General features: G+C 66.9%; 117 protein-coding genes and 1 tRNA gene (2 of these 118 cut by a window edge). 44 read left to right on the top strand and 74 right to left on the bottom strand.

What is annotated here, in order from left to right; translation table 11 throughout:
- Window positions 1–320, bottom strand: the start of a protein-coding gene (gene nth, locus ACJASC_RS01180) for an endonuclease III (RefSeq protein ID WP_415142827.1). 325 nt of this gene lie to the left of the window's left edge; 320 of the gene's 645 nt are visible here — the first part of the coding sequence; the start codon lies at window positions 318–320; its stop codon lies beyond the left edge, outside the window.
- Window positions 321–540: 220 nt separating this feature from the next.
- Between nth and ACJASC_RS01175 the strand changes: the two genes are divergently transcribed.
- The 4 genes from ACJASC_RS01175 (at window position 541) to ACJASC_RS01160 (ending at window position 3,364) form a co-directional block, all read left to right on the top strand.
- A complete protein-coding gene (locus tag ACJASC_RS01175; RefSeq protein ID WP_415142825.1) occupies window positions 541–1,371 on the top strand; it encodes a methylated-DNA--[protein]-cysteine S-methyltransferase in 831 nt (276 codons plus the stop codon).
- A gap of 152 nt (window positions 1,372–1,523) precedes the next feature.
- Window positions 1,524–2,183 carry an OmpA family protein gene (locus ACJASC_RS01170; RefSeq protein WP_415142823.1) on the top strand — a complete coding sequence of 220 codons (660 nt, stop codon included), beginning with the start codon at window positions 1,524–1,526 and terminating at the stop codon, window positions 2,181–2,183.
- 110 nt (window positions 2,184–2,293) lie between these two features.
- Window positions 2,294–3,067 carry a FadR/GntR family transcriptional regulator gene (locus ACJASC_RS01165; protein ID WP_021693171.1) on the top strand — a complete coding sequence of 258 codons (774 nt, stop codon included), beginning with the start codon at window positions 2,294–2,296 and terminating at the stop codon, window positions 3,065–3,067.
- 54 nt (window positions 3,068–3,121) lie between these two features.
- Window positions 3,122–3,364, top strand: coding sequence for a hypothetical protein (locus ACJASC_RS01160; RefSeq protein WP_415142820.1), 243 nt, complete (start codon window positions 3,122–3,124; stop codon window positions 3,362–3,364).
- Window positions 3,365–3,461: 97 nt separating this feature from the next.
- Here the strand turns inward: ACJASC_RS01160 and ACJASC_RS01155 are convergent, their stop codons facing one another.
- The 5 genes from ACJASC_RS01155 to ACJASC_RS01135 all read right to left on the bottom strand — a co-directional run bounded on the left by ACJASC_RS01155 (window position 3,462) and on the right by ACJASC_RS01135 (window position 6,079).
- Complete coding sequence (locus tag ACJASC_RS01155) at window positions 3,462–4,022, bottom strand: F0F1 ATP synthase subunit B (RefSeq protein WP_415142818.1); 561 nt, start codon at window positions 4,020–4,022, stop codon at window positions 3,462–3,464.
- The gene (locus ACJASC_RS01150; protein WP_415142816.1) at window positions 4,019–4,576 is read right to left on the bottom strand and encodes a F0F1 ATP synthase subunit B'; all 558 of its coding nucleotides are present in this window, start codon (window positions 4,574–4,576) and stop codon (window positions 4,019–4,021) included. The genes ACJASC_RS01155 and ACJASC_RS01150 overlap by 4 nt, the downstream gene beginning before the upstream one ends.
- 76 nt (window positions 4,577–4,652) lie before the next feature.
- Window positions 4,653–4,889 (bottom strand): F0F1 ATP synthase subunit C, encoded by a 237-nt coding sequence (locus tag ACJASC_RS01145; protein WP_021693175.1) that lies wholly within the window; start codon window positions 4,887–4,889, stop codon window positions 4,653–4,655.
- Between the two features lie 70 nt (window positions 4,890–4,959).
- Window positions 4,960–5,736 (bottom strand): F0F1 ATP synthase subunit A, encoded by a 777-nt coding sequence (locus ACJASC_RS01140; protein ID WP_021693176.1) that lies wholly within the window; start codon window positions 5,734–5,736, stop codon window positions 4,960–4,962.
- 4 nt (window positions 5,737–5,740) lie between these two features.
- A complete protein-coding gene (locus ACJASC_RS01135) occupies window positions 5,741–6,079 on the bottom strand; it encodes an AtpZ/AtpI family protein (protein ID WP_021693177.1) in 339 nt (112 codons plus the stop codon).
- A 220-nt stretch (window positions 6,080–6,299) separates the two neighbouring features.
- Between ACJASC_RS01135 and ACJASC_RS01130 the strand changes: the two genes are divergently transcribed.
- Window positions 6,300–6,665, top strand: coding sequence for an ArsR/SmtB family transcription factor (locus tag ACJASC_RS01130; protein ID WP_415142813.1), 366 nt, complete (start codon window positions 6,300–6,302; stop codon window positions 6,663–6,665).
- 2 nt (window positions 6,666–6,667) lie between these two features.
- On the opposite strand, the gene ACJASC_RS01125 is transcribed toward ACJASC_RS01130, so the two are convergent.
- Window positions 6,668–6,796 carry a hypothetical protein gene (locus tag ACJASC_RS01125; RefSeq protein ID WP_021693179.1) on the bottom strand — a complete coding sequence of 43 codons (129 nt, stop codon included), beginning with the start codon at window positions 6,794–6,796 and terminating at the stop codon, window positions 6,668–6,670.
- 16 nt (window positions 6,797–6,812) lie between these two features.
- Window positions 6,813–7,688, bottom strand: coding sequence for a LysR family transcriptional regulator (locus ACJASC_RS01120; RefSeq protein WP_415142810.1), 876 nt, complete (start codon window positions 7,686–7,688; stop codon window positions 6,813–6,815).
- A 235-nt stretch (window positions 7,689–7,923) separates the two neighbouring features.
- On the opposite strand from ACJASC_RS01120, the gene ffh reads away from it, so the two are divergent.
- The 11 genes from ffh (at window position 7,924) to ACJASC_RS01065 (ending at window position 14,464) form a co-directional block, all read left to right on the top strand.
- Window positions 7,924–9,420 (top strand): signal recognition particle protein, encoded by a 1,497-nt coding sequence (gene ffh, locus ACJASC_RS01115; RefSeq protein ID WP_415142808.1) that lies wholly within the window; start codon window positions 7,924–7,926, stop codon window positions 9,418–9,420.
- Window positions 9,417–9,935 (top strand): GNAT family N-acetyltransferase, encoded by a 519-nt coding sequence (locus tag ACJASC_RS01110; protein WP_415142806.1) that lies wholly within the window; start codon window positions 9,417–9,419, stop codon window positions 9,933–9,935. The genes ffh and ACJASC_RS01110 overlap by 4 nt, the downstream gene beginning before the upstream one ends.
- On the top strand, window positions 9,932–10,228 hold the full coding sequence (locus tag ACJASC_RS01105; protein ID WP_415142803.1) for a chorismate mutase: 297 nt from the start codon (window positions 9,932–9,934) through the stop codon (window positions 10,226–10,228). The genes ACJASC_RS01110 and ACJASC_RS01105 overlap by 4 nt, the downstream gene beginning before the upstream one ends.
- Window positions 10,229–10,268: 40 nt before the next feature.
- Complete coding sequence (rpsP, locus tag ACJASC_RS01100) at window positions 10,269–10,634, top strand: 30S ribosomal protein S16 (RefSeq protein WP_415142801.1); 366 nt, start codon at window positions 10,269–10,271, stop codon at window positions 10,632–10,634.
- Window positions 10,634–11,284 carry a 5,6-dimethylbenzimidazole synthase gene (gene bluB, locus ACJASC_RS01095; RefSeq protein ID WP_415143050.1) on the top strand — a complete coding sequence of 217 codons (651 nt, stop codon included), beginning with the start codon at window positions 10,634–10,636 and terminating at the stop codon, window positions 11,282–11,284. Before rpsP ends, bluB begins: the two co-directional genes overlap by 1 nt.
- Window positions 11,285–11,345: 61 nt before the next feature.
- A complete protein-coding gene (rimM, locus tag ACJASC_RS01090) occupies window positions 11,346–11,855 on the top strand; it encodes a ribosome maturation factor RimM (protein ID WP_021693185.1) in 510 nt (169 codons plus the stop codon).
- Between the two features lie 83 nt (window positions 11,856–11,938).
- The gene (locus ACJASC_RS01085; protein ID WP_017929173.1) at window positions 11,939–12,103 is read left to right on the top strand and encodes a DUF1328 family protein; all 165 of its coding nucleotides are present in this window, start codon (window positions 11,939–11,941) and stop codon (window positions 12,101–12,103) included.
- A 61-nt stretch (window positions 12,104–12,164) separates the two neighbouring features.
- On the top strand, window positions 12,165–13,004 hold the full coding sequence (gene trmD / locus ACJASC_RS01080; RefSeq protein WP_415142798.1) for a tRNA (guanosine(37)-N1)-methyltransferase TrmD: 840 nt from the start codon (window positions 12,165–12,167) through the stop codon (window positions 13,002–13,004).
- 52 nt (window positions 13,005–13,056) lie between these two features.
- Entirely contained in the window at window positions 13,057–13,449 is a 393-nt protein-coding gene (gene rplS, locus ACJASC_RS01075) for a 50S ribosomal protein L19 (protein WP_021693187.1), read from the top strand.
- A gap of 11 nt (window positions 13,450–13,460) precedes the next feature.
- The gene (gene rpmE / locus ACJASC_RS01070; protein WP_021693188.1) at window positions 13,461–13,682 is read left to right on the top strand and encodes a 50S ribosomal protein L31; all 222 of its coding nucleotides are present in this window, start codon (window positions 13,461–13,463) and stop codon (window positions 13,680–13,682) included.
- 248 nt (window positions 13,683–13,930) lie between these two features.
- Window positions 13,931–14,464, top strand: a complete 534-nt coding sequence (locus ACJASC_RS01065; protein ID WP_415142795.1) for a hypothetical protein — start codon at window positions 13,931–13,933, stop codon at window positions 14,462–14,464.
- A gap of 70 nt (window positions 14,465–14,534) precedes the next feature.
- Here the strand turns inward: ACJASC_RS01065 and ACJASC_RS01060 are convergent, their stop codons facing one another.
- A complete protein-coding gene (locus ACJASC_RS01060; RefSeq protein WP_021693190.1) occupies window positions 14,535–15,809 on the bottom strand; it encodes a DEAD/DEAH box helicase in 1,275 nt (424 codons plus the stop codon).
- A gap of 372 nt (window positions 15,810–16,181) precedes the next feature.
- On the opposite strand from ACJASC_RS01060, the gene ACJASC_RS01055 reads away from it, so the two are divergent.
- Window positions 16,182–16,991 carry a division plane positioning ATPase MipZ gene (locus ACJASC_RS01055; protein ID WP_021693192.1) on the top strand — a complete coding sequence of 270 codons (810 nt, stop codon included), beginning with the start codon at window positions 16,182–16,184 and terminating at the stop codon, window positions 16,989–16,991.
- An 89-nt stretch (window positions 16,992–17,080) separates the two neighbouring features.
- Here ACJASC_RS01055 and ACJASC_RS01050 read toward each other — a convergent pair whose 3' ends face one another.
- Entirely contained in the window at window positions 17,081–17,935 is an 855-nt protein-coding gene (locus tag ACJASC_RS01050; RefSeq protein WP_415142792.1) for an SDR family oxidoreductase, read from the bottom strand.
- Window positions 17,936–18,099: 164 nt separating this feature from the next.
- Here ACJASC_RS01050 and ACJASC_RS01045 point away from each other — a divergent pair, with 164 nt between their 5' ends.
- Window positions 18,100–19,404: a dihydrolipoyl dehydrogenase family protein gene (locus ACJASC_RS01045; RefSeq protein ID WP_415142790.1), complete on the top strand. Its 1,305-nt coding sequence runs from the start codon at window positions 18,100–18,102 to the stop codon at window positions 19,402–19,404.
- Window positions 19,405–19,486: 82 nt separating this feature from the next.
- Here ACJASC_RS01045 and glgX read toward each other — a convergent pair whose 3' ends face one another.
- The 3 genes from glgX to treZ all read right to left on the bottom strand — a co-directional run bounded on the left by glgX (window position 19,487) and on the right by treZ (window position 25,998).
- Window positions 19,487–21,652 carry a glycogen debranching protein GlgX gene (gene glgX / locus ACJASC_RS01040; RefSeq protein WP_415142788.1) on the bottom strand — a complete coding sequence of 722 codons (2,166 nt, stop codon included), beginning with the start codon at window positions 21,650–21,652 and terminating at the stop codon, window positions 19,487–19,489.
- Between the two features lie 180 nt (window positions 21,653–21,832).
- Window positions 21,833–24,238 carry a malto-oligosyltrehalose synthase gene (gene treY / locus ACJASC_RS01035; protein ID WP_415142786.1) on the bottom strand — a complete coding sequence of 802 codons (2,406 nt, stop codon included), beginning with the start codon at window positions 24,236–24,238 and terminating at the stop codon, window positions 21,833–21,835.
- A complete protein-coding gene (treZ, locus tag ACJASC_RS01030) occupies window positions 24,238–25,998 on the bottom strand; it encodes a malto-oligosyltrehalose trehalohydrolase (protein WP_415142783.1) in 1,761 nt (586 codons plus the stop codon). The genes treY and treZ overlap by 1 nt, the downstream gene beginning before the upstream one ends.
- A 151-nt stretch (window positions 25,999–26,149) precedes the next feature.
- Between treZ and ACJASC_RS01025 the strand changes: the two genes are divergently transcribed.
- Window positions 26,150–26,944 (top strand): SDR family NAD(P)-dependent oxidoreductase, encoded by a 795-nt coding sequence (locus ACJASC_RS01025; protein ID WP_415142781.1) that lies wholly within the window; start codon window positions 26,150–26,152, stop codon window positions 26,942–26,944.
- 83 nt (window positions 26,945–27,027) lie between these two features.
- Here ACJASC_RS01025 and ACJASC_RS01020 read toward each other — a convergent pair whose 3' ends face one another.
- Window positions 27,028–27,399: a rhodanese-like domain-containing protein gene (locus tag ACJASC_RS01020; protein WP_045319764.1), complete on the bottom strand. Its 372-nt coding sequence runs from the start codon at window positions 27,397–27,399 to the stop codon at window positions 27,028–27,030.
- A 75-nt stretch (window positions 27,400–27,474) separates the two neighbouring features.
- Window positions 27,475–28,656 carry an ammonium transporter gene (locus ACJASC_RS01015; protein WP_021693201.1) on the bottom strand — a complete coding sequence of 394 codons (1,182 nt, stop codon included), beginning with the start codon at window positions 28,654–28,656 and terminating at the stop codon, window positions 27,475–27,477.
- 244 nt (window positions 28,657–28,900) lie between these two features.
- On the opposite strand from ACJASC_RS01015, the gene ACJASC_RS01010 reads away from it, so the two are divergent.
- Window positions 28,901–30,040: a THUMP domain-containing class I SAM-dependent RNA methyltransferase gene (locus ACJASC_RS01010; protein WP_415142778.1), complete on the top strand. Its 1,140-nt coding sequence runs from the start codon at window positions 28,901–28,903 to the stop codon at window positions 30,038–30,040.
- Window positions 30,041–30,174: 134 nt separating this feature from the next.
- On the opposite strand, the gene rplP is transcribed toward ACJASC_RS01010, so the two are convergent.
- From rplP to rpsL, 13 genes are all read right to left on the bottom strand, one after another.
- Window positions 30,175–30,588, bottom strand: a complete 414-nt coding sequence (gene rplP / locus ACJASC_RS01005) for a 50S ribosomal protein L16 (protein WP_021693203.1) — start codon at window positions 30,586–30,588, stop codon at window positions 30,175–30,177.
- Window positions 30,589–30,602: 14 nt separating this feature from the next.
- Window positions 30,603–31,310: a 30S ribosomal protein S3 gene (gene rpsC, locus ACJASC_RS01000; RefSeq protein WP_415142776.1), complete on the bottom strand. Its 708-nt coding sequence runs from the start codon at window positions 31,308–31,310 to the stop codon at window positions 30,603–30,605.
- On the bottom strand, window positions 31,310–31,690 hold the full coding sequence (gene rplV / locus ACJASC_RS00995; protein WP_021693205.1) for a 50S ribosomal protein L22: 381 nt from the start codon (window positions 31,688–31,690) through the stop codon (window positions 31,310–31,312). Before rplV ends, rpsC begins: the two co-directional genes overlap by 1 nt.
- 3 nt (window positions 31,691–31,693) lie before the next feature.
- Window positions 31,694–31,972, bottom strand: a complete 279-nt coding sequence (gene rpsS / locus ACJASC_RS00990; protein WP_021693206.1) for a 30S ribosomal protein S19 — start codon at window positions 31,970–31,972, stop codon at window positions 31,694–31,696.
- 3 nt (window positions 31,973–31,975) lie between these two features.
- Complete coding sequence (gene rplB / locus ACJASC_RS00985; RefSeq protein WP_021693207.1) at window positions 31,976–32,818, bottom strand: 50S ribosomal protein L2; 843 nt, start codon at window positions 32,816–32,818, stop codon at window positions 31,976–31,978.
- Between the two features lie 134 nt (window positions 32,819–32,952).
- Window positions 32,953–33,249: a 50S ribosomal protein L23 gene (locus ACJASC_RS00980; protein WP_415142773.1), complete on the bottom strand. Its 297-nt coding sequence runs from the start codon at window positions 33,247–33,249 to the stop codon at window positions 32,953–32,955.
- Complete coding sequence (rplD, locus tag ACJASC_RS00975; RefSeq protein WP_021693209.1) at window positions 33,246–33,863, bottom strand: 50S ribosomal protein L4; 618 nt, start codon at window positions 33,861–33,863, stop codon at window positions 33,246–33,248. Before rplD ends, ACJASC_RS00980 begins: the two co-directional genes overlap by 4 nt.
- Window positions 33,853–34,668, bottom strand: coding sequence for a 50S ribosomal protein L3 (gene rplC / locus ACJASC_RS00970; RefSeq protein WP_415142771.1), 816 nt, complete (start codon window positions 34,666–34,668; stop codon window positions 33,853–33,855). Before rplC ends, rplD begins: the two co-directional genes overlap by 11 nt.
- Window positions 34,669–34,679: 11 nt before the next feature.
- Complete coding sequence (gene rpsJ, locus ACJASC_RS00965; RefSeq protein ID WP_021693211.1) at window positions 34,680–34,994, bottom strand: 30S ribosomal protein S10; 315 nt, start codon at window positions 34,992–34,994, stop codon at window positions 34,680–34,682.
- Window positions 34,995–35,125: 131 nt separating this feature from the next.
- The gene (gene tuf / locus ACJASC_RS00960) at window positions 35,126–36,301 is read right to left on the bottom strand and encodes an elongation factor Tu (protein WP_415142754.1); all 1,176 of its coding nucleotides are present in this window, start codon (window positions 36,299–36,301) and stop codon (window positions 35,126–35,128) included.
- Between the two features lie 61 nt (window positions 36,302–36,362).
- On the bottom strand, window positions 36,363–38,486 hold the full coding sequence (gene fusA, locus ACJASC_RS00955; protein WP_415142769.1) for an elongation factor G: 2,124 nt from the start codon (window positions 38,484–38,486) through the stop codon (window positions 36,363–36,365).
- An 18-nt stretch (window positions 38,487–38,504) separates the two neighbouring features.
- Window positions 38,505–38,975: a 30S ribosomal protein S7 gene (rpsG, locus tag ACJASC_RS00950; RefSeq protein WP_021695124.1), complete on the bottom strand. Its 471-nt coding sequence runs from the start codon at window positions 38,973–38,975 to the stop codon at window positions 38,505–38,507.
- Between the two features lie 14 nt (window positions 38,976–38,989).
- Entirely contained in the window at window positions 38,990–39,361 is a 372-nt protein-coding gene (rpsL, locus tag ACJASC_RS00945; RefSeq protein WP_017930005.1) for a 30S ribosomal protein S12, read from the bottom strand.
- Between the two features lie 485 nt (window positions 39,362–39,846).
- On the opposite strand from rpsL, the gene ACJASC_RS00940 reads away from it, so the two are divergent.
- Both ACJASC_RS00940 and ACJASC_RS00935 read left to right on the top strand, forming a co-directional pair.
- Window positions 39,847–40,983, top strand: a complete 1,137-nt coding sequence (locus tag ACJASC_RS00940) for a TauD/TfdA family dioxygenase (RefSeq protein WP_415142766.1) — start codon at window positions 39,847–39,849, stop codon at window positions 40,981–40,983.
- 74 nt (window positions 40,984–41,057) lie between these two features.
- A complete protein-coding gene (locus ACJASC_RS00935; protein WP_415142764.1) occupies window positions 41,058–42,056 on the top strand; it encodes a glycosyltransferase family 2 protein in 999 nt (332 codons plus the stop codon).
- Between the two features lie 182 nt (window positions 42,057–42,238).
- Here ACJASC_RS00935 and rpoC read toward each other — a convergent pair whose 3' ends face one another.
- The 10 genes from rpoC to ACJASC_RS00885 form a co-directional block, all read right to left on the bottom strand.
- Window positions 42,239–46,480, bottom strand: a complete 4,242-nt coding sequence (gene rpoC, locus ACJASC_RS00930) for a DNA-directed RNA polymerase subunit beta' (RefSeq protein ID WP_021695128.1) — start codon at window positions 46,478–46,480, stop codon at window positions 42,239–42,241.
- 73 nt (window positions 46,481–46,553) lie between these two features.
- Window positions 46,554–50,693, bottom strand: coding sequence for a DNA-directed RNA polymerase subunit beta (rpoB, locus tag ACJASC_RS00925; protein ID WP_415142761.1), 4,140 nt, complete (start codon window positions 50,691–50,693; stop codon window positions 46,554–46,556).
- A 244-nt stretch (window positions 50,694–50,937) separates the two neighbouring features.
- A complete protein-coding gene (rplL, locus tag ACJASC_RS00920) occupies window positions 50,938–51,312 on the bottom strand; it encodes a 50S ribosomal protein L7/L12 (RefSeq protein WP_017930000.1) in 375 nt (124 codons plus the stop codon).
- A 69-nt stretch (window positions 51,313–51,381) separates the two neighbouring features.
- A complete protein-coding gene (gene rplJ, locus ACJASC_RS00915; RefSeq protein ID WP_045320280.1) occupies window positions 51,382–51,894 on the bottom strand; it encodes a 50S ribosomal protein L10 in 513 nt (170 codons plus the stop codon).
- A gap of 256 nt (window positions 51,895–52,150) precedes the next feature.
- A complete protein-coding gene (rplA, locus tag ACJASC_RS00910; RefSeq protein ID WP_021695131.1) occupies window positions 52,151–52,852 on the bottom strand; it encodes a 50S ribosomal protein L1 in 702 nt (233 codons plus the stop codon).
- 4 nt (window positions 52,853–52,856) lie between these two features.
- A complete protein-coding gene (rplK, locus tag ACJASC_RS00905; RefSeq protein WP_021695132.1) occupies window positions 52,857–53,309 on the bottom strand; it encodes a 50S ribosomal protein L11 in 453 nt (150 codons plus the stop codon).
- A 193-nt stretch (window positions 53,310–53,502) separates the two neighbouring features.
- Window positions 53,503–54,741 carry a glycosyltransferase family 4 protein gene (locus ACJASC_RS00900; protein WP_415142758.1) on the bottom strand — a complete coding sequence of 413 codons (1,239 nt, stop codon included), beginning with the start codon at window positions 54,739–54,741 and terminating at the stop codon, window positions 53,503–53,505.
- Between the two features lie 70 nt (window positions 54,742–54,811).
- Complete coding sequence (gene nusG, locus ACJASC_RS00895) at window positions 54,812–55,345, bottom strand: transcription termination/antitermination protein NusG (protein WP_017929995.1); 534 nt, start codon at window positions 55,343–55,345, stop codon at window positions 54,812–54,814.
- Window positions 55,346–55,518: 173 nt separating this feature from the next.
- Complete coding sequence (secE, locus tag ACJASC_RS00890; RefSeq protein ID WP_045320283.1) at window positions 55,519–55,719, bottom strand: preprotein translocase subunit SecE; 201 nt, start codon at window positions 55,717–55,719, stop codon at window positions 55,519–55,521.
- Window positions 55,720–55,798: 79 nt separating this feature from the next.
- A tRNA-Trp gene (locus ACJASC_RS00885) sits at window positions 55,799–55,874 on the bottom strand.
- Window positions 55,875–56,025: 151 nt separating this feature from the next.
- On the opposite strand from ACJASC_RS00885, the gene ACJASC_RS00880 reads away from it, so the two are divergent.
- Window positions 56,026–56,715, top strand: a complete 690-nt coding sequence (locus ACJASC_RS00880) for a lysophospholipid acyltransferase family protein (protein WP_415142756.1) — start codon at window positions 56,026–56,028, stop codon at window positions 56,713–56,715.
- 89 nt (window positions 56,716–56,804) lie between these two features.
- Here the strand turns inward: ACJASC_RS00880 and tuf (ACJASC_RS00875) are convergent, their stop codons facing one another.
- Window positions 56,805–57,980 (bottom strand): elongation factor Tu, encoded by a 1,176-nt coding sequence (gene tuf / locus ACJASC_RS00875; RefSeq protein WP_415142754.1) that lies wholly within the window; start codon window positions 57,978–57,980, stop codon window positions 56,805–56,807.
- Between the two features lie 202 nt (window positions 57,981–58,182).
- On the opposite strand from tuf (ACJASC_RS00875), the gene ACJASC_RS00870 reads away from it, so the two are divergent.
- Entirely contained in the window at window positions 58,183–59,028 is an 846-nt protein-coding gene (locus tag ACJASC_RS00870) for a hypothetical protein (protein ID WP_415142752.1), read from the top strand.
- A complete protein-coding gene (locus tag ACJASC_RS00865) occupies window positions 59,028–59,684 on the top strand; it encodes a Fe2+-dependent dioxygenase (RefSeq protein WP_021692262.1) in 657 nt (218 codons plus the stop codon). Before ACJASC_RS00870 ends, ACJASC_RS00865 begins: the two co-directional genes overlap by 1 nt.
- Window positions 59,685–59,738: 54 nt before the next feature.
- Here ACJASC_RS00865 and parC read toward each other — a convergent pair whose 3' ends face one another.
- Entirely contained in the window at window positions 59,739–62,066 is a 2,328-nt protein-coding gene (gene parC / locus ACJASC_RS00860; RefSeq protein ID WP_045319542.1) for a DNA topoisomerase IV subunit A, read from the bottom strand.
- A gap of 140 nt (window positions 62,067–62,206) precedes the next feature.
- Here parC and ACJASC_RS00855 point away from each other — a divergent pair, with 140 nt between their 5' ends.
- The 9 genes from ACJASC_RS00855 (at window position 62,207) to ACJASC_RS00815 (ending at window position 69,832) form a co-directional block, all read left to right on the top strand.
- On the top strand, window positions 62,207–62,710 hold the full coding sequence (locus ACJASC_RS00855) for an SH3 domain-containing protein (protein ID WP_415142749.1): 504 nt from the start codon (window positions 62,207–62,209) through the stop codon (window positions 62,708–62,710).
- Between the two features lie 90 nt (window positions 62,711–62,800).
- Window positions 62,801–63,631 carry an SDR family oxidoreductase gene (locus ACJASC_RS00850; RefSeq protein WP_415142747.1) on the top strand — a complete coding sequence of 277 codons (831 nt, stop codon included), beginning with the start codon at window positions 62,801–62,803 and terminating at the stop codon, window positions 63,629–63,631.
- A 92-nt stretch (window positions 63,632–63,723) separates the two neighbouring features.
- Window positions 63,724–63,927: a twin transmembrane helix small protein gene (locus tag ACJASC_RS00845; protein ID WP_415142745.1), complete on the top strand. Its 204-nt coding sequence runs from the start codon at window positions 63,724–63,726 to the stop codon at window positions 63,925–63,927.
- Entirely contained in the window at window positions 63,927–64,499 is a 573-nt protein-coding gene (locus ACJASC_RS00840) for a cob(I)yrinic acid a,c-diamide adenosyltransferase (protein WP_021692267.1), read from the top strand. Before ACJASC_RS00845 ends, ACJASC_RS00840 begins: the two co-directional genes overlap by 1 nt.
- 90 nt (window positions 64,500–64,589) lie before the next feature.
- Window positions 64,590–65,558 (top strand): calcium-binding protein, encoded by a 969-nt coding sequence (locus ACJASC_RS00835; protein WP_415142742.1) that lies wholly within the window; start codon window positions 64,590–64,592, stop codon window positions 65,556–65,558.
- Between the two features lie 169 nt (window positions 65,559–65,727).
- Window positions 65,728–65,997, top strand: coding sequence for a 30S ribosomal protein S15 (gene rpsO, locus ACJASC_RS00830; protein ID WP_045319544.1), 270 nt, complete (start codon window positions 65,728–65,730; stop codon window positions 65,995–65,997).
- Between the two features lie 186 nt (window positions 65,998–66,183).
- On the top strand, window positions 66,184–68,316 hold the full coding sequence (gene pnp / locus ACJASC_RS00825) for a polyribonucleotide nucleotidyltransferase (protein WP_415143047.1): 2,133 nt from the start codon (window positions 66,184–66,186) through the stop codon (window positions 68,314–68,316).
- Between the two features lie 178 nt (window positions 68,317–68,494).
- Window positions 68,495–69,136, top strand: coding sequence for a hypothetical protein (locus ACJASC_RS00820; RefSeq protein ID WP_415142740.1), 642 nt, complete (start codon window positions 68,495–68,497; stop codon window positions 69,134–69,136).
- 132 nt (window positions 69,137–69,268) lie between these two features.
- Entirely contained in the window at window positions 69,269–69,832 is a 564-nt protein-coding gene (locus tag ACJASC_RS00815; RefSeq protein WP_415142738.1) for a L,D-transpeptidase, read from the top strand.
- 49 nt (window positions 69,833–69,881) lie between these two features.
- Here ACJASC_RS00815 and ACJASC_RS00810 read toward each other — a convergent pair whose 3' ends face one another.
- The gene (locus tag ACJASC_RS00810; protein ID WP_021692274.1) at window positions 69,882–70,535 is read right to left on the bottom strand and encodes a peroxiredoxin; all 654 of its coding nucleotides are present in this window, start codon (window positions 70,533–70,535) and stop codon (window positions 69,882–69,884) included.
- A gap of 117 nt (window positions 70,536–70,652) precedes the next feature.
- Here ACJASC_RS00810 and ACJASC_RS00805 point away from each other — a divergent pair, with 117 nt between their 5' ends.
- The 3 genes from ACJASC_RS00805 (at window position 70,653) to ACJASC_RS00795 (ending at window position 73,807) form a co-directional block, all read left to right on the top strand.
- Window positions 70,653–72,101, top strand: coding sequence for an aldehyde dehydrogenase family protein (locus tag ACJASC_RS00805; protein ID WP_415142736.1), 1,449 nt, complete (start codon window positions 70,653–70,655; stop codon window positions 72,099–72,101).
- Between the two features lie 177 nt (window positions 72,102–72,278).
- A complete protein-coding gene (locus ACJASC_RS00800; RefSeq protein WP_415142734.1) occupies window positions 72,279–73,217 on the top strand; it encodes a ring-cleaving dioxygenase in 939 nt (312 codons plus the stop codon).
- Window positions 73,214–73,807: an alpha/beta hydrolase gene (locus ACJASC_RS00795; protein WP_415142732.1), complete on the top strand. Its 594-nt coding sequence runs from the start codon at window positions 73,214–73,216 to the stop codon at window positions 73,805–73,807. The genes ACJASC_RS00800 and ACJASC_RS00795 overlap by 4 nt, the downstream gene beginning before the upstream one ends.
- On the opposite strand, the gene ACJASC_RS00790 is transcribed toward ACJASC_RS00795, so the two are convergent.
- From ACJASC_RS00790 to hspQ, 4 genes are all read right to left on the bottom strand, one after another.
- Window positions 73,804–74,427: an RluA family pseudouridine synthase gene (locus tag ACJASC_RS00790; protein ID WP_200861241.1), complete on the bottom strand. Its 624-nt coding sequence runs from the start codon at window positions 74,425–74,427 to the stop codon at window positions 73,804–73,806. The genes ACJASC_RS00795 and ACJASC_RS00790 overlap by 4 nt on opposite strands.
- A gap of 61 nt (window positions 74,428–74,488) precedes the next feature.
- A complete protein-coding gene (locus tag ACJASC_RS00785) occupies window positions 74,489–75,067 on the bottom strand; it encodes a helix-turn-helix domain-containing protein (protein WP_045319545.1) in 579 nt (192 codons plus the stop codon).
- 70 nt (window positions 75,068–75,137) lie between these two features.
- Entirely contained in the window at window positions 75,138–75,617 is a 480-nt protein-coding gene (locus ACJASC_RS00780) for a GAF domain-containing protein (protein WP_415142730.1), read from the bottom strand.
- Window positions 75,618–75,693: 76 nt separating this feature from the next.
- The gene (gene hspQ, locus ACJASC_RS00775) at window positions 75,694–76,020 is read right to left on the bottom strand and encodes a heat shock protein HspQ (RefSeq protein ID WP_021692281.1); all 327 of its coding nucleotides are present in this window, start codon (window positions 76,018–76,020) and stop codon (window positions 75,694–75,696) included.
- An 83-nt stretch (window positions 76,021–76,103) separates the two neighbouring features.
- On the opposite strand from hspQ, the gene ACJASC_RS00770 reads away from it, so the two are divergent.
- From ACJASC_RS00770 to ACJASC_RS00760, 3 genes are all read left to right on the top strand, one after another.
- Entirely contained in the window at window positions 76,104–76,988 is an 885-nt protein-coding gene (locus ACJASC_RS00770; RefSeq protein ID WP_415142727.1) for an AEC family transporter, read from the top strand.
- Window positions 76,989–77,061: 73 nt separating this feature from the next.
- Window positions 77,062–77,646, top strand: a complete 585-nt coding sequence (locus tag ACJASC_RS00765) for a transglycosylase SLT domain-containing protein (RefSeq protein ID WP_045319546.1) — start codon at window positions 77,062–77,064, stop codon at window positions 77,644–77,646.
- Window positions 77,647–77,776: 130 nt separating this feature from the next.
- The gene (locus tag ACJASC_RS00760; RefSeq protein ID WP_415142725.1) at window positions 77,777–78,259 is read left to right on the top strand and encodes a cupin domain-containing protein; all 483 of its coding nucleotides are present in this window, start codon (window positions 77,777–77,779) and stop codon (window positions 78,257–78,259) included.
- Window positions 78,260–78,345: 86 nt separating this feature from the next.
- On the opposite strand, the gene ACJASC_RS00755 is transcribed toward ACJASC_RS00760, so the two are convergent.
- The 3 genes from ACJASC_RS00755 to ACJASC_RS00745 all read right to left on the bottom strand — a co-directional run bounded on the left by ACJASC_RS00755 (window position 78,346) and on the right by ACJASC_RS00745 (window position 83,856).
- Entirely contained in the window at window positions 78,346–78,951 is a 606-nt protein-coding gene (locus ACJASC_RS00755; RefSeq protein ID WP_021692285.1) for a LolA family protein, read from the bottom strand.
- A 215-nt stretch (window positions 78,952–79,166) separates the two neighbouring features.
- Window positions 79,167–82,661 (bottom strand): DNA translocase FtsK, encoded by a 3,495-nt coding sequence (locus ACJASC_RS00750; protein ID WP_415142722.1) that lies wholly within the window; start codon window positions 82,659–82,661, stop codon window positions 79,167–79,169.
- Between the two features lie 16 nt (window positions 82,662–82,677).
- Window positions 82,678–83,856 (bottom strand): aminotransferase class I/II-fold pyridoxal phosphate-dependent enzyme, encoded by a 1,179-nt coding sequence (locus tag ACJASC_RS00745; RefSeq protein ID WP_415143045.1) that lies wholly within the window; start codon window positions 83,854–83,856, stop codon window positions 82,678–82,680.
- 204 nt (window positions 83,857–84,060) lie between these two features.
- Here ACJASC_RS00745 and ACJASC_RS00740 point away from each other — a divergent pair, with 204 nt between their 5' ends.
- Window positions 84,061–85,272, top strand: coding sequence for a UbiH/UbiF/VisC/COQ6 family ubiquinone biosynthesis hydroxylase (locus ACJASC_RS00740; RefSeq protein WP_415142720.1), 1,212 nt, complete (start codon window positions 84,061–84,063; stop codon window positions 85,270–85,272).
- Window positions 85,273–85,305: 33 nt separating this feature from the next.
- Here ACJASC_RS00740 and ACJASC_RS00735 read toward each other — a convergent pair whose 3' ends face one another.
- The 6 genes from ACJASC_RS00735 to ACJASC_RS00710 form a co-directional block, all read right to left on the bottom strand.
- Window positions 85,306–85,458, bottom strand: a complete 153-nt coding sequence (locus tag ACJASC_RS00735) for a Trm112 family protein (RefSeq protein ID WP_110546280.1) — start codon at window positions 85,456–85,458, stop codon at window positions 85,306–85,308.
- A 113-nt stretch (window positions 85,459–85,571) separates the two neighbouring features.
- A complete protein-coding gene (locus ACJASC_RS00730; RefSeq protein ID WP_415142718.1) occupies window positions 85,572–86,213 on the bottom strand; it encodes an LON peptidase substrate-binding domain-containing protein in 642 nt (213 codons plus the stop codon).
- A 27-nt stretch (window positions 86,214–86,240) separates the two neighbouring features.
- Window positions 86,241–87,158: a thioredoxin gene (gene trxA / locus ACJASC_RS00725; RefSeq protein WP_415142716.1), complete on the bottom strand. Its 918-nt coding sequence runs from the start codon at window positions 87,156–87,158 to the stop codon at window positions 86,241–86,243.
- Window positions 87,159–87,243: 85 nt separating this feature from the next.
- On the bottom strand, window positions 87,244–88,032 hold the full coding sequence (locus ACJASC_RS00720) for an exodeoxyribonuclease III (RefSeq protein ID WP_021692293.1): 789 nt from the start codon (window positions 88,030–88,032) through the stop codon (window positions 87,244–87,246).
- Between the two features lie 67 nt (window positions 88,033–88,099).
- Window positions 88,100–88,423, bottom strand: a complete 324-nt coding sequence (locus tag ACJASC_RS00715; RefSeq protein ID WP_021692294.1) for a hypothetical protein — start codon at window positions 88,421–88,423, stop codon at window positions 88,100–88,102.
- A gap of 241 nt (window positions 88,424–88,664) precedes the next feature.
- Window positions 88,665–89,351 (bottom strand): response regulator transcription factor, encoded by a 687-nt coding sequence (locus ACJASC_RS00710; RefSeq protein WP_021692295.1) that lies wholly within the window; start codon window positions 89,349–89,351, stop codon window positions 88,665–88,667.
- Window positions 89,352–89,508: 157 nt separating this feature from the next.
- On the opposite strand from ACJASC_RS00710, the gene ribA reads away from it, so the two are divergent.
- Together ribA and ACJASC_RS00700 are read left to right on the top strand one after the other, a co-directional pair.
- Complete coding sequence (ribA, locus tag ACJASC_RS00705; RefSeq protein ID WP_415142713.1) at window positions 89,509–90,588, top strand: GTP cyclohydrolase II; 1,080 nt, start codon at window positions 89,509–89,511, stop codon at window positions 90,586–90,588.
- Window positions 90,585–91,082 (top strand): L,D-transpeptidase family protein, encoded by a 498-nt coding sequence (locus tag ACJASC_RS00700; RefSeq protein WP_415142711.1) that lies wholly within the window; start codon window positions 90,585–90,587, stop codon window positions 91,080–91,082. The genes ribA and ACJASC_RS00700 overlap by 4 nt, the downstream gene beginning before the upstream one ends.
- A gap of 57 nt (window positions 91,083–91,139) precedes the next feature.
- Here ACJASC_RS00700 and fmt read toward each other — a convergent pair whose 3' ends face one another.
- The 4 genes from fmt to def (ACJASC_RS00680) are packed head-to-tail and all read right to left on the bottom strand — an operon-like array spanning window position 91,140 to window position 93,518.
- The gene (gene fmt / locus ACJASC_RS00695) at window positions 91,140–92,039 is read right to left on the bottom strand and encodes a methionyl-tRNA formyltransferase (protein WP_415142709.1); all 900 of its coding nucleotides are present in this window, start codon (window positions 92,037–92,039) and stop codon (window positions 91,140–91,142) included.
- Complete coding sequence (def, locus tag ACJASC_RS00690) at window positions 92,039–92,530, bottom strand: peptide deformylase (RefSeq protein ID WP_415142707.1); 492 nt, start codon at window positions 92,528–92,530, stop codon at window positions 92,039–92,041. The genes fmt and def (ACJASC_RS00690) overlap by 1 nt, the downstream gene beginning before the upstream one ends.
- Complete coding sequence (def, locus tag ACJASC_RS00685; RefSeq protein ID WP_415142705.1) at window positions 92,527–92,997, bottom strand: peptide deformylase; 471 nt, start codon at window positions 92,995–92,997, stop codon at window positions 92,527–92,529. The genes def (ACJASC_RS00690) and def (ACJASC_RS00685) overlap by 4 nt, the downstream gene beginning before the upstream one ends.
- Window positions 92,997–93,518, bottom strand: coding sequence for a peptide deformylase (gene def, locus ACJASC_RS00680; protein ID WP_415142703.1), 522 nt, complete (start codon window positions 93,516–93,518; stop codon window positions 92,997–92,999). The genes def (ACJASC_RS00685) and def (ACJASC_RS00680) overlap by 1 nt, the downstream gene beginning before the upstream one ends.
- Window positions 93,519–93,617: 99 nt before the next feature.
- Between def (ACJASC_RS00680) and ACJASC_RS00675 the strand changes: the two genes are divergently transcribed.
- Complete coding sequence (locus tag ACJASC_RS00675) at window positions 93,618–94,811, top strand: MalY/PatB family protein (RefSeq protein WP_415142701.1); 1,194 nt, start codon at window positions 93,618–93,620, stop codon at window positions 94,809–94,811.
- A gap of 4 nt (window positions 94,812–94,815) precedes the next feature.
- On the opposite strand, the gene ACJASC_RS00670 is transcribed toward ACJASC_RS00675, so the two are convergent.
- The 16 genes from ACJASC_RS00670 to ACJASC_RS00595 form a co-directional block, all read right to left on the bottom strand.
- The gene (locus tag ACJASC_RS00670) at window positions 94,816–95,166 is read right to left on the bottom strand and encodes a hypothetical protein (RefSeq protein WP_415142699.1); all 351 of its coding nucleotides are present in this window, start codon (window positions 95,164–95,166) and stop codon (window positions 94,816–94,818) included.
- A 71-nt stretch (window positions 95,167–95,237) separates the two neighbouring features.
- On the bottom strand, window positions 95,238–96,005 hold the full coding sequence (gene cobM, locus ACJASC_RS00665) for a precorrin-4 C(11)-methyltransferase (protein WP_415142697.1): 768 nt from the start codon (window positions 96,003–96,005) through the stop codon (window positions 95,238–95,240).
- A 69-nt stretch (window positions 96,006–96,074) separates the two neighbouring features.
- Window positions 96,075–97,874 carry a precorrin-3B C(17)-methyltransferase gene (cobJ, locus tag ACJASC_RS00660; RefSeq protein ID WP_415142695.1) on the bottom strand — a complete coding sequence of 600 codons (1,800 nt, stop codon included), beginning with the start codon at window positions 97,872–97,874 and terminating at the stop codon, window positions 96,075–96,077.
- A complete protein-coding gene (gene cobI, locus ACJASC_RS00655) occupies window positions 97,865–98,566 on the bottom strand; it encodes a precorrin-2 C(20)-methyltransferase (protein WP_415142693.1) in 702 nt (233 codons plus the stop codon). The genes cobJ and cobI overlap by 10 nt, the downstream gene beginning before the upstream one ends.
- Window positions 98,563–99,780, bottom strand: a complete 1,218-nt coding sequence (cbiE, locus tag ACJASC_RS00650) for a precorrin-6y C5,15-methyltransferase (decarboxylating) subunit CbiE (protein WP_415142691.1) — start codon at window positions 99,778–99,780, stop codon at window positions 98,563–98,565. Before cbiE ends, cobI begins: the two co-directional genes overlap by 4 nt.
- Entirely contained in the window at window positions 99,777–100,412 is a 636-nt protein-coding gene (locus ACJASC_RS00645) for a precorrin-8X methylmutase (protein WP_415142689.1), read from the bottom strand. Before ACJASC_RS00645 ends, cbiE begins: the two co-directional genes overlap by 4 nt.
- A 61-nt stretch (window positions 100,413–100,473) precedes the next feature.
- The gene (locus ACJASC_RS00640) at window positions 100,474–101,589 is read right to left on the bottom strand and encodes a sirohydrochlorin chelatase (RefSeq protein WP_045319569.1); all 1,116 of its coding nucleotides are present in this window, start codon (window positions 101,587–101,589) and stop codon (window positions 100,474–100,476) included.
- 20 nt (window positions 101,590–101,609) lie between these two features.
- Complete coding sequence (locus tag ACJASC_RS00635; RefSeq protein ID WP_415142687.1) at window positions 101,610–101,828, bottom strand: DUF6732 family protein; 219 nt, start codon at window positions 101,826–101,828, stop codon at window positions 101,610–101,612.
- A gap of 181 nt (window positions 101,829–102,009) precedes the next feature.
- On the bottom strand, window positions 102,010–102,531 hold the full coding sequence (locus ACJASC_RS00630) for a hypothetical protein (RefSeq protein WP_415142685.1): 522 nt from the start codon (window positions 102,529–102,531) through the stop codon (window positions 102,010–102,012).
- A gap of 66 nt (window positions 102,532–102,597) precedes the next feature.
- Window positions 102,598–104,568 carry a DNA mismatch repair endonuclease MutL gene (gene mutL / locus ACJASC_RS00625; protein ID WP_415142682.1) on the bottom strand — a complete coding sequence of 657 codons (1,971 nt, stop codon included), beginning with the start codon at window positions 104,566–104,568 and terminating at the stop codon, window positions 102,598–102,600.
- A gap of 41 nt (window positions 104,569–104,609) precedes the next feature.
- The gene (locus ACJASC_RS00620) at window positions 104,610–105,968 is read right to left on the bottom strand and encodes a M16 family metallopeptidase (protein WP_415142680.1); all 1,359 of its coding nucleotides are present in this window, start codon (window positions 105,966–105,968) and stop codon (window positions 104,610–104,612) included.
- The gene (locus ACJASC_RS00615) at window positions 105,965–107,359 is read right to left on the bottom strand and encodes a M16 family metallopeptidase (protein ID WP_415142678.1); all 1,395 of its coding nucleotides are present in this window, start codon (window positions 107,357–107,359) and stop codon (window positions 105,965–105,967) included. Before ACJASC_RS00615 ends, ACJASC_RS00620 begins: the two co-directional genes overlap by 4 nt.
- A gap of 85 nt (window positions 107,360–107,444) precedes the next feature.
- On the bottom strand, window positions 107,445–107,681 hold the full coding sequence (locus ACJASC_RS00610; protein WP_415142676.1) for a DUF3035 domain-containing protein: 237 nt from the start codon (window positions 107,679–107,681) through the stop codon (window positions 107,445–107,447).
- A gap of 56 nt (window positions 107,682–107,737) precedes the next feature.
- Window positions 107,738–108,262 (bottom strand): signal peptidase II, encoded by a 525-nt coding sequence (gene lspA / locus ACJASC_RS00605; RefSeq protein WP_415142674.1) that lies wholly within the window; start codon window positions 108,260–108,262, stop codon window positions 107,738–107,740.
- 10 nt (window positions 108,263–108,272) lie between these two features.
- Window positions 108,273–109,859 carry a bifunctional phosphoribosylaminoimidazolecarboxamide formyltransferase/IMP cyclohydrolase gene (gene purH / locus ACJASC_RS00600; RefSeq protein WP_415142672.1) on the bottom strand — a complete coding sequence of 529 codons (1,587 nt, stop codon included), beginning with the start codon at window positions 109,857–109,859 and terminating at the stop codon, window positions 108,273–108,275.
- Between the two features lie 32 nt (window positions 109,860–109,891).
- A protein-coding gene (locus ACJASC_RS00595) for a heparinase II/III family protein (RefSeq protein WP_415142670.1) crosses the window boundary here: on the bottom strand, window positions 109,892–110,061 show its end. It continues 1,537 nt past the right edge of the window; 170 of the gene's 1,707 nt are visible here — the last part of the coding sequence; its start codon lies beyond the right edge, outside the window; the stop codon is at window positions 109,892–109,894.

The raw sequence follows: 110,061 nt of genomic DNA, 5'->3' as shown, positions 1-110,061 counted from the left end.
TCGCCGCCAAACCGCTCGACGAGGATCTCGCTCATCCGGATGACGTTCTTGGCCTTGTTGCGGTAGAGGCCGATGGTCCTGATATGCTCAATCAGCCCCTCTTCGCCCAGCGCCAGCATCTTTTGCGGCGTGTCGGCGATCTCGAACAGCTTGCGCGTCGCCTTGTTGACGCCGACATCCGTGGCCTGCGCCGACAGCGCGACGGCCACGAGCAGCGTATAAGCGTTGACGTGCTCGAGTTCCCCCTTCGGCTCGGGTTCGGCCTCGTGCAGGCGGGCAAAGATCTGGTCGATCTCGTGATAATCGAGCTGACGGGTCATCGCACCTCTATGCCCGGAGCCGCCCGCCCTCACAAGGGCGGCGGCGGTGCATGCGGACGCGGTCCGCACCATGAGTATTCAGAGTAAGTTGAGAAGGCACGTCCCTTGGTAACTTCACTCTTCAAATACTCATATCCCCGTCATGACGGAGGGGCGCGGCGGTCCGGGATGCGCAGCTTCCGGGTCGCGCAGGCGCCAAGGGCCGCGTAGTCTCGAGGCCATGGATCAGACCCACGCATATCACTACGGCGTCATGCGCCGCGCCATTGCGGCGATCGACGCCTCCCCCGCCCCCCTCGCGCTGGAGGATCTCGCCGCGCGAATGGAGATGTCGCCCGCGCATTTCCAGCGGATATTCTCGGCATGGGTCGGTGTGTCGCCCAAGCGCTACCAGCAGTATCTCGCACTCGGTCATGCCAAGGCGCTCCTGCGCGAGCGCTGCACCACCTTCGAGACCGCACAGGAGGTGGGGCTTTCGGGCACCGGCCGCCTGCACGATCTCTTCTTGCGCTGGGAGGCGATGAGTCCGGGCGATTACGGCGCGGGTGGCGCGGGGCTGGAGATCCGGCACGGCCGCTTCGACAGCCCCTTCGGCCCGGTCGTGGCGATGGCGACGGATCGCGGATTATGCGGGCTGGGCTTTGCCGCCGAGGCCGGGGTCGAGGCGACCTTCGAGGATCTGCGCAGCCGCTGGCCCGCCGCGCGCTTCATCGAAGATCCCGCGGTCCTCGCCCCATGGATCGACGCCGCCTTTTCCGGGCGCGGTGAAGCGCGGGTCGCGCTCATTGGTGCGCCCTTTGCGATCAAGGTCTGGCAGGCGCTCATGGAGGTGCCGAGCGGGCATGTCACCACCTATTCCGACATCGCCGCCCGCATCGGTGCGCCCCGTGCGGTGCGCGCCGCCGCCACGGCGGTGGGCCGCAATCCGGTGTCGTGGCTGATCCCTTGCCACCGGGCGCTGTGCAAGTCCGGCGAGCTTGGCGGCTATCACTGGGGTCTGCCGGTCAAACGCGCGATGCTGGCATGGGAGGCGGCGCGCGACGACGCCTGAGGCAGGTCTGCCACAGTGAATCGGGTTCCCGAGAAAGCCGGAACCTGCCTATCAAAGCCGCGTTATTGCATAGCAGCCGCACGCGGCCTCTATCTAACCGGGACAGGCGCGGGCATCCCACTTCCGCGCGACTCGCAAGAAATGGACAGATCATGATCACCAAGCTTCCCCTCGCGCTCGTCACCGTGTCGGCTCTCGCAGTGGCCGCCTGCCAACCAGTGACGCCGAACAACCCCGACCCCAATGCCAATACCCGCCGCGGCGCTCTCGTGGGCGCGGGCCTCGGTGCTGCCGTGGGCGCACTCACGGCCGATGACAGCGACGACCGCCTGCGCAATGCCGCGATCGGCGCGGCCGTCGGCGGCGCCGCAGGCGCCGGCACCGGTGCCATGCTCGACCGTCAGGAAGCGGAACTGCGCAACCAGCTCGGCTCCAATGTCGGCATCGTCAACACCGGCGAACAGCTGGTCGTGACCCTGCCGCAGGACATCCTGTTCGACACCGACAGCGCCACGCTTACTGGTTCGATGACCAACGATCTGCGCGCCATCGCCGGTTCGATCAACAACTACCCCAACACCACCGTCAATGTGGTTGGCCATGCCGACAACACCGGCGCCGCGGCCTACAACCAGTCGCTCTCCGAAGCCCGCGCCCGTTCGGTCGCGTCGGTGCTGACCTCGGCCGGCGTCTCGCCCGCCCGGATCCGCTCCATCGGCCGTGGCGAGGATGCGCCCGTCGCGTCGAACCTGACGGCCGAAGGCCGCCGTCAGAACCGCCGGGTCGAGATCATCATCACGCCCAACGGCTGATCTCGACGTCTCGACCGCCCCATCGGGCCGCCCTTCGGGGCGGCCCTTTGCTTTGCGGTTGAGTAACGCTTGGCCCGGTAATACAATTTTACCAGTTGCGGAGGTTCAGCATGCCGTTCAAGCCCATCCAGCCGGAAAAGCTCTCTCATGGCGTGGTGCGACAGATCGAGGAGCTGGTGCTGCGCGGCATCCTGCGCCCCGGGGATCGTTTGCCTCCGGAGCGCGAGCTTGCCGAACGGCTGGGCGTCTCGCGACCATCGCTGCGCGAGGCCTTGGCGGATCTGCAGAGCCGCAACCTCGTCGAAAGCCGCGCCGGTGCGGGCGTCTACATCTCGGACGTGATCGGCTCGGCCTTCTCCCCCGCCCTCGTGCGGCTCTTCGCCACCCATGATGAGGCGGTCTCGGACATGGTGGCGTTTCGGCGCGACATCGAGGGGCTGGCAGCCGAGCGCGCGGCGCGGCTTGGCTCGGACAGCGATCTCGCGGTGATCGACGCGGTCTTCGCCCGGATGGAGGCGGCGCAGAGCAAGCCCTCTTCCAATGCCGAGGCCGAGGCCGGGCTCGACGCCGAGTTTCACCTCGCCATCGTCGAGGCGAGCCACAACGTCGTCATGCTGCACATGATGCGCTCGATCTACGATCTGCTGCGCGAGGGCGTGTTCTACAACCGGCAGGTCATGTTCCGCCAGCGCACGACGCGGGCCTCGGTTCTGGAACAGCACCGCGCCATCAACGACGCGTTGCAGGCGCGCGATCCCACAGCCGCCCGCGCCGCCGTGGCGGCGCATCTCGATTACGTGCAGAGCGCGTTGAGCGATCAGCGGCAGGCGGATCGCCACGAGGAAATCGCCAAGCGACGGCTCAGCCGGGAGACCGCCCGCTAGGGCGCGACGAAGGCCCCAGGCCGTGCTAGGATGGCGCTCACAGGAGGATGCGCCATGAAACATAAGCGACTCGCTCTTGCGGCCTGTGCCGCGATCTTCTCTGCCGGAATGGCCAGCGCCGGCCCCGGCTGCGATGGCAAGGCCCATGACGTCACCGCGAGCATGAGCCAACCGGCCCCCGCTCCGGATCAGACCATTGCCGAGGCCGAGAGCCATGCGCCCTCGATCGACCTGCTGGCTTTCAACGTGCAATCAACAGCGCCCGAGATCATCATGCTCCCGGCCGCCAATCGCTAAGGATCTTCATTCGAAGCGCCATGCGTGACCAAATGAAAAGGCCCGGACGCCATCGCATCCGGGCCTTTTCGTATCTGAACCAGAGGCTCCGATCCGGTCAGTGCAGCTTGGCGCCCACCGTCTGGATCGATTCGTTGATCATCTTGTCGGCACGCTGCGCGGTCATCTGGTCGGTGATGACCTGACGCGCGGCGGCCACGGCCACGGTGACGGCCTCGTCACGGACTTGGCGGACGGCCTTGTCCTGCGCCGACTGGATCTGCTCCTCCGCGGCGGTCAGACGACGCTGGATCGACTTGGCGATGTCGACCTTGGCCTGCTCGGCCGAGCGGTTGGCTTCATCGCGGGCGTTCGACACGATGCGGTCGGCCTGCGTCTGCACGTCCTTCTGCTTGCGCTCGAACGAAGCCAGAAGCGACTGCGCCTCCTCGCGAAGCCCGCGGGCATCGTCGAGTTCGGCGCGGATGCCGTCGGCCCGCTTGTCGAGGAGTTTGCCCACTTCGCGCGGAACGCGGAAGTAAAGCAGCACGCCGACGAAGAGCAGGAACGCCAGCAGCACCACGAAGTCGGTGTTGCCGAGCGAGAAGAACGGACCGGTCGCGGCCATCGCCGGGGCGGCGGCCATGCTCAGCGCGAGGGTTGCGAGAACGAGTTTCATGCGCGTTCTCCCAGCTTGGCGTCGACGGCGGCGTCCACCTTGGCGACGTCGGCATCGGCACCGAAGGCGGCCACGATCTCGCGGGCAACGTCGCGGGCGACCTCGCTCACGTTACGGGCAGAGCTTTCGCGGATCTCATCGATCGCCGCTTGGCTCTCGGCGGTCTTCGCGGCGATCTGCGCGTCGGCCTTTTCCATCTCGACATCGAGGTCGGCCTGGATCTGCGCCTTGGTCTCGGCGACGATCCGGTTCGCCTCGGCGCGCGCGTCGGCGAGCGCCTTGTCATACGCGCCTTCGGCTTCGCGGGCGCGGTGCCGCAGCTCTTCGGCGGCGGCGATGTCGTTGGTGATCGTACCCGCGCGCTCGGCCAGCACCGCGCCGATGCGCGGCAGGGCAAAGCGGGACAGGACGAAATAGATCACGCCGAGCGTGACCAGGAGCCAGAAAATCTGGTTCGGGAAGCTGGAGACGTCGAGCTGGGGCATACCCGGCCCTGCGGCTTCGGCTCCGTGCACCGCCAGTGCTTCTTCGGCGGTAATGGTTTCGGTCGCCACGGCGTCCTCCATCGAGCCCTACGGAAATGGCGGCGCGGGGAAGCCCGCGCCGCCGGTCAGGAGATCGAGATCTGGATCAGACCGCGAACATCAGCAGCAGGGCGACGAGGAACGAGAAGATCCCGAGCGCTTCGGCGAAGGCCAGGCCGATGAACAGCGTGGCGGTCTGCGAAGCGGCAGCCGACGGGTTGCGCAGCGCGCCCGACAGGTAGTTCGCCGCGACCGAGCCCACACCGATGGCCGAGAGGCCCGAGCCGATGGCTGCGAGGCCGGCGCCGATGAACTGACCGAATTGTGCGATATCGCCTTCCATGGGGGTATCTCCTGATTTGGAATTGCGTGTTTGGTGAAGGGTGAACCGACCCCGAGGGCCGAGCCCCGTCTCAGTGCGACGGGTGCAGCGCGTCCTTGAGGTAGATGCAGGTGAGGATGGTGAACACATATGCCTGAATGCCGGCCACGAGCACTTCGAGCCCGTAGATCGCGGTGATTGCCACGATCGAGAGCGGCGAGATGGCGGCGATGGCGGCAAAGCCCGCGAACACCTTGATCATCGCGTGACCGGCGACGAGGTTGCCGGCGAGACGGATGGAATGGCTGACGGGGCGCACGAAGTACGAGATCACCTCGATGATCGCGATGACCGGGCGCAGGAACAGCGGTGCTTCCTTCATCCAGAACAAGCCGAGGAACGCCATGCCGTTCTTCACGAAGCCGATCACCGTAACCGCGATGAACACGCCCAGCGCCAGAACGGCGGTGACGGCGATGTGCGAGGTCGGCGTGAAAGCCAGCGGCAGCAGGCCCAGATAGTTCGAGAACAGGATGAACAGGAACAGCGTCATGATCCAAGGGAAGTACTTGAGACCTTCCTTGCCGGTGACGTCTTCGACCATCTTGTAGACGAAGCCGTAGATCAGCTCGGCAGCCGACTGGACCCGGGACGGGATCACGGCGCGGCCACGGGTGCCGACCACCAGAAGCAGGATGACCGACAGGGCCGCCAGCGCCATCCAGAAGGTCGCGTTGGTGATGGTGTACCACGATACGGGATCGCCGATCTCGCCGAAGAGCGGCTTGATCTCGAACTGGTCGAACGGGTGGAACACCAGCCCGCCCGGCTCTTCACCTTCGACCAACGCAACCGTCTCTGTCGCCATTCTCTCAGCCCTCGTCGTCGCCGGCCTGATCGGCCTGCTGTTTTACCTGCAGCTCCTTGGCCGTGCGCAACATCGTCTTCACGCCCGCCGCGAGGCCCAGAAATATGAACGGGATCAGGAAGATCGGCATGGTCCCGAAAAGGGTATCCAAACCGAACCCGATCCCGAAGCCGATCCCGAGACCGGCCACAAGCTCGATCACCATGCGCCACGCGACCTGCGCCTGGCTGTAATGGCTCTCCTGATGAGGGGCCTCTTCGGGCTTGCCCTTCAGCTTCGCGAGACGCTCTTCCAATGCGCGCAACCGCGCGTCGTGATCGTCTTCATCGTGGCTGTCGGACACTCCGGGTCGGCCCCCTCATCGGTCGAGTGGGTGCTATAGCGTGGGGGAGAATTGGTCAAGCATGTGCGACCGGCGAGGAATGCCGCGTCTTACGCACTGATAAGGCTACATTTTTTGGAAAGCATGGAAAGCAACGCGGCCGTCTGGACCCGCAGGCGTGGAAGACTCGACATTCAACCGCGCGGTTGACGTTTCGCCCGGGGCACCGTCAGGGTGCCGCATGGCCGCATCCCTCGACCTGGTATTCTCCGCCCTTGCCGACCCGACCCGGCGCGCGATTCTCGCGCTGCTGCTTGAGGACGACATGGCGGTGACTGATGTGGCCGAGCCGTTCGAGATGTCTCTCGCGGCGATTTCCAAGCATCTGGGGGTTCTTGCCGAGGCGGGGCTGATCTCTCGTGACCGGCGCGGGCGCGTCACCTGGTGTCAGCTGGAGCCGGATGGTCTGCGCGAGGCCTCCGTCTGGATGCAGGGCTTCGGGCAGATGGAGGGCATCGATCTCGACGCCTTCGAACGCTTTCTGGAGCGTGAGCTCGGGCCGTCCACCACAGCAGAACCCGAAGGCCCCGCCGCGGCGGACGGTTAGGATCAGACGAGGCCGATCAGCGACAGAACCGCGATGACGACGACGACGAGACCGATGATGTAGATGATGTTGCGCATGACTGCCCCTTGAGGATGACTTGGTTGAATCTGACGAGCCAACGCTGCCCTCACGAATTCGTTCCTTGCCCTAGCACCAGCTTTTCGCGCGTTCCTTCAGGACCTTGAGAAACGCCTGCACCTTGGGGGTGCGGTGCAGGTCGACATGCGTCACCACCCAGACCGGCACGCTCCACTCCTCCAGAGGGCCGTGCACGATGGTCAGGTCGTCATTCGTGTTGGCCTCGTAGAGGGGCACGAAGCCCAGACCGGCACCGGCCAGCACCGCATCACGCTGGTTACGTTCGCCGTAAGCCCGGAAGGAAATCCGACCGATGCCGACGGTGTCGCGCAGCCAGCGATAGAATGGCGCGCGGCTTTCGAGATCGTCCGCGGCGACGAAGCGGTGCGCCGGCAGGTCGCCGATTCCTTCGGGAAGACCGTGCCGCTCGATATAGGACCGCGCCCCCACCAGCGCGAAGCTCATGCTGCAGAGCGGGCGGACGACGTTGTCGGGCTGTTCGGGGATGTTTCCCGCCCGGATCGCCACATGTGCCTCGCCGTATTCAAGACGAAACAGACGCGTGCCGGTCAGCAGCCGCACCATCACCTCCGGATGGGTGGCCTGAAAGTCGATGAGCAGCGGCGTCAGCAGGTCCGCCATGGTGTCGAGCGCCGTCACCGCCAGCTCGCCCTCGACGCCCCCGCCCTGCCCCTTGAGCCGGTTGACGAGTTGCGAGAACTGATCGTCGGTGGCCTGCGCCACCTGCAACAGGTCGCGCCCGGCCTCGGTCGAGGTGTAGCCGCGCGGGTGGCGCTGGAACAGCTTCACCCCCAAGCGCGCCTCGAGCGCGTCGACATGGCGGATCACCGTCGCATGATGCACGCCGAGCACGTCGGCGGCCCCCGACACCGTGCCCATTCGGGCCACGTGATAGGCGGTGCGGATTTCGTCCCAGTTGTCCATGCGGCTCTCCTCGGGGATGGGGCTCCCTTCTAGGACGCATCGCCGCCGGGTCCAAGCGGCTCGCACCTCTTGACCGGAGCGTCGATCCGCCGTAATTGCGACCCCCAAACCCGGAAGCTCTCGCTTTCCGGTCCCCGGCCCATATCGGGGATCGCCGTCCGTCAGCGCGTTGCGCCCACGGGCGCGCAACTGCATGGGGCCAAGGGGACTGACGCAACGGTCGGAAAGGACCGCCATGTTCGAATCGCTCTCAGACCGCCTCTCCGGCGTCTTCGACAGGCTCACCAAACAGGGCGCGCTGTCCGACGAGGACGTGAAGACCGCGCTGCGCGAAGTCCGCGTGGCGCTGCTCGAGGCGGACGTTTCTCTTGCCGTCGCCCGCGACTTCGTGGCTGCCGTGCAGGACAAAGCGACGGGCCAGTCCGTCACCAAGTCGATCACGCCGGGCCAGCAGGTCGTGAAGATCGTGCATGACGAGCTGGTCTCGGTCCTGACCGGCGACAGCGATCCGGGCAAGCTCAAGATCGACAACGCCCCGGCGCCGATCCTGATGGTCGGCCTGCAGGGCTCGGGCAAGACCACTACCACCGCCAAGCTCGCCAAGCGCCTGACCGAGCGCGACGGCAAGCGGGTGCTGATGGCCTCGCTCGACGTGAACCGCCCCGCCGCGATGGAGCAGCTTGAGATCCTCGGCCGTCAGATCGGCGTCGACACCCTGCCCATCGTCAAGGGCGAGGACCCGGTCGCCATTGCCAAGCGCGCCAAGACGCAGGCCTCGCTTGGCGGCTACGATGTCTACATGCTCGACACTGCTGGGCGTCTGCACATCGATCAGGAGTTGATTGCGCAGGCGGCGGCGGTGCGCGACGCGGTCAACCCGCGCGAGACGCTCTTGGTGGTCGACGGCCTCACCGGCCAGGACGCGGTAAACGTCGCGACCGAATTCGATGACAAGATCGGCGTCTCGGGCGTGGTGTTGACCCGGATGGACGGCGACGGGCGCGGCGGTGCCGCGCTGTCGATGCGCAAGGTCACCGGCAAGCCGATCCGCTTCGTCGGCCTCGGCGAGAAGATGGACGCGATCGAGACCTTCGAGGCCGAGCGGATCGCGGGCCGGATCCTCGGCATGGGCGACATCGTCGCCCTCGTCGAGAAGGCGCAGCAGACGATCGAGGCCGAGCAGGCCGAACGGATGATGAAGCGGTTCCAGAAGGGCCGCTTCAACATGAACGACCTCAAGATGCAGCTCGAGCAGATGCTCAAGATGGGCGGCATGGAAAGCCTGATGGGCATGCTGCCCGGCATGGGCAAGATGGCCAAGCAGGCGCAGTCGGCAGGCTTCGACGACACCATGCTCAAGCGGCAGATCGCGCTGATAAACTCCATGACCAAGAAGGAACGGGCCAACCCTGACCTGCTTCAGGCCAGCCGCAAGAAGCGCATCGCCAAGGGCGCGGGGCTGGAAGTGTCGGAGCTGAACAAGCTGCTCAAGCAGCAAAAGCAGATGGCCGACATGATGAAGAAGATGGGCAAGGGCGGCATGCTGAAACAGGCCATGAAGGGCATGTTCGGCAAGGGCGGCGAGATGCCCGATGTCAACGATCCCGCCGCGATGGAAAAGGCCGCCAAGATGCTGGGCAAGCAGCTGCCGCCGGGTATGGGTAAGCTGCCCGGCATGGGCGGTGGCATGGGGCTGCCCCCGGGCCTCTCGGGGCTGGGTCGCAAGAAATGATTCCGTCGCTGACCACCGACCGGTTGCACCTCGTGCCGCCCTCGCTGGCACATCTGCCGTCAGAGCGCGAGTTTCTCGCCTCCGAGCGGTCGAGCTTCGTCGGCGGACCGGCCCCGCGCCACAAGGCATGGCGCGTGATCGCGCTGCACTTGGGTCACTGGCAGATCCTCGGCTTCGGCATGTGGGCCGCCATCGAGCGCGACAGCGGCACGCCGGTCGGCCTCGTGGGCCTTTGGGGCCCCGAGCCCTGGCCGATGCCCGAGCTGGGCTATCACCTCTACGAGGGGGCGGAGGGCAAGGGCTATGCCACCGAGGCCGGGCGCGCCGTGCTCGACTTCGCGCGCGACCGGCTCGGCATGACCGATCTGGCCTCGATGATAGACCCTGCGAATACGGCGAGCCAGTCGGTCGCCCGCCGTCTCGGCGCACAGAACACCGGCACCGAGTTTCGCGCCGATCCCGAGGGCAAGCCTGTGGAGATCTGGCGCCACGACCTGACGGGAGAGCGCCCATGACCGACACTTCCAGCCGCGCAGCACAGCTTCTCAAGGGACACCGCGAGAGCATCGACCGGCTCGACGCGATCCTCGTCTACACGCTGGGCGAGCGGTTCAAGCACACCCAGGCCGTGGGCCGGCTCAAGGCCGAGCACGACCTGCCCCCTGCCGACCCGATCCGCGAGGAATCGCAGATCGCCCGTCTCACCGATCTTGCGAACGAGGCCGATCTCGACCCCGAATTCGCCAAGAAATTCCTGGCCTTCATCATCCAGGAAGTCATCAAGCACCACGAACGCCACCAATCCTGACGGTTTTTCCGTCATCAGCCATACCCAAGGAGATTTCCACATGGCCATGAAGATCCGGCTCGCCCGCGGCGGCTCCAAGAAGCGCCCCCATTATTCGATCGTCGCCACCGACAGCCGCATGCCGCGCGACGGCCGCTTCCTCGAGAAGCTCGGCACCTACAACCCGCTCCTCGCCAAGGACAGCGAAGAGCGCGTGAAGATGGATGTCGATCGCATCAAGGACTGGCTCTCGAAGGGCGCCCAGCCGACCGATCGCGTCGCGCGCATGCTCGAAGCCGCCGGCGTGACCGAGAAGAAAACCCGCTCCAACCCCAAGAAGGGTGAGCCGGGCAAGGCTGCGAAAGACCGCGCCGAGAAAAAGGCCGCGCGCGAAGCCGCTCCGGCCGACGACGCCGCCGCCGAGTGATGGAGCCCAGCCCGGAGCGGCCCGGCGCCTTTGCACCGGAGTTCCGGGCCGAGCTGGCTCGGCTGATGGATCGGCGGCGCGACGTGCGCCGCTTTCGCACCGAGCCGGTGGACGAGGCAGCGCTGACGCGCTGCCTCGATTCGTTTCTGACCGCCCCCTCGGTGGGGCTGTCCGAGCCGTGGCGCGTGATCCGGGTCGAAAGCCCGGCAGCCCGCGCCGCCGCTCTCGCCAATTTCGAGGCCGCGAACGCCGCGGCGCTGGCCGACCAGTCGCGCTCGCGCGCCACGCTCTACGCGCGGCTCAAGCTTTCGGGCATGCGCGACGCCCCGGTGCAGCTTGCCGTCTGGTGCGACGACGCGACGCCCAAGGGCCATGGCCTCGGCGCCGCCAGCATGCCCGAGATGCGGCGCTATTCGGTCGTCGCGGCGATCACCCAGTTCTGGCTCACCGCGCGGGCCGAAGGCCTCGGCACCGGCTGGGTCTCGATCCTCGACCCCGCGCAGCTGGCGCGCGATCTCGCCGTGCCGTCCGGCTGGTCATTGGTGGGATATCTGTGCGTGGGGTATGCGGAGACGCTCGACCGCCTGCCCGAACTCGAGGCCGAAGGCTGGGAGGTTCGGCGCGGCCACCTTCCCATAGAGACGCGCTGAGCCTTGCCTTCGGGGCCGGGCTGTTGTTCCAACGCGCAAGAACAGGCTTGGAGGACACGACATGAGCGACATGATCTGCGTGGGGCGACTGGCAGGCGCGTTCGGCGTGCGCGGCGAGGTGCGGCTCAAGAGCTTTTGCGCCGACCCCGAGACCATCGCCGACTACGTGCCGCTGGTGACCACCGAAGGCCGCGAGTTCCGGCAGATCGTGATCACCGGTCAGGGGTCGGGGGCCTATACCGCGCGCATCGACGGAATCACCACCAAGGAAGAGGCCGATGCGCTCAAGGGGGTCGATCTCTACGCGCCGCGTAACCGCCTGCCCACCCTGCCCGACGACGAATACTACCACGCCGACCTGATCGGATTGTCGGTGCACGACACCGGCGGGGCCCTCTTGGGCACGGTGCGCGCGGTGCTGAACCACGGCGCGGGCGATCTCCTTGAGGTCCTGCCGACGCAAGGCAACGACACAGTGCTCCTGCCCTTCACCTTGGCCGCCGTGCCCACGGTCGACCTCGCTTCGGGCCGCATCGTGGCCGATCCGCCAGAGGGGCTGTTCGCGAGCTGAAGTGTCTGGAACCCCACCTTTTCGTTCGTGTTGGGCCCTCGAAGCGCCGGAGTTCTTCCGGACGCAGACCGAAAGGCTCTGACATGATCGAATGGATTCTCATCCTCCTCGCCATCGCCGCCGTCGCCGGTCTTCTCGGCATGGGCCGGATCTCCGGCGCCGCGCTGACCGGGGCCAAGTGGCTCGCCATCATCGCACTGGTGCTGTTCCTCCTGGTACTCTTCGGCATCATCGGCCTCGCCGCCTGACGAGACCTCACCGGGCCGCCGGACCTTCCCCGGCGGCCCGCGATCCGCTATGGCCCACGCCATGAGCGACACCCCCAGTGATCCCCCGCCCTCCCGCGCCGCAGGCCGCCTTAGCGCCCGCGTCTCGGCCCAGCCGCGCGAGCTGATGACCGACGACCCTGATCTTGCCGGGGCGTGGACCGCGCAGGTCATCACCCTGTTCCCGCAGGCCTTCCCCGGCGTGCTAGGCGAAAGCCTGACCGGCAAGGCGCTGAAAGACGGGCTGTGGCAGCTCCAGCCGATCGACCTGCGCCCTTACGGCGAGGGCAAGCACCGCAATGTCGACGACACCCCGGCGGGCGGCGGCGCGGGCATGGTGCTGCGCCCCGACATTGTCGGCCGCGCCATCGAACATGCAAAATCCCGCGCCAAGGGGATCACGCCGGTGATCTACCTTTCCCCGCGCGGTCGCCGCTTCGATCAAGCGCTGGCGCGCGAGCTGAGCCAAGCCGACGGCGTCATCCTCTTGTGCGGACGCTTCGAGGGCGTGGACGAGCGGGTGATCGAGGAGCACGGCATCCTCGAGGTGAGCTTGGGCGATTTCGTCTTGACGGGCGGCGAGATCGCGGCTCAGGCCTTGATCGACGCCACGGTCCGCCTTATACCCCGCGTGCTGGGGAATCAGGCGTCCACGGAGGAGGAATCCTTCTCCCACGGTCTCCTCGAACACCCGCAATACACCAAGCCCGCGCTCTGGAAGGGTCGTGCGATTCCCGAGATTCTTCTCTCGGGCCATCACGCGAAAATCACCGACTGGCGCAGGTCCATGGCCGAAAGGCTGACCAAGGAACGGCGACCTGATCTCTGGCGGGCGTATTGCGCTGAGCGCGATATGGACCTGGACGAAGACCGAGAGCTCTGAGGTTGCGAGCAACTTCGCGGAGAAAACCGCGAGCAAGCAAGGAGTGACAGGCATGGACCTGATCGCACAGCTCGAAGCGGAGCAGATCGCTTCGCTGGGGAAGACCATCCCCGACTTCAAGGCCGGTGACACCATCCGCGTCGGCTACAAGGTGACCGAGGGTACCCGCACCCGCGTGCAGATGTACGAAGGCGTCTGCATCAGCCGCAAGAACGGCAAGGGCATCGCCGGCTCGTTCACCGTGCGCAAGATCTCGTTCGGCGAGGGCGTCGAGCGCGTCTTCCCGCTCTATGCGACCAACATCGATTCGATCGAGGTGGTGCGTCGTGGCCGCGTGCGCCGCGCGAAGCTCTACTATCTGCGTTCGCGTCGCGGCAAGTCGGCCCGTATCGCCGAAGTCAGCAACTATAAGCCCAAGGCCGACACGGCCGCGGCCAAGGCCTGAGGAGCGCCGACATGAAAGCGGATATCCATCCCGACTACCACGTCATCGACGTCAAGATGACCGACGGCACCGTCGTCCAGATGAAGTCGACCTGGGGCAAGGAAGGCGACCAGCTGTCGCTCGACATCGACCCCTCGGTGCACCCGGCTTGGACTGGCGGCACCTCGCGTCTCATGGACGCCGGCGGCCGCGTGTCGAAGTTCAAGAACAAGTACGCCGGTCTCGGCTTCTGATAGCCCGACCACCGCGATTCGAAAAAAGCGCCGCCCCTCGGGGCGGCGCTTTGCGTTTGCGGCACGAATGAGGCGATCCAAGGCCGCCGATCCGGACATGAGAGCGCGAAAAAGCGGCATCTGACACGACAATCGAGAAGCCATGAGGGAATATGGCGTTTTTCGGGCAACAATAGGCATCTAATTGTGTCGCAACGCGTTGAGCCCTGTTACACCATGGCAAATATGTCATTTCGGAGGCTTTTTCGATGCAACATTCCGGCGCCCGGGCCTTCGGCGACAAAGCCTATCTGATCGATCATCACGAAATGATGCGCATTCTCGGCCGCGTGCCGCCCGTGGAAACGCAGGGCCGCCACGAAAAGGCCGCATTCGGGCGCAGCGCCTATGGCATGCACAAGGCCGCTGCCCGGCCCCGCCCGATGCGCGAGGCCTCCGATACGATCCATGAGGCCGCGCCGCGCCGCGTCGAAGCGCCGCGCGAGGTCTGGGCCCTCGCCCCCAATACCCAGCTCGTCTCGAAGGCGCTGGCCAAAGGGCGTGGCCCGGCGCTGGTGGCGCAGTGGGACGAGCTGACCCGCACCGCCCCATGGTCTGGCATCGCGGCCTCCTTCGGCGCGGCCCAAGCCGCGCGTCCTGGTGGCGCGCTGACCGAGAAGCACCGCGCGCGTGCTGCAAGCGGTGGCTTCGATATCGTTACCGCGGCCCAGGGCGTGGCCCTGCGGAGCCGCCTGCTCGGCGCGACCGAAGCGGCGGAGCAGCGGGTCGACCTCGACCTCTGATCGGCCCCGAAGTCGCAAGACATCCGGCCCGAATGAAAAACGCCGCCCCGAGGGGCGGCGTTTTCGCTTCTCAGGCGGCCTTGCGGGCAGGCCGGCGACGGCGGTTCGCGCCACCCGGCTTCGAGGCGCCCTCCGGCTTGGGCGCCCCGCCGCCGAAACGACGACCGCCACCACCATTGCCACCGCGACGACCGCCCTTCTTCTCGGGCGCGACCGGGTCCCAGCGGGTGCCGGAGGCCACCGGGATCGCGGCCTTCATGGCCTTTTCGATGTCCTTGAGTTCGCCCATCTCATCGGGCGCGCAAAGCGCCACGGCGCGGCCATCGGCGCCTGCGCGGGCCGTCCGGCCGATCCGGTGGACATAGTTCTCGGCTACGTTAGGCAGCTCGTAGTTGTAGACGTGGCGCACGCCTGGGATGTCGATGCCCCGCGCGGCGACATCGGTGGCGACAAGCACCCGGATCTTGCCTTCGCGGAAATCCTTGATCGCCCGCTCGCGCTGGCCTTGGCTCTTGTTGCCGTGAATGGCCGACGCTGCAAAGCCCGCGGCGGCAAGCTGCTTGGAGAGCTTCTCCATGCCGTGCTTGGTGCGGCCGAAGACCAGCGCTAGCTCGTCGCGATGCTGATCGAGCAGCTCGACCAGCACCTCGGTCTTGGCAGCCTTGGCGACGAAGTGGATCGACTGGTCGATCTTGTCGGCGGCCTTGCCCGGCGGGTTCACCTGCACACGCACCGCGTCGGTGAGATAGGCCGAGGCCAGCTCTTCCATCTGCTTGGGCATGGTGGCCGAGAACAGCATGGTCTGCCGTTCCTTGGGCAGCAGGGGAGCAATCCGGCGCAGCGCGTGAATGAAGCCCATGTCGAGCATCTGATCGGCCTCGTCGAGCACGAGGAACTCGGTCTGGCTCAGGTTCACGGCGCGGCGGTCCAGAAGGTCGATCAGACGGCCCGGCGTGGCAACGAGCAGCGAGCAGCCGCCTTCCATACGCTTGATCTGGCCGTTGATCCCGGCGCCGCCCACGACCAGCACGGTCTTGAGGTGGCTGCCTTGGGTATAGGCGGTCAGGTTGTCGGCGATCTGCTTGGCCAGCTCACGCGTCGGCGCGAGCACGAGGGCGCGGGCCGATTTCGGCGCGTGCTTGCCGGGCGACTTCATCAGCCGGTCGATCATCGGCAGGCCGAAGGCGGCGGTCTTGCCGGTGCCGGTCTGGGCGAGGCCCATCACGTCGCGGCCGTTCATGGCGTGCGGAATCGCCTGGGTCTGGATCGGGGTCGGGTCGGTGATGCCCTGCTCGGCGAGGGCGGCCACGAGACGGGGCGCGAGCCCCAGCATGTCGAAATCCATGTGCATCCTTGTAAGCGGCGCAAGACGCACCGCGGCATGGGCGCAGACCCGCGCGGAGGCGGGTCGACGGTCGGGTTGCGCCCTTGCACTCACACGGGGCCGAATGCCCACGCGCCGACAGGACGCGGCCCCTTGCGTGAAATGGGAACCTGAGATCCGAAGCGGTGCGGGCGCCAGCGCAAATCCTGCGGGGGCGGCGCGGCTGCTCACGCGGGCCATGCGCTTTCGGTCTTGAACGGCAGATGGACCCGAAAGCCGCACAAGTCAATGGGCTGCACCGTACAAGGCGCGCGGGACTTGCACGCGCAACCGCCATCCCCTACCCCGAAAGCAGTGCGGAAACGGCCCCTTGCGGCCGGAGGGGACGGATACGTGGCGCATATCATCGTCGTGGGCAACGAAAAGGGCGGCGCGGGCAAATCGACCGTCGCCATGCATGTCGCGACCGCTCTCGCGCGGATGGGCCACAAGATCGGCACGCTCGACCTCGACCTGCGGCAAAAGTCGCTCGGCCGCTATGTCGAGAACCGCAAGCGCTATTGCGAGCGCGCGGGGCTGACCCTGCCGTCGCCCGCCCATGTCGAGTTGCCCGAGATCGACGCCAGTGCGCTGCAACCGGGCGAGAACATCTCCGATCACCGGCTTTCGGCGGCCGTGGCGCAGCTCGAGGATGACAGCGACTTCATCCTGATCGACTGCCCCGGCAGCCACACCCGTCTCAGCCAGGTGGCGCATTCGCTGGCCGACACGCTGGTCACCCCGCTCAACGACAGCTTCATCGATTTCGACCTGTTGGCCAAGATCGACAATGACGGCGAGACGATCCTCGGGCCTTCGGTTTATTCCGAGATGGTCTGGAGCGCGCGGCAGCTGCGCGCTCAGGCCGGGCTCGATCCGATCGACTGGGTGGTGCTCAGGAACCGGCTCGGGGCGCAGCAGATGGTCAACAAGCAGCGGATGGAAAGCGCGCTGTCGCGGCTTTCCGAGCGGATCGGCTTTCGCTCGGCGCCGGGCTTCAACGAGCGGGTGATTTTCCGCGAGCTGTTTCCGCGCGGTCTGACGCTTCTCGACCTGCGCGATGTCGGTGTGAGCCAGCTCAACATTTCCAACGTCGCCGCGCGTCAGGAGCTGCGCGACCTGATGCGGGCGCTCGACTTGCCGGGCGTCGAGGTGGAGTTCTAGGTTTCCCGTTCGGTACGCCCGTCCTGACGCACTTTCAAAGCGAAACAGGGGCACCCAAGGGCACCCCTGTCTCGCGAGGTTTTAGCACCTCAGGCGCCGACGATCTTGCCGCCGTTGGGGTGCAGCGTCTGCCCGGTGAAATAATTGCCGTCGGACGAGGCGAGGAACAGGTAGGCGGTCGCCACCTCCCAAGGCTGGCCGGGACGACCCAAGGGCGTGTTCTTTCCGAAGCCCTCGACCATGTCGGGCGGCATCGAGCCGGGAATGAACGGCGTCCAGACCGGGCCCGGCGCCACGGCATTGACGCGGATGCCCTTTTCGGCCAGTGCCGATGACATGGAGCGCGACAGTGCCAGCGTCGCGCCGCGCGTCGTCGAGTAGGTGACGAGACCGGCGTTGCCCTTGAAGGCGTTCACGGAGGTCGTGTAGACCACCGCGTCGCCCTCCTTGAGATGCGGCAGTGCAGCTTGGGTGATGAACATCGGATGCATGATGTTGCTGTCGATGGTGCGGCGCAGCCGCTCTTCGGAGATGTCCTCGAGCCCGTCGTCGAGCCATTGCTGCGCCGCATTGATGATCAGCACGTCGAGCTTGCCGTATTGTTCGACCGTCTTGGCCACCGCCGCTTCGCAGTGCACCTTCTCACCGAGATCGCCGCGAATGAGCAGCGCTTCGGAGCCCTCCTCCTCGACCAACCGCTTCGTGTCCTCGGCGTCGCGGTCCTCTTCGAGATAGGCGATGGCGAGCTTGGCGCCCTCGCGCGCGAACAGCACCGAAACGGCGCGGCCGATGCCGCTGTCGCCGCCGGTGACGAGCGCGACCTTGCCTTCGAGCTTGCCGACGCCCGGATGGCGCGGCGTGTAGTCGGGGGCGGGCTGCATCTCGTGCTCGTTGCCTGGCATGTGGTCCTGGGATTGAGCGGGCATGTCCTTGGGTTCGGTCATGGGGATCTCCCTGTTCGAGCTGGGTTCGGAGGAAAACGGGCCCGCATCCGCGACAGTTCCGGCCCTGTACGGTTGCGAAGGCAGGGATCCGCCACACGGGACAAGGGGGGAACTTCGGCCCCATGGCCCCGGTTGCCTCTTGAAGCCAGTTACAGGAGAGCCCAATGGACACAGAGTATGACGCCATCGTCATCGGCGGAGGCTCGGCCGGGTTGTCCTTCGCGCGGCAGGCGGCGGGGCTGGGGCGCAAGATCGCCCTCATCGAGCGCGCCGAACTGGGCGGCACCTGCGTCAACCGGGGCTGCGTTCCCAAGAAGATGCTCTGGACCGTGGCCGATGCTCTGCATCGCGGAAGCGGGCTGACGCGCGCAGGCATCTTGGGCCCCGCGCCGCAGGTCGACATGGCGCGGCTCTGCGCCGCGCGCGGCGACAAGCTGGAGAGCATCCGGCAAAGCTACCGCGAGACGCTCAAGGATGCGGGCGTTCACCTGATCGAGGATACGGCCGGGCTGACCGCGCCGGGCGAGGTGACGATCTCGGGCCAGCGGCTGCACGCGCCGCGCATCGTGCTGGCCACCGGTGGCCATCCTATCAAGCCCGACATGGAAGGCGCGGCGCTTGCCTGCGACAGCGACGAGGTGCTCAACTGGACCACCTTGCCCCGCTCCATCGCGATCATCGGCGGCGGCTATATCGGCTGCGAGATGGCGGCGATCCACGCGGCATTGGGCGTGCGTGTGACGCTGGTGACGGACACCGACCGCGTGCTGACCGAGTTCTCCGAGAACGCCGCGCTGGTGGGACAGCGCAACATGGAGGCGCAGGGCATCCGCCTTGTCACGAGCTGCACGCCCGAGGCGGTGCGGCAGGCCGGGGACGGGCTGGAACTGGTGCTCGACGCCGAGACGGTGCTCAAGGTCGACAAGGTCGTCGCCGCCACCGGACGCGCCCCCAATCTCGGCGTATTGGGCGCACTCAAGGACCGCGTGGCGCTGACCGAGAAGGGTGTTTTGAAGATCGACGCGCGGTTCGAGACATCCTTGCCGGGCCTGCATGCGGTGGGAGACTGTGCCGACCGGTTGCCACTGACGCCCGTGGCGTCAAGCGACGGCGAAACACTAGCGCGGCAGCTCTTCGGCACACATCGCGACCCGGTGGAGTTGCGCCATGTCGCCACGACCGCCTTCGTGCTGCCGCCGGTGAGCGAGGTCGGGCAGCCCTCTCCCGAGGCAATCTTCGACGAGGCGACGCTGTCGCCGCTTTCGGCGGCGCTACGCGCGGACGCGCCGCAGGATTACTGGGGCCTCGGCGGTTCGGACACCGCCGTGACCTCTGTGTCGCTGGTGGCCGAAGGCGCGCATGAAGCCATTGCGTGGGCGGCGCAGATGCTTCTGCACCGCCCCAACCGCGAAGCCATGCAGCGGGCGCTGGGGGTGCATCCCTCGACCTCCGAGGAGGCCATGGGCTGAGCCTATGAGACATCTGACAGCACGAGAAAGGCCGGCCCGGTGATCCGGGCCGACCTTGTCGCATCTTGGCGACTTCGTGGGCTCAGGCGGTTTCGGAGGTGTCGGCCGCGTCGTCACCGGCTGGTTTGGCCGCGTCGGACTGGCCTTCGTCATCGGTCTCGATTTCGGCTTCGTGATCCGGGACCCAGACCACCACCGATTGCCAGCCGACGCCGACCATACCCTGCTCGGGCGTGTCGCAGCTCACCGGATCGAGCGTGGTGTCGATCGCCCGGCGCCAGCCGCCCTTGGGCAGCTTGAACTCGCAATTGTCGCCCGAGTTCAGCACCACCATCACCTCGCGACCTTCGCTGTGCGGCACAAGACGCATGCCGAAACAGCTCAGATCGGGGTTTTCCCAATCGCCCGGCTCCATCGAGCGCCCCTCGGGGTGGCGCCACGTGACGGTCGGACCGCCATCGGGCGCGTCCTCGGGCGCCTTGGCGAAACGCAGCCGCGCCAGACCGCCCTCGGCCTTACGGAAGGCCATGAGATCGGCGACCGCGCGGGTGATCTCTTCGCGGCCGTTCTTCCAATCGAGCCAGGCGATCTCGTTGTCCTGACAATAGGCGTTGTTGTTGCCGCCTTGGGTCTGGCCGAAATCGTCACCGGCAAGGATCATCGGCACGCCTTGGCTCATCAGCAGCGTCGCCAGCATCGCCTTGACCCGCCGCACCCGGCTTTCGTTCACGGTCTCGTCGTCGGTTGCCCCCTCGACGCCCATGTTGTCCGACAGGTTGTTAGAATGGCCGTCCTTGCCGTCCTCGCCATTCGCTTCGTTATGCTTCTCATTATAGGACACCGTGTCCCACAGGGTGAAGCCGTCATGCGCGGCAAGGAAGTTGATCGAGGAGGTCGCGGGGCGGTGCGAATGGTTGAACTGCACTGGCGAGCCGGTCAGCCGCTCGGCCATCGCGGGCACGAGGCCCTTGTCGCGACGCCAGAAGGCGCGGGTGTCATCGCGCGCCTTGTCGTTCCATTCGCGGAACGGCCAAGGGAAGCCGCCGACCTGATAGCCACCGTCGCCGATGTCCCAAGGCTCGGCGATCAGCTTCACGGTCGAAAGCACCGGGTCCTGACGGATGGCCGCGAAGAACGACCCCTCGCGCTCGAAGCCCATCGCCTCTCGGCCCAGCGTCGAGGCGAGATCGAAGCGGAAGCCGTCGACATGCATCACCTGCACCCAGTAACGCAAGCTGTCGAGCACCATGCGCAGCACCATCGGATGCTCCACGTTCAGGGTGTTGCCGGTGCCGGTGGTGTCGAAGCTGTGACGCTTGTTCTCGGGCGAAAGCAGGTAATAGGACGCGTTGTCGATGCCACGGAACGACAGGGTCGGACCCATCTCGTTGCCTTCGCAGGTGTGGTTGTAGACCACGTCGAGGATCACCTCGAGACCGGCGGCGTGGAACTTCTTCACTGCCTGCTTCACCTCGCGGTAGGAGCCCGACTTGAGGAACGGCTTGTGCGGCGCGAAGAACGACAGGGTGTTGTACCCCCAGTAGTTCGACAGGCCCTTTTCGGCGAGGTGTCCATCGTTGGCGAAGGCGTGGATCGGCAGAAGCTCCACCGCGCTGGCGCCGATCCGGGTCAGGTGGTCGATGAAGGCGTCCGAGGCGAGCCCTTCGAAGGTGCCGCGATCCTCTTCGGGCACGTCGGGATGCAGCATCGTCGCGCCCTTGACGTGGGTCTCGTAGATCAGGCCGTTCTGCCAGCGGCGGCGCAGCGCAGAGTCCGCCTCCCAGTCGAAATCGGTATCGACCACCACGCCCTTGGGCACGAAGGGCGCGCTGTCACGCGGATCGGGACCCTCCAGATCGTCGCCCGGCTGGGTATAGCCGAAGACGGCGGGGTCCCAGATCACCTCGCCCTTGAGTTCGCGCGCATAAGGGTCGAGCAGCAGCTTGTTGGGGTTGAAGCGATGGCCCTCCTCGGGGGCCCAGGGGCCATGCACGCGGTAGCCATAGACCTGGCCCGGTCCGACATCGGGCAGATAGCCGTGCCAGATCCCGCCTTCCATGCGCGGCATGTCGAGGCAGGCGATCTGCTCTTGGCCCTCGTCGTCGAACAGGCAGAGTTGCACGGCGGTCGCGTTGTCGGACCAGAGTGCGAAATTGGTGCCATACCCATCGTAATTGGCGCCCAGCGCGTCCGAGCGCGAGGCGGCAAGGTCGAAAGTCGGCAGGTTCGGTTGGATATCCTTGGCCATCGGGATCTCTGAACTCCGTAGCGGCGCTCGGCAAAGCGGCGCGGATGACCGGCACGGGGAACCATGCCGGAGATGGAAAACTGGGGATGCGGGCACGCGTGAATGCCCCCGCACGAACTGGAGGCTGCTGCGGCAACGCCGAAGGGGCGAAGGGGGTTCCTCCCCCCCTTCACCGATGCCTCATTCCTGCTTCGGGTGCCATTCGAGGCAGACCGGGGCGTCGAGATCGACCTCGAGCTGCGGCCAGATGCGCTGCGGCCCCGGCGCGGCTCCGATCGCATGGCCCTGCCGATCGATGCTCAGTTCGAGCCGGCCCTCGGACCCCTCGCGGGTCAGCACCAGCCGGTCCGGCGTTGGAGCCTCAAGCCTGACCTCGGCGGTCTCGAAGAACTCCGGCCGCAGGCGGCGCAGCGACAGACCGGCGCAGATCAGCCGGGCCTTTCGGCCCGCGAAGCTGTCGAGCCCCGGTGCCGGCTCGGGCTCGGGTCCGCCGGTGGAGGCGGGACCGGGGATGTCGTCCACCGGCACATCGTGGGCGAAGCAATCGGGCGCGCCGCGTATCGCCAGATCCGCGATGGCGCGGAAATCCACCGCCATGCGGTTGTCCGGATCGGTGAGCTGGAATGCACCCACCTCGGCGCCCTGATAGATATCGGGAATGCCCGGCATCAGCAGCTTCAGCGCCGTCTGCGCCAATGACAACGCCTCGCCCCGCGCCATCAGTTGACCAGCCCCCGCTGGCAGCTCGCCATCCCAGCTTTTGGCCAGCGCCTTGGCGAAACGCTGCGCGGCAGCCTCGGCTTCGGGGTCCTGATGGGTCCAGGTGGTAACCTCCTTGGCCTCGCGCATCGCCTTCTCGACATGCTGGCCCAGCCGTTCTGCGATGTCGCCACGCCCTGTCTCCCACATCGCCAGAAGCGTCTGCAGGATGTACCAGCGCAGGTTCGGGTCGATTTCCTTGGCGCCATCGACGCTCTCGCTGTGCTCCCACAGCGCGAGGAACGCCTCGGGTAGATGGCTCACCGCGACGAGGCGCATCCGCGCGTCCTCGGAGCGTTTGGTATCATGCGTCGAGGTGAGCGTCATCTCGCTGGGCGCGCGACGCTGCAACCAGCCCGACAGTTCCTCGACCTCGATGGTCGGATGATCGGGGTCGGCTCCGACCTCGTTGGCGGCGATGAAGCGGTTCCAGCGGAAGCCTGCCGTGTCCTCATGCGCCTTGGCCAGAAGCGCGCCGGTGACCTGCTGGAAGCGGACCTGCAACGCGCGCTCCTCGGGCGTCTGGGGGTCGATGATGAAGCCGGTGATACGCTTGACCGTGGCATCCGAACGCAGGTTTTCGCCCGCCTCGGCGGCGACGTCCTCCATCAGGGCGCGCTCCTCCTCGGACGGCGTCTGCCCTTCGGCGAAATAGGTGCGATAGCGCGGGAAGGCGACGAGCAGAGCGATCACCGCCTCGCGCAGCGCTTCGTCGCCGATCTCGAGCGCGTCCTCGGGGCCGACGGCGGTGCGCGCCATGTCGATGAGCTGGTGCATTTCGGCCGCCAGCTCCTGACGGATCACCTCGTTCTTGGCCTTGAGAAGCGCGTCGTGAAAGCTGCCCTCGCGCCCCGTCTCGCGGCGCCAGCTTTCGTCGAGCCGCGCCAGCCCTTCGGCATCGGTGAGGATGCGCGAAATGGCGCGCGCCGCCTCGTAGCCGGTGGTGCCCTCGATCGGCCAGGAGGCGGGCACGCTTTCGTCGCCGGTCAGGATCTTCTCGATCCAGATCGGCGTGTCGCCGACATGGTCGCGCAGGCGCTGCAGATAGGCCGCCGGATCGGCAAGCCCGTCGATATGATCGAGCCGGATGCCCTGCACCAGATCCTTTTCCAGAAGCTCGAACAGTAGCGCATGCATGTCGTTGAACACCGCCTCGTCCTCAACCCGCATGCCGATCAGGCCGGTAACGTTGAAGAAGCGCCGATGCGTGACGCCGTCACGCTCGTATTCCCAATGGGTCAGCCGCCAAGGCTGGGCCGCATGCGCGTCGCGGATCGCCTGAGGGTCGCGGCGCATCTCTTCGGAGGGCAGCGTGCCTTGGGTCATCGGGATGGCGAAATGCTCGGTGGCGAGCTGTGGCCCGTCCTCACCCTCCTCAAGCCGGAACGCCCCCGCCTCGAGCATCTCCTCGAAGGGTTCGCCCAGAAACGGCAGCACCAACCGCCCCTTGCCCCAGTCGATGTCGAAATGCCGGGCATAGCGGCTGTCCTGGCCATGGCGCAGCACGTCGCGCAGCCACGGGTTTTCCAGATGAAAGGCCGTGTGGTTCGGCACGATGTCGAGAATGATCCCGAGGCCGGCGGACTTGGCCGCCTGCGCCAGAGCGTCGAACGCGACGCGACCGCCCAAGGTCGGGTCAATCTCGGCGGCGTTGGTCACGTCGTAGCCATGGGTTGAGCCCGACGCGGCGGTAAAGACCGGCGACAGGTAGAGATGGCTGATCCCGAGACCGGCGAGATAAGGCACGAGCCGGGTAGCGCGGTCGAAATCCATACCCTCGCGCAATTGCAGCCGGTAGGTGGCACGGGGGAGTTTCTGGGTGGTCATCAATTGCGGCTCACGATCAGGGCGAATGCGAAGGGATCGGCGGCGGGATCGCCGATGGCGAAGTCGTGCGGTTCGGTGGTGGGTGGCGTGTCCGGCGGAGAGCCAAGATTGATGCGCGCCACCACATAGCCGTCCTTGAAGGGCCACAGCGCCGAGATCGCGCGCGGACCGGTCCGGGCGACGCGCGCGGGTCCGGCACGGCCCGATGTCATCAAAGGCACGATGCGCTCGGCGCGCAGCTCAAGCAAGTGCTGTGTGAGATCGCGCCAGTGCTGCATCTGCTCGGGTGGCCCCTGAAAGGGACGCGAGCGCTCGAAGGTCTCCTTGGCGTTGGGATCGGGCACCTCCTCGCCGAAGCTGAGGAAATCCTTGAACTCCCGCTGCCGCCCTTCCCGCGTGAGCCGCGCAAGCTCGCCCTCATGGTCGCAAAAGAACAGGAAGGGCGCGGTCTCGCCGACCTCCTCGCCCATGAAGAGCATCGGCACGAAGGGCGAGGTAAGCAGCATCGCATGCGCCACTTCGGCGGCGCGGGGATCGGCGAGCGACACGAGCCGTTCGCCCAAGGCGCGGTTGCCGACCTGATCATGCGTCTGGTTCGAGTTGACGAAGCTGGTCCATGGCAGGTGCGAGGCGGGTCGTCCGCGCCGCGTTTCCTTGCCGTGCCGCGGCTGGCCCTCCTCGACATGGCCGCGCGTCAGCGCCAGCACCAGATCACCGATCGGGTCATGCGCGAAGGGGGCGTAATAGCCCTCGCTTTCGCCGGTGAGCGCCGTGTGCACGGCGTGGTGGTAGTCGTCGTTCCAGCTCGCCACGTAGCAGCCGGTGTCACGCAATTCGGGCTCGTTGCGCTCGTCCTCGGTGATCAGGTGCAGCGGGCGATCGAACTGCAGCTCATGCACCCTTTCGCCCAGTTCGACTAGAACATGGTGCGGTGAAGGATCGATGATCTGATGCACGGCGTCGAGCCTGAGCCCGTCGAGCCGGTAGTCGCGCAGCCAGTAGAGGGCATTCTCGATGAAGAACTCGCGCACGGCGGGCTTGGTGAAATCGATCGCGGCCCCCCAAGGCGTATGGCGCTCCTCCTCGAAGAACTCGGGCGCATAGGCATGCAGATAGGCGCCATCAGGGCCGAAATGGTTATAGACCACGTCGAGGATCACCATCATCCCGGCGGCCTGCGCCGTCTCGACAAGATCCTGCATCTCTTCTGGCGTGCCATAGGCGGGGTGCGGCGCATAAGGCAGCACCCCGTCATAGCCCCAGCCCCGCGCGCCCTGCCATTGGCCGACGGGCATCAGCTCGATCGCGGTGATGCCGAGATCGGCCAGTTCCTGCATCTTGGCGCTCGCGGCCTTGAAGGTGCCTTCGGGCGTGAAGGTGCCCACATGCATCTCGTAGATCACGGCCTCGTCCCAGACCCGCCCGGCCCAGTTCTTCTTCCACCGGCGCGCGGCGGGGTCCACCAAGGTCGAGGGGCCGTGCACGTCGCCAGCCTGTCGCCGAGCCGCCGGATCGGGCCGGCGCTCGCCATCGACGACAAAGGCATAATCGAGGCCTGCCTCGGCTTCGGCGCTGACGCTCCAGAAGCCGTCTTCACCCTTCCGCATGGCGGTCTCGGCCCCGTCGAGCCAAAGCGCAACCTTCTGGGCCGATGGCGCCCAGAGACCGAAATGCCAGCGCCCTTTGCCGTCGGGCGTCGCGCCCCAGCGGTGCCTTGAAACGGCCTTGCCGTCAGCCGTCGGCGATGTGTCCTGCGTCATGTCGATCCTCTTTGCCCTCTCACGCGAACAGGTCTGCGGGGTCGCCAGTTCCATGGGGCGCGACAACTCGTCAGGGAACAAGCCGCGATTTCGGCCCTTGTGCCGCCAAAGGGCCACATTCGGTCCGATCCTGTACAGACGGAGCATTTGCATGGATCTCGGCATCAAGGACAAGCGCGCCCTCATCACCGGCGGCTCGGGCGGCATGGGCATCGAAGTGGCCAAGCTGCTCAAGCAGGAGGGCGCGCATCCCTTTCTGACCGACCTCGACCCCGCCGCCCTCGAGAAGGCCGATGCGCAGCTCGGCGGCACGGCGGGCACCATGGCCGCCGACCTGACCGATACGGGCGACATCGCCCGGCTCAAGGACAGGCTCGCAGAACTGGGCGGCTGCGACATCCTCGTGCATGCCGCCGGCGTCACCGGCGCCAAGGGCGACCCGCTCGAGATGACCGATGACGACTGGATGGAGGCGTGGGAGATCGACTTCATGTCCGCCGTGCGCCTCAGCCGCGCGCTGGTGCCGGGGATGGTCGACAAGGGATGGGGCCGGGTCGTCTTCGTGACCTCGGAAAACGCGGTGCAGCCCTATGCCGACGAGGCGGTCTACAACGCTGCCAAGGCGGCGCTTCTGAACTTCACCAAATGCGTGTCGATGCCCTATGCGCCCAAGGGTGTGCTGTTCAACACCGTATCGCCCGCCTTCATCGAGACGCCGATGACCGATGGCATGATGGAAAAGCGCGCCAAGGAGCTGGGCGTGAGCATGGACGAGGCGATCGAGAGCTTCCTGAAGGAAGAACGCCCGTTCCTGACGCTGGGCCGCCGCGGCCGCGTCGAGGAGGTGGCCCCGGTGATCGCGCTGCTGTGCTCGGATCGGGCCAGCTTCACCGTGGGATCGGCCTACCGCGTCGATGGCGGCTCGGTCGGCACGATGAACATCTGACATCCGCCCCGGCCATCCGGCACCCATGACAAAGGGGCCGCGCCATCGGCGTGGCCCCTTCGCCTGTAACGTCTATGCGAGGATCAATCCTCCATCGGGCCGCCGGCTTCCTTCCAGTCGCCGATGCCGCCGATATTGGTGACGTTCTCGAAGCCCATCTCTTTAAGCGTCTTGCCCGCGAGCGCCGCCTGCCCGCCCGCGCCGCAGACGAGATGGATGTCGGCGTCCTTGCGGAATTTCGGATCGTGATACTGGCTCGCATCGTCGGCCATGAACTCGATGAAGCCGCGCGGAGCGCGCAGCGCGCCTTCGATGGTGCCGGTCTTCTCAATCGCGCCCGAGTCGCGCACATCGACGAAGAGCGCGTCACCGCCATGCTTCTTGATCGCCTCTTCGGCGGGGATGCGCGTGACCTGCGCATTGGCTTCGTCGAGATAGTCCTTGGCGGTTTTCATGGATGCCCCCTGAAAATGAAACGGCGCGACCCCGTCGGAGCCGCGCCGCGAAATGTAGCCTGAGCCCTGCCCGCCTCAAGAGGCGGCGTCGTAGGCCCGCTCTCCATGCACCGCGAGGTCGAGCCCCTCGGTCTCGATGTCGCGGCTCACCCGCAGCGGTGTCACGAGGCCTACGAGCTTGATCAGCACCACGGTCGCCACCACGGTCCAGATCCCGACCACCGCGAGACCGCCAAGCTGCGCCGTCCAAGTGCCCGCCCCGAACACCGCGATCATGATCGTACCGAAGATACCCCCCACCCCGTGCACTGCAAAGACGTCGAGCGAATCGTCGACCCTGAGCTTCACCCGGAACAGGTGCACCGCCTCCTGACACAGCACGCCGGCAACGGCGCCGATAACCAGCGCCTCGACCGGGCCGACGAAACCCGAGGCCGGCGTGATCGAGGCCAGCCCCGCGATGGTGCCGGTGACGAGGCCCACGAGCGACGCCTTGCCGAACTTGACCTTTTCCCACAGCGCCCAGGCGAGCGAGGCGGAGGCCGCCGATAGATGCGTGACGGTGATCGCCATCGCCGCTCCGCCATCGGCGGCAAGCTGGCTGCCGCCGTTGAAGCCGAACCAGCCGACCCAGAGCATCGCCGCGCCGATCATCACATAGCCCGGGTTGTGCGGCGGCGTGGTGGTGGTACGGCGCGGGCCGAGGAACAGCGCCAGCAGCAGCGCCGCGAGACCGGCGGTCTCGTGCACCACGATGCCGCCCGCGAAGTCGCGCACCCCGGTTTCGCCGAAGATGCCGCCATCGGCCAGCATGCCGCCGCCCCAGATCCAGTGCACCACCGGCGCATATACGACGAGCATCCACAGCCCCGAGAACAGCAGCACGAAACCGAAGCCGACGCGCTCCACATAGGCGCCGACGATCAGCGCGGGCGTGATGATCGCGAAGGTCATCTGGAACGCGAAGAACAGGATCTCGGGCAGCGTGCCGGACAGGCTGTCGGCATCGACGCCCGTGAGAAAGGCCTTGGACAGCCCGCCCCAGAGGCCGCCCGTGCCGGGGCCGAAGGCGATGGAGTAGCCGAACCCGAACCACAATACGCTCATCAGGCAGGCGATGGCGTAGCAGTGCATGAACACGCTGAGCACGTTGCGGGCGCGTACGAGCCCGCCATAAAAGAGCGCCAGACCCGGCAGAGTCATGAACAGGACCAGCGCCGTTGCGGTGATGATCCAGGCCGTATCCGCTCCATTCATTCGATGATTCCTTTCGACAGTCCACGCAGCAGGGGTTGCCGCGAAAAAGCTGACCGGAACGGCCAATTAAACGGCAAACCTCGGTAACGCTGCGCAATTCGGGGGCAGTACCTGAACCGCACAATATTTGGGCTGTTCGGAGCGCGAATGGCATGATTGTCGGCTCATCCGAAATCCGGCCTTTCCCCCTGCCCCGCGCCAGAAACCCGTCGCGGCAGCCGGCCGATGCCGCTATGGGACAAGCATGACCGACAACATATTCGAGATCTTCCTGCAGGCCCCTCCGGGGCTTGAACCGCTACTGGCTGACGAGGCGCGCGAAAAGGGTTTCGATGCCCCCGCCACGGTGCCGGGGGGCGTGACCACACGCGGCGGCTGGAACGAGGTCTGGCGCGCCAATCTCGAACTGCGCGGCGCGGGTCGGGTGCTGGTGCGGATCGGCGGTTTCATGGCCTTTCACCTCGCGCAGCTTGACAAGCGGGCGCGCAAGTTCGCATGGGAGCAGGTCCTGCGGTCGGGCGAGACGGTGCGCGTCGATGTGGTCTGCCGCCGCTCCAAGATCTACCACGCAGGCGCCGCGAAACAGCGCATCGAAACGGCGCTCGAAGCCTTTGGCGCCGTGATCGCCCAAGGCGCGGAGGACGGCGAGGAATCCGATGCGAGCGCCATCGCGATCAAGGTGCGGATCGAGGACAACGAGGTGCTGATCAGCCTCGACAGTTCGGGCGCGCCGCTGCACCGGCGCGGCACCAAGCAGTTCGTCGGCAAGGCCCCGATGCGCGAGACGCTGGCGGCCCTGTTCCTGCGCGCCTGCGGATATGACGGGCGCGAGCCGGTTTACGATCCGATGTGCGGCTCGGGCACCTTCGTGCTGGAGGCAGCCGGGATCGCCGCGGGCCGTGCGCCCGGCCTGACGCGCTCCTTCGCTTTCGAACGGTTGGCGAGCTTCGATGCCGAACGCTGGGCCCGGATGCGCGATGGTGCCGCCAGCGGGAGGGCCACTGGTCTGCGCTTTGCCGGATCGGACCGCGACGCGGGCGCCATATCGGGGGCGCGCGCCAATGCCGAGCGGGCCGGGCTCGATGACATCGCCTCGTTCGGCCACGCTGCCATAAGCGACGCGGCCCCGGCCGATGGCCCGCCGGGCCTCGTCATCGTCAATCCGCCCTATGGCGGGCGGATCGGCAACAAGAAGCTGCTCTACAGGCTGCACGGCGCGCTGGGCGAAACGCTGCGCCGCAATTTTCGCGGCTGGCGCGTCGGCATCGTCACGAGCGAGCCCGGTCTGGCCCGTGCCACCGGCCTGCCGGTGACCCCATGGGGGCCCGCGGTGCCTCATGGCGGGCTCAAGATCACACTCTTCACCGCCCCGCCGATCGGCTGAGCCCGTCGCGCTGCCGACTGCGGGGCGTGTGCGCCAAACCCGCCCGCCGCGTTACCTTTCGAAATGAAAAGGCCCCCACCGATCTCTCGGCGGGGGCCTTCCTGTCTCATCGGAGCTTTCGGGCCCCGATCCGCTTACCAGTCCTCGCGGACCACGGTGCGGGTCTTGATCGGCAGCTTCATCGCGGCAAGGCGCAGGGCCTCGCGAGCGACGCTTTCGCTAACGCCGTCGATCTCGAACATCACGCGGCCCGGCTTGACCTTGGCGGCCCAGAAATCGACCGAACCCTTACCCTTACCCATCCGGACTTCGGTGGGCTTGGAGGTCACGGGCGTGTCCGGGAAGATCCGGATCCAGACCCGGCCCTGACGCTTCATGTGACGGGTCAGTGCGCGGCGAGCCGCCTCGATCTGACGCGCCGTGATGCGCTCGGGCTGAACGGCCTTGAGGCCGAAGGAGCCGAAGTCCAGGTTGAAGCCGCCCTTGGCCTCACCATGGATGCGGCCCTTGTGCTGCTTGCGGAACTTTGTGCGCTTCGGTTGAAGCATGTCTCAGCCCTCCCTTACCGGCGGCCGCCGGCGCCGCGGGGCACGGGGCCCTCTTGCAGCTCGGCCTGTTTACGGTCACGCGCCTGCGGATCATGTTCCATGATCTCGCCTTTGAAGATCCAGACCTTGATCCCGATGATGCCATAGGGGGTCACGGCTTCGGACAGCGCATAGTCGATGTCGGCGCGCAGCGTATGCAGCGGCACCCGGCCCTCGCGATACCATTCGGTCCGCGCGATCTCGGCACCGCCGAGACGACCGGCGACGTTCACACGGATGCCCAGGGCCCCCATGCGCATCGCGTTCTGCACCGCACGCTTCATCGCGCGACGGAACGACACCCGGCGCTCGAGCTGCTGGGCGATGGACTCGCCGACCAGAGCGGCGTCGAGCTCGGGCTTGCGAACCTCGACGATGTTGAGGTGCAGCTCGGACTTCGTCAGGTTCGCCAGCTTCTTGCGCAGCGTCTCGATGTCCGCGCCTTTCTTGCCGATGATGACGCCCGGACGCGCGGCGTGGATCGTGACCCGGCACTTGCGGTGCGGGCGCTCGATGATCACGCGGCTGATGCCGGCCTGCTTGGCTTCCTTCTTGATGAAGTCCTTGATCTTGAGGTCTTCGAGAAGAAGATCGCCGTAGTCCTTGGTGTCGGCGTACCAGCGGCTGTCCCAGGTCCGGTTGACCTGGAGCCGCATGCCGACGGGATTGACCTTGTTACCCATTAGGCTTGCTCCTCGACCTGACGAACCGTGATGGTGAGTTCCGAGAACGGCTTGACGATCTTGCCGAACCGGCCACGAGCCCGCGGACGACCACGCTTCATGATCAGGTTCTTGCCAACCCAAGCCTCGGCGACGACGAGTTCGTCGACATCAAGGTTGTGATTGTTCTCGGCGTTCGCGATCGCGGACTGCAGGCACTTCTTGACGTCGGCGGCGATGCGCTTCTTCGAGAAGGTCAGGTCCGTAAGGGCCTTCTCCACCTTCTTGCCACGGATCATCGCGGCAACGAGGTTGAGCTTCTGCGGGCTGGTGCGCAGCATCCGGGTCTTGGCCATCGCCTCGTTGTCGGCGACGCGGCGGGGATTCTTGTCCTTGCTCATGGCTTACTTCCGCTTCGCTTTTTTATCAGCGGCGTGGCCGGTGTAAGTCCGGGTGGGCGAATACTCACCGAACTTCTGACCGATCATGTCTTCGCTGACGTTGACGGGGATGTGCTTGCGACCGTTGTACACACCGAACGTCAGGCCCACGAACTGGGGCAGGATCGTCGAACGGCGCGACCAGATCTTGATCACTTCGTTGCGGCCGGACTCGCGCGACGCTTCGGCTTTCTTAAGCACGTAAGCATCGACGAAAGGGCCTTTCCAAACAGAACGAGCCATGTGTTAACGGCCTTTCTTGCGAGCGTGGCGCGAACGAAGGATGAGCTTCGACGACGCCTTGTTCTTGTCACGGGTGCGCGCACCCTTGGTCGGCTTGCCCCAGGGCGTAACCGGGTGACGGCCGCCCGATGTCCGACCTTCACCACCGCCATGCGGGTGATCGATCGGGTTCATCGCAACGCCGCGGACCGCGGGACGCTTGCCGAAGTGGCGGTTGCGACCGGCCTTGCCGAGATTCTGGTTCGAGTGGTCCGCGTTCGAGACCGCGCCGACCGTCGCCATGCATTCCTGACGCACGAGACGCAGCTCGCCCGAGGAGAGACGGATCTGGGCGTAGCCGCCATCGCGACCGACGAACTGGGCATAGGTGCCCGCCGAACGTGCGATCTGGCCACCCTTGCCGGGCTTCATCTCGATGTTGTGGACGATCGTGCCGATCGGCATGCCCGAGAAGGGCATCGCGTTGCCGGGCTTGACGTCGACCTTGGCGCCCGCGATCACCTTGTCGCCGATCGAGACGCGCTGCGGCGCCAGGATGTAAGCCTGTTCGCCGTCTTCGTACTGGATCAGCGCGATGAAGGCGGTTCGGTTGGGGTCGTATTCGATGCGGGCGATGACGGCCTGCATGTCGAACTTGTTGCGCTTGAAATCGACGATCCGGTAGAGGCGCTTCGCACCACCACCACGACGACGCATCGTGATCCGTCCGGTGTTGTTCCGGCCGCCCGACTTCGTCAGACCCTCGGTGAGGGCCTTGACGGGGCGTCCTTTCCAAAGCTCCGAACGGTCGATCAGCACCAGCCCGCGCTGGCCCGGCGTCGTCGGCTTGTACGACTTGAGTGCCATGCTTGTGTCTTCCGTTGCTTTGCGGGCGATCCCGAATGGATGGCCCGGTTGTGTTTAGGGCCCCGAAGGTCCCCGGCTTGTCGTAAAAGGAGCGGCCCCGGACGAATCCGGGGCCGCACCGATGGGGTCACCTATTAGAGACCGGTCGAGACGTCAATGCTGTTGCCCTCTTCGAGCGTCACATAGGCCTTCTTGACGTCCTTGCGGGTGCCCAGCGTGCCGCGGAACCGCTTGACCTTGCCCTTGGTGACGACGGTGTTGACCGCCTTCACCTTGACCGAGAACAGCGCCTCGACGGCTTCCTTGATCTGCGGCTTATTGGCGTCGATCGCCACCTCGAAGACCACCGCATTGGCTTCGGAAGCCAGGGTCGCCTTCTCGGTGATGATCGGCTTGCGGATCACGTCGTAATGTTCGGGTTTCGCGCTCATTTCAGACGAGCCTCCAGAGCTTCGACAGCCGCCTTGGTGAGCACGAGCGTGTCACTGCGCAGGATGTCGTAGACGTTGGCACCCATCGAGGGGAGCACGTCCAGGTTGGCGATGTTGCGCGCGGCCTGGGCGAAGCCCTCGTTGATCGCCGCGGCGTCGATGACCAGCGCCCGCTTCCAGCCGAGATTCGCGACCTGCTTGGCGAGCACCGAAGTCTTGCCCTCGGTCTCGATGCTGTCGAGAACCACCAGCTCGCCAGCCTTCTGCTTCGCCGAGAGGGCGTGCTTGAGACCGAGCTTGCGGAACTTCTTGGTCAGCTCGTGCTCGTGGCTGCGGGGCGTCGGGCCCTTGTAGGTGCCACCGTGACGGAAGATCGGGGCGCCCTTGGAGCCGTGGCGTGCGCCACCGGTGCCCTTCTGGCGGTAGATCTTCTTGGTCGAGTAGCTGACCTCGGAGCGGCCCAGCGTCGAGTGCGTGCCCTGCTGGGTCCGCGCGCGCTGCCAGCGCACGACGCGGTGCAGGATGTCGGCGCGCGGTTCGAGACCGAAGATCGCGTCGTCGAGATCGACGGAACCCGCGGAGGCGCCGTCCAGCTTGATCGCATCAGCCTTCATTGTTCTCACCCTTCTCAGCGGTGTCGATCGCGGCCTGCTCGGCCTCGGCGGCTGCCTTTGCGGCGGCTTCCTCGGCGGCGTGGGCCTCGGCGGCTGCCTCGTCGGCGAGACGCTTGGCTTCTTCGGCATGGCTACGCAGGCCGGCGGGGAACACGACGTTCTCGCCGGTCGGCTTCTTCACGGCGTCCTTGACCGTGACCCAGCCGCCCTTGCCACCCGGCACGGCGCCCTTGACCATGATCAAACCACGGTCGGCGTCGGTCTTGATGACCTGCAGGTTCTGGGTGGTCACGCGGGCGGCGCCCATGTGACCGGCCATCTTCTTACCCTTGAACACCTTGCCCGGGTCCTGACACTGGCCGGTCGAACCGTGCGAACGGTGCGACACGGACACGCCGTGGGACGCGCGCAGACCGCCGAAGTTGTGGCGCTTCATCGCACCGGCAAAGCCTTTGCCGATGGAGACGCCCGATACGTCGACGAACTGACCTTCAAAGTAGTGCGCGGCGATGATTTCCTCGCCCACTTCGATCATGTTCTCGGGGGCAACGCGGAACTCGGCGACCTTGCGCTTGGGCTCGACCTTGGCGGCGGCGAAGTGGCCGCGCATCGGCGCGCTGGTGCGCTTGGCCTTGGCGGTGCCGGCACCGAGCTGGACGGCGGTGTAGCCGTCACGCTCGACCGTGCGCTGCGCCACGACCTGCAGGTTGTCGAGCTGGAGCACGGTCACGGGGACCTGCTTGCCGTCCTCGAGGAAAAGACGGGTCATGCCCACCTTCTTGGCGATGATTCCGGAACGCAACATCGTCACCCCCCTCAGACCTTGATTTCGACGTCGACGCCGGCGGCCAGGTCGAGCTTCATCAGCGCGTCCACGGTCTGCGGGGTCGGATCGACGATGTCGAGCAGCCGCTTGTGGGTGCGGATCTCGAACTGGTCACGGGATTTCTTGTCGATGTGCGGTCCACGAAGCACCGTGAACTTCTCGATCTTGTTCGGCAGCGGGATCGGTCCGCGGACCGAGGCGCCGGTGCGCTTGGCGGTGCTGACGATCTCGGCGGTGCTGGCATCCAGCACGCGATAATCGAAAGCCTTGAGCCGGATGCGGATATTCTGGCTTTGGGCGGCCATGTTAGTCCCCTTCAAGGGTTCGGGTTGAGAGGTCGGCCGGGCGGTATTGCCGGTCCACGTCGAACCCGTCGGAAAAGTGGTGCGGGGCGGGCATTACACCCGCCCCGCGGCGACGTCCACTGGGGGCGTCGTTACTCGACGATTTTCGACACCACGCCGGCGCCGACGGTGCGGCCGCCTTCACGGATGGCGAAGCGCAGGCCGTCTTCCATCGCGATGGGGGCGATCAGCTCGACGTTGAACTTCAGGTTGTCGCCCGGCATCACCATCTCGGTGCCCTCGGGGAGGACGACCGTGCCGGTGACGTCGGTGGTGCGGAAGTAGAACTGCGGACGGTAGTTCGCGAAGAACGGGGTGTGGCGGCCGCCCTCTTCCTTGGTGAGGATGTAGGCCTCGGCCTCGAACTTGGTGTGCGGCAGAACCGACTTGGGCTTGCACAGCACCTGGCCGCGCTCGACGCCCTCGCGGTCGATGCCGCGCAGCAGGATGCCGACGTTGTCGCCCGCTTCACCGCGGTCGAGCAGCTTGCGGAACATCTCGACGCCGGTGCAGGTCGACTTCTTGGTGTCGCGGATGCCGACGATCTCGATCTCGTCGCCGACGTTGATCACGCCACGCTCGACGCGACCGGTCACGACCGTGCCGCGGCCGGAGATCGAGAACACGTCCTCGATCGGCATCAGGAACGGCAGGTCCACGGCGCGGGCCGGGGTCGGGATGTACTCGTCCACGGCCTTCAGCAGCTCGCGGATCGAGTTCTCGCCGATCGTCTCGTCGCGGCCTTCCATGGCGGCGAGCGCCGAGCCCTTGATGATCGGGATGTCGTCGCCCGGGTAGTCGTAGGACGACAGCAGCTCGCGGATTTCCATCTCGACGAGCTCCAGGAGCTCCTCGTCATCCACCTGGTCGACCTTGTTCATGTAGACGACCATGTAGGGGATGCCCACCTGGCGGCCGAGCAGGATGTGCTCGCGCGTCTGCGGCATCGGGCCGTCGGCGGCGTTCACCACGAGGATCGCGCCGTCCATCTGGGCGGCACCAGTGATCATGTTCTTGACGTAGTCGGCGTGGCCGGGGCAGTCGACATGCGCGTAGTGACGGCTCTCGGTCTCGTACTCCACGTGCGCGGTCGAGATGGTGATGCCGCGGGCCTTCTCTTCGGGCGCGCCGTCGATCTGGTCATAGGCGCGGAAGTCACCGAAATACTTGGTGATCGCGGCGGTCAGGGTCGTCTTGCCGTGGTCCACGTGACCGATGGTCCCGATGTTCACGTGCGGTTTGTTGCGTTCGAACTTTGCCTTCGCCATGATAGGCTCCTTCAAATTGTCTGGCGTCGTGATGGCGGGGCCCCGGGGGCCCCGCCGACCGTCACGCGTATTTCTTCTGGATCTCGTCCGAGATGTTCTGCGGCACCGGCTCGTAATGGTCGAACTGCATCGAGAACTGGGCGCGACCGGAGGTCATGGACCGCAGCGTGTTGATGTAGCCGAACATGTTGGCCAGCGGCACGAAGGCGGTGATCACGTTGGCGTTGCCGCGCGTGTCCTGACCCTGCACCTGCCCCCGACGCGAAGTCAGGTCGCCGATGACACCACCGGTGTACTCCTCGGGCGTCAGCACCTCGACCTTCATCATCGGCTCGAGCAGCTTGGCGCCGGCCTTGCGGAGGCCTTCACGCATGCACATGCGCGAGGCGATCTCGAAGGCGAGAACCGAGGAGTCGACGTCGTGGAACTTGCCGTCCAGCAGTTCGACCTTGAAGTCGATCACCGGGAAGCCCGCCAGCGGACCGGAGTCCATCACCGACTTGATGCCCTTTTCGACGCCCGGAACGTATTCCTTGGGCACCGCGCCGCCGACGATCTTGCTGTCGAAGGAGTAGCCTTCGCCCGGCTCGGTCGGCAGGATGTTGAGCTTCACCTCGGCGAACTGGCCCGAACCACCCGACTGCTTCTTGTGGGTGTAGGTATGCTCCACGGCATGACCGATGGTCTCGCGGTAGGCTACCTGCGGCGCGCCGATGTTCGCTTCGACCTTGAACTCCCGCTTGAGGCGGTCGACCAGGATGTCGAGGTGAAGTTCGCCCATGCCCTTCATGATCGTCTGGCCCGACTCGAGGTCGGTTTCGACGCGGAAGGACGGATCCTCGGCGGCGAGCCGCTGCAGACCGGCGGACATCTTCTCCTGGTCGGCCTTGGTCTTGGGCTCGACGGCGATCTCGATGACCGGATCGGGAAAGGTCATGGTCTCGAGAACGACCTGCTTCTGGGGATCACACAGGGTGTCGCCAGTGGTCGTTTCCTTGAGGCCGGCGAGCGCGATGATGTCGCCCGCGAACGCTTCTTCGATCTCTTCGCGGTTGATGGCGTGCATCATCATCATCCGACCGACGCGCTCGCGCTTGCCCTTGGTCGAATTCATCATGGTATCGCCCTTCTTCACCACGCCCGAATAGACGCGGGTGAAGGTCAGCGAGCCGACGAAGGGGTCGTTCATGATCTTGAACGCGAGGCCCGAGAAGGGTTCGCTGTCGTCGGCATGACGCGCGATGTTGCGCTCTTCGGTCTCGTCGTCCGGCGAGAAGCCCATATAGGCGGGCACGTCGAGCGGCGAGGGCAAGAAGTCGATGACGGCGTTCAGCAGGGGCTGCACGCCCTTGTTCTTGAACGCGGAGCCAGCGGCCACCGGCACGAAGGACAGCGACAGCGTGCCCTTGCGGATCAGGCTGCGCAGGGTCGGCTCGTCGGGCTCCTTGCCTTCGAGATAGTCTTCCATCGCAGCATCGTCCTGCTCGACGGCGTTCTCGATCAGCGTGGCGCGCCATTCGTCGGCGACGTCCTGAAGCTCGGCACGGATCGGCTGACGGACCCAGGACGCGCCCAGATCTTCACCCTTCCAGACCCACTCTTCCATCTTGATCAGGTCGATGATGCCCTCGAGGTTGTCCTCGGCACCGATCGGCAGGGCGATCGGAACCGGGGTCGCCCCGGTGCGGTCCTTGATCATCTTCACGCAGTTGAAGAAGTCGGCGCCGATCTTGTCCATCTTGTTGACGAAGACGATCCGCGGGACCTTGTAGCGGTCGGCTTGACGCCAGACGGTCTCGGTCTGCGGCTCGACACCGGCGTTGGCGTCGAGAAGGCAGATCGCACCGTCGAGCACCGCCAGCGAACGCTCGACTTCAATGGTGAAGTCCACGTGGCCGGGAGTGTCGATGATGTTGAAGCGGTACTTCGTGTCCGAAGTGCCCTCGGCGGTCGGGTCTTCCTGACGTTGCCAGAAGGTGGTGGTGGCGGCGGAAGTGATCGTGATCCCCCGCTCCTGCTCCTGCTCCATCCAGTCCATGGTCGCGGCGCCGTCATGGACTTCGCCGATCTTGTGGGACTTGCCGGTGTAGAAGAGGATCCGCTCGGTCGTGGTGGTCTTGCCGGCATCGATGTGGGCCATGATGCCGAAGTTGCGATAGCGCTGCAGCTGATAGTCGCGTGCCATGTCTGGACTCCTTCCCGCTTACCAGCGGTAGTGGCTGAACGCCTTGTTGGCGTCGGCCATCTTGTGCGTGTCTTCGCGCTTCTTCACCGCGGTGCCACGGCCGTTCACTGCGTCGAGCAGCTCGCCGGCCAGGCGCTCTTCCATGGTGTTCTCGTTGCGCTTGGCGCTGGCGTCGATGAGCCAACGGATCGCCAGCGCTTCGCGGCGCTCGGGGCGGACCTCGACGGGGACCTGGTAGGTCGCACCACCGACGCGGCGCGAACGCACCTCGACCGACGGCTTGATGTTGTCGAGCGCCTCGTGGAACACTTCCACCGGCTCTTTCTTCAGGCGGGTCTCGACCCGCTCGAAGGCGTTGTAGACGATCCGTTCGGCAACGGCTTTCTTGCCGTCGATCATCAGGTTGTTCATGAACTTCGTGACGACCCGGTCGCCGAACTTGGCATCGGGCAGAATCTCACGTTTCTCGGCGGCGTGACGACGCGACATGGCGCTCTCTCTCCTTACTTCGGACGCTTCGCGCCGTACTTCGAGCGGCGCTGCTTGCGGTTCTTGACCCCTTGGGTGTCAAGCACGCCGCGGAGGATGTGGTAGCGGACGCCCGGAAGGTCTTTTACCCGGCCGCCACGGATCAGGACCACCGAGTGCTCCTGAAGGTTGTGGCTTTCGCCCGGAATGTAGCTGATGACTTCGAAGCCGTTGGTCAGACGCACCTTGGCGACTTTCCGCATGGCCGAGTTCGGCTTCTTCGGGGTCGTGGTATACACCCGGGTACACACGCCACGCTTTTGCGGGCAGGACTCGAGGTGCTGCGACTTGGACTTGGTGACTTTCGGCTGCCGCGGTTTGCGGATCAGCTGCTGGATCGTTGGCATTGGGCGTCTTTCCCCGTTTCCTGCACTTGTGTCACGGACCGGACGGCCCGCCGATTTCGATTCCTCGCACTTCACGCGTCCGTAAAGCACAAAAACCCGCGAACGCGCCCCTCTTCCGGACACGATGCGGTGGGTCTCCAGAGGATCGGGGCACCAGGCCCGGATCGTGACCACTTCAGCTCTGATATCAGGGCGGAAAGCGGACTGCCCCCTGCCCAAGTGGTGGCCGTATAGGGGGAGTCGCACAGGGTGTCAACTGCACGGGGAACCACCCTGGCCGGCAGGCGGACTGACATCCCCCTCGCGCCGTGATAGGCATGGCCCAGTTACCGTTTCGCAGGACCGAGGGAAAGGCCGCGCCGCAGATGAGTGTCGTTCTGGGAAGACGCCCGGGCCATCCGCACGCGAAGGCCTATGACTGGTGGCCACCGCCCGGTGAGGTCGCGCCCCTTTCCCGATTTTCCTGACATCACGGAGACATCACCATGACCGATATGGCATGCCCGCGCCTCGAGGCGCGGCAACTTCGACTCGTTTGGGCCGATGGCGAAAGCCACGCCTTTCCCTATATCTGGCTGCGCGACACGGATCCCGCCGGGTTTCACCCGCGCACCGGCGAACGGGTCTTCGACCTGACCTCGGTGCCGCTGGACCTCGCGCCACGGGCGGTGCGGGTCGAGGGCGCGATCCTCGTGGTCGACTGGCCGGGCGATGACGCGGCAAGCCGGTTCGACCTTTGCTGGCTGCGCGAGAATCGCCCCGGCGCGCCGCGTCCCGACCCGGCCGGGGTCGAAACCGTAGCGTGGCGCGGCGAACTGGGCGCGGGCGGCGTGCCGCGCGCTCGCGCCGCCGAGGTGCTGCAGGACGACGCGGCGCTGGCGGATTGGCTGTGCCGCGGCAAGGCCTATGGCCTGTCGATCATCGAAGGGCTCGATGACGACGTCGAGGCAGGCTGCGCGGTCGCGCGCCGCATCGGCTTCCTGCGCGAGACCAATTTCGGGCGGACCTTCGAGGTCGTCTCGAAGCCCGATCCGAACAACCTCGCCTACACCTCCGACGCCCTGCCGCTGCACACCGACCTTACCAATCAGGAACTGCCGCCGGGCTGGCAGTTCCTGCATTGCCTCGCCAACGAAGCCGAGGGCGGCGGCTCGGTCTTCTGCGACGGCGTCGCCGTGGCCGAGGATCTCGCGCGCGCGGACCCAACAGCGTTCGAACTTCTGGCCAGCGTCGACATCCCGTTCCGCTTCCACGATGCCGAAACCGACATCCGGGCGCGCAAGACGGTGATCCGGCGCAGATTGGATGGCCGGGTCGATGAGATCTGCTTCAACGCGCATCTCGCCGACATCCTCGACATCGATCCGGCGATCATGCCCGACTACTACGCTGCCTATCGTCGACTGATGCAGATGACCCGCGATCCCGCCTATCTCGTGACGCTCAAGCTCAAGGCCGGGGAGATGGTGGTGTTCGACAATCGCCGGGTTCTGCATGGCCGCGCCGCCTTCGATCCGTCCACGGGATTTCGCCACCTGCGCGGCTGCTACGTGGACCGAGGCGAGTTCGACAGCAGGATGCGGGTGCTGGCGCGCGCCGCCGATCGGGCCGAGGCCGCCTGAGACTTTGGAAGGGCGCCGCGCGTGCCCTTCCACCCGGGATGGACGGCGGCGGCCATCCGTGCATCATCCACCCCATGGCCGACCGCTCCGAACGCTTTCTCGTCTTTGCCGGCATGCGCAACGAAGGCGCGTTTCTGGTCGAATGGATCTCGTGGTACCGGATGATGGGGTTCGATATCCTCATCGGGATCAACGATTGCACCGACCGCTCCGCCGCCCTGCTCGAGACCTTTGCCAAGGCGGGCTGGCTGCAATGGTTCGAACACCGCCCCCCGGCGGGCACACCGCCCAAGCAGTCCGCGCATCGCCACGCGCAGCGCCACCCCGCCACGGCACGGGCCGACTGGTTGCTGATCTGCGACGTCGACGAGTTCCTCGTGCTGCACCGGGGCGATGGGGGCATCGCCTCCTATATCGACGATATGGGGCGTGACTTTCTCGGCGTCGCCTTCCATTGGCAATGTTTCGGCACCGGCGGCTGGACCCGTTACCAGCCGGGCCTCGTGCATCGCCAGTTCCGCAGGCGCGGTGCCTCCGAGCGCCCCGCCAACGTGATGGTCAAAACCCTGTTCCGCACGCCGCGGCGGTTCGGGCGCTGGTCGGACCACATGCCTTGGGAGTTCGACGGCACATGGGATCGCGGTCGCAACCGCATCGTCGACAGCGAAGGCCGGATCATCGAGGAGCTGCTGACCGGCCCGCATCCGGTGCGTTTCACCGATGTCTCGCAGATCACCCACCGCTATGCGCAAATGAACCATTACGTGCTGCGCTCGGTCGAGCAGTTCGACGCCAAGCGCGGCACACTCTCGGCCACCGCCGCCAAGGATCGCTACACCCAGAAATTCTTCGAGACGCGCGACCGCAACGGGCAGCGCGACCTTGCGGCACTGGCCCATGCCAAGGCCTTCGACCGAGTACATGCCGAAGCGATGGCCCTGCCTGGCGCAGCGCGGCTGCATCACCTGTGCTGCGCCGATCTGGTGGCGCGGCTCTGCGCACATGGAGGGCGCGATCCGCAGGACGATCCGCGCTGGCACGCCGAAATCGAAGCCGCCGAAGCCGCGCGCTGAGACCCAAGAGGTGTCGAGGGTGGTCGCCCCTCGACCACAGGTCCGGCTGTCGGGGAATGTGATCGTCCAACTCCATACCATGGCCGACATCGGACGAAGGCCATTGCGTCCGCCCCGAACGGAGAAGGGGCCCCCGGTCATCCGGGGGCCCCTTTTAGGATTTCACAGCGAAGCGCGACGGATCAGTCGCGGCTGTCCTCGTCGCGCGCGGCGATCGTGTCGAACTGATCGTCCGACATCGGCGCCTCGGCCGGAGCGGCCAGCGCCGCGGCCTGCTCGGCCGCCTCGCGCTTCTGCTCGATCACCGAGTGGTCGCGGTCGTGGGCGACCTTGCGCACGCGGGTGGTGGCGCCACCGGTGCCCGCCGGGATCAGGCGGCCGACGATGACGTTCTCCTTGAGGCCCACCAGCTTGTCGCGCTTGCCCTGAACCGAAGCCTCGGTAAGCACGCGGGTGGTTTCCTGGAACGACGCCGCCGAGATGAAGCTGCGGGTCTGCAGCGACGCCTTGGTGATGCCGAGCAACACGGGGCTGCCCTGCGCGGGACGCCCGCCCTTGGAGATGGCCTTCTCGTTGGCCTCGTCGAACTCCGCCTTGTCGACATGCTCGCCCTTGAGAAGCGTGCTCTCGCCCGAGTCAGAGATCTCGATCTTCTGCAGCATCTGGCGAACGATCACCTCGATGTGCTTGTCGTTGATCTTCACGCCCTGCAGTCGATAGACGTCCTGAACCTCGTCGATCATGTAATCGGCAAGGGCCTCGACGCCCATGATGGCGAGGATGTCATGCGGCGCGGGGTTGCCGTCCATGATGTAGTCACCCTTCTGCACGAAGTCGCCTTCCTGCACCGGGATATGCTTGCCCTTGGGCACCATGTACTCGACCTTGTCGCGGCCCTCTTCGGTGGGCTCGATCGCGATGCGGCGCTTGTTCTTGTAGTCCTTGCCAAAGCGCACATAGCCATCGATTTCCGCGATGATCGCGTGATCCTTGGGACGACGGGCCTCGAACAGTTCCGCCACGCGGGGAAGACCCCCGGTGATGTCCTTGGTCTTGGCGCCCTCGCGCGGGATCCGCGCCACGACGTCGCCGGCCTGGATCTGCTGGCCGTCCTCGACCGACAGGATCGCGTCCACCGACATCGGATAGGTTACCGGGTTGCCGCTGTCGGTGCGGACCGGTTCGCCATCCTCGCCCACCACGATGATCTCGGGCTTGAGCTCGTTGCCCTTGGGCACCGAACGCCAATCCGTGACGATCCGCTGGGTCATGCCGGTCGCGTCGTCGGTGTCCTCGCGCACGGCGATGCCGTTCACCAGGTCGACGAAGCGGACCATACCGGCCTTCTCGGCGATGATCGGCAGGGTGTAGGGGTCCCACTCGAACATCTTTTCGCCGCGCGTGACATCCGCGCCTTCCTTGAGGAAGACCTTGGTGCCGTAGCCGATCTTGTGGCTCGCGCGCTCCTCGCCGTCCTCGCCCATGATCGCGATGACCATGTTGCGGCCCATGACGATCTGGTCGCCTGCCGCGTTTTCGAGAAGGTTGGCGTTGCGGAACTCGACCTTGCCCGACTGGCTCGCCTCGAGGAACGACTGCTGGCCACCTTGGGCCACGCCGCCGATGTGGAAGGTCCGCATCGTCAGCTGGGTACCCGGCTCGCCGATCGACTGTGCCGCGATGATGCCCACGGCCTCGCCTTGGTTCACCATGGTGCCGCGCGCGAGATCACGCCCGTAGCACGCAGCACAGACGCCGTCCTCGGCCTCGCAGGTGAGCGGGCTGCGGATGCGCATCTTCTGCACCGCCGCCTGCTCGATGATGTCGGCGCGACGCTCGTCGATGAGCTCTCCCGCCGCCACCAGCACCTCGTCGGTGCCCGGACGCAGCACGTCGTCGGCCGAGACCCGGCCCAGAACGCGCTCGGACAGCGGCGAGACCACCTCGCCGTCATTGACCGCCGCTTCCGCGGTGATCGCCCGTTCGGTGCCGCAGTCGTGCTCGCGCACGATGCAGTCCTGCGCCACGTCGACGAGACGACGCGTCAGGTAGCCCGAGTTCGCGGTCTTCAGAGCCGTATCCGACAGACCCTTCCGCGCGCCGTGGGTCGAGTTGAAGTACTCGAGCACGGTCAGGCCTTCCTTGAAGTTCGAGATGATCGGCGTCTCGATGATCTCGCCTGAGGGCTTGGCCATCAGGCCGCGCATCCCGCCCAGCTGCTTCATCTGGGTGACCGAGCCACGCGCACCCGAATGGGCCATCATGTAGACCGAGTTCGGCTCGGCCTCGGCGCCGTTCTCGTCGCGCTTGTTGGCCGAGATCGTGGTCATCATCGCTTCGGTGACTTTGTCGTTGCACTTCGACCAGGCGTCCACGACCTTGTTGTACTTCTCGCCCTGAGTGATCAGGCCGTCCATGTACTGCTGCTCGAAATCCTTGACCTGGTCGCGGGTCTCGTCGACCAGCGTCCACTTGGTGTCGGGGATGACCATGTCGTCCTTGCCGAAGGAGATGCCCGCCTTGAAGGCCTCCTTGAAGCCCACGGACATGATCTGGTCGCAGAAGATGACCGACTCCTTCTGACCACAATAGCGGTAGACGGTGTCGATGACCTGCTGGACCTCCTTCTTGCGCAGCAGACGGTTCAGAAGCTCGAACGGCGCCTTGGCGTTGAGCGGCAGCAAACCGCCCAAGCGCAGGCGGCCCGGGGTGGTCTCGAACCGCTTGACGACCTCGTTGCCCTCGTCGTCGATCTGCTTGATCCGCGCGATGATCTTGGCGTGCATGTGCACTTCACCGGCGTTGAGCGCGTGCTCGACCTCGTCGATCGAGTTGAACGACATGCCCTCGCCCTTCATGCCTTCGCGCATGATGGTCGTGTAGTAGAGGCCGAGAACCATGTCCTGCGACGGCACGATGATCGGCGCGCCGTTGGCAGGCGACAGCACGTTGTTGGTCGACATCATCAGCACGCGCGCTTCGAGCTGGGCCTCGAGCGAAAGCGGCACGTGAACGGCCATCTGGTCGCCGTCGAAGTCGGCGTTGAAGGCCGAACAGACGAGCGGGTGCAGCTGGATCGCCTTGCCTTCGATCAGGATCGGCTCGAAGGCCTGAATGCCGAGGCGGTGCAGCGTCGGGGCGCGGTTGAGCATGACGGGATGCTCGCGGATCACCTCGTCGAGGATGTCCCAGACCTCGGGACGCTCCTTCTCGACCAGCTTCTTGGCCTGCTTCACGGTCGAGGAAAGGCCCTTGGCCTCCAGCCGCGAGTAGATGAACGGCTTGAACAGCTCGAGCGCCATCTTCTTGGGCAGGCCGCACTGGTGCAGCTTGAGCTCGGGGCCGGTCACGATGACCGAACGGCCCGAGAAGTCGACTCGCTTGCCCAAAAGGTTCTGGCGGAAACGGCCCTGCTTGCCCTTGAGCATGTCCGACAGCGACTTCAGCGGACGCTTGTTGGCGCCGGTGATGACGCGGCCGCGGCGGCCGTTGTCGAACAGGGCGTCGACCGATTCCTGCAGCATCCGCTTCTCGTTGCGCACGATGATGTCGGGCGCGCGCAGCTCGATGAGCCGCTTGAGACGGTTGTTGCGGTTGATCACCCGGCGATACAGGTCGTTGAGGTCCGAGGTCGCGAAGCGACCGCCGTCGAGCGGCACCAGCGGGCGCAGCTCGGGCGGGATCACCGGGATCACGGTCAGGACCATCCACTCGGGACGGTTGCCGCTCTCGATGAAGCTCTCGACGATCTTCAGACGCTTGATGATCTTCTTGGGCTTGAGCTCGCCGGTCGCCTCCTTGAGGTCGGCGCGCAGCTGCTCGGCCTCGCCCTCGAGGTCGATCTGGGCCAGCATCTCGCGGATCGCCTCGGCGCCGATATTGGCCGAGAACGCGTCGGCGCCGTACTGGTCCTGCGCGTCGAGAAACTGCTCCTCGCTCATCAGCTGGCCGTAGGTGAGGTCGGTGAGACCCGGCTCGATGACGACGTAGTTCTCGAAGTAGAGAATACGCTCGAGATCGCGGAGCGTCATGTCCAGCATGAGGCCGATCCGCGAGGGAAGCGACTTCAGGAACCAGATGTGGGCGACGGGCGCGGCCAGTTCGATATGGCCCATGCGCTCGCGGCGGACTTTCTGCAGGGTCACCTCGACGCCGCATTTCTCGCAGACGACGCCGCGATACTTCATGCGCTTGTACTTGCCGCACAGGCATTCGTAGTCCTTGATCGGACCGAAGATGCGCGCGCAGAACAGGCCGTCACGCTCGGGCTTGAACGTGCGGTAGTTGATGGTTTCGGGCTTCTTGATCTCGCCGAAGGACCACGAGAGGATCCTTTCCGGGGACGCGAGGCTCACCTTGATCTCGTCGAAGGTCTTGGCCGGGGTCAGCGGATTGAACGGGTTGTTCGTGAGTTCCTGGTTCATTTCAAATCCTTGAATCTAGGCAGAGGGCGACGGCGTGCCGCGCACCCCGTTGGGGGCGCGCGGCGGGACGCCGTTACTCGTCCTCCGCGTCCAGGAGTTCCATGTTGAGGCCGAGGCCCCGGACTTCCTTCACGAGGACGTTGAACGATTCCGGCACGCCGGCCTCGAAGTTGTCCTCGCCCTTGACGATGCTCTCGTAGACCTTGGTCCGGCCCGCCACGTCGTCCGACTTCACGGTCAGCATTTCCTGCAGCGTGTAGGCGGCGCCGTAGGCTTCCAGCGCCCAGACCTCCATTTCGCCGAAGCGCTGGCCACCGAACTGCGCCTTGCCGCCCAGCGGCTGCTGGGTGACGAGGCTGTACGGCCCGGTCGAACGCGCGTGGATCTTGTCGTCCACGAGGTGGTGCAGCTTCAGGAGGTACTTCACGCCCACCGTCACCTTACGCGAGAACTTCTCGCCGGTGCGGCCGTCGAACAGGTCCGACTGGCCCGAAGTGTCGAAGCCCGCGCGACGCAGCGAGTCGTTGACGTCGTTCTCCTTGGCGCCGTCGAACACCGGGGTGGCGATCGGAACGCCGCGCTGCACGTTGGCCGCGATCTCGGTGACGCGGTCCTCGTCCATGCCTTCGATGCCCTCTTCGTAGACATCGTCGCCATAGGCGATGCGCAGCGCCTCGCGCACCGGGGTAAGATCACCCGAGCGACGATACTCCTGCAGCGCCTCGTCGACCTGGATGCCGAGGCCGCGCGCGGCCCAGCCCATGTGGGTCTCGAGGATCTGACCGACGTTCATGCGCGACGGCACGCCCAGCGGGTTGAGACAGAAGTCGACCGGCGTGCCATCGGCGAGGAACGGCATGTCCTCCATCGGCACGACGCGGGAGATGACGCCCTTGTTGCCGTGACGGCCGGCCATCTTGTCGCCCGGCTGAAGCTTGCGCTTCACCGCGACGAAGACCTTGACCATCTTCATCACGCCCGGCGGCAGGTCGTCGCCGCGACGCACCTTCTCGACCTTGTCCTCGAACCGCGCGTCGAGCGTGCGCTTCTGGATCTCGTACTGCTCGTTGAGCGCCTCGACGATGGTGGCGTCGTCCTCGTCCTCGAGGGCGAGCTGCCACCACTGGCCGCGCGACAGCGTGCCCAGCAGTTCGTCGTCGATGATCGCGCCGGCCTTGACGCCGCGCGGGCCCTTTACGGCGGTCTTGCCGGTGATCAGGTCCTTGAGACGCGCATAGATGTTGCGGTCGAGGATCGCCAGCTCGTCGTCGCGGTCACGTGCCAGACGGTCAACTTCCTCGCGCTCGATCTGCAGCGCGCGCTCGTCCTTCTCGACGCCGTGGCGGTTGAACACCCGGACCTCGACGATGGTACCGTAGTCGCCCGGGGGCAGCCGCAGCGAGGTGTCGCGCACGTCCGAGGCCTTCTCGCCGAAGATGGCGCGAAGCAGCTTCTCCTCGGGGGTCATCGGAGACTCGCCCTTCGGAGTGATCTTGCCCACGAGGATGTCGCCCGGCCCCACTTCGGCGCCGATATAGACGATGCCCGCCTCGTCGAGGTTGCGCAGGGCCTCCTCGCCGACGTTGGGGATGTCGCGGGTGATCTCTTCCGGCCCGAGCTTGGTGTCGCGGGCCGCGACCTCGAATTCCTCGATGTGGATCGAGGTGAAGACGTCGTCGCGCACGATGCGCTCGGAGATCAGGATCGAGTCCTCGTAGTTGTAGCCGTTCCACGGCATGAACGCGACGACCACGTTCTTGCCGAGCGCCAGCTCGCCCATGTCGGTCGACGGGCCGTCGGCGACGACCTCGCCCTTCTGGACCCGGTCACCCACCTTCACTAGCGGACGCTGGTTGATGCAGGTGTTCTGGTTCGAGCGCTGGAACTTGCGCATCCGGTAGATGTCGACCCCGGCATCGCCGAGCTCGAGATCCTCGGTGGCGCGGATCACGATCCGGGTCGCATCGACCTGGTCGATGATGCCGCCACGGCGCGCCATGATCGCGGCGCCGGAATCGCGGGCCACGACCTCCTCGATGCCGGTGCCGACGAGCGGCGCCTCGGCCTGCAGGAGCGGCACGGCCTGACGCTGCATGTTCGAGCCCATCAGAGCGCGGTTGGCGTCGTCGTTCTCGAGGAACGGGATCAGCGAGGCCGCGACCGAGACGAGCTGCTTCGGGGAGACGTCGATCAGATCGACGCTTTCCGAGGGCGCCAGCATGTAGTCGCCCGACTGGCGGGTGTTCACGAGGTCATTGGTGAACTTGCCGTTCTCGTCGAGGGAGGCGTTGGCCTGCGCCACGGTGTGACGCATTTCCTCGGTGGCCGAGAGGTAGTTCACCTCGTCGGTCACCTGCCCGTCCACCACCTTGCGGTAGGGGGTCTCGATGAAGCCGTACTTGTTCACCCGCGCGAAGGTGGCGAGCGAGTTGATCAGACCGATGTTCGGGCCTTCCGGCGTCTCGATCGGGCACATCCGGCCATAATGCGTCGGGTGCACGTCGCGCACCTCGAAGCCGGCGCGCTCGCGCGTCAGACCGCCCGGCCCGAGCGCCGAGAGACGACGCTTGTGCGTCACTTCCGACAGCGGGTTGGTCTGGTCCATGAACTGCGACAGCTGCGACGAGCCGAAGAATTCGCGCACCGCGGCTGCGGCGGGCTTGGCGTTGATCAGGTCCTGCGGCATCACCGTGTCGATCTCGACCGAGGACATCCGCTCCTTGATCGCGCGCTCCATGCGCAAGAGGCCGACGCGGTACTGGTTCTCCATCAGCTCGCCGACCGAACGCACCCGGCGGTTGCCGAGGTGGTCGATGTCGTCGATCTCGCCCTTGCCGTCGCGCAACTCCACCAGCGCCTTGATGCAGGCGATGATGTCCTCGTGGCGCAACGTGCGCTGCGTGTCCTCGGCGTCGAGGTTAAGGCGCATGTTCATCTTCACGCGGCCCACGGCCGACAGGTCGTAACGTTCGCTGTCGAAGAACAGCGTGTCGAACAGCGCAGAGGCGGCATCGACGGTCGGCGGCTCGCCGGGGCGCATGACCTTGTAGATTTCCATGAGCGCCGTCTCACGGTTCCACGCCTTGTTGTCGGCGGCGACCGTGTTGCGGATGTAGGGACCGACATTGACGTTGTCGATGTCGAGCACCGGGATCTCGGTAAAGCCCGCATCCATCAGCTCCTTGAGGGAGCCGCCGGTGACTTCGCCGTTCTTGTCGGTCTCGATGGTCAACTCGTCGCCGGCCTCGACATAGATCGCGCCGGTGTCCTCGTCGATGATGTCGCGCGCGACGAACTTGCCGAGGATGTTGTTGAACGGCACGAGAAGGTCGGTGACCTTGCCCTCGTCGATCAGCTGCTTGACGGCGCGCGGGGTCACCTTCTCACCGGCCTTGGCGATCACTTCGCCGGTGGCGGCGTCCACGAGGTCATAGCTCGGACGGGTGCCGCGCACCCGTTCGGGGAAGAACTTCGTGACCCAGGCCTGTGCCTTCTTGTCGAAGCTATAATCGACCGTGTTGTAATAGGCGTCCATGATCCGCTCCTGGTCGAGACCAAGGGCGTAGAGGAGTGTGGTGACGGGCAACTTCCGGCGACGGTCGATCCGCGCGAAGACGAGATCCTTGGCGTCGAATTCGAAGTCGAGCCAGGAGCCGCGATAGGGGATGATCCGGCAGGCGAAGAGAAGCTTGCCTGAAGAGTGGGTCTTGCCCTTGTCATGGTCGAAGAACACGCCCGGCGAACGGTGCATCTGGGACACGATCACCCGCTCGGTCCCGTTGACGATGAAGGTGCCGTTCTGGGTCATCAGGGGCATGTCGCCCATGAAGACGTCCTGCTCCTTGATGTCCTTGACGGATTTGGCGCCGGTGTCCTCATCGACATCAAACACGATCAGGCGCAGCGTCACCTTGAGCGGCGCGCTGTAGGTCATGTCGCGGGCTTGGCATTCCTCGACGTCATATTTCGGCTTCTCAAGCTCGTATTTCACGAATTCGAGCGTCGCCGTCTCGTTGAAGTCCTTGATCGGGAAGACCGACTGGAACACGCCCTTGATGCCTTCGCCGTCGGTCGGCGTGGGCTGGTCACCCGATTTCAGGAACAGGTCGTAGGAGGATTTCTGCACCTCAATGAGGTTCGGCATCTCCAGCACTTCGCGGATCTTGCCGTAATATTTGCGCAAACGCTTCTGGCCGAGGAAGGACTGAGCCATGGGTGTCGTCACCTTTCAGGTCTCTGCGGATCACCGGGCCGGCGGGGAAGGCCACGGGGTCCTTGCGAGAGGGGAGTTCCGGTCAATTCACGGCCTTCGTCCCACCGAAGACCTCCCGACCATGGGAACCTGCCCGAGACGGGGGCCGCACGCGGCCCCCTTCCAAGACGGGTTCGGCTGGACCCGCGAAACCGCGGATCCAGCCAATGCATGGGGCGTGGCGCGCGTGGCGCGCCCGCCGAAATCAGGCCAGCTCGACCTTGGCGCCAGCTGCTTCCAGCTTCGCCTTGATCTCTTCGGCTTCCGCCTTCGGAGCGCCTTCCTTGACCTTGCCGCCGGCCTCGACGAGGTCCTTGGCTTCTTTCAGGCCGAGGCCGGTGATGCCGCGGACTTCTTTGATCACGTTAATCTTCTGAGCGCCGGCATCCTTCAGGACGACGTCGAACTCGGTCTTCTCTTCTTCGGCAGCGCCGGCATCGCCTGCCGGGCCAGCCATCATCACGGCGCCGCCGGCGGCGGGCTCGATGCCATACTCGTCCTTGAGGATGGTTTTCAGTTCCTGCGCCTCGAGGAGGGTCAGACCAACGATCTCTTCGGCGAGTTTCTTCAGATCAGCCATTTTATCTTCCGTTCGTTCAATTGTGTTCCAACGCGAGGGCTTTCAAGCCCCCGAGGGGTACGGGATGCCTTAGGCAGCCTTCTCTTCGATGGTCGAGAGAATGCTTGCGATGTTGCTTGCGGGCGCGCCAATGGCACCGGCGATGTTGCTGGCCGGGGCACCGATGCAGCCGACGATCGAAGCGATGAGCTCCTCACGCGACGGCATCTGGGCCACGGCTTTCACACCGGCGACGTCCAGAGCCGAATCTCCCATCGCACCGCCGAGGATGACCAGCTTGTCGTTGGTCTTCGCATAGGCGTCGACCACCTTGGCAGCTGCCACGGGGTCTTCGGAATAGGAGAGAACGGTCATGCCCGTGAGGTGGTTGGCGATGCTTGCGCAGGGCTTTCCCTCAAGGGCGATCTTGGCGAGCTTGTTCTTGGCAACACGCACGGACCCGCCCGCTTCACGCATTTTCGCGCGCAGGTCCTGCATCTGGGCAACCGTCATGCCTTCGTAGTGGGCAACCACCACGACGCCAGAGCTTTCAAAGATCTGGCCGAGTTCCTCGACCACTTTCTCTTTCTGGGCTCTATCCACGGTTTACTCCAAGTTTGGGGGTTTCCCCCCGGCTCTGTCTGACCCCCTGATGGTCCGGGGGCCGTTCGGGTCCGCTTCAGGGTCCCGAGGCCATGATCGCCCGAAGGAAAGCTCGCGCTTCCGAACGGAAATCCAAAGTCTCGTTTCCCATCTCGGGAAGGCCTTAGCGGGGGTCCCCCCCCTGCCCTCCGTCTCGGACAGGACGGGGCGCGAACGCCCCGCCATTCGCCCCCGACCGAGGTCGGGAGGAAATCTCTTAGGCCGTGCCGGTGGCCGAGGCCAGATCGACGGTGACGCCGGGGCCCATGGTCGAGGACAGCGCCACTTTCTTAAGGTAGGTGCCCTTGGCGCCTGCGGGCTTCGCTTTGGAGACGGCATCCACGAAAGCGCGGATGTTCTCTTCGAGCTTGGCTTCGTCGAACGAGGCCTTGCCGACGCCGGCATGGATCACGCCCGCTTTTTCGACACGGAACTGCACTTGGCCGCCCTTGGCCGCGTTCACGGCTTCGGTCACGTCCATGGTGACGGTGCCGATCTTGGGGTTCGGCATCAGGTTGCGCGGGCCGAGAATCTTGCCGAGGCGGCCGACGATCGGCATCATGTCCGGCGTCGCGATGCAACGGTCGAACTCGATCTTGCCGGACTGCACGGTCTCCATCAGGTCCTCGGCACCGACGATGTCGGCCCCGGCCTTCTTGGCCTCTTCCGCCTTCTCGCCACGGGCGAAGACGGCGACGCGCACGGTCTTGCCGGTGCCGTTGGGCAGGGTGACCGAGCCACGGACCATCTGGTCGGCGTGGCGCGGATCGACGCCGAGGTTCATCGCGATCTCGACGGTCTCGTCGAACTTCGCGTTGGCGTTGGACTTGATCAGCGAGACGGCCTCGGAGAGCTGGACGTTCTCCTTGCCCGAGAATGCCTCGCGGGCGGCGCGGGTGCGTTTACCGAGTTTTGCCATGATCTTAGCCTTTCACCTCGATACCCATCGACTTGGCGGAGCCAAGGACGGTCTGCATCGCACCCTCGACGCTCGTGGCGTTGAGGTCCTTCATCTTCGCTTCGGCGATCTCGCGCACCTGCGCGAGCGTCACGGTGCCGGCGGTCTCCTTGCCGGGCTGCACGGCGCCCTTGGGGCGGTTGCGCTTGCCGACGGGCTTGAGACCGGCCGCCTTCTTGAGGAAGAACGACGCCGGCGGCGACTTGATCTCCATCGTGAAGGACTTGTCTTGATAGTAGGTGATCACGGTCGGGCACGGAGCGCCCTTTTCCAGATCCGCGGTCTTCGCATTGAAGGCCTTGCAGAACTCCATGATGTTGATGCCGCGCTGACCCAGCGCCGGGCCCACCGGCGGGGACGGGTTGGCTTCGCCTGCCTTCACCTGGAGCTTCAGCTGCCCCATCACTTTCTTGGCCATCGGGCCTCTCCTTATCGCAACACCGCTCGGACGCGTCCGGGCGGCCATCGGTTGGCGCGGTGCGGATCGAGGGGCGCGCCCCTCTTGCCTCCCGCATGCGGCGCGAATCGTCTCCGATCCGGTCGCCACCAAGGGTCCGGCCCACGGGCCAGCGCAATGGAAGGTCGTCGCATAGACCCCTCGGGGGGTGCCGTCAAGCCCGGCAGGCGGCGTTCGGCCCAAGCCGGGCCTCGGCCCGCGTCGGATGCGCGGCGCCGGGATAATGCGCGGCCCAGGATGCCGCCACCGCGTCCCAGCCGAATCGAGCCTCGGCGATGGCGCGGGCCCGACGCGACAGCGCCTCGGCCACATGCGGCTCGCGGATCAGCCGGTCCATGCCCGCCGCCAGCGCCTCGACCACTGCCGTCTCGCTCGACGGCTCGACATAGATCGCCGATCCGTCATCGGCCAGCATCGCCGGACCGCCCCAGCGCAGCGCCAGCACCGGAATGCCCAGCATCATCGCCTCCTGCATCACGATGCCATTGGCTTCGGCCAATGAGGGAAACAGGTAGCCTCGCGCGGCGGCAATGCCGTCGAGCACCTCGCCATGCGGCAGCCATCCGGCGAATCGCACTCGGCCCCCGACGCCCAGATCGCGCACCAGCGCTTCGAGGGCGGGCCGCGCCGGTCCATCGCCATAGACAATGAGCCGCGCGCCTTCATGGCTCACTGCGATGGCGCGGATCGCCAGATCCGTGCCTTTGTGATCGACCTGCCGCCCCGAACAGGCAAAGGTCTCGATCCGGCCTTGATGCGTCGCACGCGGCCGCGCCGCGATGGCCTCTGCCACGCCCGAATCGACCACATCCGTCATCCGCGACTGCGGCACCCCGGCCCAGCCCAGTGATTCCCGCGTGCGGTCATAGCCTGAGACGAGCACATGGGAGGCGCGGCGCTTGTCGGGGGCCACCATCGACATCAGCCGCTGTGCCGAACGGTGCAGCCGCGCGCCGAGCCTGCGACGCGGCGCCTCGCGGGCGGCAAAGGCCGAAGGATAATGGATGTTGCCGGTGAAAGGCCCCATCAAGGTCTCGAAACCTTGAGGCGGAAACCGCGGCTCCACCGGCGAGACGGGACACAGGTAATGTACGAGCGTCTCGGCGGGATCGAAACGAGCGCGGATCAGCCGGGCCGCCAGCAGATGAAAGCAGGTCGAGACCAGCGGTCCGCCAATCCGGCTGCGCCACAGCATCCGCTGCGCTGCGTCATCTTCGACGAAGACCAACCGCTCGGCAGGAAAGTCGCGCAAGAGCCCGTCCCGGCCCCGCGCATGTGTCACCAGCACCGCGTCGAAGCCCTGCCGCAGCAAGTATCCGAAATACTGGTGCGCCTTGATCGCCTCACCGCCCATGTCGGTGCCGGCATTCGAGGAAACGAGGACGATCTTCATGGGGCAGGCTCCGGGGCGCGTCAGGGCCCCGGCAGCGTGGCCGCAGCGACAGGGCCGGTCAAGCGTCGGCTCAGCCCTGTTTCGCCACTTGGGTGAATTCGAGTTCCACTGGGGTCGCACGACCGAAAATGGAAACGGTGACCTTGAGGCGCTGGTTGTCTTCGTCGACCTCCTCGACCATGCCGTCGAAATCCTCGAAGGGGCCGTCCTTGACCTTGACCTTCTCGCCGATCTCGAAGCGGATCAGGGTGCGCGGGCTTTCCTCGCCCTCCTGAACGCGGCCCAGGATCGCCTCGACCTCGGCGTCGCGCATCGGCATCGGCCGACCTTGCGGGCCGAGAAAGCCGGTGACCCGGTTGATCGAGGTGACGAGGTGATAGCCCTTGTCGGACATCTCCATGTGCACGAGCACGTAGCCGGGCATGAAGCGGCGCTCGGTCGAGACCTTCTTGCCGCGGCGGACCTCGATCACTTCCTCCGTGGGGACCAGCACTTCGTCGATGACGTCTTCGAGCTGCTGCTCGGCGACCTTGGTCCTGATCTGCTCGGCGATCTTCTTCTCGAAGTTCGAGAGCACGGAAACCGAATACCAGCGTTTCGCCATGTTGCCCGACACCTTCCGTCGCGACCGGCGCAGCGCCGGTGCCTCGTTGAATTTCTCCGACCCGTGTTGCGGGGCCGCTCAAACGGCAAAGCGGCGCGCATCGCGCGCCGTTTGTCCAAGTCCGCCGGTCAGTAGCGCCCGGCGCGGCGCAGATCAAGCCCCACGGGTCCGGCTCAGCCCGCGAGGCCCTCCAGCACCGCCTGAAGCCCCGAGCGGATGCCGAGATCCACGAGGCTGAAGAACAGCGCTGCGACGGCGGCGAGGATGAAGATCATCACCGTGGTCAGCAGCACTTCGCGACGGGTCGGCCAGACCACCTTGGCGATCTCGGCGCGGGTCTGCTGCGCGAACTGGACGGGGTTGGTTCTGGCCATCATCTTCACCTTTCGAGGGATCGATGCGGGACATACGGGGACGTCGCGCGATCTGCAAGCGGGCGCGCCGCGGTGGTCCTGGCAGGGGCAGGGGGACTCGAACCCACGACCCTCGGTTTTGGAGACCGATGCTCTACCAACTGAGCTATACCCCTAGGACCGCCCTCCGATTAGTCGCAATCCACGCCGGGATCAAGGGCTCCTTGGGCGCAATCGAAGGGCAATCTCGCGCCCCCTGCCCTTGCCCTCGCGCCAGCCGCTTGCAAGATGCCCCGCGCGACCGGACCCACCCCGGAGGAGAGCCACATGTCACTGGGCAAGAGACTGGCCAAGAGCCCCGCCGTGATCCGCGGCGTCGGCGGCATGGCTCATGCCTGGCTGGCCCGGTGCCAGCGCCGCACCGACTGGCAGGTGCGGGGCGAGGAGGATCTGCGTGCGGCGCTGGCCCGGGGGCCGGTGCTGTTGGTGCTGCGTCACTCGCGGCTAATGCTGGGGCCGTTCCACTGGCCGCGCGACGCCGCCGATCTGTCGAGCCTGCACGACACCTCCCCCATCGCGCGAATCGCCGGCGACACGCATCGCCGCCGCGGCCTCACGCCGGTCGCCATGTCGGCGCGGCTGTCGAACCTCGCCATGTCGCGGATGGTGATGGACCGGATGCGCGCGGGTGCCAGCATCGGCATCACCGCCGACGGCCCTCTGGGCCCGGCGGGCGAGATCAACGACCCGCCGCTCGACTGGGCACGGATCACCGGTGCGCCGGTTTTCTTCTATGCCTATTCCACCGAAAAACAGTTGCGCGCGAAGAGCTGGGACAAGCTGCTGCTGCCGCGTCCGGGCGGGCGCGGCGCGGTGGTGTTCCGCGCATGGGAGGAGACGATGCCGCGCCGGGCGGACGCGGCCGCGCGCGAGGCAGCGCGCGCTTCCCTGAAGGCCGGGCTCGACGCGACCACCGCCGAGGCCGATGCCTTGCTCGGCCTGCCGCCCGGCCCCTGAGCCGCCCGCTTCACGCAAAAGGGCCGCCCCGGGGGCGGCCCTTTCACATCGAAGGACCCGGACGGCGAGGCCGCCCGGGGTTTTCATCATTACTCGACGATTTTCGACACCACGCCGGCGCCGACGGTGCGGCCGCCTTCACGGATGGCGAAGCGCAGGCCGTCTTCCATCGCGATGGGGGCGATCAGCTCGACGTTGAACTTCAGGTTGTCGCCCGGCATCACCATCTCGGTGCCCTCGGGGAGGACGACCGTGCCGGTGACGTCGGTGGTGCGGAAGTAGAACTGCGGACGGTAGTTCGCGAAGAACGGGGTGTGGCGGCCGCCCTCTTCCTTGGTGAGGATGTAGGCCTCGGCCTCGAACTTGGTGTGCGGCAGAACCGACTTGGGCTTGCACAGCACCTGGCCGCGCTCGACGCCCTCGCGGTCGATGCCGCGCAGCAGGATGCCGACGTTGTCGCCCGCTTCACCGCGGTCGAGCAGCTTGCGGAACATCTCGACGCCGGTGCAGGTCGACTTCTTGGTGTCGCGGATGCCGACGATCTCGATCTCGTCGCCGACGTTGATCACGCCACGCTCGACGCGACCGGTCACGACCGTGCCGCGGCCGGAGATCGAGAACACGTCCTCGATCGGCATCAGGAACGGCAGGTCCACGGCGCGGGCCGGGGTCGGGATGTACTCGTCCACGGCCTTCAGCAGCTCGCGGATCGAGTTCTCGCCGATCGTCTCGTCGCGGCCTTCCATGGCGGCGAGCGCCGAGCCCTTGATGATCGGGATGTCGTCGCCCGGGTAGTCGTAGGACGACAGCAGCTCGCGGATTTCCATCTCGACGAGCTCCAGGAGCTCCTCGTCATCCACCTGGTCGACCTTGTTCATGTAGACGACCATGTAGGGGATGCCCACCTGGCGGCCGAGCAGGATGTGCTCGCGCGTCTGCGGCATCGGGCCGTCGGCGGCGTTCACCACGAGGATCGCGCCGTCCATCTGGGCGGCACCGGTGATCATGTTCTTGACGTAGTCGGCGTGGCCGGGGCAGTCGACATGCGCGTAGTGACGGCTCTCAGTCTCGTACTCGACGTGCGCGGTCGAGATGGTGATGCCGCGGGCCTTCTCTTCGGGCGCGCCGTCGATCTGGTCGTAGGCGCGGAAGTCACCGAAATACTTGGTGATCGCGGCGGTCAGGGTCGTCTTGCCGTGGTCCACGTGACCGATGGTCCCGATGTTCACGTGCGGTTTGTTGCGTTCGAATTTAGCCTTTGCCATCTGCGCTGGCGCCTCGCGTGTTCGGGGGCCTCCGTGTGGCCCGGTTCGACATCGCGGGCGATGTATTTGCAATCGACAGGGAAATCAAGCGGCACCTCGCCGAACCGCCGACGACGGCCCGCACCGCCACGCAGATGCGCTTGACCTCCTGACTGAAATCGCATTACCGAGTAAAATACTAGGATAAACATTGGAGGCTTTCATGGCCCAACACGACACCCCCCGCCCGACCCGGGCCCGGCTTTGGACGAGCCTCGCCCTCGCAGGCACCGTCGGCGGCCTTGCCGTGTCCGGCGCGCAAGCCGAGACGCCAAGCTTCGGCGGCCATGGCCCGGAGACCCTTTGGCTCGCCGCGGGAGAAGGCGGAGAAGGTGGTGAGGGCGGCGAAGGCGGCGCAGTCGAGATGTCCGTCGAGGACATGGATGTCGCCTATCTGACCGATCTCGGGCTGATCGAGGGCCATCTGCGCGCCGGGATCACGCTTTATCGCGACGGCCATGCCGATCTTGCCGCCACGCACATGAAGCACCCCGAGGACGAGATCTATGCCGACCTCGCGCCCCAGATCGAGGAGCGCGGCGCCGATGATTTCTCGGCCCAGCTTTCGGCGCTGGCCGATGCCGTGAAATCCGGCGCGCCGGTCGAGGAGGCCGAGGCCGCCTTCGAGGCGCTGCTCGAACGCATCGCCGCCGCGCGCACCATGGTGAGCGAACCCGGCGCGACCTTCGGGAGCCTCGAGCAGGTGCTGCGCATCGCCGCCGAGGAATACGAGATCGGCATCGTCGATGGCGAGATCTCGAACCTGCACGAGTATCAAGACGCGATGGGCTTCACCGAGATGGTCCGTGCCCGCGCCGAGGATCTGGCCGGCAGCGAAGACGCCGCGCATGCCGAGGCCGCGGTCGCCGTTCTCGATGCGCTTGACGCCGCGGCCCCGGCCTTTGCCGCGGGCTTCGTGCCCGAAGGCCCCTTGGGCGCCGAGGCCAAGGCCTCGCTGCTCTACGCGGCGGCCGCCCGTACCGAATTGGCCGCGCTGCAGGTCGAGTGATGCTGCTCGCCATCGACAGGCTGCTGTCGGCGACCGAGGCCGGGGCGCTGCGCGCCTCGGCCGACACGCTCGACTTCTCCGACGGCAAGGCCAGCGCCGGGCGCTATGCGCGCGAGGTCAAGGCCAACGATCAAGCCGCCCCTTCCCCCGCCCGCGATGCGGTGCTGGCCAAGGTCGCCAAGGCGCTGCAGGGCAACGAGATCTTCACCCTTGCCGCCCGCCCCCGCGCGATGACGCCACTGATCCTGTCGCGCTATCGTCAGGGGCAGACCTATGGGCTGCATGTCGATGACGCGGTGATGCAGGGGCTGCGCACCGACATTTCCTTCACGCTGTTCCTGTCCGACCCCGAAAGCTACGACGGCGGCGAGCTTGTGATCGAAGACGGCTTCGAGGCGCGCGCGGTGAAGCTGCCCGCTGGCAGCCTGATGCTCTATCCCTCGACGACACTGCACCGGGTCGCCCCGGTGACGCGCGGCGAGAGGCTGGCGGTGGTCGGCTGGGTGCAGAGCCGGGTGCGCGAGGCCGCCCGGCGCGAGATGCTGTTCGATCTCGAACGCGCGGTGCGTGAGGTGCATGGCCGAGAGGGCAAGTCCGAACTGTTCGACCTGCTCGCCAAGAGCCGCTCGAACCTTCTCAGGATGTGGGCCGACTGAAACTCCGCCTGCCCCGAACCAAAAGGCCCTCCCGGTGCGGGAGGACCTTTTGCGTCAATTGAACATGTTGTCGCGCGGGAAGCCGCGCGGTGCCATGCGCCCCGCCGTGGCCCGCTTGGCGGTCCAGTCGGCGAGGTCGGCTTCGGTCCGGGTCCGACCCGCCGGGTCCTTCCATGCCAGCCCGGCCTCCATCACGAAGGTGGTGGCATCCGACAGCCCGCCATCCTTGTATTTCTGCAGCCGCACGCCCTTGCCACGGGTCATTTCGGGCAGCTCGTCGAGCGGGAAGACGAGCACCTTGCGGTTGTCGCCCACCACCGCCACCGCGTCGCCGGTCACAGGCTTGCAGATCCGGGCCACCACCTCGTCCTTGACGTTGAGTACCTGCTTGCCGCTCCGCGTCTGCGCCAGCACCTCGTCCTCGTTGACGATAAAACCGTCACCGGCCGAGGACGCCACCAGAAGCCGCCGCTCGGGGCGGTAGAGATGCAGCGCCACGATCTGCGCCTCGTTGGGCAGGTCGACCATCAGGCGCAGCGGTTCGCCCATGCCGCGCCCACCGGGCAGGTTGGTGGCGGACACGGTGTAGAAGCGCCCGTTCGAGCCGAACACCAGAAGCCGGTCGGTGGTCTCGGCGTGCAGGATGAAGCGGCCCTTGTCGCCATCCTTGAACTTCAGCTCGCTGTCGAGCGCGATATGGCCCTTCATCGCGCGAATCCAGCCCATCTCGGAACAGACGATGGTGATCGGCTCGCGCTCGATCATCGCCTCGATCGGCACGTCGGGGATCTCGGTGCCTTCGGCGAAACCGGTGCGGCGCTGGCCGCCTGGGGCCGAATGCCCCATCAGCTTGCGGGTCTCGCGCAGCTGCTCGGCGATCGACTTCCACTGCAGATCCTCGGAGGCCAGCAGGTCCTCGAGCCCGGCCCGCTCCTGCATCAGCGCATCCTGCTCCTTGAGCAGTTCCAGCTCTTCGAGGCGGCGCAAGCTCCTGAGCCGCATGTTGAGGATCGCCTCGGCCTGCACCTCGGTCAGCCCGCCGCCACCGAGGCTTTCGCTCAGGGGGGAGCGGTAGTCGCGCTCGCTGACCGCACGCACGTGGTCGCGGTCCCAGTCCTCGGCCATCAGCGCGGCTTTCGGCTGATCGTCGTAGCGAATGATGTCGATCACGCGGTCGAGGTTGAGAAAGGCGGTGATGAAGCCCTCGAGCACCTCGAGCCGGTGGTCGATCTTTTCCAGCCGGTGCTGCGAGCGCCGCGTGAGCACTTCGCGGCGGTGATCGAGAAAGGCGCGCAGCACTTCGCGCAGCGAGCAGACCTTGGGCGTCAACCCGTCGATCAGCACGTTCATGTTGAGACCGAAGCGGATCTCGAGGTCGCTGTTCTTGAACAGCATCCCCATCAGCATCTCGGGCTCGACCGTCTTGGCGCGCGGCTCCAGCACGATGCGCACATCCTCGGCGCTCTCGTCACGCACATCCGCCAGAAGCGGGATCTTGCGAGTCTGGATCAGTTCGGCCAGCCGCTCGATCAGCTTGGACTTCTGCACCTGATAGGGGATCTCGGTGACCACCACCTGCCACTGGCCGCGGCCCAGCTCCTCGATTTCCCAGCGGGCGCGCAGCCGAAAGCTGCCGCGCCCAGTGCGATAGGCCGCGAGGATGTTCTCGCGCGGCTCGACCAGTACCCCGCCCGTTGGGAAATCCGGCCCCGGCACGAGATCGACAAGCTTCTCGTCGGACACGCCCGGCGTCTTGATCATGTACAGGCAGGCTTCGACCAGCTCGTGCAGGTTGTGCGGCGGAATGTTCGTCGCCATGCCGACCGCGATGCCGGACGAGCCGTTGGCCAACAGGTTCGGGAAGGCGGCGGGCATCACGACAGGCTCTTCGAGCGTGCCGTCGTAGTTCGGGCGGAAATCGACCGCGTTCTCGGTTAGCCCCGCCATCAGCGCCTCGGCGGCCGCCGTCAGGCGGGCCTCGGTGTAGCGCGCGGCGGCCGGGTTGTCGCCGTCGATGTTGCCGAAATTGCCCTGCCCGTCCACGAGCGGGTAGCGCACCGCGAAATCTTGCGCGAGGCGGGCCATCGCGTCGTAGATCGCGGCGTCGCCATGCGGGTGATAGTTGCCCATCACATCGCCCGAGATCTTGGCCGACTTGCGGAAACCGCCCGTCGACGAGAGCTTGAGCTCGCGCATGGCAAAGAGAATCCGGCGGTGTACGGGCTTGAGACCGTCGCGCGCATCGGGCAGCGCGCGGTTCATGATCGTGGAGAGCGCGTAGCTCAGATAGCGCTCGCCAAGGGCGCGGCGCAGCGGTTCCGTCAGGTCCGCCACGCCCTGTGCGGAGGTGGCGGGGAGGGCGTCGTCAAGGGGGTCAGGCATGAAAAGCTCTCTATCGGCGGGAACCATCGGCGTAAAGTCGCGGTTAGGTGAGCAACGGGTCAGCGAGATCCCGCGCCGCCACGCAGGTCACGCCACGGTGACCGCCCAAGGCGGCGCGATGAGCAGAACAAGAGGTCGTCATGAAGCATGTTTTTGGTATCGGTGCCACCTTTCTCCTTCTTGGCGTGGGCTACTATGAAATGTCCGGCGGTGCCGAGTTCCAGCCGCAGACGATGATCGGCGCGGTGCAGGCGAGCACCCCCTCTTCTGAGACGATCGCCAGCAACGACATCGCGCGTGCCGAGTCCGGCATTCCCGTCACCGCGATGCGTGAATTCCCCGAGAATGTCGAGTTGATCTCTGCCTCCTTCATGCCGAGGTCGCCGGAACCCGCCGCTACCGAGACACCCGCCGCCACCCTGGCCGTGGCTCAAGCCGATGACATCGACCTGCGCCAGATTACCGGTGACTGGGTCAACATGCGCCAAGGCCCCGGCACCGGTCATGCCGTGCTCGACACGCTGCCGCGCGGCACCGAAGCCAAGCTGATCGAGAGCGCCGGCGGCTGGGCCCGGATCGAAATCACCTCCACCGGCGAGACCGGCTGGATGTCCGAGCGTCTGCTGGCCCCGATCGAGGGCTGAGGCCCGCTCTTGCCGACCCCCTGAAGGGCGCTCCGATTCGGGGCGCCTTTTTCGTTGCGGGGCGCTGCATCTCCCGCCATGTGTCAGGTCATGGACACATCCCGCTCCCTGCTCGTTACCGGCTCGTCCTCGGGCATCGGCCTGACCGCGGCCCGCCATATGCGCGACCGCGGCTGGCGCGTTTTCGCCTCCTGCCGTGCCCAGGAGGATTGCGCCCGGCTGCGCGACGAGGGGTTCGAGGCGCCGCGCCTCGATTACGCCGACCCTGACAGCGTGGCCTCGGGGCTGGATCAGGTGCTCGAAGCCACCGGTGGGCGGCTCGACGCACTTTACAACAACGGGGCCTTCGCCTGCCCCGGGGCGGTCGAGGATCTGCCGCGCGAGGCGCTGCGCGAGATCTTCGAGACCAACCTGTTCGGCTGGCACGACCTGACGACCCGCGCGATCCCGGTGATGCGGGCGCAGGGCCATGGGCGGATCGTCAACTGCTCTTCGGTGCTGGGGCTGGTCGGGGTGAAATGGCGCGGCGCCTATGTCGCGACCAAGTTCGCGCTGGAGGGGCTGTCGGACGTGCTGCGGCTCGAGATGGCGGGCAGCGGCATTCATGTCAGCCTGATCGAGCCCGGCCCCGTCACCTCGCGGATTCGCGCCAATTCGATCCTGCATTTCGAGCGGTGGGTGGATTGGAGGAACTCGGCCCGGCGCGACGAATACGAAGGCCTCCTGCACCGGCTCTACGAGGAACGCGGCCCGGACCGGTTCGAGCTGCCGCCCGAGGCCGTGGCCGAAAAGCTCGTTCATGCGCTGGAGGCCAAGCGCCCGCGCCCGCGCTACTACGTCACCACGCCCACCTACCTGTCGGGCACGCTGCGGCGGCTCCTGTCCACGCGCGCCCTCGATTGGGTCGTGGCCCGGGGCTGACGGAACCGAAACAAGAAGGCCCGCGACACCGCGCCCGCTTTGTTTTGACCGCCACGCCCCCTAGATGGTGAGAGAACCTCGAAAGGCCCGCCATGCTGCAAGACCCGCTCCTCGTTCTTGTCATCCTCGCCGTCCTGATCGTTGCCGGTATCCTGATGTTCGGGATCGGCACCTTCGGCAAGGGCGGCGATTTCAACCGCAAGCACGCCAACCGCATCATGCGCTGGCGCATCGGCGCGCAGTTCGTGGCGGTGCTTCTGATCCTGCTCTACGTCTTCCTGCGGGGGGCAAGCTGATGGTCGTGCTGAACCGCATCTACACGCGCACCGGCGACAAGGGCGACACCGCCCTCGGGGACGGCAGCCGCGTCGCCAAGGACGACCTGCGGGTCGAGGCATATGGCACGGTTGACGAGACCAACGCCGCGATCGGCCTCGCGCGGCTGCACGCGACCGCCGAGATGGACGCGGCTCTGGGCCGGATCCAGAACGATCTGTTCGATCTGGGCGCCGATCTGTGCCGCCCCGACCCCTCTCGCGACGCCGAAGCCAAGCATCCGGTGCTGCGCATGGTCGCGGCCCAGACCGACCGGCTGGAGCGCGAGATCGACGCGATGAACGCCGATCTGGAGCCGCTGCGCAGCTTCGTGCTGCCGGGCGGGTCGGCGCTGGCTGCGCATCTGCACCTGTGCCGCACCGTATCGCGCCGGGCCGAACGTCTGGCTGTGGCGCTGGGCTGGGCCGAACCGGTGAACGCCGATGCGACGCGCTATCTCAACCGCCTTTCGGACTGGTTCTTCGTGGCCTCCCGCGTTGCCAATGACGGTGGCCGCGCCGACGTGCTGTGGCAACCCGGCGCCAACCGCTGACCTTCTGGGATTAACCCTGCGCCCCGGTTTCGCGCCGCATCGGGGCACGACCGTGCTACACGGATCTTCGCCCTCGCCGCGGAGACCACCATGATCGCCCTTTTCGGACTGCTCGGACTTGCCTTGGCCGGGGCGGCGCTGCTGCCTCCCGACGTGCTGGGAACCGAGCCCGGCCTGCCCGAGGACGATGAGTCGCAGGCAGGAAAGACCGTCCCTCTCGACACGGCGCTTGGATACGGGAACGACGAAGGTTCCGACGGTGAGCCCGCCGACCTCCCCCGCGACAGCGCCGCGACCAACGCATCCCGCACCGCATCAACCCCCTCCGCCCCGCCGCAGCGTCTTTCCGAAATGGGCACTGACATGCCGGACGTGATCTTCGGCAGCGAGGACGAGGACGACGTGCGGGCCGGTGCGGGCACCGATCACGTCGATCTGCGCGACGGCGACGACCGGGCCCATGGTGGCGCGCAGGATGACGAGATGCATGGCGGGCGCGGCGGCGACACCTTGTGGGGCGGCGACGGCGACGACCGGCTGTGGGGTCATGTCGGCGACGACGTGATCCAGGGCGGTGCTGGCAACGACAGGCTTCAGGGGGGCGACGGGGCCGACGCGCTCTGGGGGTCTGCGGGCGACGACGCGCTGTCGGGCGATCTGGGCGATGACAGGCTCGACGGCGGGGCCGGCCGCGACGTGCTGCATGGCGGCGCCGGTGATGACCGTCTGGTCGGCACGGGCGACGGGGCGGGTGATTGGCTCAACGGCGGTGACGGCGTGGACGAGATCCATATCGGCGCGGGCGACATGGCGCATGGCGGCATGGCGGGCGATCTTTTCGCGCTGCGCAGCGCCGAGGCAGGCGAAGCGGCGGTGATCGCCGATTTCGATGTCACGCAGGACCAGATCATGGTGCTGCATCCGCAAGGCCCCGCGCCCGAGCTGACGGTCGAGACGGTTCCCGAGGGGCTCTTGCTGCGCGCCGACGGCGTGGCGCTGGCCCGGCTCGACGGTCTGAGCAGGCTTGACGAGGGCGCGGTCGTGCTTCTGACCGAATAGGCGGTCTGACGACTGACACCCCGGTTGGATGCAGCATTCCGCTTTCCTTTTTGGGCGATTTCCCCTATGGGCACGCATCCGCCTCCCTATATGGAGACGGTGCTCCATGGGCCCTGCTGGACGACATCCCGGCTTGCGCCATCACCCTCATCCCGAAAAGGAGACCCCGATGTCGATCACCGTGGAAGACAAGGCCAAGGTCGTCAGCGAATTCGCCACCAAGGAAGGCGACACCGGTTCGCCCGAGGTGCAGGTCGCGATCCTGACCTCGCGCATCGCGACCCTGACCGAGCACTTCAAGACCCACAAGAAGGACAACCACGGTCGCCGTGGCCTTCTCAAGATGGTCGCCCGTCGCCGCAAGCTTCTCGACTACGTGAAGAACAAGGACGTCGAGCGTTACCAGGCCCTGATCGGCCGCCTCGGCATCCGCCGCTAAGGTTTCGGGACCGCGCCCTCGGGTGCGGTCCCTTTGCTATCCGGGATGGCGCGGACCGGGCTCGACCCGCGCCACGGACACTTCGAGAGCCAGGGGCATCCGGCCCCTCCGCAACCCGCCCCCAGGGACTGTTCACGCATTAGGGGGGCACAAGGGCCCGAAGGTCGGGCCAGAATGGAAAAGACGATGTTTCACGACGTGAAAAAATCGATCCAGTGGGGCGAAGAGACGCTGACGCTGGAATCCGGCAAGGTCGCGCGCCAGGCCGACGGCTCGGTCATCGCAACGCTGGGCGAAACCAGCGTGATGGCCAACGTCACCTTCGCCAAGGCGCCGAAGCCGGGTCAGGACTTCTTCCCCCTGACCGTCCACTACCAGGAAAAATACTACGCCGCCGGCAAGATCCCGGGCGGCTTCTTCAAGCGCGAGGCGCGTCCGACCGAGAAGGAGACGCTGACCGCGCGCCTGATCGACCGCCCGATCCGCCCGCTTTTCGTCCCCGGCTTCAAGAACGAAGTGCTCGTGATGTGCACCGTTCTCAGCCATGACCTCGTCAACGACCCCGACGTCGTCGCGATGATCGCGGCCTCCGCCGCGCTGACGATCTCGGGCGCGCCCTTCATGGGCCCGATCGCCGGTGCCCGCGTCGGCTTCGTCGACGGCGAATACGTGCTGAACCCGACCGTCGACGACATGCAGAACCTGCGCTCGAACCCCGAGCAGCGCCTCGACCTGATCGTCGCGGGCACCAAGGACGCGGTCATGATGGTCGAGTCCGAGGCCTACGAGCTGACCGAGGAAGAGATGCTCGGCGCCGTGACCTTCGCCCATGAGCAGATCCAGCCCGTCATCGACCTGATCATCGATCTGGCCGAAGAATGCGCCAAGGAGCCCTTCGACTTCACCCCCCCGGATTACTCGGCGCTCTATGAGGCCGTGAAATCCGCCGGTGAGGACAAGATGCGCGCCGCCTTCGCCATCACCGACAAGCAAGAGCGCACCACCGCCGTCGCCAAGGCGCGCGACGACATCAAGGCCCAGCTTTCCGAAGAACAGCTTGAGGACGCGAACCTCGGCTCCGCCTTCAAGAAGCTCGAATCCTCGGTGCTGCGCGGCGACGTCGTGAAGAAGGGCAACCGCATCGACGGTCGCAACCTCGACACGGTGCGTGACATCGTGGCCGAGACCGGCCTGCTTCCGCGCACCCATGGCTCGGCGCTGTTCACCCGCGGTGAGACGCAGGCGCTGGTCGTGACCACGCTCGGCACCGGCGATGACGAGCAGTTCATCGACGCGCTGCACGGCAACTTCAAATCCAACTTCCTGCTGCACTACAACTTCCCCCCCTACTCGGTGGGCGAAGTGGGCCGCGTCAGCGGGCCGGGCCGTCGCGAGATCGGCCATGGCAAGCTGGCATGGCGCGCGCTGCAGGCGGTCCTGCCCGCCGCGACCGACTTCCCCTACACCATCCGCCTGGTGTCTGAGATCACCGAATCGAACGGCTCGTCCTCGATGGCGTCGGTCTGCGGCGGCTCTCTGGCGATGATGGATGCGGGCGTGCCGCTGAAATCGGCCGTGGCCGGTGTGGCGATGGGCCTCGTGCTTGAAGAGGACGGCTCCTACGCGGTGCTGACCGACATCCTCGGCGACGAGGATCACCTGGGCGACATGGACTTCAAGGTCGCCGGCACCGAGGCCGGCATCACCTCGCTTCAGATGGACATCAAGGTCGCGGGCATCACGCCCGAGATCATGAAAAAGGCGCTGGCGCAGGCCAAGACCGGTCGTCTGCACATCCTGGGCGAGATGAACAAGGCACTCTCGGGCGCGGCGGACTTCTCGGTTCACGCGCCGCGCATCGAGACGATGCAGATCCCGACCGACAAGATCCGCGAAGTGATCGGCTCGGGCGGCAAGGTGATCCGCGAGATCGTCGAGGTTTCGGGCGCCAAGGTCGACATCAACGATGACGGCGTGATCAAGATCGCCTCGGCCAATGGCGAGGCGATCCAGAAGGCCTATGACATGATCTACTCGATCGTGGCCGAGCCCGAAGAGGGCAAGGTCTACAAGGGTACGGTCGTGAAGCTCGTGGACTTCGGCGCCTTCGTGAACTTCTTCGGCAAGCGCGACGGCCTCGTGCACGTTTCCCAGATCGAGAACCGCCGCCTGAACCATCCCTCGGATGTGCTCAAGGAAGGCCAGGAAGTCTGGGTCAAGCTTCTGGGCTTCGACGATCGCGGCAAGGTGCGCCTGTCGATGAAGGTCGTGAACCAGGAGACTGGCGAGGAAGCCAAGGAAGACGCGCAGGCCGAGTGAGCCTGACGCATACAAGATCGGGAAAGGGGCCTTCGGGCCCCTTTTTTCGTGCCGGATCAAAGCGGCACAGATGACACACGAAATTGTGACCATTTCGGGATGACACCCCTTTCGGTTGAACCGCCTCGCCCCGCCGGACCAGAAGGGCGAGCTTTCAAACCACAAGGATCTACCCCACATGTTTCGTCCCCTCACCCTGAGCGGCGCCCTTCTCCTCCTCGCGGGCTCCGCCTCCGCTCAGGACATCGACGGCGCCGCCGTCGGCTTCGGCATCTCGACCTTGGGGGGCTACGCCTCCGCCAGCTACGAGGCGATGCCGACGCTGCGCGCGCGCGGCCTGCTCACCGGCATTCCGGGTCAGAGCTTTTCCGAGGAAGGCGATGACGTGGATTACGACATCGACCTGTCGGTCGGCGGCATCGCGGCGCTTGCGGACTACTATCCCAACCAGACCGGCCTGCGCCTGTCGGGCGGCCTGTTCTTCAGCAACACCGACATCGTGGGCGCGGCGCGGGCCACCGGGGCCGAGACCATCGAGGTGGGCGACAACGAATACAGCAACGCCTCGATCGAGACCGAGCTCACCTTCGAGAACAACGTCGCTCCCATGCTCGCGGTGGGCTACGAGAAGCGGTTCGGTCGCGGCTGGGCCTTCGATGCCGAGATCGGCGCGATCGTGGTCGGCGGCATCAATGTCGATGTCGATGGCGAAAACGTGCCGATGCGGGATCTGGAGATCGAGGCGCAGCAGCTCGAAGACAACCTGTCAGCGGTGAAGGCCTATCCTTGGCTTGCGCTGGGCGTGTCCTACCGTTTCTGAGCCTTCGACGAGGCATGACTTGGGGGCGGTCCGATCGGGCTGCCCCTTTGCATTAACCGTGTAGAAGCGAATCAGTGTTAAATGATCGCGTCGAGAGGCGGAACGGGTCGAAGAGCCCGAACAGGAGCAGGCATGAAACTGACGAGACGAGGCGTTCTTGCGGCCGCGGCCGCGACGGTGACGACCGGCCCGGTGCTGGCAGCCCCTCCCCGCGTGGTCACCATTCCACGAGAGTGGCTTCCCACCGAAATCAACGTGAACGAGGCGCTGCCCGCCGGGCAGGTTCATGTACGCATCGCCCAGAACAAGCTCTACTGGACCTTGGGCGATGGCCGGGCGATCCGCTATGTGGTGGCGCTTGGCGCAGCGGGGCGCAATTTCGCGGGCACGGCGCAGGTGGCGCGCAAGGCCGAATGGCCGTCATGGACCCCGACGGCCAACATGATCCGCCGCGAGCCCGCGGTTTACGGCCCCTATTCCGGCGGGCTGCCGGGCGGACACGCGCGCAACCCCTTGGGCTCGCGCGCGCTCTATCTCTACCAGAACGGTCGCGACACCTACTACCGCATCCATGGCACGCCGCAGCCATGGACCATGGGTCGCAAGTTCTCCTCGGGCTGCGTGCGTCTCATCAACGAGCATGTCGAGGACCTCTATACCCGGGTGCCGGTCGGCACGACCGTGGTCGTGGCCTGACAACACGACAAGGGCGCCCGCGATGGGCGCCCTTGGTGGTCCGGGTGGCCTACTGCGGCGCCTTGGTCATCCGCAGATAGGGCAGCACGGTCTTGAACTCGCCGAACTTGGCCTTGGCGTCGTCGTCCGAAAGCGTGGCCGGGATCACCACGTCCTGACCGACCTGCCAGTCGGCGGGCGTCGCCACGCCCTTGCCGGTCGAAAGCTGCAATGCGTCGAGCGCGCGCAGCACCTCGCCGAAGTTGCGCCCCACCGTCATCGGGTAGGTCATCGACAGCTTGAGTTTCTTGTCGGGGCCAATGATGAAGACCGCGCGCACGGTTGCGCTGTCGTTCGGGGTGCGGCCATCGGGAAGATAGGCTTCGGCGGGCAGCATGTCGAAGGCCTTGGAAATCTCCAGACCGTCATCCGCGACGATCGGGAATTGCGGCGCGGCGCCGCCGGCGGTCTCGATGTCGCGCTTCCAGCGGACATGCTCTTCCACGCCATCGACGGAAACGCCGAGCACCTTGGTGCCGCGCTTCTTCCACTCGGCGTCGAGCCGGGCGACAGCGCCGAATTCGGTGGTGCAGACGGGGGTGAAATCCTTTGGGTGGCTGAAGATGATCGCCCAATCGTCGCCGATCCAGTCGTGCAGCGCGAAGCTGCCCTGATCCGTGGTCACGGTGAGGTTCGGGATGTCGTCGTTGATGCGCAGGGCCATGTTCGCCTCCGGTTTCACTGTTTACCCAGCCTACATAGGAAGCCTCGCCCCCGCTCGCCATAGCTTGCGGGCCGAGTGGGGCGGTGACACTCTGCGCGGCGATACGGAGGAGTTCCCATGATCGAGAAACGCGACTTCTACATTAACGGCCAGTGGCGCGCGCCCGCGGCGGCACGCGACTGCGCCGTCATCGATCCCTCGACCGAGGAGGCCTGCGCCGTGATCTCGCTGGGCGGCGGGGCCGACACCGACGCCGCCGTCGCCGCCGCCAAGCGCGCGGGTCCCGGCTGGCGCGCGACGCCGCCCGCCGAACGCCGCGCCCTGGTCGAGCGTATCCTCGTGCAATACGAGGCGCGCGAGGAGGATCTCGCGCAGGCGATGAGCCTCGAGATGGGCGCACCGATCGACTTCGCCCGCTCCAACCAGGCGACATCCCTGCCCTGGCACCTCAAGAACTTCCTGCGCGCCTTTGACGAAATCGAATGGCTGCGCCCCTTGGGCAGTCACGCGCCCGACACGATGATCTCGCTCGAACCGATCGGTGTGGTCGGGCTGATCACCCCGTGGAACTGGCCGATGAACCAGGTCACGCTCAAGGTAATCCCGGCGCTGCTCGCAGGCTGCACCGTGGTGCTCAAGCCGTCCGAGGAGGCGCCGCTGTCGTCGATCGTCTTCGCCGAGATGCTCGATGCGGCAGGCGTGCCGCCGGGAGTGTTCAACCTCGTCAACGGCGACGGCGCGGGCGTCGGCACGCAGCTGTCGACCCACGAGGACGTGCAGATGATCTCCTTCACCGGCTCGACCCGCGCCGGTCGCGCGATCTCCAAGGCCGCCGCCGAAACGCTCAAGCGGGTGACGCTGGAGCTCGGGGGCAAGGGGGCCAACCTGATCTTCGCCGATGCGGGGGAGGAGGCAGTGGTGCGCGGCGTGCGGCACTGCATGCAGAACACAGGCCAATCGTGCAATGCGCCCACCCGGATGCTGGTCGAGCGGTCGTTCTACGAGACGGCGGTGGAGGTCGCGGGCCGCACCGCGCAGGAGACCGCCGTGGGCGCGGCGAGCCAGCCCGGTCGCCATATCGGCCCGCTGGTCAACAAGGCGCAGTGGGACAAGGTGCAAGGCCTGATCGAGACCGGCATCAAGGAGGGCGCGCGCCTCGTCGTCGGCGGCCCCGGCCTGCCCGAAGGCGTCAACCGCGGTTTCTTCGTGCGGCCCACGGTCTTTGCCGACGTGACCCCCGAGATGACCGTCGCGCGCGAGGAGATCTTCGGCCCCGTGCTGTCGATCATGCCCTTCGAAGACGAGGCGCAGGCGATCGAGATCGCCAACGACACGCCTTATGGTCTGACCAACTATGTCCAGTCCGCCGATCCGGCGCGGCGCAACCGACTGGCTCTGGCGCTGCATGCGGGCATGGTCGAGATGAACGGGAAATCGCGCGGCGCGGGCGCGCCCTTCGGCGGCGTGGGGCAATCAGGCCGCGCGCGCGAGGGCGGCATCTGGGGCATCGAGGAGTTCCTCGAAGTGAAGGCGATCTCCGGTTGGGGCCTCGACGCCGCCGAATGAACGCGAGAGGGGACGTGCCCGAGCGTGCCCCTTCTCTCTCCCATATACGGAACGACCGGTGTTCGCGGGGCGCGATCCCCAAGGCTGTGCGGCCTTGCACCCTCTCCGCGCTCGCAGCGGGAATAGTGATCGGGCGCAGCCGCGCTATCTTAGGCCCGACACCAAAGGAGCCAAGCCATGCTGACCCAGATCCGGGGCCTTCACCACGTCACCTCGATGGCGTCGGGGGCCCGCGCCAACAACGCCTTCTTTACCGACACGCTTGGCCTGCGCCGGGTCAAGAAAACGGTCAATTTCGACGCGCCCGACGTCTATCATCTCTATTACGCCGACGAGATCGGCACGCCAGGTACGGTGATGACCTATTTTCCCTTTCCCCATGCCGGCCGGGGCCGTCGCGGTGCGGGCGAGGTGGCGATCACGACCTTTGCGATCCCCGAAGGGGCAGCCGATGCGTGGGAGAGCCGCCTGCGAGAGCGCCATGTCAATGGCGTAACTCGCGACACCGCCTTCGGCGCGCAGCGCCTGCTGTTCGATGGGCCGGATGGCGAGCGGCTGGCTCTCGTCGAGACCAAAGGCGATGACCGCGCGCCATGGACCGGCGGTGGCGTGGCGCGGGATATCGCGATCCGCGGCTTTCACTCGGTCGAGATGCTTTTGCGCGACAAGGCTGCGACGGTCGAGCTGTTGCAGTTCATGGGCTATCGCGAGGCGCAGTCCGATGGCGCGCTGACCCGCTACGAGATCGCGGGCGGCAACCCGGCGCACCGCATCGACATCCGGGTCGATCCGGCGGCCCCACGCGCGGCGCAGGGCGCGGGCTCGGTGCACCACATCGCCTTTGCCGTCGAGAACCGCGCGGCGCAGGCCGAAGTGGCCCGAATGCTGGCCGAGAACGGCTGGCCCACCACGCCGCAGATCGACCGTGACTATTTCCATGCCATCTATTTTCGCAGCCCCGGCGGCGTGCTGTTCGAGGTGGCGACAAACGAGCCGGGATTCGACCGCGACGAGGAGCGCGCGCATCTGGGCAAGGCGTTGAAACTGCCATCGCAGCACGAGCATCTGCGCGCCGACATCGAGCGCCGCTTAGAGCCTTTGGGCGACGGCGCATGAGCTACCATGCCGCCCGCACCCAAGGGCAGCCGGGCGCGCCCCTGGTGTTCACCTTCCATGGCACCGGGGGCGACGAGCACCAGTTCCACCGCCTCGGCACCCAGCTGATCCGGGGCGCGCATGTCGTCTCGCCGCGCGGCGAGGTGAACGAGGGCGGCGCGCTGCGCTACTTCCGCCGCACCGGCGAAGGCGTCTACGACATGGATGACCTCGCGCGGCGGCGCGACGAGCTGATCCGCTTTGTCGAGGCCGAGATCGCCCGCACAGGTGCAAGGCGCGTCGTTGGTCTCGGCTACTCCAACGGCGCGAACATCCTCGCCGCCATGGCGCTGGAGCGGCCCGACCTCTTCGGAGAAATAATGCTGCTCCACCCGCTTATCCCATGGGACCCGGCGCCGCAGCCGGGCCTGAAGGGCCGCCGCATACTCGTCACCGCGGGCGAGCGCGACCCGATCTGTCCCGAGCCGCAGACGCGGAGCTTCCTTACCTATCTGGAGGCGCAGGGTGCGAGTGTCACCCAAGCCTGGCACCCCGGCGGCCACGAGATCCGGCCCATGGAGGTCGACGCGCTCAAGGCCTTTTTCGCCTAGAACGGCGCCTTGGCGGTAAAGCGCATGCCGCGCCCGCCATCGGGATGGCGAAATTGCAGCGTCTCGGAATGCAGCATCAGGCGCGGGTGATCCCGCGCCTCCCCTTGCGCATAGAACGGATCGCCCAGGATCGGGTGTCCCAGCGCCAGCATGTGCACGCGCAACTGGTGGCTGCGCCCGGTCTTGGGACTGAGCCGCACCCGGCTCTCAATTTCCGTCGCGCGCATCACGCGCCAGTCGGTCACCGCCTGCCGCCCGTTTTCGTGATCCACCATCTGGCGCGGCCGGTTCGGCCAATCGACGATCAGGGGAAGGTCGACGGTGCCGGTCGCGGGTTCGAGCCGCCCCTGCACCCGGGCAATATAAGTCTTTTTGGTCTGGCGTTTCTCGAATTGCAGCCCGAGATGGCGCTGGGCGTGCGGCGTCAGCGCAAAGACCATGACGCCCGAGGTGTCGCGGTCGAGCCGATGCACCAAAAGCGCCATCGGATAAGCCTCCTGCACACGGGCCAGCAGGCAATCGGAAAGGTGATCGCCCTTGCCCGGCACGGAGAGAAGCCCCGCCGGTTTGCAGACGATCAGCACCTCGTGATCCTCATGGATCACCTCAAGCGGATCCATCGGCGGGTCATAGGCGGTGCCGAGATCGGGTGCGCGGTCCGGGTCGGGATCTGGCGGGGTGTCAGGCGTCGGAGTCATGCGGCAGCGGTGCCACCACCCAGATCATCACGCAAGGGGTGTCATGCGGATTGAGCCACGACAGCGTTTCGCCTCGGCACCAGAAACTGTCGCCTGCCTCGACCACATGGTGCCGTCCGCCGATCCAGATTTCGAACGCCCCTTCCAGAACGGTTCCCATCTCGAGCCGACCACTCCGTGCGGGAAGCTCGGAAGCGGAATGGGCCAGCAAATGACTGCGATAGAATTCGATTCCGCCCATCACCGGCACCAGCAGGTCGTCGAGCGCGCCGGTACTGTCGGGCGTGATCTCGCGGCGCTGCTCGCGGCGCAGCACGTCATGCTCCTCCGCGTCGGTCTGCGTGCTGTGCCGGAACAATTCGGAAATCGGTATCTCAAAGGCCCGCGCGAATGCCGCCAAGTCCGAGTAGCTGGGCTGGGAGCGATCCCGCTCCACCTGGCTGATCCAGCCGGTGGAGCGGTGAACGAGGGGCGCGAGATCCGCGATCCTCAGGCCCCGCGAGATCCGTAACCGGCGCAGGTCCTGCCCTAAACTGCCAAGCTGTGGCGAAGCGTTACTCATTAAAGGACCTGCTCTTTAATACAGGCCACGAACGTATACTCGCGCAAAGGTTGTGTAATGGCAAACCATTTCACGACTCCGTGAACGAATTTCGTCGGGAAAACACGGTCGTCAGCAACTGTTCAAGTCGCGCGGCATCCCGCTCATCGAAGGCACCGGGCTGGTCGCTATCGAGGTCGAGCACGGCAAACACCTCTCCCGTCCCGTTTCTAAGCGGAATCACCAGCTCGGATCGGGTGGAGGCGGCGCAAGCGATATGGCCGGGAAAGGCATCGACATCCGCCACGATCTGCGTCGTGCCGCTGCGCGCGGCAGCGCCGCAGACCCCCCGCTCGAACGGGATGGTCAGGCACCCATGTCCGCCTTGATAGGGACCGATCTTGAGTAGTCCGGGTTCGGTCACCCGGTAGAAGCCGGTCCAGTCAAAGCGGTCATCGGCATGATGCAGCTCGCAAGCGACCGTCGCCATGAGGGCGATCTCGTCAGTTTCGCCTTCGGTCAGCGCAAGGATACGGTCGCGCAATTCTTCGAATGGCATAGTCATCGTCATGTCTGGCTCCGCATCTCGTCAATACAGAACACTGCACCGACGGGATCGTGCCGCGCAACCTATCGGACGTATAGGTTCAATTGAGATCGACCTGAAGCGGATAGTGACCGTCCTCGAACGGTCCGAACAGATCGTCGAGATCCGGGTGGTCGACCGGCTCGCCCGAAAAATCGGCCACGAGGTTCTGCTCGCTCACATAAGCCACGTAGTAGCTTTGCGCATTCTCGGCGAGCAGATGGTAGAAAGGCTGACCCTTGGCGGGACGGCTGTCCTCGGGGATCGCAAGGTACCATTCTTCGGAATTGGAAAAGATCGCGTCCACGTCGAACACGACGCCGCGGAACGGGTGCTTGCGATGGCGTACCACCTGCCCCAAGGAATATTTCGCGCGCGACTTCAGCATGGCAGACCGTCCTTTCCACCAGTATTACCCACAAAGCCCCTCACAGGTCCATGCGAGGTGGTCAAGTAGGGGAGAAACAGTCCGTGAACCTGATCCTGACAGTGCTGGAGATCACCGCGCCGGTCTTCGCTCTCGCCCTGATCGGTTTCGTCTGGGTCCGGCTGGGGCTGGCCTATGACGTGCCTTTCGTCAGCCGCATGGCGATGACCATATCGGTGCCCTGCCTGATCTTCGTGGCGCTGATGCAGACCGAGATCGACCCTTCGGCGCTGGCCACGCTCTCGCTCGCCGCTTTCGCGAGCTATGCGGTGCTTGCGGCGCTCTTCGCCGCGCTGGTAATGATCCTGAAGCTCGACGTGCCGACCTATCTGGCGCCGCTGATCTTCGGCAACACCGGTAATGTCGGCCTGCCTCTGGCGCTCTTCGCCTTTGGACAGGAAGGTCTGGGCTATGCGGTGGTGGTCTTCGCGGTGATGGCGATCGGTTCCTTCACCTTCGGGATCTGGTTGGTGGCGGGGCGCGGATCGCTGGGCCGGGTGCTGCGCGAGCCGCTGGTCTGGGGCACGGTGCTGGGCGCGTTGTTCCTGTGGCAGGGTTGGCAGACGCCGCGGGTCGTCACCAACACGCTGGAACTGACCGGCCAGATGGCGATTCCCCTGATGCTGATCACGCTTGGCGTAGCGGTGGCGCGCCTGCGGCCCGGCACGCTCGCGCTCTCGACCGGGCTCTCGGCCGCCAAGATCGCGCTATGCGCCAGCGTCGCGGTGGGGCTGGGGCTGTGGTTCGGCCTGCCATCGGTGGCCTTCGCGGTGCTGATACTCCAGATCTCGACCCCGGTGGCCGTCACGTCCTATCTGCTGGCCGAGAAATATGGCTCGGATGCGCAGGCGGTGGCCGGGCTCGTGGTCACCTCGACCCTGCTCTCCGTGATCGCTTTGCCGCTCATACTGGCAATCGTGATCGCGTGAGGCCGCCTCCCCTGTTTCGCCCCCCGCCGGCATCGGCTAGGCTCCAAAAAAAACGAACGCTTGCGAGGGGCAGATGAGCAGACTCTTTCGCGCCATGATTCTGTTGGCCGTCCTGGCCGGTTGCGGGCCGCGCGATTTCGCCGCGCCGCGCGAGTTGGACGACGCCTGCAGCATCGTGCGCCAGCATCCCGACTATCTCCGCGCCTTCAAGGCGACCGAGCGCAAATGGGGCGTGCCGGTCCCGGTGCAGATGGCGATCATCTACCAGGAGAGCAAGTTCATCGGCAACGCGCGCACGCCGTTCCAGTGGAAGCTCGGCGTGATCCCGGTGGGCCGTCAATCCTCGGCCTATGGCTACAGTCAGGCACTCGACGGCACGTGGGACGAGTACATGGAGCAGGAAGGCGGCTTCCGCCACAAGCGCGACGATATCGGTCACGCGACCAACTTCATGGGCTGGTACATGACCGGCACCACGCGCGAGCTGGGCATCCCGCTCTATGACACGCGCAACCAGTATCTCGCCTATCACGACGGTCGCGCGGGCTATCGACGCGGCACGTGGAAATCCAAGGGCTGGCTGATCAACGTCTCCGACGCGCTGGCGCGCCGGACCCTGCTCTACGACAGCCAGCTGCGCGCCTGCGGCAAGCGCTGAGGTGCAGGGGCGGTCTTCGGGCCGCCCTTTTCATGATGGCCCTAGCCCCAACGATCAGCTGTGCAACCGGGCCGAGGCGGCGCATCCTTCTGGCCCGGCCGACGCGGCCGACAGTAGGGAGTATCCCGACATGTCCCGACAGCTTTTTCGTGAATGCAGCGGCATCGCTCTTGCCCTGCTCGTGGCCTTGGGCGCCACCTCCGCATTGTCGCAGGACGACATGGCCCAGCCGATGCCACCCGAGACGATGGAATGGGGCGCGGCTCCGCCCACCCTCCCCGAGGGAGCCGAGCTTGCGGTCCTGAGCGGCAACCCGATGGAAGCCGGGGATTTCGTTGTGCGTCTGCGCTTTCCCGATGGCTACGCGGTGCCGCCCCACACCCATCCGACGGCAGAGAACGTGACCGTGATCTCGGGCACCATCATCTTCACGCATGGCGAGGATCCCGCCAGCGCCGAGCCACAGGAGATCGCCATGGGCGGGTACATCATGATCCCGGCGGACCACCCGCACAGGGCCGAGGCGCAGGGCGAAACGGTGATCCAGATCCACGGCGAGGGACCGTTCGAGGTCAGCTATCTCGACCCAGCCGACGATCCGCGGAACCAGTAGCGCAATCGAGCGCATGGCAGAAAGAAGATGGGCCACCGGCATGCCGTCGGTGGCCCCTTTTTTTTCGATTCATGCCGGAGAGACGATCACCACTTCGACATTTCGGAGCGGATGTTGAACTTCGAATCCGAGATCCCCGCCCCCGGTTTCAGGTCGTTGAGCACCACGGTGGTCTTCTGGCCCGCATTGTCGGTGACGATCCACTGGCGCAGCTCGACCGGGTCGGAGGTGAACACCATCTGGATCGAGCCATAGTCGGGATGCGCGGGGTCCTGCGCCGTCACCGTGGTCTTGGTGCCGTCGGAGGTGTGCCCCGTCACCATGCCCGCACGGCCGAGATCGACGTTGCGCTCGAGGATGATGTTGAGCGGCGTCTGGTTGAGCGGGTAGCGCTCGGGCCCGGCATTGGAGCGGGCGTCGAACACCGCCACCTGACCGCCGCCGGCGATCATCATGGAGCGATCGCCCTGATACTCAAAGCGGATCCGGCCCGGGCGCTTGATGTACATCGTGCCGGTCTGGATCGAGCCGTCGCCGTTGATCTGGGTAAAGCCCGAGCTCGCGGACTGGAGCTGGTTGAGGTAGCTTGAGACCTCCCCCAGCGAGAGCTGGCGCGCGAAAGCGGGCCCGGCGGCGACCGCCAGCGAGGCGGCGGCGAGAGAGGCGAGAAAGCTGCGTCGGATCATGGTCATTCTCTCGTGGTCCTTCATGTCGTGGCCCCGAACTGCGGGGCGTCTTGGACTTCGATATAGGAGCGGTCTGCCCGAATGTCCGCCGCTAGGCGATATCGCGCGCCCCGCCAGCCGATGACCGGCCCATGAAAAAGCCCCCCACCCGGCGGGGTAGGGGGCTTAACTGATTGATATGTATGTATATGCCAACCGACCACGGGGGGCTCGCGCCGATGTCAGTGCGCTTCGGGCACCAGCACCTCGCGCTTGCCGACATGGTTCGCGGCCGAGACCACGCCCTGATCCTCCATCTGCTCCACCAGTCTCGCGGCCTTGTTGTAGCCGATGGCGAGCTTGCGCTGGATGTAGGAGGTCGAGCATTTGCGGTCGCGCGCGACGATCTGCACCGCTTGATCGTAGAGCGCGTCCTCGCTGTCGCCGCCCCCGGTCGAGGAGCCGCCGCCCGCGAGGCCCAGCACTGCGTCGATGTCCGAACTCTTGTCCTCGTCGGGGCCTTCGACCACGCCGCCGACATAGTCGGGCGGACCAAACCCCTTGAGGTAGGTCACGATCTCCTCGACCTCCTCGTCCGAGCAGAACGGCCCATGGACGCGGGTGATCTTGGAGCCGCCGGCCATGTAGAGCATGTCGCCCATGCCCAGAAGCTGTTCGGCGCCCTGTTCGCCCAAGATGGTGCGGCTGTCGATCTTGGAGGTGACCGAGAAGGAGATCCGGGTCGGGAAGTTGGCCTTGATCGTGCCGGTGATGACGTCGACCGAAGGCCGCTGCGTCGCCATGATGAGGTGGATGCCGGATGCCCGCGCCATCTGCGCGAGACGCTGGATGCAGGCCTCGATCTCCTTGCCCGCGACCATCATCAGGTCGGCCATCTCGTCGACGATGACGACGATATAGGGCAGCACCTCGGGCTGGAACTCGTCGGTCTCGAAGATCGGATCGCCCGTCTCCTCGTCGAAGCCGGTCTGCACTGTGCGTGAGAACATCTCGCCTTTGGACAGCGCGTCCTTCACCCGGCCGTTGTAGCCGTCGATGTTGCGCACGCCCATCTTCGACATCTTGCGATAGCGTTCCTCCATCTCGCCCACGACCCATTTCAGGGCGACGACGGCCTTCTTGGGGTCGGTCACCACGGGCGAAAGCAGGTGCGGGATGCCATCATAGACGCTGAGTTCCAGCATCTTGGGGTCGATCATGATGAGGCGGCATTCCTCGGGCGAAAGCTTGTAGAGGAGCGACAGGATCATCGTGTTGATCGCCACAGACTTGCCCGAACCGGTGGTGCCTGCGATCAGGAGGTGCGGCATCTTGGCGAGGTTGGCGATCACCGGCTCACCACCGATATCCTTGCCCAGCGCCAGCGGCAGCTTCATCTGGTTGTCGCCATAGTCTCGCGCCGTCAGGATCTCGCGCAGCGCCACCATCTCCCGCTTGGCATTGGGCAGTTCGATCCCGATCACCGAGCGGCCCGGCACGGTCGAGACCCGCGCCGAGAGCGCCGACATCGACCGCGCGATGTCGTCGGCAAGACCGATGACGCGGGAGGCCTTGAGGCCCGGCGCGGGCTCGAGCTCGTACATGGTGACCACCGGGCCGGGGCGGACCGAGACGATCTCGCCCTTGACGCCGTAATCATCGAGCACGCTTTCGAGCATGCGCGCGTTCTCTTCGAGCTGCGCGTCCGGCAGGTGATGCCGCTCGATGGCCGAGGGGTCCATCAACAGGTCCAGCGGCGGGTATTCGTAATCGGGATAGGCCACCTGTGGCACGCTGGGCTGGCTCGGCGGCGAAACGGGGGCGGGCTGCGGCGCGGCGCGGGCGATCTCGGCGGCCGGACCCATCGGGCGCGCGGCGGCGGCGGGCGCTGCCGGGGTAGCCCTGTGCGCGGAAAGGCCGGAGGTCGCGGCGGGGGCCACGGGGTCGCGTCGCGCCGCCAGCGGAGCCTCTACGGCGCGCCGCGGGACCGGGGCAGATACCGGCATTGGCTCGGGATCGACGGTGACCTCTTCGACGCTGTCGTCGGCCTCGGGCCAATGGTCGGCGCTCGTGTCCGCTTCGGCGATCTCCGGCTCCCATTCCACGATGGCCTCGGCGGGCGGCATCTCGTGATCCTCGGCCTCGAACAGCTCGACCTCGGGCTCGGGTGCGACGCCGAACATGTCCGGCTCCATCGCGCGGCGCGCCAGCGGCGGCTCCACGCGGGGTGCGGCGGACGCGGCCTGCGCGGCACGCGCGGGCGCGCCGATCGCATGGGCCACCGCGGCGAGACCCGCCCCCGCCGCCGCGCTCGCGGCAGCGCGCGGGCTTTTGGTGATCACGAGGGGCTGCGGCCCGCGACCCCGCGTCAGCGCCGGTTCGATTCGACCGTTCTGGAACGGCGGCATGCTGGTCTGGCCGGTGCGCGCGCGGATCGCGTCGGAAATGCGCGAGCGGATGCGGTCGTCATCGCCCGCGCGCGGCGCGGTCGTCAGCGGCGGTTCGACCGGCTCGGCGGCAGGCATCTCGCGCGGCTCGCTCCGACGCAGCAGCTGCGGCATGCGCGACAGCAGCCCGCCCGAGGGCTCCTCGCTGCGCGGCGGACGCGGCGGCGCGGCGAGCGTGCCCGGCGGCGCGGGCGGCAGACGACGCGCGGGCGCAGCCTTTGCCTCGAAGGCCACCTCGTCCTGCATGTCCTGCGCGTCCCAGTCCTCTATCGGCGGTGGGGGCGGCACCGGCGCGCGCGAGGACATCGCAGGTTGTACGCGCGGCATCACGCGGCTGATCGCGGGCGGCATGCGCGGCGCGGTCGGCGTCTCGATCAACGCGTCCTCGTCCCAGCCATCGGTCTCGTCGCCCCCGGCGGCGGGCATGGGGGCCGGCTCGACGCTCGTGGTGGCCATGCGCTTGGCGGCATGCGCGCGCACCACCGCCGAGACGCGTTGCGTCTGGCTCGGCTCCGGCACGGCGCGGGCGGCGGCCTCTTCTTCGGCGGCGACGGCCGCGTCGCGGCGCATCTGCTCGCGCCGGGCCTCGATCTCGTCGCCGATGCGACCGCGCAGCACCTCGGCGGCGCGCATCGACACCGTGGCGCCGCGCCCCATCAACCGCAGGCCCAGCGCATAGGCCAGCACCAGCCCCAGCAGCAGCAGCCGCCACAAGCCTTGCGTCTCCTCGCGGGTAAAGCCGGTGACGAAGGCCCCTGCGGCAAGCGTGCCCGCCCCGAGAAGTAGCGCCAGAAGGTTCACCCCGAACCCCGCGCCGAAGGGCAGGATGGTGAGCAGCAGCCCCAGCACCGTGTCGCCGAACAGGCCACCGAGGCCGAAGCTGTGACTCCAGCCATCGGGCGGCGTCAGCGTCGCGGCGAAGACCGAGGCCAGCGCCACGACGATCGGCGCGAAGGTTAGCCGCGACATCGCCCGCTCCTCGCCCCGGTGCAGCGCCAGGCGCGTGCCCCAGACGAGGAACACCAGCGGCAGCATCCACGCGCCGCGCCCGACGATCATCACGATCGGCTGCGCCAGGGAGGCGCCGAAACGCCCGAGCCAGTTCTGGACCGGCGCGTCGGAAGCCAGCATCCAGTTGGGATCATCCGGGCTGTAGGAGCCGATCATCATCGCGATGATCAGACCCACGGCAATCAGCGCGAGTCCGAGCAGCTCCTTGCCGCGCTTTTCCAGCGCCGCCTGGGTGTTGCTGTCGAGCAGGGGTTCACGCCCCCTCGTCTGATACGCCATGTCGCTCGTCCTCTCCTCAGTCGTAGAGGCAGGCGCGGAGTGTCTCCAACCCGCGCTGCATCTCATCCGCCGGGGCCACCATGGCGACCCTGACATATCCCTTGCCGGGATTTTCTCCGTTCACGTCGCGCCCGAGATAGGCGCCGGGCAGCACCCGCACCCCCGTCTCGCGCCACAGCCTCAGAGCCGCGGGCTCGCCATCCTCGACCGGAAGCCACAGGAAGAACCCGGCTTCCGGCGCGGCATAGCCGGGCACCGATCCCAGGACCCGGTCCGCGATGTCGTATTTCGCGGCATAGAGCGCGCGATTCTCGACCACGTGCGCCTCGTCCGACCACGCCTTGGCGGCCACCGCCTGAAGCGGCAGCGGCAGCGGCGCGCCGGCATAGTTGCGAAGCTGGCGCATCCGGCGAATTGATTCGGGGCCGCCGGCGGCGAATCCCGCGCGCAGGCCCGGCAGGTTCGAACGCTTGGACAGCGAGTTGAACACCACCAGCCGCTCGGGGTCGGACCGCATGGCCTCGGCCACGGCCAAGGCCCCCGGCGGCGGCGTGTCGCGCCAGATCTCGGAATAGCATTCGTCGGCGAAGACGCGGAAATCATGCCGCTCGGCGAGGTCCAAGAGGCGCTTGAGATAGCTCTCGGGGGCCACGGCGCCCTGCGGATTGGACGGCGAACAGAGGTAGAAGATCGCCGCACGGTCCAGCGTCTCGGGCGAAATCGCGTCGAGATCGGGGAGGAACCCCGTGTTGGCGGTCGCGGGCAGGTAGCGCGGCTCCGCCCCCACCGACAGCGCGGCCACGGCATAAACCTGGTAGAACGGGTTGGGCATCAGCACCAAGGGACGCTGCCCGGCCTTGGCCTCGGGACACAGCGCCATCGCGGCGTTGTAGAGCCCCTCACGCGTTCCGTTGAGCGCCAGCAGCCGGTCGGGCGCCACCGCGATGCCGTAGCGCCGCGAGATCCAGCCCGAGATCGCGCCCAGAAGCATCTCCGAGCCTTCGTTCACGGGATACTTGCCGAACCCCGCCGCGGCATTGGCGATCGTGGGGCCGACCCAGTCGGGATAGGGGTGCTGCGGCTCGCCGATGGTCATGGCGAGGGGCGCGCCGCCCGGCTTGTGCGAATCAAGCAGGCTCCGCAGGCGCGGAAACGCATAGTCCGGTAGGTCCGAGAACCGATCGGGGAAATCCATCGCTGCCTCATGAACGGGGGTCATGCCAGTGCCCCTCTTGCCACGAAACTACCCGCGCGGGCAGCATGATGTCCAGCATTCGCCCCCTCCCCGCCCCTCATGTGTCTTTCGGGCCAAGAGATCCGACCGTCATCCCGGCCCCTCCCCCGCCCGAGGATGCCGCGCCGCATGGACAAACCCCGCTCCCGCCCCATAGTCAGCGCCATGACCCATGACAGCGACATCCTCATCGCGGGCGGCGGGCTCAATGGCCCGGTTCTGGCGCTCGCACTGGCCCGGGCGGGCTTTTCCGTGACTCTCGTGGATGCGGCCGCACCCCTGAGAAGGGCGGGCGAGTTCGACGGGCGGGCCTATGCCATCGCCGCCGGATCGCGGCGGATGCTGGCACGGCTCGGCCTTTGGGCGCCGCTCGCCGCCGAGGCGCAGCCGATGACTGAAATCAAGGTCACTGACGGGCGCGCGGGCGACGGCCCGGCGCCGTGGTGGCTGCATTTCGATTCGGCCGAGATCGAGGATGGCCCGATGGGCCACATGGTCGAGGATCGGCATCTGCGCGCCGCCCTCGGCGCGGCGCTGGAGGCAGCCCCCGGCGTGACGCGGCGCGCGCCCGACACGGTGACGGCCCAGGAGGTGACGCCGGGCGGCGTCTCGGTGACGCTCGGCTCGGGCGCGGTCCTTGGCGCGGCGCTTCTGGTGGGGTGCGACGGTCGCGCAAGTGGCACGGCGGCGCGCGCGGGCATCCATCGCCACGGCTGGGAATACGGGCAAAGCGCGATCACCTGCGCGGTGGAGCACGAATTGCCGCATGGCGGCATCGCGCACCAGTTCTTCATGCCCGGCGGCCCGCTGGCGATCCTGCCGCTCACGGGCAACCGCAGTTCCCTGGTCTGGAGCGAGACGTCGCCGCGCGCCGAACGGATCGCCTCGCTGGACGATGCGGGGTTCCTCGCGGCGCTGCGCCCGGCTTTCGGTGGTTTTCTGGGCGAGATCGGCCTCATCGGCACGCGTGGGCTGTTTCCGCTGGGGCTGAGCCTCGCCGAACGCCTCGCGATTCCGCGTGTGGCGCTGGTGGGCGACGCGGCGCATGGGCTGCACCCGGTCGCAGGTCAGGGGCTCAATGCCGGCCTGCGCGACGTGGCGGCCTTGGCGCAGGTGCTGCGCGAGGCGCGGCAGCGGGGCGAGGATACGGGCAGCCTACAGGTGCTTGAGCGCTATGCGCGCTGGCGGCGCTTCGACACGGCGACACTGGCGGCGACCACCGACCTCACGACGCGGCTGTTTTCCAACGACAACCCGCTGCTGCGGCTGGCCCGCGACGCCGGGATGGGGGCGATCAACGCGGTCGCACCGCTGCGGCGCGCGATGATCCGCGAGGCGGCCGGGCTGACCGGGGATCTGCCGGAGCTGATGCGCTGACCCCGGCCTTGACCGTCGCTCGCGACTGCGCGCTTACTCCAGCGCGCGCGCCTCGTCGGCGAGCATCACCGGAATCCCGCCCCTGATCGGATAGGCGAGGTTGGCCGCACGGCTGACCAGTTCCTGACGCTCGGCGTCGTAGGTCAGCGGACCTTGGGTCTGCGGGCAGACGAGGGCTTCGAGCATGCGGCGATCGAAGGCGGCCCGCCCCGCGCGTGGGTCCGGGCCGGGATCGGGGATCGGGTCCACGGGCGGCACCGGCGGCGGCGGCAGGTCGCCGGGCAGGTTCGGATCATCGGTCATTGCATCGTCTCCTCTCCCGAGCCGCCATGCAGGGCGAACTCGATCAGCGTCACCAGCGTCTCGCGGCGTTCGACCAGCGTTGGCGATTCCAGCAGCGCCTGCCGCTCCTCGCAGTCGAAGGGGCAGAGCATCGAAAGCGAGTTGATCAACAGCTCGTCCTCGGCCTCGTCGAGGCTCTCCCAATCGGTCGACAGCCCGCGCTCCTCGAAGAACCGGCCCAGCAGCTTCAGGAAGTCGTCGCGCCGCAGCCCCGGATCGGTCTCGACGGCCCCCCGGTCGCGCTCGAAGCCGCTCCAGCTCACGTCGCAGCGCCGGTAGGGCGTGAAGCCCTCGACCTCGCGCCGCACCCGAAACCGCGAGATGCCCGAGAGCGTGATCATGTAGCGCCCGTCCTCGGTCTCGGAAAAGGCGGTGAGCCTCCCCGCGCAGCCGATGTCGTGCAGCCGCGTCTTGCCCGATGCCGAATCGTAGGGCTGGATCATGCCCATCAGCCGCTCGGGCGTCTTCATCACGTCCTCGATCATAGCGAGGTAACGCGGTTCGAAGATATGCAGGGGCAGCCGCGCGCGCGGCAACAGCAGCGCGCCCGGAAGCGGAAAGACCGGGATCGTGTCGGGGAGATCGACGCCTGTCATCATGCAAGGCGAACTAGCCTGCCGCACCGCTCAGGCAAATATCATCGACGACAGCTTGCGCCGTCCGGCGAGCGCGATCGGGTCCTTGGCAGGCAGAGCGTCGAAAATGGTGAAGAGCTGTGTCTTGGCGGCGCCGTCGTTCCATTCGCGGTCGCGACGGAAAATCTCGAGGAGCTGCTCCACTGCCTCGGCGGTCTCGCCTTTGGCATGCAGCGCGGTGGCGAGATCGTAGCGCGCCTGCAGATCCGCGGGATCGGCCTCGACCCGGGCGTGCAGCTCGGCCACCGGCCCCGCGTTGCTGGCCTGACGGGCAAGCGCGATCTGCGCATGCGCGGCATCGAGCTCGGGCGCGCGGGCGATCTCGGCGGGCGCGCCGTTGAGGATCGCCTCGGCCTGATCGATCTGGTCGAGCGCCAAATGCGCGCGCACGAGGCCCGCATAGGCGCCCGCGGACTTGTCGTCCTCCTGCAGGATCGCGCCGAACACCTCGGCCGCGCCCACGGCATCGCCCTCACCGAGCATCGCCTCGGCCGCCTCGATGGCCTCGGCCAGACCGCCATCCTCCTCACCGCCGCCCAGCGCGACGAGCTTGTTCACGAAGGCCTCGATCTCCGAGCCGGGCAGCGCGCCCTGAAAGCCGTCGACCGGCTGGCCCTGCCAGAAGGCGTAGACGGTGGGAATCGACTGCACCTGAAGCTGGCCCGCATAGGCCTGGTTCCGATCGACATCGATTTTGACCATCTTCACCTTGCCGCCGGCCTTGTTGACCGCCGCCTCGAGCGCCGGGCCCAGCGTTTTGCACGGCCCGCACCACGGTGCCCAGAAATCGACGATCACCGGGACGGTCTTGGAGGTTTCGACCACGTCCTGCATGAAGCTGGCGTCGGAGCCCTCGCGGATCAGATCGTCCTTGGGGGCGGCGGGGGCGCTGTCGTTGAGACCGAGCATGTGGAGCTCCTGCTGTGATGTGCGGCCCTGTGCGGGCGGTGTTCCGAGGTGAGTATATGTGCGCACCGCGCGGGCGCGCCAAGCCCTAGAGATCGAAGCTGGCGAAGACCGGGGCGTGGTCCGAAGGTTTCTCCCAGCCGCGGGCCGCTTTGAGGACCCGGCTGCCATGCGCCGCAGTGGCAATGTCGGAGGTCGCCCAGACATGGTCGAGCCTGCGGCCGCGATCGGCCGCCTCCCAGTCCTTGGCCCGGTACGACCACCACGAATAGAGCGGCCCCTCGGGGATGTCCTGCCGGGTCACGTCGACCCAGTCACCGCTGTCTTGCACCTGCACGAGATGCTCGACCTCCACGGGCGTGTGGCTGACCACCTTGACGAGCTGCTTGTGGCTCCAGACGTCGTCCTCGCGCGGGGCGATGTTGAGATCGCCCACGAGGATCGCCCGCTCGGGCCGGTTGGCGTGAAAGTCGTCGCGCATATGGGTGAGGTAGTCGAGCTTCTGACCGAACTTCTCGTTCTTCTCGCGGTCCGGCTCGTCGCCGCCCGCCGGAACATAGAAATTGTGGATCGTCACCCCGTTCTCCAGCCGCCCGGCGATGTGACGGGCATGGCCGAGGTTCGCATGATCATGCGCGCAGACCTCCTCGATCGGGAGGCGCGACAGGATGGCGACGCCGTTGTAGCCCTTCTGCCCGCGCGCGATCATGTGATCATAGCCAAGCGCCCTGAACGCCTCGAGCGGGATCTTCTCGACCGGGCTCTTGCATTCCTGCAAGCACAGCACGTCGGGCCCCTCCTCCTGCAAAAGGCGGCTCACAAGCGTCTCGCGCAGGCGGACCGAGTTGATGTTCCATGTGCAAAGCGTAAAGGGCATGCGCGGTCTCCGGCTGTCGGGCCGGGCCTGCCTAGCGCCTCGCGTTCGCGAACGCCACCCGAACGCGTCAGGGCTCGACCGTATAGCTCTCGGAGGCGCAGACATCGACCCGATCCGGCACCACCGCACCGTCGGAGAACAGCATCAGCAGGTCGTAAAGGCATTCCGTCACGTTGCGGATGGTGACATCGGCGTTGCGCCCCGACGGCACCACGTATTCGCCCAAGAGATCGTCGCGCCAGTATTCATCCGTCACGGGGGAGGCGAACATGCGCACGAGATCGACGCCCGAGCGGTTGCGCACGCGCAGGGTCTCGGTCTCGGCCAAGGTCGCGGTCCCCAGAAGCGGGAGCAGCATGGCGGCGAGGGCGAGAGAGCGGAACGCTGGCATCGGGAACTCCTTTACTGATGAGTTCAGCCTACGCCTGCGCGGCCTTCAACCCCAGAGGCGTTTGAGGCCGCTCACGCAGGTGCGACCGACGGGTGCCGCCGAAAGAGAGCCGGAGACAGGAAAATTGGCAAAGAAAAGCCGGGCACGAGGCCCGGCAAGGTCCAACAGTCAGAGTGTGGCATGACCCAGCCACCGGGCTTCGGCAAGAAAACGTCGAAACGCCGTCCCGGTTCCGACGTTTTCAGGCAACGAGCCGATATCCGCCGGATTCGGTCACCAGAAGCCGCGCGTTCGAGGGATCGGGTTCGATCTTCTGGCGCAGCCGGTAGATATGGGTTTCCAGCGTGTGGGTCGTGACACCGGCGTTGTAGCCCCAGACCTCGTGCAGGAGGACATCGCGCGCCACCACGCCTTCGGAGGCGCGGTAGAGGTATTTCAGGATGTTCGTTTCCTTCTCGGTCAGGCGGATCTTGCGATCATCCTCGGCCACCAGAAGTTTCTGCGCGGGCCGGAAGCTGTAGGGTCCGAGCTGAAACACCGCGTCCTCGGATTGTTCATGCGTGCGCAGCTGGGCGCGGATGCGCGCGAGCAGGACCGGGAACTTGAACGGCTTGGTGATGTAATCGTTGGCGCCCGCATCGAGGCCAAGGATGGTGTCGCTGTCGCTGTCATGGCCGGTGAGCATGATGATCGGGCATTTCACGCCCTGCTTGCGCATGACCCTGCACAATTCGCGGCCATCGGTATCAGGCAGGCCGACATCGAGGATCACCAGATCGAACAGCCCGGCTTTGGCCTGAGCCATCGCTTCGTGCCCGTTGCCGGCCTCGAAGACATCGAAATCCTCAGTCATGACGAGCTGTTCGCTCAATGCTTCGCGCAGGTCGTCCTCGTCATCCACCAAAAGGATCTTCTTCACTTGTGCCATTTCGACGCCTCCATGACCTGCCGGCTCTACACATGTGTAACGGTCTCGTGTGCCTCAAGTTTCGTGACCATCCCTCACGTCGAGTTGTCGCCGCCCCCGGAAATGTTACATTCGCCTCCCGCGCCGGGGTGCTCCGGCCTGCCGCAAGGATGTGCCGATGCCCTTTCGTCCCGATCCCGTCGAGCGTCGCGCCCGTGCGCTGGCCGATCTGCGGCTTGGTGTGCCGGTGGTGCTGGGCCGGACATCGGGGGCGCTAGTGCTCGCGGCTGAGACGGCGCGCCCCGAGCGGCTGGCCGAGCTGCGCCGCATGGGCGGTGTGCCGGTGCTCGCGATCACGGGGCGGCGGGCGGCGACGCTGCGCGCGCGGGCCTATGACGGCGATATCGCGCGGGTGGCGCTGCCCGAGGGGGCGGATTGCGCGTGGGTGCGGGCCGTGGCGGACCCGGCGGGTGATCTCAATACGCCGATGAAGGGCCCGCTCAGGACGCTGCGCGACGGCGGGGCCGAGACGCACCGCGCCGCGATCGCGCTGGTCAAGGCGGCCCGCCTGCTGCCCGCGGCACTCGTTCTCCCCATCGAGGACGCTGCCGGTTTCGCCGCCGATAACGAGCTGACGCGCCTCGATCTGCCGCTGCCGCCCGCGATCACCCCCGCCTATGCCCCCGTCGCCGCCGCGCGGCTGCCGATGGAAGCGGCCGAAAAAGGCCGGCTGCACGTGTTCCGCCCCGGTGATGGCGGCGAGGAGCATTACGCGGTCGAGATCGGCAAACCCCTTCGCGACACGGCACCCTTGGTGCGGCTGCATTCGGCCTGCTTCACCGGCGACGTGCTGGGCTCGCTCAAATGCGACTGCGGGCCGCAGTTGCATGCCGCGCTCGACCAGATGGGCGAGGCCGGCGAAGGCGTTCTCCTTTACCTCAACCAGGAGGGTCGCGGCATCGGGCTGGCCAACAAGATGCGCGCCTACTCGCTGCAGGATCAGGGCTTCGACACGGTCGAGGCGAACCACCGGCTCGGCTTCGAGGATGACGAGCGCGATTTCCGCATCGGCGCCGAGATCCTCAAGCGGCTGGGCTTTTCACGCATCCGCCTGCTCACCAACAACCCCAACAAGGTCGCGCGGATGAACGAGGCCGGGATCGCGGTCGAGGAGCGGGTGCCGCTCAAGGTCGGTCGCGGCCTGCACAACCACCATTACCTCGCCACCAAGGCGGCCAAGTCGGGGCATCTTCTGTGATCCATTCTCCCGCCGATCTCGTCCTGACCCGCCGCGGCCTGCGGGTGCTGGGCCGGTATCTTCCCTGTTCGATCGGCAAGGGCGGCCTTCGCGCGGACAAGCGCGAGGGCGACGGCGCGACGCCGGTGGGCGAACACCGGATCACCGGCATGCTCTACCGGCCCGACCGCCTGCCCGCGCCGCGCCCTTGGGCGCAACCGATCCGGCCCGGCGATTTGTGGTCGGACGCCAGCAGCGACCCGGGCTATAACAGCCCGGTCCGCGCCCCTTACTCCGCCAGCCACGAGGTGCTGCGCCGCGCCGATCCACTCTATGACATCGTGCTGCTGACCGACTGGAACGAAGAGGGCATGGCCGGGCGCGGCTCGGCGATCTTTTTGCATCAGCGCCGCCGCGCGGGCTTTCCGACCGAGGGCTGCGTGGCCTTTGCCCGCCCCGACCTGCTCTGGCTGGCGCGGCATATCGTGCCGGGCGCGCGGTTGATCGTGCGCTAGGCCACTCCGGTCACCGAATACCCGAATCCATCTCTTGAGACCCGGACGACTTGTCGGTCAGCCGAGCGCCTCTGGCAGGCTCAGCCCACGCAGCGCCGCTTCGGCCTGCATCGGCTTCTTGCCCTCGCGCTGGATCACCAGAAGCTCCACCGCGCCGTCGCCGCAGGCAATGGTGGCGGGGCCGATCACCTCGCCCGGCGCGCCCTCACCGGGTCCGGACACCGCGCGCAGGATCTTCAGACGCTCCTCGCCCGCCATGCACCACGCGCCCGGAAATGGCGACAGGGCGTTGATCTGCCGCGCGACATGGGCGGCCGTGCGGGTCCAGTCGAGCCTAGCCTCGGCCTTGTCGATCTTGGCCGCATAGGTGACGCCGGCCTCGGGCTGCGGCTCAAGTCGCAGCGTGTCGATCTCGCGCAGCGCCTTCACCACCAACGCGCCGCCGATCCGGGCCAGCCGGTCATGCAGATCCGAAGTGGTGTCGGTCGCCCCGATCGGCGTCGCCTCGCGCAGGAGCACCGGTCCGGTGTCGAGCCCCGCTTCCATCCGCATGATGCAGACGCCGGTCTCGTTGTCGCCCTCCATGATCGCGCGCTGTATCGGCGCGGCGCCGCGCCAGCGCGGCAGCAGCGAGGCGTGGATGTTGAGGCAGCCCCGCGCAGGCGCGTTCAGCACTGGCTGCGGCAGAATCAGACCGTAAGCCACGACCACGGCGATATCGGCGTTCAGCGCGGCGAATTCGGCCTGCGCCTCCGCGTTCCTGAGCGACACCGGGTGCCGGACCTCGAGGCCCAACGCCTCGGCGCGGGCCTGCACGGCCGATGGCCGGGGCTTCTTGCCCCGCCCCGCCGGGCGCGGCGGCTGGGTATAGACGCAGAGGATCTCGTGCTCGGCGCGCATAAGCGCGTCGAGCGCATGTACCGAGAACTCCGGAGTGCCCATGAAGACGATACGCATCAGGAGAGCTTCCTCGCCTTTGCGACCAGCCGGTCGCGCTTGAGCCGGCTCAGCCGGTCGAAATACATCCGCCCGTCGAGGTGGTCGATCTGGTGCTGCAGCGAGGTCGCCCAAAGCCCGACGAAGTCGCGCTCCTCGATCTCGCCTGCCACGTTCAGGAACCGCGCCGTGACGGCACGCGGGCGTTCGATGACGGCAGAGACGCCCGGCAGGTTGGGCGAGGCTTCCTCGTGCTCGCGCAGTTGCACGCTGGCATGGAGCACTTCGGGGTTGGCCATCCGCACCGCCTGCCCGCGCCCGTCGGAGGCATCAACCACCGCGAGGCGCAGCGACACGCCGATCTGTGGCGCGGCGAGGCCGACGCCGGGCATCGCATCCATGGCCTCGATCATCTCGTCCCAGATGGCGCGGATCTCGTCGGTGATCGCCTCGACCGGTGCGGCGGGACGGCGCAGCGTGGGGTGCGGCCAGCGCAGGAAGGGGCGGCTCATTCGGGGGTGTCCTCCTCAAGGCGGTCGATGCACAGGATGCCGTTCAGGTGATCGAGCTCGTGCTGGATGCAAGTGGCCTCGATGCCGTCGAACGCGGCCTCGTGGCCGAGGCCGGTCAGGTCCTGCCAGCGCAGCACGATGCGCGCGGCGCGCCGGACCCGGCAGGGCGTGTCGGGGATCGACAGGCAGCCCTCCTCGCGCAGCACCGTCTCCTCGGAGGCCTCCACGATCTCGGGGTTCACGAAGACCTTGGGCGCGGGGTTGCCGTCGCGCCACTTCACGTCGGTGACGAAGATCCGCATCGGCAGCCCGACCTGCGGCGCCGCGAGGCCGCGGCCCGGCGCGTCATACATCGTCTCGATCATGTCGGCGGCGAGCTGCGACAGCGTCGCATCGAACAACACGACGGGAGCGCAGGTCGCGCGCAGCACCGGCGCGGGATGCCGGACGATGTCGAGCACCGCCATCAGCCGCGCGCCCGCTCGCGCTTGAGCTTGACCATCTTGCGGGTGATCATCTGCCGCTTCATCGGCTTGAGGTAGTCGATGAAGAGCCTGCCATCGAGGTGGTCGATCTCGTGCTGCACGCAGGTGGCCCAGAGCCCGTCGAACCGTTCGGTATGCGTCTCGCCGTCGAGGCCGAGCCATCGCACCTCGACCTCGGCCGGGCGCTCGACCTCGGCGAATTGCTCGGGGATCGAAAGGCAGCCTTCCTCATAGACCGAGCGGGCCTCGGAGGACCATGTCACGGCGGGGTTCACCAGCACCATCGGGCGGGCGGTTTCCTCGTCCTCCTTGGCGGCGTCCATGACGAGCAGGCGGCTCATCTGGCCTATCTGCGGCGCGGCGAGGCCGATGCCCGGTGCATCATACATCGTCTCGAGCATGTCTTCGGCGAGACGGCGGATCTCGTCGGTGATGGCGGGCACCGGGTCGGCCACGGTCTTGAGACGCGGGTCGGGGTGAATGAGGATGGGGCGCAATGTCATGGCGCCGATCTAGGGCCAAGCGGCGCGCATGGCAACATGCGGGCCCTTGCGCGTCCGGCCCGGCTTGTGCAGCCTCCGCGCGACCAACAGGAGACCGCCATGAGCCATGAGCGCCCCGCCGCCCCCGACTTCGACGAGATCATCGACCGGCGCGGCACCAACTGCTCCAAATGGGACCAGATGGAGCCGGTCTATGGCGTCAGCCCCGATGAGGGGATCGCCATGTGGGTGGCGGACATGGATTTCCGACCGCCCCTTTGCGTACAGTGCGCGGTCGAGGAGATGGCCGCGCATGGCATCTACGGCTACGCGGCCTCGGATGCGGCGCAGCGCGAGGCGATCGGCTGGTGGATGGACCGCCGCCATGGCTGGCGGCCCGATGCGGGCGACATCTTCACCACCCATGGTCTCGTCAACGCCACTGGCCTGTGCGTCGACGCCTTTACCGAGCCCGGCGAGGGCGTGGTGCTGTTCACCCCGGTCTACCACGCCTTCGCGCGGGTGATCCGCGCCGCGGGGCGCGAGGTGGTCGAATGCCCCCTGGCGCTGGATCACGGCCGCTACGTGCCGGATTTCGACGCTTGGGATGCGTTGATGACCGGGCGCGAGCGGATGATGATCCTGTGCTCGCCGCAGAACCCCGGCGGCCGGGTCTGGGGCCGGGCCGAGCTGGAGGGCTGGGCCGCCTTCGCGCGGCGGCACGATCTGGTGCTGGTGTCGGACGAGATTCACTGCGACCTGACGATGCCGGGCGTCACGCACAGGGCGATGACCCGGATCGAGGGCGTGGCCGACCGTCTGGTGATGCTGACCGCGACGACCAAGACCTTCAACATCGCGGGCGCGCATATTGGCAACGTCATCGTGTCCGAGCCGAAGCTCAAGGCGCGGTTCGCTTCGCGGATGGCGGCGCTGGGCCTGTCGCCCAACTCCTTCGGTCTTGCCATGGCGACGGCGGCGATGTCGCCAGAGGGGGTCGAGTGGCTGGAGGCGCTGCGCGGCTATCTCGACGGCAACCGGCGCCTGTTCGAGGAGGGTGTGGCGCAGATCCCCGGGGTCAGGCCCATGCCGCTCGAATCCACCTATCTCGAATGGGTGGATTTCTCGGACACCGGCATGACCCGCGAGGAGGTGCTGCGCCGGATCGAGGGCGACGCGAAGATCGCGGTGAACCACGGTACCAGCTTCGGGCGCGGCGGCGAAAGCTACCAGCGTTTCAACATCGCGACGCCGCGCGCCCGGGTGGCCGAGGCGGTCGCGCGGCTACAATCGGCCTTTTCGGACCTGCAGTAGACCCTCAGAGCCGGGGCAGTCTGAGCGCCGGCTCGGCCTCGCCCCGCTCGAAATCGACGGGAGCGGTGTCGGCGACGCGGCTGTGGCGCTTGAACTCGTAGACCCGTTCGCCCTCCTCCACCCGGGAGGTCATGACGAGGCATTGATAGAGGTGACGCGGACCGTCGTAGAGATCGACGAAGCCGTGCAGGATCGGCGCGTCCTTGGCGGCGAGGGCGAAGCCCGTCTCCCACATGCGCAGCACCGGGTGCACGGTCTCTGCGTCATGCACGCAGAGCCGTGCCGAACGGCACTGCGCGGCGCGGCGCGCGGCCTCAATGGCGTCCTCGAGATCCTTGCTCAGGTAATCGGTCATATCGCATCCCCCTGCTTCCATCCTGCGCAGAAGAATGTGAAATTCAAGCGACGTTCTCGAAAAAGTCCTTTTCAGGCGCGGACCTTGGGGCGCAGCACATGCGGTTGCGCCGGGTCGTAGAGGGCGCTGTCGGGAAATCCCTGATCGGCGCCGAGCGCCGGGCCCACGAGGATCAGCGCGGTCCGGGTCAACTTGGCCGCGCGCACCTGCGCATGGATGTCCGAAAGCGTGCCGCGGATCACCTGCTGGTCGGGCCAACTGGCCCGGTAGACCACTGCGACCGGACAATCGGCCCCGTAGAAGGGTGTCAGCCGCCGCTCGATGTCGCGCAGGGCGCGGATGCCGAGATGGATGGCCAGCGTCGTGCCGGTGGCGGCGAAATTCTCGAGCGTCTCGCCCGCCGGCATGGCGGTCGACTTCATCGACATGCGGGTGAGCACGATGGACTGCGCCAGTTCGGGGATCGTCAATTCCTGTCCCAGCGCGGCAGCGGCGGCGGTGTAGGCGGGCACGCCGGGGATGATCCGGTAAGGGATGCCATCGGCCTTGAGCCTGCGGATCTGTTCGGCGATGGCGCCATAGAGCGAGGGGTCGCCCGAATGCACCCGCGCCACGTCCTCGCCGCGCGCGTTAGCGGCGGCGATCTCGGCATGCGTCTCGTCGAGCGTCATCGGCGCGGTGTCGAGAACGCGCGCGCCCACGGGCGCGCCGGCCACCACCTCCTCGGGCACCAGCGAGCCCGCATAGAGGCAAACCGGGCAGGTTGCGATGAGGTGCGCGGCCTTGAGGGTCAAAAGCTCCGGATCGCCCGGCCCGGCCCCGATGAAATAGACGGTCATGGCGCGCTCCTTGCATCTCTAAACTTCAAATACTCATTTTGACCGGCGTCGAGTCTCCCGCCGACCCGATCAGCGCGCATCGATCTTCTTGGCATAGCCGCGCGGCGTCACCATGCGCGGCCCTTCCCCCAGCTGCACCAGCTTCGATTGCGAGGAGCCGACCAGCACCACGGTCAGCATGTCCACCTCGTCGACCTGCATCTCGTCGAGGCGGCGATAGCGGATCTCTTCCTCGGGGCGCCCGAGAGACGAGGCCAGAAGCACCGGCGTATCCGCCGGCCGATGCCCGAGCAGGATCTCGCGCGCCTCGGCCAGCAAGGTGCGGCGGCGCTTGGAGACCGGATTGTAGAAGGCGATGACGAAATCGCCTTGGGCTGCGGCGTGGAGCCGCTTCACGATGTCCTCACGCGGGGTGAGCAGGTCCGACAGCGAAATGGCGCAGAAATCATGGCCAAGCGGCGCGCCGGCGCGCGAGGCGGCGGCCTGCAGCGCCGAGACGCCGGGCGTGCAGGTGACCTCGATGCGGCGCGCGGCATCCGAAACACCGCCCTTGTCCGCATCGCGGCCCAGCAATTCGAAGACCAGTGCGCCCATGGCATAGATGCCCGCATCGCCCGAACAGATCAGCGCCACGTCGCGCCCTTCGGCGGCGCGTTCCAGCGCGTAGCGGCAGCGATCCTCCTCGCCACCCAATGGGAAGTCGGCGCGCAGCTTTCCGGCGGCAAGCGGACCCAAGAGGTCGATATAGAGCCCGTAACCGACCAGTTCCTCGGCTTGCGCGATCAAACGCGAGGCTTCGGGGGTGCGCCAGCCCGACTGCCCCGGCCCAATGCCCACGACCGAGAGGCGGCCCCGGCGGCGACCGCGCAATTCGGTGATCGGCGCAGGCGCGATGGCCAGCGCGCAGGTGGCGTTGGCGCTCTTGCGCTTGGGGACGACGAGGGTCGCGTCGGGCCCGGCTTGCGCGAGTGCCGCGCCCTCTGAGACGCCGTGGCATCCGACCTCGGCAAAGACAACGTCGGAGGGCGTGGCGAGGCGCGGCGCCTCGGCCTCCAGCTCGGTGGCGGTGAAAAGGCGCAGCGGCGCGCCGATTACACGTGAAACATCCAGGATCGCGGGCTCGTCGGCCTTGAGGTCGATCGAGGTCACGGCCTGCACGGCCTCTGGCACGATCCCGGCCTCGGCCAGCGTCTCGCGCACCAGCGCGGCCAACTCCTCGGGCGGGCAGTCGCGGGCGCAGCCCAGCCCCAGCACGGCGCGCTGCGGCGCGAAGTGAAGATGATCGGGGCCGAGCCCCTGCTGCGGCGCCTCAGAGACGGTGATCCTCAGGGCATCGCCCCGGGGCAGGCCGGCCAGCCACGGCGCATCGCCGGTGACTGTCGCGCCACGCCCCGAAAGCAGCGCCGCCATCGCGCCCTTGGCATCGCCGGAATTGACCAGCCGGTAGCCCAACGGTGGCTCGTCCAGCGCCACGCCGAGCGAGACATCTCCCGCGGTGGTGACGGCGGCCGTTCCTTCCAGCGCCTCGGCGATGCGTTTCGCCAGCCGGTTGGCGCCGCGATGCCCGCCCAGAAGCGGGACCACGACACGTCCGTCATCGGAGACCGAGATCACCGGCGGCTCGGCGCGCTTGTCCGAAAGTTGCGGCGCGACCGCACGGATCAGGATGCCGCTCGCGCAGACGCCGATGACGGGCGTTCCCGCCGCGAAGAGATCGCGTGCGTGCTCCAGCGCATCGGCGAAGAAGGCATCGGCCCGCTCCACCCGACCCTCGCGGCCATGCAGCGGCGCATCAAGGGCGTCGGCCACCCTCCGGGCCACGGTTTCGCCGGAGCGCGACAGCGCGAGGACAACGGGGGTCACAGCCAAGGATCGGCTCCCTTCGTGAGAATGATCATCGAGAAATAGGGGGCGGTGTCGGGCGCTTCGACCAGCGGGCGGACCACCTCCGCCTCCAGCGTGGCGCGCTCGACGTAGACGGCGCGGTCGGTAAGGCCGAGATCGTCGATCACGGCACGCACTTTCGGAAAATGCCGCCCGAGCTTCATGATCGCGACGCTTTCCGCGCCCTCGATCCGGGTGCGCAGCTCGGCTTCGGGCAGCGGCCCCGGCAGCACGGTCAGCCTTTCGTTGCGCGCGGCCAGGGGGCGGCGGGCGCTCGCGGCGGCGGCGGTGAGCGAGGTGACGCCCGGTACGACCTCCACCCGGTGACGATCCGCAAGGCGGGCGAAAAGATACATGAAGGAGCCGTAGAAGAACGGGTCGCCCTCGCACAGGCAGACCACGTCCTCGCCCGCCTCCAGCGCCTCGGCGATCCGCGCGGCGCCTGCGTCATAGGCCGCCTGCGCCGGGCCGCGCTCCACCGTCATCGGCACATCCATGGCGATTTCGCGCGCATCCGACGCGATCAGCTCGGCGGCGATCGAGCGGGCAAAGCTCGCGCCGCCCGCCAACGTCGGATAGGCGACGACGCGCGCGGCCTCGATCAACCGCGCGGCGCGCAGGGTGATCAGGTCGGGCGCGCCGGGGCCGAGGCCCACGCCGTAAAGCGTGCCGCTCATCGCTTGATCAGGCTCCACTGGGTCACCGGCATCGCCGGCTTCCATCCCGTCAGACGACCAACAGGTGCCGCGCGCGCGACCGAGATCCGCACCAGATCGCCGCCATGTGCGGCATGCAGCGCGATCAGCGCCGCCTCGCTCTCCAGCGTCACGGCATTGGCCACCAGCCGCCCGAGCGGGCGCAGCGCCGACCACGCGGCGGCGAAAACCTCCGCCGACAGCCCGCCGCCGATGAAGATCGCATCGGGCGCGGGCAGACCGTCAAGCGCGGCCGGTGCCTCCCCCTCGACCAGCCGCAGCCGCGGCGTGCCGAGCGCCAGCGCGTTGGCTGCCGCCATGGCCTGGCGGTCGGCGCGCGGCTCGATGCCGATGGCGTTGGCATATCGCGCCGCGCGCATCCATTCGATCGCGACCGAGCCAGACCCCGCGCCGATGTCCCATAGCAGCGCGCCGCGCATCGGCATCAGCTTGGCCAGCGTCGCCGCGCGCAGCTCGCGCTTGGTCATCGTGCCGTCCGAGACGAAGAGTGCGTCGTCGAGCCCCGGCACGCGCGGGATCATCGCCGCGTCGGGGGCGGCGATGCAATCCACGGCCAATGTGTTGAAGGCGGGCACCTCGTGGTCCCAACTCTCGGCGGTTCCATCAAAGCGCGCCTCGGCCTCGCCGCCCATGTTGGCCAGCACCGTCATCAGGCTGCGGCCAAAGCCACGCTCGGTCAGGAACCGCGCGATCTGGCCGGGCGTGTCCGGGCCGGTGGTCAGGATCAAGAGCCGCGCCTGCGGCTGGATGAAGGCGATCATCTGCTCCACCGGGCGGCCATGCACGGTCAGCGTCTCGACATCCGCAAGGCTCCAACCCATCCGGGCAGAGGCAAGCTGGAACGCCGAAAGCTGCGGATGATAGACGATCTCGGCGGCGGGGATCGCGCGGCCGATCCGCGCGCCGACAGAAAACCACAGCGGATCGCCCGTGGCCAACACCACGACGCGTCGGCCCTTGAAGGAGCGAAGCCGGTCGATCAGCGCGTCGAACGGGCTGGGCCAGGCGACCCGCTCCGCCCCCACCGCGCCCGCAAGCTCATGGTGCCGATCGCCGCCGACGATGATCTCGGCGGCCTCGACCACGGCGCGGGTCGCGGGCAGGAGCCCATCCATGCCGTCCTCGCCGATACCCACGACATGCAGCCACGGCTCCGGTGCTGCGACAGCGTTCATGCCTTTTCCTCCGAAATCCCGTTGGCCAGCGCGTTCACCGCCGCCGAGGCCATGGCCGAGCCGCCCTTGCGGCCCCGGAGCGCCACGAAATCGCAGCCGCGCGGATCGCCCGCCAGTTCGGCCTTGGATTCCGCCGCGCCCACGAAACCCACCGGGAAGCCGAGGATCAGCGCCGGCTTGGGCCAGCCCGCGTCGAGCCGCTCCAGAAGATGGAACAGCGCCGTCGGCGCGTTGCCCACCGCGACCACCGCGCCCTCGATCTTCTCGCGCCACAGATCGACGGCCGCTGCCGAACGGGTCGTGCCCAGATCGCGCGCCATCTCCGGCACCGCCGCGTCGTTCAATGTCACCAGCACCTCAGTGTCGGGCAGGTGTCGCCGGATGATCCCCGCCGCCACCATTTCGCAATCGCACAGCACCGGCGCGCCCGCGGCCAACGCCGCGCGCCCCGTCGCCATCGCGCCTGCGGAGAACGCCAGCCGATCCGCGATCTCGACCATGCCGCAGGCGTGGATCAGTCGGATCACCATCGGGCGCAGATCCTCGGGAAAGCGGTCGAGCCGGGCCTCGGCGCGCACCGTGGCAAAGCTCTGGGCATAGATCCTGGCGGGATCGGTCTCGTAGGGACGCATCACGACCTCCGTCCCGAGCGGCACCGGCCGGGGGATTTGAGTATTTGACGAGTGAAGACGCTCACTTGCGCGACTTCAACACGCTCAGCGGCCCGAGCGGGTGGTCGGCCTGCGGGTAGACCGCGTGCTGGTGGTCATGGGCGTGATCATGGTGGTGAGCATGGCCATGGTGGTGATGGTCATGGGCGTGATCATGCCCGTGGTCGTGTGGCAGGTCATGCTCATGGGCATGGGCGTGACGGTCCGCAGCGTCGAGCCGGCACATGCCGGTGCAGAAATCGTCGCAGAGCGCGCAATCGGACACGTTGGCACCGGGCGCGTTCGCGCCCTGCCCCTCGACATGGTGATGATGACTTTCCTGCACCGCGCCGACCTCGGCTTCGAAGCCCAGCACCTGCGTGCGGTACTTGCACATGCCGCAGGTGGGCGGGACCGCCTCGCCCACGAGTTCGGTCACGCGCTCGGCAAAGGTGTTCATCACCTCCGGGTGGTCGCCGAGATAAGGCGCCTTGACGATCTCAAGCTCGGGGTGCGCCTCGGCCACCTGATCGGTGAAGCCATAGATGCGGTCGATCAGGATGCCCGAGAACAGGAAATACGGGAACACCACGACGCGGCGGTAGCCCAGCCGCGCCACGTGTTGGAGACAGGGCTCGACCAGCGGGAAGGTGACGCCGGAATAGCCGGTCTCGCACCAGCCGAAGCCCATCCCCTCCCACAGGAGACGCGCGATCTTAGACACGTTGCCGTTGGCGTCGGGATCGCTCGCCCCGCGCCCGATCACCACGAGGCAGGTTTCGTGCATCGGCACGTCCGAGGGGTTGGCGTCGAGCGCGCTTTGGATGCGATCGGCGGCGGCCGCGACCATGCGCGGATCGACCCCCAACTCGCGGCCATAGATGATCTCGATGTCGTGCTTGGCGGCATAGGTGTTGAGCACGGTCGGGATGTCGTTCTTGGCGTGCATCGCGGCAAAGAGCATGCCGGGCACAGCGAGGATGCGGGTGCAACCCTGCTCGCGCAGCCGGTCGAGCCCGTCGCGGATCACCGGATTGGCGAATTCGAGATAGCCGTATTCCACCGGCCAGTCTGGCGGCAGCAAAGCGGGCAGCTTCTCGGCCAGCACCGCGAACTCGTCCACTGCCGACTGGCTGCGCGAGCCGTGGCCGCAGATCATCACGCCGGTCTTGGACGCGCTCACGCGCGGGCCTCGTCGCCCTGATCGTCGGAGGTCTCGGCCTCTTCTTCCTTGCCCCCGCCCTTCAGCGCGCCCCACAGCCCGAGCGCGATGGCCAGGCCGATCGCCGCGCCGGCGACCCAATGGTCGTGACCGGCAAGGTCGGCCATGTGGCCGGGATGGGCCGCGGCCATCCCCGGCATGATGAGCGGGATCGTCGGCAGGAGGATGTGGCGCATCGCGGACCTCTCGATCTGGCAATGGCCGGCGCCCGCCGCGTCATGCGGCGGTGCGAGGACGACGTGGTGCTCGGGTCCCCTAAATGGGTCGACCCCCGCGCCACCGACCGTTCCGGCCACTTCGGGCTTCGTCGGCCCTCTCCATAGCCGTGGCGACGCCGGGGCGAAACCCCTCGAAGCGTCACTTCATGACGGGCGCGCGACTTGACACCGCCACCGCCACCGCCGTCCGGGCGGGCACGGCGAGGTCGATCTCGGGGAAATGCTCCCACGCCAGCGGCGCCTGCACATCGGCGAACTTGCCGCCGCCGCTGTGGGTCACGAAGCCGCCGCCGCCGGTCTCGAGATGAAAGCTCCGCCCATGCACGCCGCTCACCACATAGGTGTCGCCCGCCACGGAGAGCTGTCCGGCATGACCATCGACGCAGATCGCGCGGCCTTCCTGACAGGGGATCAGCCGCCATGTCGCCATGCGACCGTCCCCGGTGGGGGCGATCACCGACATCGGCCCCTTCTCGAACGGGCGTTCGGCATATTCCGGCGCGAAGGGCTCGGGCTCGGGCATCATCCGGACATGCGCCACCGGCGGCCTGACCGGCGGCAACTCCGCCGATTCGAGCAAGGGCATCACAAGCGGCTCCACCTGACCGCAGCCCGCCAGAAACAGCGCCGCCAACGCAGCGCCCTTAAATCCGTATCGCATCACGCCACTCCTCGTACCCGCACGTCACCGATCAAATAGCCGTGAGACGCATCGTTGCAAGCGGCATCAGCGCCGCCCGAACAGCTTCTCTATATCCGCAAGTCGCAATTCGACATAGGTGGGCCGCCCATGATTGCATTGACCGGAGCCGGGTGTGGCTTCCATCTCGCGCAGCAGGGCGTTCATCTCCTCGGCCCGCATCTGCCGACCCGAGCGGATCGAACCGTGGCAGGCGACCCGGCTCAGGATCGCGTCGAGCCGCGCGGGCAGCGCCGTGGTGGCGTCGAGATCCTCCAGCTCGTCGAGAATGTCGCGCAGCAGGGCGGCCGCGTCGATCCGCCCGAGGATGGCGGGGGTTTCGCGCACCGCCACCGTGCCGGGACCAAAGGATTCAAGGCTCAGGCCGAGGCGCGACAGGTCCTCGGCCACCTCCAGCAGCCGCTCCGCCCCCGGACCGAGATCGACGATCTCCGGCACAAGAAGCGCCTGCGCCGCGACGCCGCTGTCCGCCATCTGCCGCTTGAGCCGCTCATAGACCAGCCGTTCATGCGCGGCGTGCTGGTCCACCAGCACCATGCCGGTCTCGGTCTGCGCAACGATCCAGTTGCCGTGAAGCTGCGCCCGCGCGGCCCCGAGGGGGAGCGCTTCGGCCCCCGCCGGGAACGTGTCCTTTTCGACACGGGCCGAGGGCATGTCCGTTCCCGACAGCCGCGCAGAGCGCAGATCATCGGGCACGGGGCCGGGCAGACCATGTGCGCTTTCGAAGCCGAAGCTCGATTCGGCAAGACCCGGCGCCTGCGCGGCCCGCGCCACGCTCATGGCGCGTGGCGAGGGGCGCTCCATCTGCCAGGCGTGGATGCTTGAGGCCGTGGCTACGCCGCGCGCGGGATGATCCTCCTCGTCGATGAGCCCACCCGCATCCCCCGTCCGCGCCGCCGGGCCGGGACGCATCATCGACAGCGTTTCGGTGGCCACGGTCGTCGAGGCGCGGTGCCCTGCCCCCGACAGCGCCGCGCGCAGGGTCGAGACGATCAGCCCGCGCACCGCTTGCGGGTCGCGGAACCGCACTTCGGATTTCGCGGGATGCACGTTCACATCGACAAGCTGCGGCGCGCATTCCACGAAAAGCGCCGCGGCCGGAAAGCGGTCGCGCGACAGGACATCCATGTAGGCCGCGCGCAGCGCCCCGGTGAGCTGGCGGTCGGTGACGGGGCGGCCATTGACGAAGACATGCTGGCTCACGCCCGCGCCGCGCGAATAGGTCGGCAGCGCGGCGAAACCGGTAAGGTGCAGCCCCTCGCGGCTGCCGTCGACGGGGAGCGCGTTGTCGTGGAACTCGCGGCCCAGAATGGCGGCGAGACGATTGCCCAGCGCGGTGACCGGATCGCCCGTCTCGGCATCGACGCGAAAGATCTCGCGCTCGCGCCCGTCGGTGATGTCGCGCAGGCTGAAGGCGACATGCGGCTCGGCCATGGCGAGACGACGCAGCGCCTCGGCCAGCGCCTGCGCCTCGGCGCGGTCGGTGCGCATGAACTTGAGCCGGGCGGGCGTCGCGTGGAACAGGTCGCGCAGTTCGACCACCGTGCCGCGATCGAGGGCCGCGGGCGCGACCGGCCCGAGACGGCCGCCGGTGACCGAGATCGTCGCCGCCTCCTGCCCCGCCACCCGCGAGGTGAGCGTCAGTCGCCCCACCGCGCCAAGCGAGGCCAACGCCTCGCCGCGAAAGCCGAAGCTGTGGATCTCCAGCAGGTCCGAGCCGTCGATCTTGGAGGTAGCATGACGCGCCAGAGCCAGCGGCAATTCGTCTGCCGTCATGCCACAGCCATCGTCGCGCACGCGAATCAGGTTCTTGCCCCCCGCCGCGATGGTCACCTCGATCCGCCGCGCGCCTGCATCGAGCGCGTTCTCCACCAGCTCCTTGACCGCCGAGGCGGGGCGTTCGACCACCTCGCCTGCGGCGATGCGGTTGATCGCCGCTTCGTCGAGTTGGCGGATCACGGGGCGCGGGGCCGGTTCGGCAGGGCTGTGCAGCGTCATGGATGAGAGACTAGCATGTCCTGCGAAGGCGGCGCGAGGCCTCACCGGGCGGGCAGGACCACCTCCGGCAGGGTGATCTCGGGGCCCGCCTCGGTCTCCAATCCCTCAGGCCGGCCCACCACCACGAAATGCAGGGCGCCGGGGTCCACCAGCTCGGCGGCAACGCGGTTCACCTCGTCGAGCGTCACCGCCTCGATGAAGGCGTTGCGTTCGGTGACGTAGCTCTTGGGCAGGCCGGTCACCTGCATTCCGACGAGGATGTCGGCGATCGGCCCGTTGCCGTCGAAGCGCAGCGGATATTCCCCGGTCAGGTAGGTCTTGGCGGCGTCCAACTCCTGCTGCGTCACGCCTTGCGAGGCGATGCGCGCCCATTGGTCGCGGACCACCTCGATCGCCTGCGCCATGCGGTCATTGGCCGAGGCCAATGAGCCGATCCAGAACTCGGTGTTCTCCAGCGGCACCAGATCGGTGCTGACGCCATAGGTGAGACCGCGCTTCTCGCGCACCTCGGTCATCAACCGGCTTTCGAAGCCGCCGCCGCCGAGGATGTGGTTGAGCACATAGGCCGTGAAGAAGGCCGGATCGTCGCGTTCGAGACCGGGCTGGCCGAACAGCGCGGTGGATTGCGGCGTCGGATAATCGATCACCTCGATGCCGCCCGACAGGCCAAACTCGATATGGCCCGGAAGCTCGGGGCCGCTTTCGGGCAGCTCGCCCAGCAGCTCGTCGATGAGCGCGCCCAGCTCTTCGGGCGTGATGTCGCCCACCGCACCCACATGCACGCGGTCGCGCGTCAGCGCCGCCTTGTGCGCCGCAAGGAGATCGTCGCGGGTCAGGGCCGCCACGCTTTCGGGTGTGCCGCTGTCGGGGCGGCCATAGGGATGATCGCCGAAGGCGGCCTCGTAGAAGGCACGACTGGCGAGGCGGCGCGGGTCCTGCGCGTCCTGCGCGAGGATCGACTGCACCTGTCCGCGCACCCGTTCGATCGCCACCGGGTCAAAGCGCGGCTCGACCAACGCGGCGCGCAGAAGATCCACCGCCGCGTCGCGGTTCTCGGTCAGCATCCGCGCCGAGACCGAGAGCGTGTCGGTGCCGACATCGAAGGAAAAGCTCGCCGCGAGATCCTCCCGTGCGGCCTGGAAGGCGCGGGCGTCCATCTCGGCCGCTCCTTCTTCGAGAAGACCGGTCATCAGGTTCACCGCGCCAAGCCGGTCGGAATCGTCGAGCCCGGTGCCCCCTTCGAAGCGCAGCTCGAGCGCCGTGAAGGGGATGGTGTGGTCCTCGACCAGCCAGGCGTCGATGCCGCCCGGCGAAGTCACCTCCTCGATCTCGATCTCGGCATGGGCCAGACCGGCGAGACCGGCACCGAAGGCGAGGGCCAGTGTCAGGATGCGGATCATTTGGGCTCCTCCTCGCGGCTGGACACGACGTGCAGGGTCACGCTCTGGTCGGGGTCGAACACGGCGCGGGCGGCGTCGAGCACCGCCTCGGCGGTGACGGATTGCAGGATCTCGGGCCAATCGCCCACATCCTCCACCGTCAACCCCTGGCTCAGCGCCGCACCGTAGCGCCGCGCCAGCCCTTCGACCGAATCGCGGGCATAGATTTCGGAGGCGCGGAGCTGGGTGCGGATGCGCGCCATCTGCTCAGGCGTCGGGCCGGTGTCGAGAAAGCCCGTCACTACCTCGTCGAGCGCCGCCTCGGCCTCGTCGAGCGATACGCCGGGGCGGGGCACCACCGACAGCGAGAAGGTCGCGTCGTCGAGCGACATGCCGTGATAGCCCGCGCCGGCATGTAGCGCGATCTCGCGTTCGAACACCAGTTCCTCGCCCAGCACAGAGGTGAAGGACGAGCCACCGAGGATCTCGGCAAGATAGGTCAGCGCCGCCGCCGTCTCCTGATCGTCCGAATCGCGTTCGGGCGCGAGATAGCTGCGGGTGACATAGGGCTGCGACACCCGTTCGTCGGCATAGACGAGTTGCCGTGCCGCGCGCTGCGGCGGCTCTTGTGGGCGGACCCGTCCGGGCAGGTCAGGTTCGGCCGGGATCGGGCCGTAATGCTCCTCGGCCAATGCCAGAACCTCATCGGGGATCACGTCGCCCGCGACCACGAGGATCGCGTTGTTGGGCGAATAGTAGGTCTCGTAGAAATCGCGCACGTCGTCGCGGCCCAGCCCTTCGATCTCATGCATCCAGCCGATCACCGGGCGCCCGTAAGGGTGGTTGATGTATTGCGCCGCAACCATCTGCTCGCGCGCAAGGGCACCGGGATTGCTCTCGGTGCGCTGGTTGCGCTCCTCGACGATCACTTGCCGCTCGGTCTCGATGTCCTCGTCGGTAAGCGCGAGGTCGTTCATCCGCTCGGCTTCCATCTCCATCATGAGCGGCAGGCGGTCGGCGGCGACGCGCTGGAAATAAGCGGTGTAGTCGGTCGAGGTGAAGGCGTTGTCCGAGCCGCCATTTGCCGCGACCGTGGCCGAGAATTCGCCCGCTTCGAGATCGTCGGTCGCCTTGAACAGCAGGTGTTCGAGGAAATGCGCGACACCTGAGGCGCCCTCCGGTTCATCGGCGGACCCGACACGGTACCACAGCATCTGAGTCACCACCGGGGCGCGGTGATCCTCGATCACCACCACCTCGAGACCGTTGTCGAGGGTATAGGTCGTCACCGCATCGCCCGGAACGACCGCCGCTGCGGCCTCCTGCGCGGATGCGGGCGGGGCCAGCACCGGCAGGGTGAACACCGGCAGGGCAAGGATGACGGGGGCGGCTTGGGCCAGTTTGCGCAGCATGAAGTGCCTCCTTCGCTGCGCCCAACCTACGGTGCCGCGCCGCCGCCGCAAGCGCCGCCACGGCTTCGTGAGCCGCCGCGAGCGATCAAAAGGGCGGTTGCAGCGCCGTTCCGGCCGAGCGGCGGCGCAGGGCCACCTCGGCCGGGTCGGGATCGGCGCGGTTCGCCGCCCCCGGCGCAGGTTGCGGCAGATCGAGCCGCGCGGGGATATCAAGCGGCTGCTGGGGCACCACGAGGGCGGGATCGGGGCCCGCCGGGCCATCGCCACGGCCGCAGCCCGCGAGTATCAGCGCGGTCAGCCCCGCGGCCAGTGCCAGTCGCATGTGTCGTCCCCGTCCGTCTCGTCCGAGACCCTGACTATCGCAGCTCATGCGCCGGGTCACGGGCTCTTTGCGCCACGCTTGCGACGGGGTCCCGGCCCGCCCGGGCCGGGCCGCCCGTCTGGCTGCGGCTTGTCGCCGCCGAACAGCACCAGCCCCACCGCCCCCAGAAAGATCGCAATGTCGGCGATGTTGAAGGCATAAGGGTTCTCGATCCCGCAGCAGCTGACGTTGAGAAAATCCGCCACGGCGCCATAGAGCACCCGGTCGATCACGTTGCCCAGAGCGCCGCCCACCAGAAAACCCGCCGAGATCCGCGCCATGCGGCCGCCGCCGTCACGGGCGATCCACACAAGCACCGCCGCCGAGATGGCGAGCGCCAGCGCCACCAGCACCCAGCGCATGTCGAAGTTCGCAAAGAGCCCGAAGTTGACGCCTCGGTTCCACGCCATGCGGAAGTCGAGGATGCCGGGGATCACCGTGATCTGGAGCCGCTCCATCAGCCCGAGCGCGTGCACCACGAGATATTTCGTCGCCTGATCGGCGAGAAACACCCAAAAGCCGGTCCAGAGGGTCAGTCGCACCGCGCGCCCCTCAATGCCGGAAGTGACGCATGCCGGTCAGCACCATTGCCAGACCCGCCTCGTTGGCCGCCGCGATCACCTCGTCGTCGCGCATCGAGCCACCGGGCTGGATCACCGCCGTGACGCCCGCGCCCGCCGCCTCCATCAGCCCGTCGGCGAAGGGGAAGAAGGCGTCCGAGGCGACGACGGATCCCTTGGCCGGATTTTCCGACAGCCCCAGTGCCTCGCCCATGCGGCCCGCTTTCGCGGCGGCGATCAGTGCCGAATCAAGGCGGCTCATCTGGCCCGCGCCGACGCCCACGGTCTGGCCGTCCTTGGCATAGACGATGGCGTTCGACTTCACGTGACGCGCCACGGTCCAGGCGAACATCAGGTCCTCGATCTCCTGCGCCGAAGGCGCGCGCTCGGTCACGACCTTGAGGTCGTCGCGGCCCTTGAAACCCGAATCATGGTCCTGCACCAGCAAGCCGCCCGCAACCTGCCGGTAGGTGAGGCGCGGGCTGCGCGGATCGGGCAGCGCCTCGGTCACCAGAAGCCGCAGGTTCTTTTTGGCGGCAAAGATGGCGCGGGCGTCGTCATCGGCGCCCGGCGCGATCACGACCTCGGTGAATATCTTGGCGATCTCGGTCGCGGTCGCGCTGTCGAGGGGGCGGTTCAGCGCCACGATGCCGCCGAAGGCCGAGGTGCGGTCGCAATCGAAGGCCCGCGCATAGGCCTCCTTGAGCGAGCCGCCGGTCGCGACGCCGCAGGGGTTGGCGTGTTTGATGATCGCGCAGGCTGGCGCATCGCCGCCGAACTCGGCCACCAGTTCATAGGCCGCGTCGGTATCGTTGATGTTGTTGTAGCTCAGCTCCTTGCCCTGGATCTGCCGCGCGGTGGCGACGCCGGGGCGCATCGAGCCGTCGGTATAGAAGGCGGCCTGCTGGTGCGGGTTTTCGCCATAGCGCAGGGTCTGGACGAGGGTGCCCGCAAAGGCGCGGCGGCGCGGCGTCGTCTCGCCGATGGCCGAGGCCATCCAGGTCGAGACGGCCGCATCATAGGCGGCGGTGCGGGCATAGGCCGTCTGGGCGAGCCGCTTGCGGAAGGCCAGATCGGTCTGGCCGTCGTTGCTTTCCAACTCCGACAGCAGTGCCTCGTAATCCTCGATATCGGTGACCACGCAGACATCGGCGTGGTTCTTGGCGGCGGCGCGGATCATCGCCGGGCCGCCGATGTCGATGTTCTCGATGCAGCTGTCGTAATCGCCGCCCTTCGCCACGGTCTCCTCGAACGGGTAGAGGTTGACCACCAGCAGGTCGATCGCCGGGATGCCGTGCTCGTCCATCGCCGCGACATGCGCCTCATCCGAGCGCACCGCGAGCAGGCCGCCATGCACGCGCGGGTGCAGCGTCTTGACGCGGCCGTCCATCATCTCGGGAAAGCCGGTGACCTCGGCCACGTCGCGCACCGGCAGGCCCGCGTCGCGCAGCGCCTTGGCAGAGCCGCCGGTGGAAAGCAGTTCCACGCCGCGGGCGTCGAGCGCGCGGGCGAGGTCCACGAGGCCGGACTTGTCGGAAACGGAGAGCAGCGCGCGGCGCAGCGGGGCAAGCGAGGTCATGGGTCGTCCTTCCTGATCCTGGTCCGCCGGCCTCACGCCGGATCGCCTTCTCCGCGCCACAGGTCGCGCGGGGCCAGCGCCGCGTCGCCCGATCTCACGAGCGACCAGCGGACGAGGGTCGCATAGGCCATCGCGCGGCCGGATAAAACCACCTGTTGCGTCGGCACCGGCCGGGGACGGCTCTTTTCGAGATAGACCGAAG

It is taken from the genome of Limimaricola cinnabarinus (genome assembly GCF_047631075.1).
In the GTDB taxonomy this organism is placed as follows: Bacteria; Pseudomonadota; Alphaproteobacteria; order Rhodobacterales; family Rhodobacteraceae; genus Limimaricola; species Limimaricola cinnabarinus.
Note: the sequence above shows the minus strand (reverse complement) of the source record. Positions and strands in the feature narration are given on the sequence as shown.

Coding starts and splice junctions, on each gene's coding strand:
- ffh (WP_415142808.1), top strand. CDS start 7,924: ATGTTCGAATCGCTCTCAGACCGCCTCTCCGGCGTCTTCGACAGGCTC.
- ACJASC_RS00610 (WP_415142676.1), bottom strand. CDS start 107,681: ATGCGACTGGCACTGGCCGCGGGGCTGACCGCGCTGATACTCGCGGGC.
- ACJASC_RS01045 (WP_415142790.1), top strand. CDS start 18,100: ATGGACACAGAGTATGACGCCATCGTCATCGGCGGAGGCTCGGCCGGG.
- ACJASC_RS01140 (WP_021693176.1), bottom strand. CDS start 5,736: ATGGCGACAGAGACGGTTGCGTTGGTCGAAGGTGAAGAGCCGGGCGGG.
- rplA (WP_021695131.1), bottom strand. CDS start 52,852: ATGGCAAAACTCGGTAAACGCACCCGCGCCGCCCGCGAGGCATTCTCG.
- ACJASC_RS00980 (WP_415142773.1), bottom strand. CDS start 33,249: ATGAGCGCGAAACCCGAACATTACGACGTGATCCGCAAGCCGATCATC.
- ACJASC_RS01025 (WP_415142781.1), top strand. CDS start 26,150: ATGGATCTCGGCATCAAGGACAAGCGCGCCCTCATCACCGGCGGCTCG.
- ACJASC_RS00805 (WP_415142736.1), top strand. CDS start 70,653: ATGATCGAGAAACGCGACTTCTACATTAACGGCCAGTGGCGCGCGCCC.
- rpsL (WP_017930005.1), bottom strand. CDS start 39,361: ATGCCAACGATCCAGCAGCTGATCCGCAAACCGCGGCAGCCGAAAGTC.
- ACJASC_RS00850 (WP_415142747.1), top strand. CDS start 62,801: ATGGACACATCCCGCTCCCTGCTCGTTACCGGCTCGTCCTCGGGCATC.
- rpmE (WP_021693188.1), top strand. CDS start 13,461: ATGAAAGCGGATATCCATCCCGACTACCACGTCATCGACGTCAAGATG.
- ACJASC_RS01060 (WP_021693190.1), bottom strand. CDS start 15,809: ATGGATTTCGACATGCTGGGGCTCGCGCCCCGTCTCGTGGCCGCCCTC.
- ACJASC_RS01065 (WP_415142795.1), top strand. CDS start 13,931: ATGCAACATTCCGGCGCCCGGGCCTTCGGCGACAAAGCCTATCTGATC.
- ACJASC_RS01160 (WP_415142820.1), top strand. CDS start 3,122: ATGAAACATAAGCGACTCGCTCTTGCGGCCTGTGCCGCGATCTTCTCT.
- ACJASC_RS00740 (WP_415142720.1), top strand. CDS start 84,061: ATGACCCATGACAGCGACATCCTCATCGCGGGCGGCGGGCTCAATGGC.
- rplD (WP_021693209.1), bottom strand. CDS start 33,863: ATGAAGGCTGATGCGATCAAGCTGGACGGCGCCTCCGCGGGTTCCGTC.
- ACJASC_RS00845 (WP_415142745.1), top strand. CDS start 63,724: ATGCTGCAAGACCCGCTCCTCGTTCTTGTCATCCTCGCCGTCCTGATC.
- ACJASC_RS00795 (WP_415142732.1), top strand. CDS start 73,214: ATGAGCTACCATGCCGCCCGCACCCAAGGGCAGCCGGGCGCGCCCCTG.
- rpsG (WP_021695124.1), bottom strand. CDS start 38,975: ATGTCGCGTCGTCACGCCGCCGAGAAACGTGAGATTCTGCCCGATGCC.
- ACJASC_RS01145 (WP_021693175.1), bottom strand. CDS start 4,889: ATGGAAGGCGATATCGCACAATTCGGTCAGTTCATCGGCGCCGGCCTC.
- secE (WP_045320283.1), bottom strand. CDS start 55,719: ATGGCCAGAACCAACCCCGTCCAGTTCGCGCAGCAGACCCGCGCCGAG.
- glgX (WP_415142788.1), bottom strand. CDS start 21,652: ATGGCCAAGGATATCCAACCGAACCTGCCGACTTTCGACCTTGCCGCC.
- rimM (WP_021693185.1), top strand. CDS start 11,346: ATGAGCGACATGATCTGCGTGGGGCGACTGGCAGGCGCGTTCGGCGTG.
- rplS (WP_021693187.1), top strand. CDS start 13,057: ATGGACCTGATCGCACAGCTCGAAGCGGAGCAGATCGCTTCGCTGGGG.
- cbiE (WP_415142691.1), bottom strand. CDS start 99,780: ATGAACGCTGTCGCAGCACCGGAGCCGTGGCTGCATGTCGTGGGTATC.
- ACJASC_RS01165 (WP_021693171.1), top strand. CDS start 2,294: ATGCCGTTCAAGCCCATCCAGCCGGAAAAGCTCTCTCATGGCGTGGTG.
- ACJASC_RS00780 (WP_415142730.1), bottom strand. CDS start 75,617: ATGACGATGACTATGCCATTCGAAGAATTGCGCGACCGTATCCTTGCG.
- rplL (WP_017930000.1), bottom strand. CDS start 51,312: ATGGCTGATCTGAAGAAACTCGCCGAAGAGATCGTTGGTCTGACCCTC.
- def (WP_415142707.1), bottom strand. CDS start 92,530: ATGAGCCGCCCCTTCCTGCGCTGGCCGCACCCCACGCTGCGCCGTCCC.
- ACJASC_RS00900 (WP_415142758.1), bottom strand. CDS start 54,741: ATGAAGATCGTCCTCGTTTCCTCGAATGCCGGCACCGACATGGGCGGT.
- parC (WP_045319542.1), bottom strand. CDS start 62,066: ATGCCTGACCCCCTTGACGACGCCCTCCCCGCCACCTCCGCACAGGGC.
- rpsP (WP_415142801.1), top strand. CDS start 10,269: ATGGCCATGAAGATCCGGCTCGCCCGCGGCGGCTCCAAGAAGCGCCCC.
- def (WP_415142703.1), bottom strand. CDS start 93,518: ATGACATTGCGCCCCATCCTCATTCACCCCGACCCGCGTCTCAAGACC.
- ACJASC_RS00940 (WP_415142766.1), top strand. CDS start 39,847: ATGACCGATATGGCATGCCCGCGCCTCGAGGCGCGGCAACTTCGACTC.
- def (WP_415142705.1), bottom strand. CDS start 92,997: ATGGCGGTGCTCGACATCGTCCGGCATCCCGCGCCGGTGCTGCGCGCG.
- ACJASC_RS00935 (WP_415142764.1), top strand. CDS start 41,058: ATGGCCGACCGCTCCGAACGCTTTCTCGTCTTTGCCGGCATGCGCAAC.
- ACJASC_RS00785 (WP_045319545.1), bottom strand. CDS start 75,067: ATGAGTAACGCTTCGCCACAGCTTGGCAGTTTAGGGCAGGACCTGCGC.
- rplV (WP_021693205.1), bottom strand. CDS start 31,690: ATGAGCAAGGACAAGAATCCCCGCCGCGTCGCCGACAACGAGGCGATG.
- mutL (WP_415142682.1), bottom strand. CDS start 104,568: ATGACGCTGCACAGCCCTGCCGAACCGGCCCCGCGCCCCGTGATCCGC.
- rplC (WP_415142771.1), bottom strand. CDS start 34,668: ATGTTGCGTTCCGGAATCATCGCCAAGAAGGTGGGCATGACCCGTCTT.
- tuf (WP_415142754.1), bottom strand. CDS start 36,301: ATGGCGAAGGCAAAGTTCGAACGCAACAAACCGCACGTGAACATCGGG.
- ACJASC_RS00760 (WP_415142725.1), top strand. CDS start 77,777: ATGTCCCGACAGCTTTTTCGTGAATGCAGCGGCATCGCTCTTGCCCTG.
- ACJASC_RS00835 (WP_415142742.1), top strand. CDS start 64,590: ATGATCGCCCTTTTCGGACTGCTCGGACTTGCCTTGGCCGGGGCGGCG.
- ACJASC_RS00870 (WP_415142752.1), top strand. CDS start 58,183: ATGGCCCAACACGACACCCCCCGCCCGACCCGGGCCCGGCTTTGGACG.
- fusA (WP_415142769.1), bottom strand. CDS start 38,486: ATGGCACGCGACTATCAGCTGCAGCGCTATCGCAACTTCGGCATCATG.
- ACJASC_RS01170 (WP_415142823.1), top strand. CDS start 1,524: ATGATCACCAAGCTTCCCCTCGCGCTCGTCACCGTGTCGGCTCTCGCA.
- ACJASC_RS00645 (WP_415142689.1), bottom strand. CDS start 100,412: ATGCGTCCCTACGAGACCGATCCCGCCAGGATCTATGCCCAGAGCTTT.
- ACJASC_RS01020 (WP_045319764.1), bottom strand. CDS start 27,399: ATGAAAACCGCCAAGGACTATCTCGACGAAGCCAATGCGCAGGTCACG.
- ACJASC_RS00670 (WP_415142699.1), bottom strand. CDS start 95,166: ATGACCGATTACCTGAGCAAGGATCTCGAGGACGCCATTGAGGCCGCG.
- rpsJ (WP_021693211.1), bottom strand. CDS start 34,994: ATGGCCGCCCAAAGCCAGAATATCCGCATCCGGCTCAAGGCTTTCGAT.
- nusG (WP_017929995.1), bottom strand. CDS start 55,345: ATGGCGAAACGCTGGTATTCGGTTTCCGTGCTCTCGAACTTCGAGAAG.
- ACJASC_RS00750 (WP_415142722.1), bottom strand. CDS start 82,661: ATGGCGTATCAGACGAGGGGGCGTGAACCCCTGCTCGACAGCAACACC.
- purH (WP_415142672.1), bottom strand. CDS start 109,859: ATGACCTCGCTTGCCCCGCTGCGCCGCGCGCTGCTCTCCGTTTCCGAC.
- ACJASC_RS00855 (WP_415142749.1), top strand. CDS start 62,207: ATGAAGCATGTTTTTGGTATCGGTGCCACCTTTCTCCTTCTTGGCGTG.
- ACJASC_RS00865 (WP_021692262.1), top strand. CDS start 59,028: ATGCTGCTCGCCATCGACAGGCTGCTGTCGGCGACCGAGGCCGGGGCG.
- ACJASC_RS01050 (WP_415142792.1), bottom strand. CDS start 17,935: ATGACCGAACCCAAGGACATGCCCGCTCAATCCCAGGACCACATGCCA.
- ACJASC_RS00710 (WP_021692295.1), bottom strand. CDS start 89,351: ATGGCACAAGTGAAGAAGATCCTTTTGGTGGATGACGAGGACGACCTG.
- bluB (WP_415143050.1), top strand. CDS start 10,634: ATGGAGCCCAGCCCGGAGCGGCCCGGCGCCTTTGCACCGGAGTTCCGG.
- ACJASC_RS00635 (WP_415142687.1), bottom strand. CDS start 101,828: ATGCGCCACATCCTCCTGCCGACGATCCCGCTCATCATGCCGGGGATG.
- ACJASC_RS00800 (WP_415142734.1), top strand. CDS start 72,279: ATGCTGACCCAGATCCGGGGCCTTCACCACGTCACCTCGATGGCGTCG.
- ACJASC_RS00810 (WP_021692274.1), bottom strand. CDS start 70,535: ATGGCCCTGCGCATCAACGACGACATCCCGAACCTCACCGTGACCACG.
- trmD (WP_415142798.1), top strand. CDS start 12,165: ATGAGCGACACCCCCAGTGATCCCCCGCCCTCCCGCGCCGCAGGCCGC.
- ACJASC_RS01085 (WP_017929173.1), top strand. CDS start 11,939: ATGATCGAATGGATTCTCATCCTCCTCGCCATCGCCGCCGTCGCCGGT.
- cobM (WP_415142697.1), bottom strand. CDS start 96,005: ATGACCGTCTATTTCATCGGGGCCGGGCCGGGCGATCCGGAGCTTTTG.
- ACJASC_RS01120 (WP_415142810.1), bottom strand. CDS start 7,688: ATGGACAACTGGGACGAAATCCGCACCGCCTATCACGTGGCCCGAATG.
- ACJASC_RS00640 (WP_045319569.1), bottom strand. CDS start 101,589: ATGATCTGCGGCCACGGCTCGCGCAGCCAGTCGGCAGTGGACGAGTTC.
- ACJASC_RS00620 (WP_415142680.1), bottom strand. CDS start 105,968: ATGATCCGCATCCTGACACTGGCCCTCGCCTTCGGTGCCGGTCTCGCC.
- ACJASC_RS00840 (WP_021692267.1), top strand. CDS start 63,927: ATGGTCGTGCTGAACCGCATCTACACGCGCACCGGCGACAAGGGCGAC.
- ACJASC_RS00735 (WP_110546280.1), bottom strand. CDS start 85,458: ATGCTCGAAGCCCTCGTCTGCCCGCAGACCCAAGGTCCGCTGACCTAC.
- rplB (WP_021693207.1), bottom strand. CDS start 32,818: ATGGCACTCAAGTCGTACAAGCCGACGACGCCGGGCCAGCGCGGGCTG.
- ACJASC_RS00790 (WP_200861241.1), bottom strand. CDS start 74,427: ATGGATCCGCTTGAGGTGATCCATGAGGATCACGAGGTGCTGATCGTC.
- ACJASC_RS00820 (WP_415142740.1), top strand. CDS start 68,495: ATGTTTCGTCCCCTCACCCTGAGCGGCGCCCTTCTCCTCCTCGCGGGC.
- ACJASC_RS00765 (WP_045319546.1), top strand. CDS start 77,062: ATGAGCAGACTCTTTCGCGCCATGATTCTGTTGGCCGTCCTGGCCGGT.
- rpsO (WP_045319544.1), top strand. CDS start 65,728: ATGTCGATCACCGTGGAAGACAAGGCCAAGGTCGTCAGCGAATTCGCC.
- trxA (WP_415142716.1), bottom strand. CDS start 87,158: ATGCTCGGTCTCAACGACAGCGCCCCCGCCGCCCCCAAGGACGATCTG.
- ribA (WP_415142713.1), top strand. CDS start 89,509: ATGCCCTTTCGTCCCGATCCCGTCGAGCGTCGCGCCCGTGCGCTGGCC.
- ACJASC_RS01155 (WP_415142818.1), bottom strand. CDS start 4,022: ATGAAACTCGTTCTCGCAACCCTCGCGCTGAGCATGGCCGCCGCCCCG.
- ACJASC_RS00630 (WP_415142685.1), bottom strand. CDS start 102,531: ATGCGATACGGATTTAAGGGCGCTGCGTTGGCGGCGCTGTTTCTGGCG.
- rpoC (WP_021695128.1), bottom strand. CDS start 46,480: ATGAACCAGGAACTCACGAACAACCCGTTCAATCCGCTGACCCCGGCC.
- rpsC (WP_415142776.1), bottom strand. CDS start 31,310: ATGGGTAACAAGGTCAATCCCGTCGGCATGCGGCTCCAGGTCAACCGG.
- ACJASC_RS01010 (WP_415142778.1), top strand. CDS start 28,901: ATGACCGACAACATATTCGAGATCTTCCTGCAGGCCCCTCCGGGGCTT.
- ACJASC_RS00815 (WP_415142738.1), top strand. CDS start 69,269: ATGAAACTGACGAGACGAGGCGTTCTTGCGGCCGCGGCCGCGACGGTG.
- rpsS (WP_021693206.1), bottom strand. CDS start 31,972: ATGGCTCGTTCTGTTTGGAAAGGCCCTTTCGTCGATGCTTACGTGCTT.
- ACJASC_RS00755 (WP_021692285.1), bottom strand. CDS start 78,951: ATGACCATGATCCGACGCAGCTTTCTCGCCTCTCTCGCCGCCGCCTCG.
- ACJASC_RS01015 (WP_021693201.1), bottom strand. CDS start 28,656: ATGAATGGAGCGGATACGGCCTGGATCATCACCGCAACGGCGCTGGTC.
- ACJASC_RS00730 (WP_415142718.1), bottom strand. CDS start 86,213: ATGATGACAGGCGTCGATCTCCCCGACACGATCCCGGTCTTTCCGCTT.
- tuf (WP_415142754.1), bottom strand. CDS start 57,980: ATGGCAAAGGCTAAATTCGAACGCAACAAACCGCACGTGAACATCGGG.
- ACJASC_RS01130 (WP_415142813.1), top strand. CDS start 6,300: ATGGCCGCATCCCTCGACCTGGTATTCTCCGCCCTTGCCGACCCGACC.
- ACJASC_RS00715 (WP_021692294.1), bottom strand. CDS start 88,423: ATGCCAGCGTTCCGCTCTCTCGCCCTCGCCGCCATGCTGCTCCCGCTT.
- ACJASC_RS00615 (WP_415142678.1), bottom strand. CDS start 107,359: ATGCTGCGCAAACTGGCCCAAGCCGCCCCCGTCATCCTTGCCCTGCCG.
- ACJASC_RS01110 (WP_415142806.1), top strand. CDS start 9,417: ATGATTCCGTCGCTGACCACCGACCGGTTGCACCTCGTGCCGCCCTCG.
- hspQ (WP_021692281.1), bottom strand. CDS start 76,020: ATGCTGAAGTCGCGCGCGAAATATTCCTTGGGGCAGGTGGTACGCCAT.
- ACJASC_RS00720 (WP_021692293.1), bottom strand. CDS start 88,032: ATGCCCTTTACGCTTTGCACATGGAACATCAACTCGGTCCGCCTGCGC.
- ACJASC_RS00880 (WP_415142756.1), top strand. CDS start 56,026: ATGTCACTGGGCAAGAGACTGGCCAAGAGCCCCGCCGTGATCCGCGGC.
- ACJASC_RS01105 (WP_415142803.1), top strand. CDS start 9,932: ATGACCGACACTTCCAGCCGCGCAGCACAGCTTCTCAAGGGACACCGC.
- fmt (WP_415142709.1), bottom strand. CDS start 92,039: ATGCGTATCGTCTTCATGGGCACTCCGGAGTTCTCGGTACATGCGCTC.
- ACJASC_RS00745 (WP_415143045.1), bottom strand. CDS start 83,856: ATGGATTTCCCCGATCGGTTCTCGGACCTACCGGACTATGCGTTTCCG.
- treZ (WP_415142783.1), bottom strand. CDS start 25,998: ATGACGCAGGACACATCGCCGACGGCTGACGGCAAGGCCGTTTCAAGG.
- rplP (WP_021693203.1), bottom strand. CDS start 30,588: ATGCTTCAACCGAAGCGCACAAAGTTCCGCAAGCAGCACAAGGGCCGC.
- ACJASC_RS01175 (WP_415142825.1), top strand. CDS start 541: ATGGATCAGACCCACGCATATCACTACGGCGTCATGCGCCGCGCCATT.
- cobI (WP_415142693.1), bottom strand. CDS start 98,566: ATGAGCGGCACGCTTTACGGCGTGGGCCTCGGCCCCGGCGCGCCCGAC.
- treY (WP_415142786.1), bottom strand. CDS start 24,238: ATGACCACCCAGAAACTCCCCCGTGCCACCTACCGGCTGCAATTGCGC.
- rpoB (WP_415142761.1), bottom strand. CDS start 50,693: ATGGCTCAGTCCTTCCTCGGCCAGAAGCGTTTGCGCAAATATTACGGC.
- rplK (WP_021695132.1), bottom strand. CDS start 53,309: ATGGCCAAGAAAGTGATGGGGCAGCTGAAGCTCCAGGTGAAGGCAGGC.
- pnp (WP_415143047.1), top strand. CDS start 66,184: ATGTTTCACGACGTGAAAAAATCGATCCAGTGGGGCGAAGAGACGCTG.
- ACJASC_RS00675 (WP_415142701.1), top strand. CDS start 93,618: ATGAGCCATGAGCGCCCCGCCGCCCCCGACTTCGACGAGATCATCGAC.